Source organism: Paenibacillus sp. Marseille-Q9583, assembly GCF_976954365.1.
Map to the genome: position 1 here is coordinate 57672 of NZ_CDRJTB010000001.1, position 115343 is coordinate 173014.

The window sequence follows — 115343 nt, forward strand, 5'->3', positions numbered from 1 at the left end:
ACAACTCATCATACGTACCATCTACAAACTGTTGTACTGCCGAATTAGCAATAGACTTAATGTCAGCAAATTTCGGCGCATCCGATAGCTCAGTAACTTCCTGTACAATCGGATATTCACGGCGGCGTAAGAAGTCACGGCCTTTACGACCGATAACGAACAAGGCGTACTCATCTTTGGATTTATGTCGTTCCGCGATGAGCATCGTCACCTTACGTAAAATATTAGCGTTGTATCCTCCCGCAAGCCCTCTATCAGAGGTCACGATAAGATAACCAGTTTTTTTCACAGGGCGACTGACCAGCATGGGATGCTGAACGCCTTCTGTACCGGCAGCAATGCTCGATACAACCTCTTTCAGCTTCTCAGCATAAGGACGGGCGGCAATTGCCTTCTCCTGGGCTTTTCTCAGCTTGGAGGCGGCTACCATTTCCATCGCTTTTGTGATCTGTCTTGTGTTTTGAACACTCTTAATTTGACGTTTAATATCACGCATGCTTCTTGCCATGATTTCACCACCTTAAAGCTTTGACGAAGTCAAAGCTAACTTCGTAAGCATCTTCTTAGCTTTGACGAATTCAAAGCCAACTTTATAAGTAATAGCCTGAGCTTCGGCAGAGCCAAAGCTCACTTAGTAAGATTCGTTTAGGTACGATCTATATTAGCTAGTAGCAAAGCCTCTTTTAAATTTATCAATTGCTGCTTTAAGAGCGGCTTCGTTATCTGCTGTCAAATCCTTGGTATCTCTGATGGATTGAGCAACTTCAGCAGCACTGCTGTCCATGTAAGCAAGGAATTCCTTTTCAAAACGTTTTACGTCTTTAACAGGAATATCATCCAAGTATCCTTTTACAGCTGTGTACAAGCTAAGCACTTGATGCTCAACAGACAACGGCTGATTTACACCTTGTTTCAGGACTTCCATCATACGTGCTCCACGATTCAGACGAGCAAGCGTAGATTTATCAAGATCTGAACCAAACTGTGAGAAAGCTTGAAGTTCACGATATTGAGCAAGATCCAAACGGAGCGAGCCAGCTACCTTCTTCATCGCTTTAATCTGAGCGGAGCCCCCTACACGGGAAACGGAGATACCGACGTTGATCGCCGGACGTTGACCAGAGTAGAACAGATCGGATTCAAGGAAGATTTGACCATCTGTAATCGAGATTACGTTCGTAGGAATGTAAGCCGATACGTCAGATGCTTGTGTTTCGATGAACGGAAGCGCGGTTAATGAACCACCACCAAGCTCATCACTAAGCTTAGCCGCACGTTCCAAAAGACGGGAGTGCAAGTAGAACACGTCACCAGGGAACGCTTCACGACCCGGTGGACGACGAAGCAGCAAGGACAATTCGCGATAAGCCGAAGCTTGTTTTGAAAGGTCATCATAAATGATCAGTACGTGTTCGCCCTTGTACATAAAGTACTCGCCCATTGCGCAACCTGCGTATGGAGCAATATACAATAGTGGGGATGGCTCTGAAGCCGAAGCAGTTACAACGATTGTATATTCCAAAGCGCCATGACGGCGGAGAGTTTCTACAACCTGTGCTACTGTTGATTGTTTTTGTCCAATGGCAACATAAATACATTTCATTCCGTTGCCTTTTTGGTTGATAATCGCATCGATTGCGATTGCAGTCTTACCTGTTTGACGGTCACCAATGATAAGTTCGCGTTGTCCACGACCAATTGGTACCATCGCATCAATCGCTTTAAGGCCAGTTTGCATCGGCTCATGAACCGATTTACGGTCGATAACACCAGGAGCGTTATTCTCAACCGGACGGAACTCCGTCGTTTGAATTGGGCCTTTACCGTCAAGCGGCATACCGAGTGCGTTAACAACACGACCCAGAAGAGCCTCTCCAACTGGAACTTGCATGATTTGTCCAGTACGTTTTACTTGATCGCCTTCACGAATTTCCTTGTACTCACCCAGAATAACAACACCGACGTTGCTTTCTTCCAGATTGAGCGCCATGCCCACTACACCGTTGGAGAACTCTAGCAACTCGCCTGCCATTGCGTTTTCCAGACCGTAGACACGAGCGATACCGTCTCCGACTTGAATGACGGTGCCCACTTCGGCAACTTCGATATCGGCTTTATATTGCTCAATTTGACTTTTGATCAAAGTGCTGATCTCTTCAGGTCTGATGCCCAATATCCTCACCCCTATCTTCTATGCTTATCATTAAAGGATTTCTCGAGACGTTCCAATTTACTAGAAAGACTGCCGTCATACAGCGTATCGCCGATATAAACCTTCAGTCCTCCCAGCAGGCTTGGATCGACCACATTCGTAACCCGAATTTTACGGTTTACGAGCTGGCCGAATTCTGCAGCTACAGCCGCTTGTTCTTCTTCACTTAAAGAATAAACGGAGTATACCTTAGCATCACCAATGCCAAGAGCGTCTCCTTCAATCTTGATATACGTATCCAGCAGTTCGGCAAAAATATCGGTTCTGCCTCGCTCTACTAACAGTTCTACAATGTTCATTACAATAGGAGAGAGCTTATCTTGAAGTGCTGTGCGCAGCACTTTCAGCTTGTCGGACTCCGAGATACGTGGTGCAAGAATAAACCGCTGTACCTCTTGGTCTGAATGTAATACTTCGACCACTGCCTTGAGCTGTTCTTCTACTTCAAGGGTAATCCCCTTCTCTACCGCTGCACTGTACAATGCCTTAGCGTAGCGCTTGGCAACTACCGTATCGCGGCTCATGATCGGCCTCCTACCTCATTGAGGTATTGGTTCACAAGCTGCTCCTGCTCACTGCTAGCACTAACTTCTTTTTTAAGAAGTTTAGAAGCAATACGAACAGATGCCGTTCCAATTTCGCTGCGCAACTCTTCCACTGCTTTATTTTTCTCGTTCTCGATATCGCGCACGGCCTCTTCTTTGACGCGTGCAGCTTCAACTTTAGCTTGCGCCAAAGCTTGTTCTACCTGTTGATTGCTAGTGATTTGCGATTGTTGAATAATCTGTTGAGCTTCCTGGCGTGCACTGTTCAGCGCCTGCTTCTGCTCTTCCACATACGCGACCGCTTGCTCTCTAGTCTTCGCAGCTTCATCCATTTGCTGCATTACCAGCTCACGGCGTTTCTCCATAACTGCGAACAGTTTGCTGAACGCATACTTACTGAGCAAGAAATATAGAATCCCAAAGGCTACAATTGAAAATACGATGTTTGTCCAAACAATTTCCACTGAGGTCACTCCCTTCCGTTACCGCGTCATGCGGACGTATACAAAAGTAAGGCGCGGATGGCATCGGCCGTCCCCGCCAAACCGTAAATACGGTTTATTAAGAAAACATGATCAGGAATGCGATAACTGTTGCTGCCAACGGAATAACTTCGACGATACCTACACCGATAAACATTGTTGTTTGAAGCGCGTTACGAGCTTCTGGTTGACGAGCGATGGACTCAACTGTTCTACTAACGATCATACCGTTACCAAGACCTGCGCCAAGTGCACCCAATCCAACCGCTATTGCTGCTGCTAAAAATTCCATTTGTAAATATCCTCCTTTAATTTCGGTTCATAATGTGTTTAATGATATAAGATATCTCCCGCGAAAGAAAATCAGGCAATAACCGTTCCCTTCGCAGCAGTTCATTAATGTGCTTCTTCTTCGTGAATCGTCATCTGTGCGATATAAACCATCGTCAGAATCGTAAAGATAAATGCTTGTAGTGCCCCGACGAAAATACTGAAGCCTTGCCATACAGCCAGGAACGGAATACTGAGAATCCCCAGCTTCAAAATGACTGTAATCAGTACTTCTCCGGCAAAAATGTTAGCAAATAGACGAATAGCCAGCGCTACTGGTTTTGCCAGGTTCTCGATAATGTTCAGTGGCAAAAAGATTGGAAACGGCTCAATATAGTGTTTGAAATAATGCTTGCCGTTGAGCTTAATGCCCAGGAAGTTCATCAGTATAAACACGATAATTGCCAATCCTGCAGTGATATTAATGTCAGCAGTCGGCGACTTGTACCATAAGATCTCAACATGATCACCATGCGCCAAGTTCCTGGTTGCTTCAATCACATGGCCAAACACGGTTACAGGTCCATGTGCTTCAGTTACAACGGAGAAAGGCAATCCAAGAAGGTTGGAAACAAAGATAAACAGAATCAACGTCAGCCCCAAAGATATGTAAGGTTTTCCTTTCTTCAGGTCCATGGCACTGCTTATGACACCCTCTACAAATTCAACAACCCATTCCATAAAATTCTGAAGCTTAGATGGATTCTCAACCGAAAGCTTACGAACCGACAGCATCACCAGCACAAATACTACTGTACAACTGATCAGAAGCATCAATACGGCTGATATATCTATCGGTATTCCCCCGACAAAGATTTTCGGCATCTCATGCATAGTATCATCCCCCTTTCTCTTTAATCTGGTTAAAGTTTGTTCTTCACACTCAGATATATCCCCGCAGGAATGGCGAGAAGCTGAGGAATGAATACGCCTGAAACAGTTGCTACCAGGGAGAAATGCTCAATCTTGACCGCGAACATGGTGACCAAAATTGCGAAGCTAATCCGTGTAACAAAACCGAGGCTGAAGGCATTCCCTTCGTTGCTCGCAATCGACTGCGTTACCCGTCGAACCTTGACGGCCAGATAACGAAAGTTTACCAATCCCGCCACCAGACCCAGAGTCATGCCCAGGGTAAAATCCCTGGTCTCATGATGAAGCGCCCAGCCCATTAAGAGTCCTGCCATAAGGACGAGCGTAACTCTAGTGACGGTATTGATCATGGGAGTCATATTATCCATTCTGCTCCCCCAAAAATTTTTTAATTAACAGGACGACGTTCACAATTCCCAGAATCATTCCGGTTATAGTGCCAATAGCGAGCCAATATTTTGGCCCCTCCATCAAGTCTTTCAGCCACCTTGCCGCAAAAAAACCAATAACAATGTAAGCGGCGAGTATAGTGCCTGCACTTCCAATGATAAGCGCGGTCTGTAACAAGCTGTCCCTGCTATTTTGTTCTTTCATGGCTACAATCCCAACTAATTTTACTGAATTTCTGGAGTCTTTGTCAATTCATTGAACATTGCCCAAAAACCCTTGAAAACATGAAAATAATCACAGCAAAATGTTCCAAAACCATATAAACCGTACAGTTTCACTGTATGTTGATTTTAATCAGTTCAGATATTACTTTAAATGAAATTATTTATTTTTTGTGAACATTCTGTGAAACTCTTCAGGACGCTCCTTATTTACACCAAAATGGTGCAAAATCGCATTGACAATTCGTTGGGAGGCTTTGCCATCTCCGTACGGGTTGGCGGCCCGACTCATCGACTGATAGAGCTCATTATCAGTCAAAAGAGCATGTGTCCGTTCATACACCTTCTCCTCGTCCGTGCCCACAAGTTCTAGCGTTCCAGCGTCTATCCCTTCAGGACGCTCCGTTGTATCACGAAGCACAAGTACGGGTACTCCGTATGAAGGAGCTTCCTCTTGTAAGCCGCCAGAATCGGTTAATATCAAGTGGGTATGCGGATAAAAATTATGCAAATCCACGACATCCAGCGGATCAATCAGCTTAATTCTTGGATGTCCACCCAAAATTTCATGTGCCGGTTCCTTAACTGCAGGACTTGGATGCACAGGATAAACAATGGCTACATCTTCGAATTCATCAGCGATTCTTTTGATAGCCCGGAAGATATTACGATGCGGTTCACCTTGTGATTCTCTACGGTGAGCAGTCATCAAAATAAGTTTTTTTCCTGAAGCAAAATCCAAAACAGGATGCCGGTAATCCGGCTGTACGGTATATTGAAACACATCGGTTACAGTGTTGCCTGTGATATAAATACTTGATTCTTTTTTGTTCTCATGTCTCAGATTACTAGCTGACCAATCCGTTGGAGCGAAATGCAGGTCCGCTAACACACCTGTAAGTTGACGATTCATTTCTTCAGGATAAGGAGACAATTTGTTCCATGTCCGAAGTCCTGCTTCTACGTGCCCAACCTGAATTTGCTGCAGGAAAGAGGCGTAACTTGCAAGGAACGTCGTTAATGTGTCCCCGTGCACCAGAACGAGATCAGGTTTAACCTCTCTCAACACAGGTTCCAAGCCTTCAAGTACACGAATAGTAATCTCATTAAGCGTCTGACGGTCCTTCATCACATCCAGATCGTAATCAGGTGTGATGTTGAACACTTCCAACACTTGATCGAGTAACTCCCTGTGCTGTGCGGTTACACATACGATTGACTCGATATGCTCAGGATGCTTCTTCAGTTCAAGAACTAAAGGAGCCATCTTGATCGCCTCGGGGCGCACTCCGAAAATAGTCATTACTTTAATTTTGGACATAACCCCTACCCTCTCATCAAAAAATAAAAAACCTTCGTATTACCAATTACTATTTACTTAGTTCCGTATAAACGGTCTCCAGCATCACCAAGTCCTGGGACGATATATCCATGTTCATTCAAATGAGAATCAAGCGCAGCTACGTAAATATCTACATCCGGATGAGCCTCTTGAACGGCAGCAACACCTTCTGGAGCTGCAATCAGGTTCATCATTTTAATTTGTGTACAGCCACGCTTCTTCAGCGAGGTAATAGCAGCAATCGCAGATCCCCCCGTAGCTAGCATTGGATCAATTACGATCAGCTCACGTTCCTGTACATCTGTAGGAAGCTTGATGTAATACTCAACCGGTTGAAGCGTGTCCGGATCACGGAATAAGCCAACATGTCCTACTTTAGCAGCAGGAAGAAGCTTCAGAACGCCCTCAAGCATACCCAGACCAGCACGAAGAATAGGGATAAGCCCAAGCATTCTTCCAGAAATCACTTTACTTTCCGTTTCAGTGACCGGTGTTTGTACTGTAATGGTTTCTAGAGGAATATCACGTGTTATCTCATAAGCCATCAGTGTGGCAACTTCGTCAACATGCTCTCTGAAATCCTTCGTGTTTGTTCTTACGTCGCGAATAAATGTTAGTTTGTGTTGAATTAAAGGATGATCGCAAATCACCAATTTTCCCATTTCCTGTCCCTCCGGTAATTGTAAGTCGTGTCTATAACCCTAGAAAGCGCTTTTGCTTCTCTATGGCTAAATCCTGTCTATTATAGCATTCCCATCGCCGCATTTCACCTAGAAAGGCACATGTATCCATATTGAGCCCCTACCCCTGTATTTTTCTTTGCTTATAAAGGTAAGGATTGGTAATTTTATTGCCTTTTCAGGAATAAAACCTAGATTAGGTTGTGCAAATTTGCACTTTTCATACTATTCACATTTTTTTCACTATTGTTTATGAAAGTTCCATGAACTTTCATGATTAATTTCATGATTTTCCATCAATTCACCCAGATAATATTGTGAACAATAAACAACAAAAAACCTCCACCAAACCCTAAAATCAGGACTCGGTAGAGGTAAATTTATTAATGAATACGAGAATAAGAACTAGTACTTCAGTTCTGGATAAAGTGGGTACTGATCCGTCAAATCAGCAACTTGACGAGCTGCCTCAGCTAATTTCACTTCATCCTTCGGATTCTTCAGAACATTAGCTATAATGCGGCCAATAACCACCATAGCTTGCTCATCCATACCACGGGAAGTAACCGCAGGTGTACCAATACGAATACCGCTTGTTACGAAAGGACTTGTAGGATCAAATGGAATTGCGTTTTTATTCACAGTGATTCCGATGGAATCTAGTACTTTTTCCGCATCTTTTCCGGTAATGTTCAGGTTACGTGTATCAAGCAACATCAAGTGGTTATCTGTACCACCGGATACAATGTTAACCCCTTCGCTAATCAGTGTTTCTGCAAGAACATTTGCATTCTTCACTACATTCTCAGCATAGGTCTTAAAGGATGGCAGCAAAGCTTCGCCGAATGCGACTGCTTTTGACGCAATGACATGCATCAGCGGTCCACCTTGGGAACCAGGGAATACGGCTTTATCGATAGCAGCCGCCCATGGCTGTCTGCACATAATCATACCTCCGCGGGGACCGCGTAAAGTCTTATGTGTTGTAGTTGTAACGAAATGAGCATGAGGAACCGGGCTCGGATGAAGACCAGCAGCAACAAGACCTGCGATATGGGCCATATCTACCATAAACAACGCACCGACATCATTGGCGATAGCACCAAGTTTTTCAAAATCAATAATACGCGGATACGCACTTGCACCAGCAACAATCAACTTAGGACGGTGCTTGAAGGCTGCTTTGCGTACTTCGTCATAATCAATTAGGAAAGTATCTTCTTGTACACCATAAGCTACGAAATTATAGAGTAATCCAGAAGCATTTACTGGACTACCATGCGTTAAATGTCCGCCATGCGCCAAGTTCATGCCAAGAACCGTGTCGCCCGGGTTAAGCGCAGCGAGATATACAGCCATATTCGCTTGTGCTCCAGAGTGAGGCTGTACGTTGACATGTTCCGCACCGAACAATTCTTTTGCACGATCACGAGCCAGATTCTCAACGATATCCACATCTTCACAGCCACCATAATACCGTTTGCCTGGATAGCCTTCTGCATATTTGTTCGTAAGCACTGAGCCCATGGCTTCCATTACGGCTTCGCTAACGATATTCTCTGAGGCAATAAGCTCAATGTTGGCACGCTGACGTTTCAGTTCCAGTTCCATTGCTTCCAGTACTGCCGGGTCACTCTTACGTAATTGTTCCATGTTCTTATTTCCTCCCTAGTGTGTGTAGATATGTTGTATTTAAATAGAAACGATTTGCCCGCCACGAAAAAGCTTTAGGTCTACGTTTCTGCAAAAACATAAATCTAAGTTCATCAATCACAAACCTGTGAACCACTCTGTTCAAGAGTGCGGTAAACCGCACGTTCGCCGCCAATAAGCGGAGGTCTGGCCCATGCTGCGTTCACTCTAGCAGCTCCAATGTACCGTAAGGTCGGTCGAAAAGGGACTGCCACGCGGCGCAAATGCATACCTATAAGAGTCTCACCAATGTCTAAGCCAGCATGCGCTTCTATCGTTTCCGCCAGAACAGGATCTTTCATAGAGCGATAGGCGGCCGCAGCCATCGAACCGCCAGCACCAGGTATAGGTACAGCTGAAACTTCATTTAGCCCAAGCGACTCTAGCAAAGAGCGCTCCATTACAAGCGCACGATTCAGATGCTCGCAGCACTGATAAACGAGATGAAATCCTTTTTCCGCTGCGACCAAATGAGCCCCTTCAAGCAGTTGCTGTGCGACTTCAAGCGCACCACCGGTTCCAATACGGACACCCGCGACCTCACTTGTGCTAACTCCTAGGACAACAATTTTACCAGATCCAAGGTTACCAGCTTCCGCCAACTCCCTTAACACAGTGACAGTAGCTTCAGTTAAAGATAACCCCACAACTTTGTCCATCACCCTACCTCCTCTAGCTTCAAACAAGCTTCATTTAAACAAAAAAGAGCAGTCCGCAGGTAGCTGCGGATTTGCTCTTTTGCCCAGGCGACCGGCCGTTTATTCCGATGCTCCATCGTGGTTTGATCCACATTTGTCGCCAGTTACATCGGAACCGATTAGTTGTACTTTCATCTTAAAGCAAAGCCGACTGAAAATCAACTATTTACAAATGGCGTAAGGATTCCAGTTTATCTAATAAACTAAACAACGAAGTGCGAATCTCAGCAGCAGTAAGTTCATAATCTTCACGCGTACCCCCGAATGGATCAGAAATATCAAAGCTTGGGATACGCTGGCGGATTTCAATCATTCGTTGTAGGTCCGTTGCGCTCGGTTCACCACCTAGAGCTATGCTTAACTCAGCATCTGCATAAAGGCTGTCCAATTCTTTAATATCCTCAGTCACAGCTTCTTCGTTATGCACGTATTCCTTCAATGTATATGTTTTTGTTACGGCATCCGGAAAATACTGTAGCAAATGCTGCTTATGTCCACTGGTTAAGGTAAGCACAAGATCGGCCCAAGCGACGGATTGCCCCGTTAATTGCGATGACTCTAAATGATCATAAATGCCTTCTTCTTGCAAAATAGCTGCAGCATGTCTCGATATAGAAGTACCAGAAATGGCAGATACACCTGCAGACCGCACTTCCAGGTCGATTCCACGTTCCTTCGCAAGCTTTCGTAAAAGCCCCTCAGCCATAGGACTACGGCATGTATTACCGGTGCAGACGAATAAAATATGCAGCATGCTTTTGCACCCCCATGAAATTAAAATATTGTAATGCCGTTATTGTATCAAAAGATGAATAGCAAGCCAAACCCCAATAAAATAGCCCCGCCCAGTGCTTCCCCATATTCCCCGAGTCCACGACTGACATGCCTGCCAAGAAGCAGGCCGATAATTGACATCAGACCTCCACAGGCACCAAAGGCTAGTATAGTCAGAAGCACACCATTCACAAACATCCCTAAGGAAACCCCAACGGAAAAAGAATCCACACTTACACTGAGTGATAGAAGCAGCATTCCCCATAATGTTCGGTGATTCATAGCTCGCGTACCTACCACTTCCGGACGAAAGGAGTTATACACCATATGTCCGCCTAACAGCACAAGTAGCCCTCCTGCGGCATAAGTTGTTACTTGACCTAGCAAATGTCCGACATAACTTCCAGTCAATAAACCTAGAAGAGGCATCAGCATATGAAAAAAAGCAATGAGCACACTCATTTGCAGAATATGCAACAGACGAATCCCCTTCATCCCGATCCCTACTCCGAGCGAAAAGGCATCCATCCCTAATGCAATCGCCATTATAGCAATAGTAACTGTCTGCCCCCAACCGGCATATACATCTCCTATGCCCATGCTTAACCCCCCAAGTCCGAAATATCTTGTACAACAACGATATGCGGACAAGGGGGTAATCATGACTTCATAGGAGATTTCAGATTCGAAGAACCTATACTATAGCTGGATAGAAAGGTCGCCGTGACTATCCGGCGTCAATGACGGAACCACCGGCTGCCTTCATAAGCCGGTTCATAATAGCTACGCCGAGGCCCGTATACGGACAAGCCTCGGCCAAGATGTAAGTCGCTCCCGCTTCATCGAAGCGCCGCAGCGCAGCATATAGGGAGCGTGCCCCTTCCTCCGGCGAGGATAACGAGCCGAGGGAAAGAACGCAGGCGGCGGAATCGGCGGGATAGAGGGGCTTATGCTCCTCGAAGAGGAGTAAGCCCGTCACTTCGCCGCTCAGCTGTGCCGCCTGAAGTAGACTCGCGGCTTCATCCGCAACACGTTGCGGAGAAGATCCGCTCACCACGCCGAGCCAGCCGCGCGGCGCGTAGTGCGTGTACTTCATGCCCGGCGCTCGTGGCGCCGAGCTGTCGGAAACAGCTTCTGCACCGTGGCGCTCCTTCGGCGCAGTGGCTACTGGAGCTTCCGTTGCTGCGGAAGTTCCAAATTCTTTAACCACAGCTGGCTCAGCAGCAATGGCTTCTGCTCCCACTACAGCAGCTAACTGCTCCAAAGTAATCCCACCAGGGCGAAGCACGGCAACCTTTCCATCAGGCTGCACCTGCACCACAGTTGACTCCAGTCCAACTCCAGCCGCGCCACCATCAAGTACACCGCCAATGTATCCTGCCAAGTCTTCCATCACATGTGAAGCTAAGGTCGGACTCGGACGACCGGAACGGTTAGCACTAGGTGCCGCAACGGGACAGCCCGCTGCACTGATCAGCGCCAAAGCTACCGGATGATCAGGCATACGAACACCTACCGTGTCCAGTCCTGCCGTTACACAAGGTGACAAAACACCCTCACGAACAGGAAGTACAACTGTCAGCGGTCCTGGCCAATAAGCATGCATCAATACCGCAGCCGTAGGATGCACTTCTGTAACCAGCTCGTCCAGAGCACCTGGATCGGCTATATGCACGATAAGGGGATTATCAGACGGTCGCCCTTTTGCCGCAAAAACAGCCTCAACTGCCGCAGTATTCCGCGCATCCGCACCAAGTCCATAGACCGTTTCGGTTGGAAAAGCGACCGTTCCACCTTCACGAAGCATGGTTGCCGCCTCCACGATGGCTAACTTATTCTCCTCACTTGGCTGAAGTACATCGGAATCCGAAGCTGCATCTTCCAGCAAATCCAGTACCCAATATACAGTCTCATTTCTATTTCCACTCCGCCGCTGAACGGCGAATAAAGGGTCATGTGGTTCATTCATTCTCATCACAGGCTTTCTACAGGATATATATTGAACAATAGCTTTTCTTGCAATCTTAGGATAAATACTCTGGAGGTTCATTAACTCTAATCTTACCAAAAAGCGGCCCCAATGAAGGCGCCGCAGTCGATCTGCTTATGAAATAGTAACATATCTAGATTCAAAACTATAGACCATTTCCACAAAACCAAAGGGCTAACATCAGCATTAGGACCATAATCCGCTAATCCAGTTCCAAAGGTTTTGCAGCAGTTCCCAAACGAAGAACCGTACCTCTGGCTCTGCGGAATCCGCTGCTGCAACATCCTTTGCCGAAGAATCTGCTTGTACAGCTGTCCCTACTGCTGGTTGCGCCTTAACTCCGCTATCTGCCCCGGCAGCCGAGACAGTCTTCGTCCCTTTATTAGCAGCAGGCGCTGCTGCATCTCCGGAGCCTGCATCAATAAAGCACAGCGGCGGAAACAATACACACCACCAGTTCTGACCCTTTCCTTCGCCCAACGTAACCCGCACAGCCTCGTATTCTCCGGCCGGATAGACTGTTCCACCGTATAATTTGGTCGGAAAAGGAACTACACCCAGCTCAACTTTATAAGAATATTGAATGCCGCGTTTCTCTAGCTCCGATCCAACCAGTGCATTAAGCTCTGGTAGATGAGTTCTAATTAAAGCGCGTGCCTGCTCTAAACTCTGTGGGTCCTCAAGTGCAGTTACCCACTGGTTCATTTGCTCTACGATTGTATCGCGGATTTGCCGCTTCACTAGTTGATCTTGTGTTCCGTCCGAATTCGCCAGAATACGCAGCCGGATAGAATCCTGTGGAATCGATACTTCGGCTACTGCTGCATCGGTTTTTTGACCTTCCCAGGCCATGATAACGATCATAAAAAAACAAATTAAAATGGCAGTATACTTAAAAGTTACACGTAAGGAATCTCTTTTATCCATATGATTATCGTTCATTTGTCGCAGCCCCTCTCCTCTTAACTCTCATGCTAGTAGTATGTCCAGAGATGAGAGACTGCAAACCTATGAATCTATTAAATCTATAATTTTACAGCAAGTGCCTTAGGCAACTGCAAATCCTCCTCAACATCCCGACCATAAAGATGCACACTCATTACAATCCCCATACAGGCCATATTAATTAAAAGAGATGTGCCTCCATAACTGATGAACGGAAGTGTAATTCCCGTAAGCGGCATTAGGCCGATAAAAGCTCCAATATTCTCTAAGATTTGATATAGCAGCATTGCCGTAATTCCAATAATCAAAAACGGACCAGTACGCTCCCTACTCTCTAGAGCAATCAGTATCATCCGATGAAGAAGAATAAAAAAGAGCAACAGCAGCAGCGCTGAACCCACAAACCCAAACTCCTCCGCAACCTGTACGAATATGGCATCCGAATAGGTATATGGAACACGATTACTCTGCACAGAGCTTCCTTGCATGTACCCCTCGCCGCTCATCCCTCCGGAGGCAATAGCCACTTTAGCATTTTTCGTGTGATAGCTTGCATCATCTGACGCCAAATCAGGTACGAGCCAAGGATCAAAACGATCCACTAAATGCTTCCTGCCAAGGGTCTCCTCAAAAAAATATACCGCTTCATCATGATAGTGAATATAGCTCAGAATTCCTGCAAGACCCAACCCGCCAACGATTAGTAATCCGATGAGTGCATGTGAAATTTTGATATTCCCGATCCATAGAAGACCGATTAATATTACGATGTAGCTTAGCGCATTCCCCAGATCATTCTGTACAATCACAATAACAAAAGGAAGCAATGTTAGAAGCGCCAGCGGGACGACTCCCTTCCAGAAGGTTAGCGTATCTCCTTGTTTACGGACCAGTATGGACGCGAGTAAAAGAATCAATATCAACTTAAAAAGCTCCGCAGGTTGAAAGCTAAGTCCACCTATCTCTAGCCCTAATTGCGCACCGTTCTTTACCTTACCAAAAAAACTAACCGACACTAGCAGACCAATACCCAAGATGTAAATATAAAGAGCATATTTAACAAATATCCTATAGTCCACGAAGGTAAGCACAAAAAACGCTACAAACCCTACAATGTAGTATTTAAGCATTTGTAGATGGAATCCATCTAGTTTCTGAACTAATCTACCATTAGTCACGCTGTATATCGAAAGAATACTAATAACCATCAGCATAACTAGAACAATAAGAATCACGCTGTCGATCTTCTTGAGCTTTTTAAGCATACGCAAACCCCTTACTCTATTAAGGTTCCAACCACCCTCACCTGAGGAAAGTCTCTCCTTTCTATTGTAGAGCATTCAAAGCCACAATTCCAAATTTATGTAATACACCCGATATCAGAGATTCACATCCCAAAATAAAAAACCGCCAGTTCCCATCCTTAAAAGATGAGTTTCTGACGGTTTTGATTTAGTGATTAAACCTGTTTGGCGGCTGCATAAGGAGTAGGCTTAGGCAAATCTTCCTCTACATCTTGACCATGCAGACGCACACTCATTACCAGCCCAATGCTAGCCATGTTAATAAGCAGGGAGGTACCTCCGAAGCTGATGAATGGCAACGTGATACCTGTCAAAGGCATCAGACCAATAAACGCGCCGATATTCTCAAAAATCTGATACAGCATCATCGCGACAATGCCGACGATCAGAAATGGACCTGCTCGATCTCTGGATTCCAGCGCAATCAGAATCATTCGATGAATCAGGATAAAATATAGTAGCAGCACAAATGCAGAACCTACGAATCCAAATTCCTCGGCAATCTGTACAAAGATTGAGTCCGAATACGTATAAGGCACTCGATCCGTCTGAACAGAACTGCCATTCATGTAGCCCTCACCGCTCATCCCACCTGAGGCAATCGCCAATTTGGCATTTTTAGTATGGTAAAGAGCTTTCGCCGTTGCTTTGTCCGGAACAAGCCACGGATCGAAACGTTCAATCCAGTGCGATCGATTAATATCGGTAAAGAACGCTTTAATCTCGTCGTGATAATGGATATAGCTCATGATCCCGGCAATCGCTGAACTCGCTACAATCACTACCCCAATTAATGCGTGAGTGTACTTAATATTACCGATCCATAACAGACCCGCAAGAATCACAATGTAAGACAAGGCATTCCCAAGGTCATTTTGTGTAAGAACAATAATAAATGGAAATAAGGTCAGTAAGCCCAGCGGCACAACATCCCGCCAAAACAAGAGTTTACTCTTATTCTTTCGAACAAGCATCGCTGCCAGAAAAAGAATCAATATCAGCTTGAACAGCTCGGCAGGCTGAAGGCTCAGTCCTCCAGGGAGGGACAACCAGCCTTGGGCATTATTCTTAGTCTCGCCCAAAAAGCTGACGAGGACCAGGATACCTATCCCAAACAAATAAATATATAGCGCGTATTTCACTAAAATTCTGTAATCTAAAAAGGTCATTCCAATAAAAGCAATAAAGCCAATTGCATAATACATCATCATACGGATATGATGTCCGTCCAGCTTTTCTCTTCCATGTGTCACACTATATATGGCGAAGATGCTGACAGTCATGAGCAATAACAGAACGACTACGATAGCACCATCAATTTTTTTAATCTTCTGAAGCACGTTCTGCCTCCCTACTCTAAATCTGGGCTTACTTTTATGGTCACCAAGAAGTCCGGTTAAATTCTATTGTAAAGGAAGTCGGGTTGAAAATACAATTTTACTCCCCGATCAACAGGAGTCCCCTGCACAGCATGCATTTATTATCGTGCTATACCTAGCACATGACGTGGAATTCCAGCCAGATCATTAATGGTGATGATCTCTTTCCAATGGCCCGCCGCTGCAAGTAGCGCGGCCACTTGCTCGGCTTGTCCGAAGCCGAGTTCAAAGCCGATCAGGCGCGGCGGTGCCGGGAGCAGCGCCAGCTGCTCCATCATGCGGCGGTACGGGTCCAGCCCGTCCGCTCCGCCATCCAGCGCAGTGCGCGGCTCATGGTCGCGCACCTCACGCTGCAGCCCGGCGATATCCTCGCCGGGAATGTACGGCGGGTTGGAGACGAGAATATCCGTCTCCATCCCCGCGAACGGCTCGAGCAGATCGCCGAGCCGAAAGTCCACAGCTGTGCCATTGCGCAGGGCGTTGCGCTCGGCCACACCCAAAGCCGCCGGCGAAATATCGCCGGCGCAGACCCGCCACGCGGGCGCTTCCGCCGCCAGCGTGACGGAAATCGCTCCGCTGCCGGCGCCGATATCGACGGCGGTCAGCGGCCGTACGGCGCGTCCACTTTCCGCGCCGCCCGCACGATCTTGCGCTGCTGCTAACGAAGCAGCGCCTTCTTCCTGCGCCGCTTCACTCGGCGCAACCATGCCGTCCGGCCAAAGCTCCGCGCCGTACCGCAAAATCGCCTCGACGAGCAGCTCCGTCTCCGGCCGTGGAATAAGCACATCAGGCGTCACTTCAAAAGGACGCCCGTAGAACTCTTGCTCGCCGATGATATATTGCACCGGCTCACCCTTACTCCGGCGGGTAACTCCCGCCTCCCACTTTTCCTTGACCGCAGTTGGAAAAGAATCTGCCAGCGCCATATAATACGCTGCCCCGGACAAGCCAAGCACATGCTCCAGCAGTAATTGCGCACTGCGTTGCGGTTCATTACAACCGCTCTGGCTCAAAAAAGAAGAAGCCTCCGCAAAGGCTTCCCGGATGCTTTTCACTTCCGACATGACAAATACGCCATCGTTCAAAGCATTATTATCCATTGTCCATACTATCCATCAAATCAGCTTGTTCAGCAATTGAAAGAGCCGAAATAATTTCAGTGATTTCTCCGTTCATAACCTGCTCCAGACGGTGCAGTGTCAAGCCAATGCGATGATCTGTAACCCGGCTCTGCGGGAAGTTATATGTCCGGATACGCTCACTACGATCACCCGTACCTACTTTGCTCTTCCGTTCACCAGCATACTTTGCTTCTTCTTCCTGCCGCTTCATATCGGAGATACGGGCACGAAGCACTTGAAGCGCCTTTTCCTTATTGGAGTTCTGTGACTTACCGTCCTGACAGGTAGCAACGATGCCCGTAGGTACATGGGTTACACGTACTGCAGACTTGGTCGTATTTACAGACTGTCCGCCTGCACCACTTGAACAGAAGGTATCCACACGAATATCTTTATCATGGATTTCAATCTCAAATGCTTCAGCTTCCGGCATCACCGATACGGTAGAAGTAGAGGTATGAATACGTCCACCGGATTCAGTCGCCGGGATACGTTGTACGCGATGCGCACCACTTTCGTATTTCAGCTTACTGTATGCACCGCGGCCGTTAATAAGGAAGATTACCTCTTTAAATCCACCAAGATCACTCGCGTTGACATCCATTAGCTCCACGCGCCAGCCTTGTGAATCTGCAAACCGGGTGTACATCCGATAAAGGTCGGAAGCAAACAATGCAGCTTCATCTCCACCCGCTGCACCACGAATTTCGACGATGACGTTCTTATCATCATTCGGGTCTTTAGGCAGTAGCAATACACGGATCTGCTCTTCCAGCTCTACCTGACGTTTGGAAAGGTCGTCAATTTCCATCTTGACCATTTCCTTCATCTCATCATCAAGCTTTTCGCCTTGCATCTGCTTAGCAGCTTCAAGCTCTTCCATTACACTCTTATATTCAGTATACGCCTCAAATGCAGGCTGTAGGTCTGATTGTTCTTTGGAATAATCCCTCAGTTTCTTACTGTCGTTTGCAACATCCGGATCACAAAGCAGTTCACTGAGCTTCTCATAGCGGTCCGCCAGGGATTGCAATCGGTCCAACAAGGGAATTCACCTCTCCTAGTTCAATTTCAAATTCGCAAATAAAGACATTAAAACATATGTCATAAAAATAGATATACGACTTTATATTATACCAAAGATATTGTGAAATGGCTACAGTTCTGTACGCGTAAATCCCTTAATAAATGACTTATATTTTAAAAAGGACCATCCCAGCAGTAGATACCCTCTACCGACTGAGATGACCCTCTTATCATTAGTACGCTTCAGTCCTCTTAAACGTTAAAACGGAAATGCATAACGTCGCCGTCCTGCACCAAATATTCTTTTCCTTCTAGACGCAGTTGACCACGTTCTTTCGCACCATTCATAGAGCCTGCTGCCAAAAGATCTGTGTAAGCCACTACCTCAGCACGGATAAATCCACGTTCAAAATCTGTGTGAATTACACCAGCAGCGCCGGGTGCTTTAGTTCCCTTACGAATGGTCCATGCACGAACTTCCTGAACGCCTGCTGTGAAATACGTATACAAGCCTAGAAGCTTGTAAGCCGCTTTGATCAAACGGTTCAAACCAGATTCTTCTAGCCCAAGTTCTTCTAAGAACATCGCTTTATCTTCGCCCTCAAGCTCGGCAATTTCAGCTTCTACTTTAGCACTGATCGGAACAACTTCAGCACCTTCAGTTGCTGCAAATTCACGCACTTGCTGCACATAAGGATTATTCTCAGCACTTGCTACTTCTTCTTCACTTACATTCGCAGCATACAGCACAGGCTTCAATGTTAACAAATGAAGATCACGGATAATAACCTTCTCGTCATCGGACAATTCTATACTACGTGCAGGTTTATCTTCGTAGAGCACTTCTTTGACGCGTTCAAGCAGTTCAACCTCTTGAGCGTATTTCTTGTCGCCGCCTTTGATGTTCTTACGGGAACGCTCAATCCGCTTCTCAATGCTCTCAATGTCAGCAAGAATCAGTTCCAAATTAATGGTCTGAATGTCGCTGATCGGATTTACTTTTCCATCCACGTGGGTAACGTTCTCATCTTCAAAACAACGAACGACATGAACGATAGCGTCTACTTCGCGAATATGAGCTAGGAACTTGTTGCCTAGTCCTTCGCCTTTACTTGCCCCGCGTACAAGACCAGCGATATCAACAAATTCAAAAGCAGTAGGTACAGTCTTGTTAGGTTGTACCAGCTCAGTCAGTTTATCAAGACGCTCGTCCGGAACTTCAACGACACCAACATTAGGATCAATCGTGCAAAAAGGGTAGTTTGCGGATTCTGCTCCCGCTTGCGTTATTGCATTAAACAATGTGGATTTTCCTACGTTAGGAAGACCGACGATTCCCGCTTTCAAAGCCATTTATATGACAACTCCTATTTTCAGCTAAATTGATCATCCGAATAAGTAATACGATCTAAACCATTATATATTAGAACATATTCTCCAGCAACACCGGATGTGTTGCAGATGTGTCTATCCAGCCTTATCCAAAGTGCGTCCAATTCAATGGGATTTAGCAAGTTCCAATACCTTTTGCACCGCCGGCTGATCCAATAGGGGCTTAGAAGTATCTGGATCAACCTCCACATCAGGGACTGTCTTCACTTCCTCGTTGCAGCTTCCATCAGAGTTCAGACCCATCTCAAAGGAAAACCTGAACACATAACCGCTATTAGGCAATGCAACGACAAGCGGATCCATCCCTAGTCCATCTCCACCTGTTCTGCTGCCTACAACCGTTGCAAACCCGGTACCTTTCGCAAATGCTGCAAGACCTTCCGATGCTGAATATACAGAGCTGTCTACTAGTAAATAGATTTTCCCTTTAAAACCAACGGATTTTTGAGGGATTACTACATCTGTATTTTTACTATATGTCTTGAACATCTTTAAGGCTTCAGATGGCAGATTGGGTAGCTGCTCGTCTTTAATGCCGGAAATAGGTTGTTGCCCCGCAGTGATCTGACGTGCCTGCATAAAGGTCTCAGCATAGTTGCCTCTTGTATAAAGTAAGTATGTATTGTATTCGATAGGTTTATTAATCAGTAGAGGAGCAATATAAATTCTCCAATAATTACTGTTTCCTCCCCCATTTCCGCGGATATCTAGAATTAGTGTCTTATAGTCTTTTACTTCTATTAAAAAATCACGAATCTCAGAACTATCCATCTCCATGAGATTGCCGCCAAAGCTTCGCATGCCTAGATACGCAATTTCTTCAGGCTCTATAATGACCTTCTTTACATTTCCGGAAGTCTTTCCTGTCTGACTCCCCGCCTCACCACTATTTAAATCATTATTGCTTTCATTAGTGCTTTGCTGCTGCTCCGCTAAAAGTTTCTGGTTGTAACGAGCCAATACATTTGGCTGTTGAAACACGTTGATCCAAGGCTCATAACCAAAACCTGCCTGAACATAGGTGTTTAGAAACCAGGGGTATTCTTCCTTAGATATAAAATTCGTATGCCCATTATTTAACCTGCTAAGCACGAATCTCATTCGCCTCAAAAACTCATCATCAGTCTTCACGGCTGCAATTTTATTGCGGTACTCCTCTTTGTTCGCAAGCCAATCCTCTCCATTTAGACGCTTATTTACCTCTAGGAAAGGGTAGTTCTCCTCAATAATCTTCCACATATAATCAAAATCCTCTAATCTTTGTTCCACTGTCAATGGAGACAACGCCGCTTCCAGCTGTTCTTCCGCTACCTTTGAAGAGGCTACCGGCGCAACCGGACTTGCCTGAACCTGCCCCGACGCAGATTGCTTTTTCCCTGGCAAATCCCCACGGTTGCAACTAACCAGTAACAGTATTGCAGCTACAAATAAAGCCGCTGGTAATACAAACCTTGGTCTCACCTTAATCCCCCTTCCAATATTCCATATAGCTGAATCCATTTTTAGGAATTTATTTAATAATCATATTTTTCTATTCCTCCTAATTCAAATATATTTATCACAATTATTTACATTAGTTTTCTTAGAACAACACAAAAAAGACCTCTTTCGAGGTCTCCACGGATAGCATTATAGATCTTTAGACATCGTAATGTCGGTTACGGTATATCCCATTTTTTTATACAGCTCAAATGCACGATTGTTCTGACCGAAGACATGTAACCCGATTTTGGTGACGTTCATCTCACGGGCTTCTTCATCAAGTGCGATCATAGCCTGCTTGCCATAACCTTTGCTCTGATACGGTTCAAAAATGTAGAAATCATAAATGAAAGCCTCTCGACCACTGCGGCCTTCACTTACATTAAACCAGATATATCCCACCTGGCTATCACTACTTATCTCTACTATAGAGTATAGATAAGCGCCATCTGTGTTCAATCCTTTGGGCAGTGACTGTGTTATAGCTTCCTCAGACAGCTTCATCGCGATTTCAGGATCCCAAGCGCCGGCTTTAATCTTATCTTCAGCGTAGTCACGAGTAGCTTGACCTAAGAAAAATTGAAAAGCAGACTCATCCATATGAACCAATTTAATCATCATCTTTTTTCACTTCCTCACTTCTATATTTACCATATACTTTTATTTACGTATTAAACGGGAAGTCCCACGTAAAGTTGCTAAATCGGGAGCTCCGATGCCGAACATTGCTATCTTAAGCTCCAGCTCTACCTGAGCCAGTGCAGCATCTAGCGCCTCTTCAGAATCTACTGCCGGTCCTAAAAGATTGCGTCCAAAGCCTGCTAAATCAGCACCGAGGGCCAATGCCTTCGCCGCATCCACACCATGCTTCAAGCCGCCGCTGCCAATCAATGCCCCCTTCGGGGAGACAGCACGTACCTCTGCAATGCAATCTGCGGTTGGAGTACCCCAGTCTGCGAAAGCTTCAGCCGCTGCGCGCCGTATAGGGTCTCTACTCCGAAACTTCTCGACCTGACTCCATGATGTTCCACCTGCACCCGCTACATCAACAAAAGCTACCCCTGCATTATAAAGATGTGCTGCTGTATCACCGTCAATGCCCCAGCCGACTTCTTTTACACCTACAGGAACCTCAAGTGCACGGCATACTTTTGCTATCTGCGATAGTAAGGAAGCAAAGCCAGTATTCCCTTCCGGTTGGAAGACCTCTTGAAGACCATTGAGATGCAGTACAAGAAAATCTGCACCAGCAATATCCACAGCCCGGCGACACTCCTCAATCCCGAAACCATAGGACAGCTGTACGGCGCCAATATTAGCGATAACCGGTATATCAGGTGCTTTGTCCCGTACATAAAAGGTTTCGGTTAGCTCAGAGCGCTCCACCGCCGCTCGCACAGAACCAACCCCCAGCGCCCATCCACGACGCTGCGCTGCCTCTGCTAGTCGTGCATTGATGGCTCCTGTAGCTGCACTGCCGCCTGTCATCGAGCTGATCAGCAGTGGTGTACGCAGCTCACGTTCCAGGAACGTAGTCTGCAATGATATATCATCGAAATTCAGCTCTGGAAGAGCATTATGCCGAAATTGGTAATGTTCAAACCCCGTAGTCACACCAACGCCACCAACTTCTTCATTTAGACAAAGGCGTACATGCTCTATTTTGCGTTCACCTGTCCTTGATGCAGGCAATAAAGAATTCTTGTCCGAAACCTCTACAATTGGTAGGCCATTGCCATGATCCGCGCCAGACTGCCTATTCGCATCATATGGTCCGGCCTCTTCTGGCGTATGATTCATGCTCCGTTCCTCCTATTCCTAAGCTACACTTATTATAACATATCCCTTCAGATGAATTTACAATATGAGGTGAGTGAAATACGAGGGTTGCTTCATTTCTCCCCACTAAGTGTTAATAGGTTGGTAACATGCTGGAGCATATTAACTTATAGAAAGTGCTCTGCAATACTTTCAGGAGGAACTACCGATGACATCAGATCGCGAACAACCCGTTCAGCCACAAACGATTCAAGATCAATCCTATATTCGTACGTCAAAGAAACGTACTTCTTCACGCCGCAGCAAACGAGTGATATGGGTTTTCGTTATTTTAATTCTCTGGTTAATCGGCGTCATGATATACCAGACACATAAACCTCTACCCGCAGGGATTTCCTATGAAAGTCCCATATACAAAGTGAATACCGTATCCTTCTGGCATGACTTAACCTATCCAGACAGTACGGACACAGGTAAGCAGGAGAGTGAAATTCTTCCGAGAATTCTACAGATTATCGAAGAATCTAGAGAATTCTTAGTCATTGACCTCTTCCTATTTAATGACTATACCCATAAGGATCAGTCGTTCCCTCCTGTCAGTCGAATGCTGACAGATAAGTTAATCTCACAAAAGAAAGCCTATCCCGAAATGGAGATTGTCTTCATTACCGATGAGGTCAATACCAATTACAACTCAGCACCCAATCATCTTCTGGAAGAAATGAAAGCTGTAGGGATACGAGTCATTATGACCGATGTTAATGCGCTGCGAGATTCTACCCCTGCTTATTCAGCCGTCTGGCGCACCTTCATTCAATGGTTCGGGCAATCCGGTAAAGGCTTTATCCCTAATCTTATGGCCAGTGGCGGACCGGATATTACCGCTCGATCTTATCTGAAGCTACTTAATGTAAAGGCGAACCATCGTAAAGTAATTGTTAGTGAGAACACCGCATTAATTTCCTCTGGAAATGTTCACGATGCCAGCGCCTACCACTCCAATATTGCTTTGGAGGTGCAGGGTCCAATTATTGCTGATATTCTCCAAACCGAGCAGGCGGCAGTCAATCTTTCAGATGCAGGTCCTTTGCTGCTTCATAAGCCCAGCTTCAATCAAGAGAAGAGCTTACCGTCAACGGAACCTCTGGAGGTTCGCTATTTAACAGAAGGAAAGGTATACAAATATGCGCTGCAAGGCATTAGGTCCGCCCAGAACGGGGATAACGTATGGATGGGGATGTTCTACCTTGCTGATGATGCCATTCTGGATGCGTTGGTAGAGGCTACTTCACGCGGGGCTAAAGTAAACCTAATCCTAGATCCAAATCAGAACGCTTTCGGACGCGATAAAATCGGGATCCCCAACCGCCCAGTTGCCATGGATCTGAACAAACGCACGAACGGCGAAATCTCTATTCGTTGGTACAATACGACCAAAGAGCAATATCATCCAAAGCTGCTCTTTATCGCCAAACAAACCGGCAGCTCCATCGTTCTTGGCGGTTCCACCAATTTCACCACACGCAATCTAGATGACTACAATCTCGAGAATGATCTGTGGATTTCTATGAAGCGAGATCAACCGCTGTTCAAAGACATGGATGCCTACTTTAATCGGCTGTGGAATAACGAGGGCCATGCATTCACTTTACCTTTCGAAGCCTATCAGAGCGATGTGACCTGGTACAAGTACATTCTGTTCCGGTTGCAAACCAACCTGGGCTTTACTACTTTTTAAACAAAAACCACCGTAGAGAAGGCAACACCCTCTACGGTGGTTTAATCTGTAATGAGGTTATAGCAGTGGGGACATTAATCTGGCAGCTGATTCCAGAATACGTACCACCATACGTTTATTCATAAAGGTCTCATGCACAATCTGAGTGGTGGACAATAAATCCCGTTCAAAATCAGCAACGATTCGTGTAACACTCTCTGTCTGAAGCAGCAATGCATTCACCTCAAAGTTAAGATGGAAGCTCCGCATGTCCATGTTTGCCGTACCAATGGTCGCTATTTCACCATCCACGATCAACAGCTTAGAGTGTATAAAGCCCTTCTCGTATTCATAAATCTTCACTCCAGCCTCCAGCAATGCCGGGAAATAGGAGTGCGAAGCCAGAAACGGAATCCATTTATCCGGCTTAGCAGGGAATAACAAGCGAACATCTAGACCAGATATAGCCGCTACACGTATCGCAGTCAGGATATCCTCGTCAGGAATGAAATAAGGGCTGGCAATCCAAACTGATTTCTCAGCTGAGGTGATCATGGAGAAAAATATATTTTTGAGTGCACGGCGTTCATTGTCCGGTCCACTCGCAATAATCTGTACTGCTCCGTCCCCTGTCATAAAGTGTAGCTGTGGTGTGAGATAATCCTGCTCCAGTATTTTTTCACCTGTAGTATGCATCCAATCTTGTAAGAAGATGATTTGCATCGTCCGTACCGCTTCACCTCTAACTAACATATGGGTGTCACGCCAGAATCCATAAGTTTTGCTACGGCTTAGATATTCATCGCCCACATTGAGTCCACCCATGAACCCGACATCACCGTCGATGACGACGATTTTTCGGTGATTCCGGTAATTGACCCGGCTAGAGAAAAAGGAGGTGGAATTACCGTATGAAGCCACCTGTACTCCAGCGTCAACTAACTCCTTCAAAAAGGCTCTGGAGAGTTGAAAGCTACCTACAGCATCATACATAAATCGGACAGACACTCCCGCACGCGCCTTCGCGATCAGAATCTGTTGAATACGCGTTCCAATGTGATCTGCACGGAAGATGTAATATTCCATATGTATATGGTGCTTCGCTTGTCGCAGCTCTAGCAGTAATGTCCCAAACGTCTCTTCACCATTGGTTAGGATGCGCGTCTCTGAAGCAAAGGAAATAGGAGTACGTGCTAGAGTCTTGGATAATAATAATAGTTTTTGACGCGAGGGGTCAAAGACCGACCAATCTTGATGCGTACGCAAAGCATCATTCTCAATCCGCTCATAGGCCATAAGATCTCTTTGTGCTTTTTTATCATATTTACGACGTTTAAATACATTCTGTCCAAATAGAAAATAAAAGACCAAACCGAGCACGGGGATCAACGCAAGCAAAAGAATCCATGACATTGTAGTAGAAGGATTACGGTTCTCCATAAAAATAGCTAAGCTAATTGAAACGACTGTCAGTGTGGAGAAAATACTAATAATCGTTCCAGCAGTACTCCCAAAAATACCAAAACCAAAATAATAAAATGCTATGAAAGCCCCAATAATAATTATAGATTGAAGTCCTCTTCTCATATTGTACCTACCTTCTTATTCATAAAAGCAACACCAAAATGACACATTTATATATTACATGAAGAACCTATATCTTCCTAGACAATTACTGTGTAAAAATCTATTTACAACAAAACTGTAACCCTTCTGTTCTGAAATTTGTAATGACAGGATGGATCGAATATAATTATTTTGACCAATTAGTCAATTATAGAACTGGGTAGTCAGAAAGGAGGTTATCCCCCCAATGAGCGATAAAACTGTGGACAAGCAGGAACAGATTATTAAGATCGCCATGCAGTTATTCGCTGTGAAAGGCTCTTCTTCCACGTCCATGCAAGAGATCGCCGAATTATGCGGAATTTCGAAGGGAAGCTTGTATCTAGTATTCAAATCCAAAGAAGAACTGGAACGCAGTATTTTTCTCTATTGTTACCGAATGATTCGTGATCCCTTATTACGTGAAGAACAAGAAACCCAAAGAACACCGCGTGAGAAGCTTAGGAATCAAATAGAAATTCTACTGAGTCATGTGTACGAATTACGTGAGTTCTTACAGCGTCAGATTCAGGAAGTTGCCGGAAAAGGATTTGATACTGAAGTACCGGAATGGCTGCGTAGAAACAATGCTTCCTTCTTGCGCTGGTTTCAGGTGAAGATGGAGACCCTTTATGGAAAAGACATCGTTCCCTATACCGGAGATTTATGTATTGTAGGTCATGGACTAATCAAGTCATATATTGCGGTTATTTTTCGTCAGGATACCCATTTGTCCCTTGCCGTTATGGCTGATCATCTAATGAATCTGCTAGATATTATTGTAGCTGGACTTCTTACAAGTAAGCAGGCTCCTCTCATCAACTCTACTATTCTTGCAAGCTGGATGGAGGAGAATGAGGAGAGCAAGCGCAAGAATCCACTGCAGATCATTAAGGACATGAAGACTGTGGTCAGTAAATTAGATAGTATAGAACCCGAAGAGTCAGCCGATTTGCTGGAATCGCTAAACATTCTAGAAGGCGAAGTCCTCTTACCACACCCACGCAAAGCAATCATACAGGGGATGTTGTCTAACCTCCAATCCTGCTCAGAGCTCACTACACCATTGGAAGAATTGAGGAAGCTGGTTACCTCTTTTTCAAATCATTCATGCTTATTTCGTTAATTGCTCTATAAAGAGTTTGTGAGAGAGAAGAACATGGATAGCGAGTATTATAAATTTTCAAAATGGCGCCCTATTTCGTAAAGAAAAGGCCCGAGAGGAGCAGAAACAACACTTATGAAAAGCTTAATTAATTTCTCGCTCAGGAACAAATTTGCCATTTGGCTTCTGACGATAATTATTGTATTTGCCGGTTTGTATAGCGGGCTGACAATGAAGCAAGAAACCTTACCTAATATTAGTATACCCTATCTTAGCGTAACAACTATTTATCCGGGGGCTGCACCAGAAGGCGTCGTTAATGATGTCAGTAAACCGTTGGAGCAGAAGCTACGTAATGTGGATGGTGTAAAAACGATCACCTCTACTTCTCTGGAGAATGCCTCCAGTATCCAAATTGAGTTCGATTATGGTACGAATCTGGATAATGCGACAGCAGCAGTTCGCGAGTCGCTAAATGAAGTCTCACTGCCAGACAATGTGCAAAAGCCTTCCATTTCCCGTTTTAGCCTTAGCTCAATGCCTGTCGTCTCCCTTAGTTTATCGAATGGGGATTCAGAAGATCTCGAGGAACTAACCCGTATTGCCGAGAACGATATTCGCCCTGCCCTTGAAGATGTTGAGGGTGTTGCTTCTATTCAAATCTCTGGACAATACGTCAAAGAAGTTTCGCTTAAGTTCAATCAAGAGAAGCTCAAGCAATACGGACTGACCGAAGATACGGTTAAAGGGATCATTCAAGGCTCTTCCCTCCGTGTTCCACTAGGACTGTTCGAGATGGACAAAGCTCAAAAGGCAGTTGTCGTGGATGGCAACATCACCACCGTTGAAGATCTTAAAAATGTGACCATTCCAGTTATGCCAACTGGTGCAGCTGGCGCTGGGGCTCCTGGAGCTGGCGCTGCTGATGCAGGCGCTGCTGGCGGAGCTGCAAATATGGGATTGCCAACCGTGAAGCTGGGAGAGCTTGCTACAATTGAGGTTGTTGGTAATTCTGAATCGATCTCCCGTACGAATGGTAAAGAATCGATCGGTATCCAGATTGTCAAAGCCAACGATGCCAACACTGTAGATGTCGTAAATGGTGTTAAGGACAAAACTGAAGAGTTAAAAGCCCAATATAAAGGCATCGACCTTACAGTTCTGCTTGACCAAGGTAAGCCGATTGAGGACTCCGTAAATACAATGTTGTCCAAAGCTGTATTTGGCGCCCTTTTCGCAGTAATTATCATTTTGGTCTTCCTGCGGAATATTCGTTCGACAATCATTTCTATCATCTCTATTCCTTTATCATTGCTGATCGCAGTGTTATGTCTGCGTCAAATGGACATTACGCTTAATATGATGACCCTTGGTGCGATGACCGTTGCCATTGGACGGGTAGTCGATGACTCGATTGTAGTCATAGAGAACATATACCGGCGACTCTCGTTATCTGGCGAGAAGCTAAAAGGCCGGGAATTAATCAGTGCAGCCACTCGTGAAATGTTCGTACCCATCATGTCCTCTACGATTGTAACCATCGCGGTATTCTTACCGCTTGCTCTAGTAAGCGGTATGGTTGGAGAGCTATTCTTGCCTTTCGCTTTAACTATGGTCTTCGCCCTGCTCGCTTCATTGGTGGTTGCGATTACCCTAGTGCCTGCAATGGCTCACTCCTTGTTCCGCAATGGATTGAAAGGAAAGAAAACGCACAGTGAGAAACCAGACAGATTGTCTGCCGGTTATCAAAAAATTCTGAACTGGTGTCTTTCTCATAAGCTCGTTACGTTCGGAGTTGCGGTTCTCCTCCTTGCGGGCAGCTTGTTCCTGATCAAGCCTATCGGCGTTAGCTTTATGCCTTCCCAAGAAGATAAAACGGTTATGCTAACCTACTCACCGAAGGCTGGACAAAGAACTGAAGAAGTTCAAGAACAAGGCCTGAAAGCTGAGAAATATATTTTAGCGCAACAGCATGTAGATAAAATGCAATATTCCATTGGTGGCGGCGGCCCGATGGGTATGGGTGGATCCAGCAACTCAGGACTCTTTTTCATCGTTTACGATAGTAATACTCCTGATTTCGAAAATGTAAAAGAGAAGTTGATCGAAGGCTTAACCGCAGAAGTCCCAGATGGTGTGTGGGGCGATATGTCCGCGATGATGAGCGGAGGTATGGGTGGAAGCACGTTAACCGTGAATGTATTCGGAGACGAACTAGATCAAATTAAGCCGGTAGCGGATGAGATCGCCAAGATCGTACAGGCTGACACCACTAATTTCAAAGATGGAGAAACAAGTCTCAAAGAAGCTTACGATCAATATACGATTGTAGCCGATCAAGAAAAGCTTAGCTCCCTTGGACTTACAGCGGGACAAATTGCGATGAAGCTCGCTCCTGCAGGCACACGTCCAGTACTCACAGAAGTGGAAATGGATGGAAAGAACTACAAAGTCTATATCGAAACAGATAAAGAAACGTATAAGAGTATTAAAGAAATGGAAGAAGCTACATTGACTTCACCACTAGGCATTTCTGTGCCAATCGGGCAAGTCGCTAAAATTGAAAACGGCTCTTCCCCTGACTCGATTACTCGGATGGACGGTAAGATGAAGGTGGATGTCACTGCCGAGATTATTTCAAGTGACGTCAATAGTGCTTCAAACCTCGTGAAGGAAAAAATAGATGCTATGGAATTACCTGATGGCGTGACGGTTAGCTTCGGTGGTGTAACCGAGCAGATCAATGACACATTTGGTCAATTAGGTATTGCTATGGCGGCTGCTATTGCCATCGTATACTTCGTGCTTGTTGTTACGTTTGGCGGTGGATTAGCTCCATTTGCTATCCTGTTCTCACTTCCTTTCACCATTATCGGGGTACTCGTAGCCCTTCTGATCGCTGGGGAAACCTTAAACGTCTCCTCCCTCATGGGTGCGCTGATGTTGATTGGTATCGTAGTCACGAATGCCATTGTCCTCATCGACCGCGTTATTCATAAGGAAAAAGAAGGAATGACCACACGTCAAGCCTTGCTTGAAGCAGGTGGCACACGTTTACGTCCAATCCTGATGACTGCACTTGCAACGATTGGTGCATTGCTGCCACTGGTTACCGGACTTGAAAACAGTGCAGGGATCATCTCCAAAGGGCTAGGCGTTACCGTTATCGGCGGCTTGATCAGCTCCACGCTGCTGACACTTGTAGTAGTGCCAGTAGTGTATGAATTCCTGATGAAATTCCGCAGTAAAAAGGTAATTGACTAGAACACTTGATGCGAATCAAGTACACCTGCTAAATGAAGAAGCTGTCTCCAAAGTAGTGAATACTACTTATGGAGCAGCTTCTTTTTTACTTATACCTCCATTTAAATCACTATTTACACTTCCATAGCAAGAAAAACCCGACCTAATTTATAGGCCGGGCTCTGTATTATAGTGTTGTTATACCATAGCTGTTGCACTGCTCTCCAGCGAAGCTCTCCAAGAACGCAGCATCTGCAGATCAAGGGGTAGAAATTCAGCCAGCATATGGGAAAGTCCCAAATACAACGTACTATTCGTTGCTCCATTTAACTTTTCACAGAACTGTGGAGTCCATTGCAGTAAATGATCTTCCAAAAAGGCTACCTGAATATCAAGTAGATCCATAGCACTTCTAATTGAGAAGCTATTGTACAACATCCGCTCATGCATTACTGCCATAAATTCCAGCTCAATAGCAATATGATCATCAGCTTCACCATTACATTTGTTAAATACAATTCCTGCGGAAGTATACACATCAGCAAGCACGTTGCAGAAATCTTCAGAACGACCCAGAATTGCAGCTTCACGTAATTTAAAAGAGCTCACTGTCTGTTCGTGCATAAGCCGTTTATACTCTTGGGTCTCTTTCTCACATATATGGGGTAGCTTATTCGGTTCCTGACTCAGATAGCGCTTCAGTTCCCGTCCGCCTTCCGTCATCTCTGCAGCAACACTCATCTTGCGATTACGGCTCCACTGAGCCACAAGTGAGAGTGATGGTTTTCTACCCAAAAAATCCACTAAAAGCTGATATATTAATCCCCGACTTTCCAACCAATGGCTAAATGCCTCCGGCACGGCGAGCGATGGAACAGTTTGCATAGTCATTTTGCAAATCCTCCTCATTGGGTTTCCCGGTCACACACCGATGATCGACGTGCAATTTCCGGTATCCTTTCTGTTTTCGCAAAAGTGAACGTAAAAGTAATCCGCACCTAGATTATATCGGATATTAAAAACGCTTTCCGTGAGCATTCTATGACTAATTACTTCATTTGTCGTACTTTTGTCACATTTTCGTAAGTCTATTTCGGCTTTGTCATTCTATTTAGTTTGTCCATTATTATGCAATTAAATCAGAACCCTCCTTATTCAAATAGGGGGAGTTTAACCCGTTCAATAGTTTGCTCATTGACGTACCCGCGAACGATCTTTAAAATTCTAAACAAGTATAAACACCTTCGCCTCCTCTTAAGGCGGTAAGCATTCAAAACACCAACAAATGAAGGGAGCAACGCTATGGAGCCGCTGACGGACCCTTTTGGACGTTTACATGACTACATCCGCATTTCGGTTACCGACCGCTGCAACCTGCGTTGCATTTATTGTATGCCAGCGGAAGGGATGGAATTCCAGCCGCAGGACGAGATTCTGAGCTATGAGGAAATCACCGCCATTGTGGAATCGCTAGCCCCCCTTGGACTACGCAAAGTACGCCTAACAGGTGGAGAACCTCTTGTACGCAAAGACCTGGAGAAGCTAGTAACTATGATATCCGCCATTCCGGGGATCGACGATATTTCACTGACTACAAACGGATTAATGCTTCCAGCTAAAGCAGCGCTGCTAAAAGATGCCGGGCTGTCACGAGTGAATATCAGTCTGGACTCTTTACGGCAAGATCGCTTCTCTATGATTACACGCGGTGGTGAGGTCTCCAAGGTACTAAAGGGGATCGAGGCAGCACAAGCTGCCGGGCTGGAGCCGATCAAGCTTAACGTTGTATTGATGAAAGGGATTAATGATGACGAGATCAAAGACTTCATCTCCCTTACGTTGAACAGTCCACTAAATGTACGTTTTATTGAATATATGCCCATAGGAAGTGCTACTGATTCTTGGCGCCAATCCTATCTGCCGCTGGAAACTGTAATAGAAGCTTGCACTGCAGCTGGTTGGGAAACCGAGGAAGCTGAGATGCCATCTGGTAATGGCCCTTCCCAGAATCGGCGGGTTATTGGAGCGCAAGGAACGTTCGGATTAATCCATCCCGTAAGCGATCACTTTTGCGATAACTGCAATCGTCTAAGACTAACAGCAGATGGCCATATCAAAGCTTGTCTGTATTGGGAAGATGAGTACAATGTCCGTCCCCTAATAAGCGATCCCGCAGCAGTGCAGGCCTTATTCCGCAAAGCTCTGGGTAACAAGCCACATAACCACGAAATGGCATTAGCCTTGGAGAAAAAAGCACAAAGCCACACGCCGACGGCTCGGCGTATGTCTCAAATTGGAGGCTAGTCCGTCTCATTAAAAACGCCGCTTTCCCCAAGCCATCTGGGAAAAGCGGCGTTTCATTTAGAGATTAAAGGATAGCCTTCGCCATCCACTATTATAGATATAGAGCTTCGAGCAGCTTGTAAAGCGTCGTTGCTGCCTCCGCTCTGGTAGCATTGTTCTCAGGTCTGAATGTGTTATCCTCGAATCCACCCAAAATACCCGCTTCAACTCCCGCTTTTACAGATGCCTGCGCCCATTGTGGAATGGAGGAAAGATCCGTGAAGTCCCCCTCTTTATCCGTTTGCTTATGGGTATTAGCCTTCAAAGCATTCGCGAGCATAACTGACATTTCGGCACGGGTAATCTTTTCTGAAGGCTCGAAGAACATTTTGCCGTTTACATCATATCCACGAAGGATTCCGGCATTTACCGCCGCTGCTACGTCATCTGCAGCCCAAGCTGGAATCGCACTTTGATCCGCGAATTTCACTGTGTTACCTGTTGATTGCAAACCAAGCGCTCGTACAATCATAGAAGCGAACTGTGTCCAAGTGACATCCTCATTCGGACGGAAGGTATGATCCTCATACCCTTTCATAACACCCATTCCGATTAGACGGTCTGTAAATGTAGAAGACCAATGATTATTCAAATCAGTAATCGATGGAGCCTGATAATTAAACACAGCATATTTGGCAAGCTGATTTAAGCTTGCAGTTATAGTCCCAACCGTTTGACTCTGACCACCAACATAAATCCACTTTTTAAGCTGTTCGTTGTAATAGTAGATAGCTGCTTTATGCCCCGATGTAATCTTGGTCGCATTGTAATTGAGGGAAAGTTCCACAGGCTTATTGAGCATGCCTGCCTTGTCACTCGTAAGCTCTACTGCTGTACTCACAGCCTGAAGAGCGCCCATTGCTGGCGTCTCATCAGCAGCAATAACCGAAAAGGCAATTTCGCCGTTACCAGACAACGCTCCAGCCGGAATCGTAAAGCTGCCCACGTCTTTAAGTGTGCCCGTTCCTCCCTGCTGTGCTTTTACCTCCAATTCCACACGCGGAGTTGTAGAAGGCTGCTCTGTAGGAGATGGCGTCGCGGTAGGAGCTGGAGTTGCAACTGGTCCGTTGCCTCCTCCGTCATTATCCCCCCCTCCATTGCTAGTGCCACCAGTTACAACTACTGTGCGTACAACCTCAGTAGCCGCATTGCCAGCCAAATCTGTCGCATTGTACTTCAGTGTATAGGTTCCTGGAGTCTGAACATCCACTGTTCCTGTCACCAAGATAGAGCCTGCAATCCCAACCTTGTCAGTAACGTCTGCGCCCGGGTCCTTGAAGTCATCTCCTTGGGTCAGACTAAGACGGCTATCCCCCTTCAGGGTAATCACAGGTGCTGTACGATCGATATTCACAGCAAGCAGCAATGCTGTCATGTTTTCTAAAGAATCCGTTGCCTTGAATTGCAGTTGATGTTGGCCTTCTTCCGAAATCTCAACCACTTTCCCATTTTCATAGGGCAGGAAATTTCCGTTTACATCAGTCGCTAAATGAATGGATACATCCGCACCAGGAATATATACGCTAGCATACACGCTTACCGAAACACTCTGATTCGTCCAGTCACCACTTAAATAAGCTTGTCCGTTCTCAGTCTTTAATGTGCTATGAAGCGCCAATGGGGTGATACTATCATCTCCGCTTAGCGTTACTTCAAAAGCCTTCGTCTCCGTAGCCAATCCCCGCTGGATTGTAGCTGTTAAGGTCAGCTTCGTATCCTTCTTAGGTTGGAAGATGATTTTACCTTCGTTCGTCATTAAAACCGGATTGGAGCTTTTCCACACAATACTTGTCCCGTGTTTGCCTTCGGTAGGCAACGTTAGATCAGAAGTTACTGCACCTGTATCTCCTAGATCTAATGCAGTCATAGTATCGTTAACTGCCTGCTGATCGCTGTACGACTCCACATCCACAAAAATCGGATTGGAATAGAACCACATATCACTATAATTACGGGCGTTGATTTCTTTGAAACGAGTCAGGTTATCGACGGTATTATTTTTTGGATCAATCTGCGGTTCACCGTTAACCGTTTCTCCCGCAACATCAGTTCCAAGGTTAGTCCCTCTTAACCGGAAATAACGATCCTTGTCCGCTGCCTCTACCTTATACTGAATAATATTGTAGCCTTCGGAATCTGTAGTCCAATCCTCGCTTGTGAAGCGTTTCAACACTTTTGTTGTATCGTTAGTCGCTTTGGTGTAATCAGGTGTACCTGGATCAACCTTGCCATGGACTTCACCGGAGATCAAATCTACATGGTCTACCTTAACGGCGTCGCCATTATTATTTTGCTGTGGACTTTTGAAACGGATCGTAAGCTCTAGGTCGTCGCCTTGTTTTACGTCCAGTTCGCCACCCATTTCTTCCTCTTGTCCATCTCCAGACACGTTAAACTCTAATGCGTTGATGAGATCCCCAAAAACAGAGAAGGATTTCCCTGACCGCATGCCATCTACGACAGCGTTAATATCGGAGCCATCCACCCAGGTATAGTTCTTGGAATATTCACCAGGCCAGTAACCGCTGGAAAATTGATCATTTTTTGTTTTGAAATGAAAATCAGAGTTAGCAAAATTCCAAAATCTGCGGCCCTCACCCAGCAGTGCGTCCCACATTCCTCCAAGCTGTGCAACCTTAACGTCTGTACCTCCGTAAGTCTCAGGCGTCTCTCCCCGATCACTCGCCATCTGATTGCCCAGCATACCTTCAAAGCCGAAGACAAGATTCGGATCGATATTGTTAAAGTCACGGATATCCTCTATTTTAAGCTCTGAGCTTGTACCATTTTTTCTGGAGGGGTGATTGATCAGGACATAGCTATCTGGATAATGACTACTTAGCCATTTCATAGCTGTGCGAGTATCTTCTTTTGTAGAAAAAGATCTCTTATCTGCTACACTCCACTTAGCCACATCTGCAGGATCGAACATACTTACATCCCGATTAGTAAATAAATATTCAAATTGATTAATGGCCTTCAAAGCTTCTGCAGACCCTGGATGATCTGTAACAATCCCAACCGCAGCATGATCATATTGGGGCATATCCCACTCAAAGCCAGAAAAAATGATTTTACCAGCGTATTTGCCTTCTGCCTGTAACTTCTTAATTTTCTCATTCTGATAATCTATAATGCCTTGAGACATCGGAATGGAGCCGCCGGGGAGATTCACCCCTTCGTCATCCCGGTCAGATACCCGAAGGTGGTCAGCCAGTGCCATCCAGTCAAAACCATTTTGTTCAAATGCAGCATCGAGGACACTCTTCAGTGACTCCTGAGCATCATTCGATTCAAAAGTATGTGCGTGATATTCACCTGTCATCCACTTGCCTGAATGTTCAGAAGCTGTCGTCGTGAACTCAGACGTTGTTTGAGCAGAAGCACTGTATGCTGCCTGCGTTAGGTTGGGGCTCAACAATAATACGGCAAGCGAACTAGTTAAAAATACGCGAACTTTTCTCTTTTTCAAAATGAATAATCCTCCGATGACTTTTTAATTTTCTATTATTCTATATTTAGAATAGTAGAAGATTGTAAAGACATGCCGGATTTTGTTGCATGTTTATGTAAATATTCATATTTACATAAACACTGCCGATTTATTTCTTTTGCATTGGCAAGCTCACTACAAAAGCCGTTCCTTCACCCGGTCGGCTGGCCACGGTTACTTTACCTTTATGCAGCTCAACGATCTTCTTAACCAGTGATAGGCCCAGTCCACTACCACCTCCGCTCGCTGTTCTAGCTTTGTCTGCCTTGTAGAAGCGATCATAGATGCGAGGCAAGTCTTCTTCAGAGATACCAATCCCACTATCTTGAATTTCCACCTCTACCCGCTCATCTACCGTTCGAAGTTTGATATGAATGCATCCATTCTGGGGAGTGAATTTAATGCTGTTATGAAGAAGATTGGTCCAGACCTGGGTCATTAAATCTTTTACCGCAGTTACATTCACTTCTTCCAGTTCGGCCTCCACCTCTATACTTTTCTCCAGCCACTGTGGCTCAGAAGCCAGAATAGTATCACGAAGCTGCTTATCCAGACGGTAAACCTGACTTTCAAACGGGAAATTGCCCGATTCAAGCGCGGACAGCTTCAATAAATTATCACTGAGCCCAGATACACGGGTACTCTCAGCCACAATAATATTAAGATAATGCCTTCTACTCTCCACACTTACAGTCTCATCCTGAAGTGCAAGAGCAAACCCCCGAATCGAGGTTAACGGAGACTGGATTTCATGCGATACATTGGAGATAAAATCCTGACGCATAGTCTCCATCTGGCTCAGTTCGCTGGCCATTACGTTGATACTCTCTACAATTTCACCGAATTCCCTGTAGTCCGTTTTATTATCCAGCACCACATCGAAATCACCCTTAGCAATACGCCCTAAACCTTCGATGATCGAGTTATAGAAAACACGTTCCCAGCCCCGAAAAAACTTTGAGGTTAATAATGCCATCAGGAACAAGATCACAATACCGACCACCACACTGATTAATTGAACAACATACTCCGAGGATGGACGCCCAACCCTGCTATATATCCAGTTCATCAGGAAATAAGCTGCACTCCAGCTAATCCCTACGCCACCGAAATACACAAGAGTCATCCCAATCCGCTTAAGAATCTCCTTAAACTGATTCATGCTCAGCCTCCAGCCGATACCCTAGTCCGCGGATCGTACGAATAACAAAACCATAGTTAACCTGATTGAACCGTTCACGCAAACGGTTGATATGCACATCGAGCGTCCGCTCATTCCCTTCAAAATCATAACCCCAAATTTCTTCGATCAGCCTGTCTCTTGTCAATGTTTGCCCTGGATAGCTGCCCAGCTTAAACAACAACTCAAATTCCTTAAGTGGCAAGGTGATTTCCCCATACTCTGAGGAGACCTCGTAGGTTTTGCGGTTCATACGCAATCGGCCTACAGTCACACTTTGCGCGGCCGAAATCTGATATCGTTTAAGCAGCGCCTTTACTCTCGCAATAAGTACAACCGGCTCAAATGGCTTGACCAGATAATCATCACTACCCAGCTCAAAGCCTTTTACAATTTGTGAGGTTTCCCCTTTGGCTGTCAGCATTAAAATCGGGAAATCATAGTTGTGGCGCATCCGCCGGCATAGCTCCCAGCCGTCCATGTTGGGCATCATTACATCAATAATAGCTAAATCTATGTTATTACCTTCCAGAATCTGAAGAGCCTCCAGTCCATCGGATGCTCCATAGATCTCATCCATTCCTTCAGCTCTCAGAAATACTTCTACCAATTCGCGGATGTGCGGATCGTCGTCCACTACTAGTATTTTTGTCATGCAGCACTGGAGCCTCCTCTTTAATGTCCTGAACCTCGGGGTTATTCATCTGTAGCTGCTGGGTGGCAAATTCACGATACAGCTCATGGTTTTCCAGTAGTTCCTCATGATTTCCCATTCCGGTAATTTGACCTTTTTCCATAAAAATAATCTGCTCTGCATTTACAACAGTAGCCAAACGGTGCGCAATTACAATCGTAGTCCGACCCTTCATCAGATTGGACAGAGCCTTCTGCACCACGGCTTCTGATTGGCTATCCAGACTGGATGTGGCTTCATCAAGCATAAGAATCTTCGGGTTCCGCAGCAGTGCTCTAGCAATAGCAATCCGTTGCCGCTGTCCACCAGACAGCTTCACGCCTCTTTCGCCGACATCCGTATTATATCCTTCAGGAAGTGCATCAATAAAGCCATCTGCATAAGCCATTGCTGCTGCTGCATGCATCTCCTCCCTGCTAACGTCACGATCCAATCCATAGGTTAAATTCTCAGCAATCGTACCTGAAAGCAGTGGACTTTCCTGCGAGACATACCCTATAAGCTTCCGCCACGAACGCAATGAGAATGTAGACACTGGCTTGTCACCCAGCTTAATCAGACCTGACTGAGGCTCGTAAAAACGTTCTAGCAACGAGAACAACGTGGTCTTACCGCCCCCGCTCGGTCCGACAATAGCCGTCACCTGACCAGGAAGCATCTGAAAGCTTACATCATTCAATACCTTCTCACCATTTTTATATCCAAAGCTTAATCCCTCTACTGAGATCGGACCTTCTGCGCCATTTGCCTCTTCCTGTCCCTCATATACTTCCTCTTCTGCTGCCAAGGTCTCAATAATACGCTCTGAGGCACCTTTAGCTTTCTGAATCTGTGTGAAGAACGTAGTCAGTTGAGTAAGTGGCATAATAATCTGAATAAGATAAAGAATAAAGGCGACCAGTTCTCCAGCCGTCAAGACACCGGAAGATACCTGCATCCCACCATAACCGATAATGACCACAAGCAGCATCATAAAAACAAAGGAGACGAGTGGACTGATCATCGCGCTAATCTTGCCTTCACGAATACCAAAGGAAAGCAGGTTCATAATTCCAGTCTTGCCTGCCTCGTACTCTTTTTTCTCTGCGCCTGAGGATTTGACCAGACGGATCTCAGATAAAACACCACTAAGTGTAGCAGTAAAAGAGGCGGTCTCATCTTGCATTCCCTTGGAAATTTTGTACATCTGCCGCCCTAGTGGTACTAGTATCAGCGCAGAAAGTGGAAGAACAGTGAATAGAACAAGTGTCATTTTCCAATTTAAAAACAGCAGAACTGAGATCGAACCTACAATGGAGATCACACCGGTAAATAAGCTGGCTAGATGTTCAGAAATCAGCGTCTTAATGATCCCTGTATCATTCGTCATACGGCTGACACTTTCTCCCGTTCGGTTGTCATTATAATAAGCCACAGGCAGAACTAGAAATTTACGCCACAGTCGGTCCCGCAGACCTGCAACCATCTTCTGACCTGCATAATTGAGCAGATAGATAGAGATCCCTCCCGCAATGGTCTGCGCAATGAACGCAGCTGCTATGCCCGCAATCTGCAGCTTGCTCACGGAGGCCAGAGAGAAGCCATCCACCAAGTTCTTAGTGAACATCGGGATGACCAGACTGACCAATGTCGATATCATGCTTAACGCAATGGCTATAGCCAATAAGCCGTATGAAGGCTTGGTTTCTCTTAGTAGCGTTATGAACGGCTTTAGCGCCATCTTTCGCTTGGATTCGGATTTCTTCATGACAATGACTCCCCTTTTCTTAATAGCTCTACGAGAAAAGCATAGTCATATTTTTCTCGCCTTACACCCATCGTATCTGCAGAATGTAAACTGAAGTTAAACGCGCCGATCAGACAATACTGCCTTGTCATTTCCCATCCTGCGGGAATAGTCGCAGGCCAAAATAACGCCTGATACACTTAGCGTTTGTACCTTCTACGCACGCGTTCACGCATTTTTTGTCGCTTATCGTCTCAAACATAAATAAAACCCAAAATAATGTAAAAAAGTAAAAAAGGGTGTTTGTATCCCTTTTCAACACGTGTTACAGTGATAGAAGGGCCTACTATTGGCCACTCTACTCCAGGCAAGATATTTAGTGAGAAAGGAGTGAACCATTTGCGAAAAGGCGTTATTCCATCTTCTATCACGTCTTTAAAATGGTTCAATTTTTTTGTATATGGAACCATGGTCCTCTTCACCAGCTTCTTTCAACTATACCTGCTGGATGTAGGGATGAACAAATTAGAGATTGGTGTCTTATTCTCTATGGGAGCGCTAGTATCCATATTTGCAAATCCATTTTGGGCGTTCTTAACAGACCGTTCTCAGAATATACGGCGTATCGTTTTGCTAATGTTATTCGGAACGCTAGTGTTCTCACAGTTTATGTTTCGAGCAAATACATATGAAACGATCTACAACGCCATTATTTTGTTCTATTTCTTCCAAGGACCACTATTTGCTCAAAGCAACACGATGATTCTCAGCTATATTGACGGAACTAATCAGCGCTTCCGTTCTTTCCGGCTTTGGGGTTCAATAGGGTGGGCAGTGATTGCGATTGTCGCCGGCTTTATCCTGGATTGGGCTGATGTATCCATCTTGACCTATCTGCTTACAGCGTTACTAGGTGCATCAATCCTATCCGTTCTTGTATTGCCCAAAATTAACTATACCATTATGAGAGCTCCGATGCCGTATAAGGGTTTAAGTAAGCTGATTTTCAATCCTTTTTTCTTGTGCTTTTTATTGTTTGGTATTCTGGTATCCATTCCAAACACTATGAACACTACATTTATTTCCTTGTATATTACGGATCTGGGCGGCTCTAAAAAAATGATTGGTCTTGCCGTATTCCTCTCCTCCATTTTGGAGGTAGGCGTATTCGTTCTCTGTGACCGGTTCCTGAAACGTAAAATTTCTGTTCTGCTCGGCTGGCTTGCATTGGTCAGTGGTTTGTTCGTTCTGCGTTGGTGGTTTATGGCTGATGCGACTACTGCCCTTCAAGTGGTGTTCATTCAAATTTTACACTGCATAACGTTCGGCGGCTTTTTCTATGTAGGTACCCAATTGACGATGCTCCTGATTCCACGGCCATATCGCTCTTCCGGACAAGCGCTCTACACCCTAAGCTGGAGTGGGATATCCGGTTTCATTGGAGGTATTCTCGGAGGTTGGATGTATCAGTATCTGGGTGCACAAAGCATGTATCAGACGGGTGTATTCTTGACGCTTATTGGAACGCTTGGCTTTGGTTTCATGTGGCTCTTTGTTAACCGTGGAGGGTATCGCCCCCCTTCAGAGGAAGATGAAGAGATCTTCGACATCGAAGCATTATAATCAAGTATAAACGCCTTCGGTGTCCTTATAAGGACGGTAAGCGTTTAAGCGAGAAATATAAGACATGAAGTATAAGTGCAAAACTTATACTTTCTTATATTTTCAACAAAAGCAGGCTCAAACGTACCTATTCGGGACGTTTGAGCCTGCTTTTTGTTGTTACTTTGATTAATTTATCTGTTTAGCCTTGTTTAGGAGGCTGAAATGAACTCTTCAGTGAAACGATAAGATTGAATACGAGATGTCCAGGCGCCGAATATTTGCTATCCACATTAAAATAGCCATGACGGAAGAACTGGAATTTATCCTGAGCCACACTATCCTTAAGCGCAGGTTCAACAAACCCTTGCAGGATTTCTATGGACTTAGGATTAAGCTGATCTAAGAAGCTAGGCTCCGATTTCTCTACCGAGGAATCCAAACCTTCAACCTCCACAGCCTCATCCGCTTCTTCAGCAGAAATCAGAGGCTCGTATAGACGAAATTCCGCAGGAACCGCTTGGCTAGCTTCAACCCAGTGCAACGTACCTTTTACCTTGCGGCCTGTAAATCCACTTCCGCTTTTCGTTTCTGGATCATACGTACAATGCAGCTCCACTACCTCGCCATTCTCATCCTTAATAACCTCATTACATTTGATGAAATAAGCATGCTTCAGACGTACTTCATTACCAGGGAACAACCGGAAATATTTGTTCGGCGGATTCTCCATAAAGTCATCACGCTCAACATAAATTTCACGCGAGAACGGAATTTGACGTACGCCCATTTCCTCATTCTCTGTATTATTCTCCGCTTCAAGCCATTCTGTTTGACCTTCTGGATAATTGGTGATAACAACCTTAAGCGGTCGTAACACAGCCATAGTACGCGGAACAGTTAGCTTAAGATCCTCACGGATAAAGTGCTCCAGCATTTGCAGGTCCACCAGACCCTGACTCTTAGAGATACCCGCTTCATATACGAATTTACGAATCGCTTCCGGCGTATATCCTCTACGGCGTAGACCAGAAATCGTAGGCATCCGTGGATCATCCCAACCATCCACATGTCCTTCGTCTACAAGCAGCTTCAACTTACGCTTACTAGTCATTGTTTGAGCCAGATTCAGACGACCAAATTCATATTGATGAGGGACTGCTGGCATCTCACATTCAGCAACAACCCAATCGTAGAATGGACGTTGATCTTCGAATTCGAGCGAGCAAAGGGAGTGAGTAACCCCCTCAATAGCATCTTCTAACGGATGAGCGAAGGTATACATTGGATAGATACACCATTTATCGCCTGTGTTATGGTGATGTGCATGTGTAATCCGATAAATTACAGGATCACGCAGGTTAATGTTCGGTGATGCCATGTCGATCTTGGCGCGAAGAACCTTCTCACCGTCCTTGAATTCACCTGCACGCATACGCCGGAACAGATCCAAATTCTCTTCGATACTACGATCGCGATGCGGACTGTTCTTGCCTGGTTCCGTCAGCGTTCCACGCAATTGACGAATTTCATCCGCACTGAGGTCATCGACATAGGCTTTGCCCTTTGTAATTAATAATTCGGCACGTTTGTACATTTCCTCAAAATAATCAGATGCAAAACGCAGCTCTTCCCATTCATAACCGAGCCACTTTACATCTTCCTGAATGGAGTTCACATACTCCATATCCTCTTTGGCCGGGTTCGTGTCGTCAAATCTTAGATTAGTCTTGCCACCAAACTCGTCCGCCAGTGTAAAGTTAATCCAGATCGCCTTGGCATGTCCGATATGTAAATAACCGTTCGGCTCCGGTGGAAAGCGTGTGACAACTTCCTTTACTTTACCTGTACGGAGGTCTTCGGTAATAACATTTTTAATAAAATTGGAGGGGGTAGTACGGTTCTCCACAGCTATCAACCTTTCATTCTGTAGTGTTACACTACTTCTTGTATAAACATGTTTCCTACTAATATACCCGTTAACTCTAGATTGTTCAATAAAAGGGGACACAAGGTCAGGATCATTTTTTAGCATCTTTAGACCTTTTGACTTCTCTGCGGGCGATAGAGTAGCATGATAATCATAAGAAATAATCCATAATCATACATAAGGCCTTGTGCCGAAAAGGAGGCAACCGCTTGTTTAATTATGTCATCGATGAAGAGCTGATGTTAAAGCCGCTCCTGCCTGAGCATGCTAGGCACATATTCGCGTTAGTGGAGCGCTCGCGGGAACGGCTTAGGCAATGGCTTCCTTGGGTGGATGCCGTTACGGAACAGGATCACAGCCTTAATTTCATCAAAAACGCTACAAAACAAGGCACCGAAAATGGCGGCTTCACCGCCGGACTTTGGGTTCGCGGCGAGCTGGCTGGCATCATTGGGTATCATCAAATTGACTGGCATAACCGCTCCGTAGGGATTGGTTATTGGCTAGGTGAAGGTTATGAAGGCAAAGGTTATATGACCAGCGCCTGTCGGGTCCTAGTGGACTATGCACTATTGGAAATGGAGCTGCAACGTGTAGAAATTCGCTGCGCTACCGGAAATGTTTCCAGCCGGGCGATCCCGGAACGGCTTGGTTTTGTTCTTGAGGGTGTGATTAGACAGGCAGAGAAACTGCCTGATGGTTACGTCAACCATGCCGTTTACGGTTTATTGCGTAGTGAATGGCAGCTGCTCGGCTAAGTTAGGCTACACAAGCAACACATATAAGCTCATAAATAGAAATAAACCTGGAAGGCATACGCCTCCAGGCTTATTTTGGTTTGTAGATAGTGTCTAACTCTCCGGCAGACCCAGCTGTTTTCGAAACTTGTTCCGAACTACGGCGGAGAGAGTTTCTAGCTCCGCTAGAACTGCCAGTGCAGCTTCCTCTTGCAGCCCTACTTGCATTAAATGTAGTACATGCGCCACGGACGCACTGCCAGCTCCACTTTCTTTTTTGACAATCGCATCTCCGGTTGAGATCTTTCCTTCACGAAGCACACGCAAGTAAAATCCGCTATATCTAGTGTCCAGCACTTGAGCCGGGAGATCTGCCGGGCCATGCTTTTGTGAGATTTTGAAGCAAGGATAACGTGGCTGGCTGACCTGCAGCACAGTAGTACCTATTTCGTACACATCGCCAATGCACACGTCTGTCTCCAATAAGCCGGCAGTTGTTATATTTTCTCCGAAGGCAGAGTATTCCAGTTTCTTCCCAAGCTGCTGCTCCCAGTAGGGATAATGCTCGATGGGGTAGGCACAAACTGCCTTATCAGGGCCCCCGTGATGTTTCAGATCCGCCTGACCATCTCCGATAAAACCATTGGTATTTAGCTGAACTGATCCTTCTACAGGCATTTTATAAATTCCAGTCTCCAAAGGTTTCCCCCGATAATCCACTGTTACCGGCCGCCCCACATTAAGCGAGATGATCTCCATATCCTTCTCCTCCTGTCAGCATGCAGCACATAAATATTTCATCCACATATCGACCGCCAAGATAAAACTCCTCCCGCAGACGTCCCTCTTCCACAAACCCGCATTTACGATAAAAAGAAAGCGCTGATTCATTACAGGATAATACGCGTAGACGCAGCTTACGTATGGCGTTATCCGCGGCATGTTCCTTAATAGCCTCTATGAGCTGCCGGCCAATACCTAAACGTTGATAATCCGGATGAACAGCAATATTGACCTCGCACACATGCCTGTTACTCTCCATTCGACTAGGGCAGCCAAACCCAACATATCCGCATAGCTTGTCATCCTTTAGCGCTACTAGCTGCGAACCCGGGGGAGCATTCAGTAGATAATCCTCTTGGGAACGCCACAGTAATGGCCCCGGGCTAGTGTTCTCCGTCCAGATCATATGATCCAGATGAATCAGTTCACGCACGTCTTTAATCTCTGAGAACCTTATTATAAACCTATCCCTGTTGCTAAGTTTCATAAAGATGAACACCCCTTGCCTTGCACCTCTATAGAATTCACAGTAGATCATTTGAATCCACTATGCTCAACTCTCAACTACCCTATTGACCGCTCCAATGAATTTCCTCGGCGGTTGATATACGCATGAACGATAAAGAATCCTACGGACAGCAATGCCATCGCACATGCCAACCATGCGGTAGGCGCTAAGCCTCCACTATCGTATAACCTACCCATTAAGTAGGGTCCAATCACCCTGCCGACTGCCCCCATGCCTCCACTTAGCCCTAAATAAAAAGGAGCACTGCGACCTGCATGATCCGAAATAAAGGAAGGCATGGCCGGAGATATCAGCATTTCCCCAAGCGTAGCGAGTACCATCCCAAGCACTAGACCTGAATAAGTCGGCATCCATAAAAGAACAGCATACCCACCCAAATAAAATAGAGCACTTACTGTCATTTGCGCCGTTGAGGTAGATGCGAACCAGCGTTTAATTACTGTTACGAGTGGCTGAGCTGCAAAAATGAGAATTCCGTTAAGTGTCCAGAGAAAACCATAAGTCTTCTTAGGCCAGCCCTCAGAAATAATGAACGGAGATACCCCTGTATTCCAGATAGAGTTCCCTAATAGTAGGAACATCGAGGCAATACCCATATAAAGATAAATTCGTATATGCCCCATTAGCTTCCAGGTAGATTGTTTGTCAGGACCAACCTTCTGGTGTTCTGCGACCTCCTGTGAAGAATCTCCTCCGACTTTCTTAAGATATACAAAAAAGAATACCGCAAATACCGCAGAAGTTACGCCGTTCATCACAAAGCTGAGCATATAAGAAATATCGGCCAAAAAACCACTTAACGCCGTACCCAGTGCTACACCAATATTATTAGCGACATAAATAACATTAAACAGCTCTCCGCGCTGCTTCGTAAAACGAAAGCCGATAAATGCCTGAATCGCAGGTAAGGACAGTGAATTAAAGAGCCCTACCAGTCCCATCGCGACCATAAATAACGTCCAGTTGTTACTTGCTGCCGGCAAAGTGAACAGAGCAAGTGCATTCATGCCCAGCGCTCCAACAATCAGCCGGTTAACGCCTACCTTATGATAGAGTGAGCCCCCGAGTAGTTGACCCACAATTCCTCCAACTGATTGAATAAGAATCACTAATCCGGCATCCGACATGCTGCGTCCAAGCTCATCAAAAACATACATTGTAACCAATGGCCACATCAGTGCACTACCCGTTGCATTAATAAGACTAGCAATTAAAAATATCTTAACTTCTTTAGGATAATTCTGTAAAAACTTCATAAGTAGTGTACATCCCCTGTAATATATGTGTCATTATTCCATCCAGTATTATCCCAAAACAGGGTTCAGGGCAAGCAGACGCATTGACGTGCTATCGTGATAAAGTATTAGTATACTTCACCTCTTATTTAGGGCTAACTTCTACCGTAGCTGAGAAAAAAGTGGCACCTTTCACGTCCGAGTCCTCCCTATTTCTACTATCTATTTATATTTTATAGTTGCCGCTGTCTTCCGTAAAGTAGACTAAACAATAATGAAGTGTTTCGTTATTACAAAGTCGGGGTAATAGAGCCTAGAAACACTCCCCCTTTTAAAATTCGCCGTGCATCCGATTTCGTTCCCCCGAACTCGGATACATCACGGCGGATTTTATTTGTCTATACAGCAAAAAGCACCCCTCGACTATTCTAAGGAGTGTTCTATAAGATAGGTTTAGGCGTGTTTCTTTATACCGCTGCCGGACATGCTGTCCACGGACTGAATAGATGCAGGCTCTTTACGCAGGTAAGCCATCCAATAAGCTGCCGCAACAAAGATTGCACCACCCGTCAAGTTGCCTAGCCATACCGGAACAAAATTGTTGAAGTACTCTCCCCATGAAAAATAACCTTCAAAAATAGCTGCGGGAATTAAGAACATGTTGGCTACAACGTGCTGGAAGCCGATAGCTACAAAAGCCATCGTCGGGAACCAGATGCCGAGGATTTTGCCACTGAAGTTATCTGCTCCATAGGAGAGCCATACCGCCAAAGCTACGAGCCAGTTACAACCTATACCGGAAACAAATGCCGGAAAGAAGTCTGCTTCAAGCTTATGTCCTGCCATCTCCACTAATTTTTCCAAATACACACCGTCAGAGGTTAAACCAACCACGTGACCGAAAAAGTAAGCTACAAACAAAGCTCCCGCCAGATTGCTTAGGGTAATCAATACGAGATTCTTAACCACTTCCCAGAAGGATATCTTCTTCGCCATAAAAGCAAGTGGCACAGCCATCATATTGCCTGTCAGTAGTTCTCCCCCTGCAAGCAGCACTAGAATCAACCCAACAGGGAAGACAGCTGCTCCAATAAAGTTAGCGATGGATCCCCATTCATGTGGTGCCCCAGCAATAACGCGAATATCCAGTAAAAATCCGAGCGCGATAAACGCTCCTCCCAGAAAGCCCAGAATTAGTACGGTGCTTAAAGGATTATGCGCCTTTTTTATGCCGTTCTCGACCGTGACTGCGGCAATCTGCTGCGGTTTATTATAAGCCATGATTCCTATCCCCTTCATCTATTTACTTAAAATTTGTTCCTTTACGACCATTGTAGCGTGTCATAAAACACATTAACGTGATAATTATCACTTAATGAAAAACTAAGTGAAACTTTTCACTGACATGTCAAATTTAACGAAGCGCATCCATAATTACAATTGTAAGAACAGGCCCCATATTATTTTAACGGTAAATAGTACCAGCTTCAATCACAAAAAACCGGAGCCATGTTTGGCTCCGGTTTACCCACTTTATTGTTCATATGCAATTAAGTTATACGGTTACTGCCTCTTTGCTTGGTACTGATGCCGGTAGCGATTCGAGGCCTACTGTATTCAGGAAGTTCCAAGGCTTGTTGTAATGAGGTTGAAAGAAGAAATCGATAAAGGCAAGCTGATCGATTGTCATTTTATTTTGAATACATACAGATACTGTGTTGATCGATTGCGTCAAATCCGTTTTGGACAAGATTTGCGCTCCGAGAATGCGGCGTGTGGCGCGATCAAATACCACTTTTAATTGCACCTGCTCGAAGGTTGGCATAAATTCTGGACGGTAGTTGTCAATAATCATGGTAGTTTCTACATCCATTCCTTCAGCCTTAGCCCCTTCTTCAGTAAGACCGGTAGCAGCGATATTATCTTCATAAATCTTAATGCCCGAAGTCCCTTGAGTACCCATATAAGGAATCGTCTCTTTCACTAAGTTACGTGCGACCAAAGTGCCCATCCGTACGGCATTGGTTGCCAGTGGAATATAAGCGTGCTTACCTGTAGGGTTGTAATGAATCGCGCAGCTGTCACCAGCGGCATACACATCTGGGCAACTGGTCTGCATATAATCATTGACCAGAATTGCGCCATTTGGCAGCATATCCACTTGACCTTTTAACAGCTCAGTATTCGGACGGAAGCCGATGCAGAGAATTACAAGATCCGCCTCATGCTCCCCTTCGCTTGTGATAACCTTGGTAACTTTACCACCTTCACCAGCAAAAGAACTTACCTTCTCATTCAGCGCTAATTTAATACCATGATCCTTAAAGGTTTGTTCGATCGGTGCAGTAAACTCTGGGTCCAAATATTTATTCAAAATACGATCTTCGCCATCAATCAGCGTAACTTGCTTTCCGTTCATTTGAAAGGCTTCCACCAACTCAACGCCGATATATCCAGCGCCTACGACTGTGATTTTATTCGCTTGTTTAGCTTTTTCTATAATGGTATTGGAATGATCATAGTTCTTGCAAAGCAAGACGCCTTCCAGCTCAATCCCTTCGAGCTTCGGCACAATCGGCCATGATCCCGTAGTCATAATCAGCTTATCGTAGGTATCGTCAAACTCCTGTCCGGTTGCCAAATTGCGAACACGCAATGTTTTGGACTTCGTATCCACAACGGTCACTTCATGACGCATGTTGGTCTTTACACCAAGCTCAGTAAGCTTCTCTGGGGAAGAATAGAACAGCCCGTGTGGGTCCTTGACCACTCCACCTACGTATAAAGCAATTCCACAAGATAAGAAAGAAATATTATCATTACGCTCATAAACCGTAATCTCGGCTTCCGGGTGAAGCTTAGCAGTATTTACAATTGCGGCAGTTCCGGCATGGGTACATCCAATGACAGCTACTTTCATTATTTTCTTCCTCCTTCAAATGGACAACCTGGTTATATATTCGAATTGCTTGACTGACCAAATTAGATATCTGATCACCGATGAGTTAATTGTGATTTATTTCACTTTATAAACTGATTATATTGTGATATTAATCACATTACAAGTCTTTTCGCCTATATTCTCAGATTGTTCACAATTTTAAGCATTTTCCGTCACTGCTGCCGATTGCGACCTCGTTAGCTTTGCCATGGGCGTAGGACATTATGTTCTGCCCCCTCAGGATATACTTTCTTATAACGCGCAAAAAAGACTTCCCCCTAAACCAACAGGGAAAAGCCTGATCATAAACTGAATTTACACCAAACCGTGAATCACGCCATCCTCATCCATCCATAGTGCCTCAGCAGCTGGCTTAGCCGGCAGACCTGGCATCGTAACGATATTGCCCGTAATCACTACAGCAAACCCTGCACCGAGCGAAAGGGTAATATCACGGATACCTACCGTGAAACCTTCTGGAGCGCCAAGCAATCTAGGCTGATCTGAGAAGGAATAAGGGGTCTTTGCCATACATACTTGAAGATCATTTAACCCAAGACGCTCAATCACCGCTAGGCTGCGTTTGGCCGCAGGGGAAAAGTTAACCTCCGCACCACGGTAAATTTCGCGAACAATCTTGGTGATTTTGGAAGAGATGTCGAGTTCATTCTCATACAAAGGAGCAAAACGTTCAGTGTCGCTATGGTCCAGAAGTTTCTTTAGTTCCGAAGCCAACTCTTGTCCACCCGCACTACCTTCTGCCCATACCTTAGATATTGCCGCAGGAACGTTCAATCGGCGACAAGCCTCCACAACGTCATTAATCTCTTCTGGGCTATCGCCTTCAAAATGATTAATGGCAACAAGAACAGGTACCCCAAATTTGCCGAGATTCTCTACATGACGCTCCAAATTAGACAATCCAGAGCGCAGCGCCGTCCGGTTCTCCGTTTGGAGCTCATTCTTAGGTACACCACCGTTATATTTCAAGGATTTCACCGTCACGACAAGCACTGCAGCTGAGGGGGTTAGACCTGCTTGCCGGCATTTGATATCCATGAATTTCTCTGCACCAAGATCCGCTCCGAAGCCTGCTTCCGTAACCACAACATCTCCCAGCTTGAGCGCATAACGAGTACCGATAACACTACTGCAGCCATGGGCGATATTTGCAAATGGACCCCCGTGAACAATAACAGGAGTGCCCTCCAGAGTCTGCACCAGATTAGGCTTAACTGCTTCCTTCAGCAGCGCTGTCATCGCTTCAACTGCTCCTATTTGCTCGGCCGTTATAGGCTGTCCCTCTTGGTCATACCCAATCAAAATACGGTTCAGACGCTTTTTGAGATCACTCAGATTATCGCATAGGCATAATACAGCCATAATCTCAGAAGCTGTTGTAATCTGAAATCCACTTTCCCGCACGGCTCCATTTCCATCTCCGAGCCCTGTCACAATATTCCGCAGACTGCGATCATTCATATCCATCACGCGTTTCCAAACGATACGCTGCGGATCAAGACCCAGTTCATTACCTTGGAAGATATGATTGTCAATCATCGCAGACAATAAATTATGTGCAGAAGTCACCGCATGAATATCACCCGTAAAGTGCAAATTAATCTCATCTGCCGGAATGATCTGTGACTTGCCGCCGCCCGTGGCACCGCCTTTCATGCCTAAGCATGGTCCGAGGGACGGTTCGCGCAAGGCAGCCACGGTTTTTACTCCTGCTGCGTTCAATGCCTGTGCCAGCCCAATGGTTGTTAAGGTCTTCCCTTCGCCAGCAGGGGTTGGATTCACCGCAGTGACCAATACCAGCTTGCCATCTGGTTTGTTCTTCATGTCTTCCCATAAGGACGGTGAAAGTTTACTTTTATATTTCCCGTATAGTTCCAGATGCTCTTCGCCAATTCCCGCTTGTGCTGCTACCTCTGTAATTAACTTCATGCTTGTATTGAACCCTCCTGCCGTTATTATCCTGCTGTATTCCACGCTTTATGCATATTTTGCATGGGCATTACATTCTCTTCAAAGAATACATGGTCTCTGTAAAGCGTCAAGTATAATTTATCACAACAAAATTTAAGGCGCCTATTCTATATTCCTATGTAAAAAAAGAAAATCCCGTCGAGGCTCGGCCAAAGACCGAGGTCGAAAGGATACTTGTAAAATAACAATTCATCAGTCCCTAAATGATCTACAGTAAGGACTCAATCTGTTCTGACATCGTTTCTGGCGATTCCTTTGGCTCCACACGAGCTACTACATTACCGCCACGATCAATAAGAAACTTCGTGAAATTCCAGCTGATATCACTGCTGTCGCCAGTACCCGGCTGCTGCTTTTTTAAATAATTGAAAAGAGGGCTGGCATCCGGTCCATTCACATCCACTTTGGCAAACACAGGAAATGTAACGCCATAATTAATCTGACAGAATTCTTCTGCCTCTTCACTTGTACCCGGCTCCTGACCCGCAAATTGGTTGCAGGGGAATCCTAATACTACAAGTCCCTGATCCCTATACTGCTCGTATAGCTTCTGGAGATCCCCATACTGCGGTGTAAGTCCGCATTTACTAGCCGTGTTGGCAATCAGCACTACCTTACCTTCATACTCTGTAAATGATACTTCTTTTCCCGAAGGCGTAACGCCGGAAAAATTGTAGATCGACATCCTAATTCCCCTTCCTTCCATGTACTTAGACTACACTACGTATCTTACCCGAATTGTAACAGATTGCAACTTATCGACACTTTCTGTAAACACTAAGAACAAGCAAAAACGCCTTCGTCGTCCCTAAAGGACTGTAAGCGTTTATGTGAGAAATATGAGGATACAGTATAGTGTGAAACTTATAATTTCTTATAGAAAAAGCAGCCCTATGTATTTCTTAGGACTGCCTATCCCTTTGTTATTTGGATACTGGTACGACATCATAATATTCTTCCAGCGTAATCCCTTTATCCGCAATATAAGTAGCTATATCCTTGCCCACATAACGGATATGCCAAGGCTCATACTTATATCCTGTAATGTCCTGCTTTCCTTCTGGAAAGCGGATGATATAACCATATTCCGTTGCATGCTGCGCTAGCCACTCCGCTTCCTTCGTTCCACCAAAACAGCTCTCCGCAGCACATTTCCCGTCACTTCCTGAGACATCGATAGCAAGCCCTGTCTGATGCTCGCTATAGCCAGGCACAGCACTGTAAGTACGAGCCAGTTCTTCTCCGTCTTTCTCAACATAACGATTGAACAGCCTTGTTTGGGTTTCCTTAGAACGGTAGGCCGAAACGCCAGCCAAGTAAATTCCGTCTTCCTCTGCGCCTGCGAACAGTTTCTCTAATGCTTCGGCAGCTTCCTTACGCATCATACGCTTCTCGATTTTCTCTTTAAATGTAAAACGCACTTCCGGGTAGACTAGATCCGTTGGCTTATAGTTCTCCGGCAGTCCATACTCCTTATTCACCATCACAGCTATGCTGTCAGGCTCTTTAAAAGAATCATCAGTGCTGTTTCCCTTGCCGTTACTATCCGGTTCGGACGGATCAGAGGGATCCGTTGTATTAGATGGGTTAGCTACCACTGGGTCTGTTATGCCCTCCTCGGTGCTATTTCCATCTTCACCAGGCTCAGCTTGAAGATCATCCTGTACATTTATATTGGAACCGCTACTATCTGAAGCAGAAGGAGAAGGCGCCGTATACTTCCCAATCCCCCACCCAACAGCAATAACGACAATTAACAAAATTATTATTTTTAATTTTTTAGACATCTGCAAGTTCTTCCTCCTCGAAGTCGAAACACTCTATTTATCTATTAGACAAGCTTTCCTTCAAAAATGTTACACTAAGATCCTTTTTTAGACAAATATCGCTCGGATAATTGTGCCTACAAAATAAAGTTACCATAGGTAGTTAGCTTGTCCGCTAACTTCCCTATGGTAACAAGTTTTAGTTATGAAATTCCACTCACATTATCTGGATGTGCCTCTGCCGCCGCTTTTAAAGCCGCCGGAGCTACCACGTCCACCCCGTGAGGAACCCGTATTTCCGCTGTTGCGGCCGCCTTTACCAGCGCCACCCTTGGCACCGCTATAGCCGCCTTTGCTACCTTTACCACCTTTGCCGCCTTTTGACGGGCCCGTACCGTAGCCGCTGCCTAAGCCGCCTCGTGGTGTGCCGCCAACGTAAGCGCCGCCGTCTGCACCTCTGGCTACGTTCTCGCTGTAGCCAGTGCTTGGGCCGCCCTTCCGGTTCGCACCGCGCGAACCGGCGCTGCTAGGCGCTGCTGCGTTGCCGCTAGCAGGTGCATCGCCTCTGGAGGCGAAGGCGCCATAGCCGCCGCCTACTCGTACTACGCCGGCAGCCTTGCCGCCGCCCTTAGGTGCGCCAGCGTCAAAGCCGTTGCCTCCGCGCTTGCCAGCCGCCGCATCGGAACGGCCGCCGCGGCGACCTTCTGCAGGCGCACCCCAGCCGCCTGCTTCCTTACCGCGGCCGCGGCCACCTTGCCGCGCTCCGCCTTCACCGCGCGGAGCACCGCCGCGGCCAGAGCCGCCGGTCTTTGGTCCGCGGCCCGTACGCGCTGCCTCAGCGCCGCCGCTTTGACGACCGCCGTGGCGTCCGCCGCCTTGTACTGCAACGAATTCGCCAACGCCGAATTCATCCTTGTCGTAACGACGGCGATCCAGGCGCTGCGAAATGCCGTGCTCGATCAAGTCTAGTCCATCTTGCTCACGTGGAGAAGTGAACGTAATTGCAAGCCCTTTGCCTCCGGCACGGCCTGTCCGGCCGATCCGGTGAATATAGCTATCCACATCAAGTGGCATATCGTAGTTAAAGATATGAGTGATACCTTCGACATCCAACCCTCGAGCCGCTACATCTGTGGCTACAAGAAGCTGCAGCTTCGCATCACGGAATCTCTTCATTACACCTTCACGTTTACCTTGAGACAAATCACCGTGCAGCTCATCACAATCATAACCTGCTGCTTGGAGTGCTTCGTTCAGCTTGGACACCCGACGTTTGGTCCGGCAGAAAATAATAGCCAAGTAAGGACGATCCCGCTCAATCAATGTTTTGAGTGCCTCTTCTTTATTACGATCCGAGACTTCCACGACTTGCTGTTTGATATTATCCAGCGGAATAGGAGAACCACTCTTAATAATGATATCCAGAGGCTCTTTCATGTAATTAGCTGCGAGACGTTTAATCGGATCTGGCATCGTCGCAGAGAACAACATCGTTTGACGGCGATAAGGAACAGCCGTAATAATGGTCTCTACATCCTCCAAGAATCCCATATGCAGCATTTGATCTGCTTCGTCCAGAACGAGCATCTTAACGCCGCTAAGATCGAGCGTCTCCCGGCGCATATGATCTAGCATTCTACCCGGTGTACCGATAATAAGATGTCTGCCGCCTTCGAGCTTACGCAGCTGCTTCTCAACATCCTGACCACCATAAACGGCTAGGATTTTAATATCCGTATGACGTGCCAGCTTACGTGCCTCTTCTGTAATCTGCAAAGCGAGCTCACGTGTTGGGGCCATAATTAGCGCCTGCGGATATGCTCGCTCCGTGTGGATCTTGTCCATAATTGGCAGCAAGAAAGCTAATGTCTTCCCTGTACCTGTCTTCGCTCTTGCAATTACATCCAGACCCTGCACCAATGGCGGTATTGCTTCCTGTTGCACTGGTGTAGGCTTAACGATGCCTTGACCTTGAAGCAATGTACACAGTAATTCTGAAACACCTAATTCTTTAAATCCCGGCAAATTCTCCACCTCACTATTTTCTCAGTTAAATTTGATTACATCTCTTACTTAACTTCCGTCTTCCAAAGCCCTATTCAGGCAGCCCCTACCCGACTGTCCTTTTGGGGGCGTATGCTTCCGATTCAGCTATATTCAAACAAAAGCGGAAGAACCCCGTCACCGGCATTCTTCCGTCCCATGTATCCCTTGACCCGTTAAAAGAGTGCGGTCAAAGTTCGGTTTCTGGGCAGCAGCGATCCACCGGACGTTTAGACGGCACTCCATTTGCGTTCCATTCCACTTTATACAATAGAAGTAAAGTTAAGCTTAGAAAGTTATCTTTTATATTGTACTTGATAGAACGGCATTTGTGTGAAACTGCAGAATAATAATTATTCTATCCTGTAGTTGTAGGTTAGAACCTTCCCGATTTAAAAATCGCAAAGATCAACCATAAGAACATCAGAAGCGCTACTACGCCACCAATCTCCACTGTAGGGAAATTCCATAACACTGAAGGCTGACCGCGCATCGCAGTGCCAATAATGAGTCCAACCATGATGAGGCTGAACGCAAGCATTACAATACTAAATGCTAAGCGGTTCCCAACCCGGTCCAGCTTTCGCTCCAGATGCTCGAGTTCAGGTGCCACAATCTCTACCTTTAGCTTTCCCTTAGTAATTAGCGCGGATAACTGCTTAGCCTGCCCAGGAAGCTCCAGAAGACTCTCCGTTAAATCGGCTACGCCTCCAAGGAGCTTGCGCTGCAATCGGGGACCACTAAATCGCTGCTTCACAAGTTCCCGGCCAAAAGGCTCTGCCATTTCTAAAATGCTAATCGTTGGATCCAAGTTGCTAATGACACCCTCAAGCGTCAGCATCGTCTTGCCGAGCATCGTTAGATCCGGGGGAAGGACTAATCGATGCTTGCGAGCAATGCCAAACAGATCATTTAGCGCTTTGCCTATGCTCATCTTACTAAACGGTACATCATAATACTCATCGCGAAGTCGATCCATATCATTATGCAACGCCGCTCGATCAGCATCCTCGGGGATGACTCCCAGACGCAAGATTGCCCGGACCATAGCATCCGTATTCTTGCGCATCAGTGCGATGACAAGCGCAGACAGCTGCTCTTTCATCTCTTCGTTCAGCCGCCCCATCATGCCAAAATCAATCAAAGCCAGCTTCCCATCAGCCATTCGTATAACATTCCCTGGATGCGGATCCGCATGAAAAAAGCCATGAATAAAGATTTGCCTTAGCATCATTTCCACGAGCTGCTGAGCGATAACCTTAAGCTTAACTCCGTTACTTAATAACTCATCGCGACGACTCAGCGTAATCCCTACCACATATTCCATCGTCAGCACCCGCGCTGAAGTATAGTCCCAATAGATATCCGGAATGTATACTCCGTCATAATCCATCTGTTGAGCAATTTTCTCTGCATTGCGTCCTTCTTGGCCGTAATCCAGCTCGCCAAGCAGAGATTTCGAGAATTCCTCTACCATACGGGACAACTGATATTGCCTCGCCCAGCCTAACCGCTTCTCAGCAAGGGCGCTTAGATCTTTGAGAATTTCCAAATCTCTACTCATCGTTCGCAGTATGCCAGGGCGCTGAACTTTAACAGCCACGACCTGCCCACTGTGAAGAACAGCTCTATGCACTTGACCGATCGACGCAGCTGCAAGAGGAGTATCCTCAAAGGAATTAAAGATTTCATCCATCCGTTGATCGAGTTCATGCTCCACAATCGTGCGCACGCGCTCCACAGGGAACGGGGGCACATTATCCTGTAGTTTTACCAATTCTTGAATAATAGAATCAGGCAGCAGATCCGAACGGGTACTGGCGAGTTGTCCAAGCTTAATAAAGGTTGGACCCAAATCCTCCAATACGAGCCGAATCCGCTCCCCGAGCGTAAGACTTGTATGAGCTTCTTGCGTTACAAGACGGCGTGGAAGGGATAATAAATGATAGAGCCCCAGCTCCTCCACCATATAGCCAAAACCATGGTGCATAAGCGCCATGGCAATGGACCGGTATCGTCCGGCATGTCTGATACGTACTGCCATTTAGTCCGTACGCGTTTCCGCCGATGTTCCTTCTAGATGGGAAATGCCCTCCAGCTCGGCCAATCGACGCTCCAACACAGCAATTCGGCCTTCCAGCTCGTCAATATCACTTTGTACAGGAACCTTCATTTCCTTCAACACGCGTTGTACTTGTTCTTGTACAACAGACTTGAGCATACCTCGCTCTTCCTCACCGCGTTCAATCAGACGGTCCACAAGGGCCTTAGACTCGGAAGGAGCAAGCTCCCCACGCTTCACTAGTTCCTCAACAACCTTTTCTACTTTTTCCTTACTAACAATGGTGAGGCCCACTCCTAAAGAGATCGCTTTTTTAAACAAATCACTCATAGTACTTCCTCCCAAAGATTCCGTTTCGTTACAAACGGAGTTGATGATTAAAGTATACCTCACTGTGTGCGTATTTCAAAAAAACGCAATATCCCTTAGTTACTTACCGGAATACGTGCAGCCCAAGTAGCTGCCTGCAAGATCAGTTTACGTAGTGCTGGATGGCGGAAGGATGGCTCATGATGCCCAGGCATAAGGAACACTACTCGTCCTAAACCATAGCTGTGGCACCATGCAGCTGGAAGCCATTGCCCCTCCGATTCATACTGAAGAAGAATAGTCCGATCTGTGAACGGATCAAATTCGAAATGATAAGGCTCTTCATCCAGCTGGAAGTCTTCAACGCCCTCAGTAATGTCATGCTCTAGCACCTTAAAATTCATTGGCTCGTAAGCGGTGTGACCCTTAAAGCGTCCACCGATCAGCTGAGCTAGTTCGTTACGCTTCGTCAATGAAGCACCTGTATGAAGAACAATCAGTCCTCCACCACCGCTCACATAGCTGAGCAGGCCAGCGGTTTGCTGAGGAGATACAGTTTCATTCCATAATTCGTTGTAGGCAATGCATAAGTCATAACTTCCTAAATGCTCAATGCGCATCATTTTTTTATTTTCTGAACACTGAACGGTTAATAAATCATTTAAGATCTCGCTAATTTGTTGGTCCACTCCTTGAAGTGGATGGAAACGGGGATGGGTATAATCACCAAGTAACAGACATTTTCTTTTGTCCATGGGGATCCTCCTCCTTATTCATTGTTATTATTCATCACATGTTGCCTATATTCTAAGGAAAACTGCTGCGAATGTCCATGCAGATGGCAGGTTTACTACTCTTAAGGCATCCTCTTCCGGGTAAAAAAGCATCCCCACCCATTGAATCCGGCGGGAATGCTTCTGTGTGGTAACGTAAATCTTGTAAAGCTGCCGCACACTGTGGTCTAGCGATTCGCCGCCACATATTTGCCCAACTCTACAATCATGCTTCCCATCCGTTCATGCTCAGGCATGATGATACGTTGTAGGCCCTCTTCTTTTAGAGCCTCAGAGGTAATACGCCCTACAGAAACAGCAAGCACTTTATCCTCGAAAGACCTCAGCATCTCCTCCAGCTTGCCCTGTTCCCGAGCAAATTGAGAGAGGAAACGAAATTGTGGCGCACTTGTAAAAGCCACGGCATCAATCTTAACTTCTATGATTTCTGTAAGCAATCTTTCAAGCTCACCCGGTTCTGGTAAAGTATGACGATATGGCAGCACTTGGCGGGTATTCGCTCCAGCCTCCTGCAGCCATGCGAGCATACGAGGAGCTGGATCGCCGTGCAGCTGCAGTACGACCTCCTTGCCCTTCAAATCCAGAGATTGAAGCCCACGAATCAATCCGATCGTACTTCCGTCGTCGTCACGAACCTCCGGCGCAAGTCCTCTTTTTTTCAAAGCATTCACTGTCTTATAACCCCGTGCAGCAATAATAGAACCAGAAAGGACCTCTAAGAAACGCTCAACGATATTCAGGCGTTCAGCCGTTTGGAAGAGAGCATCCAGTCCCATGCCTGTGGTAAGGATCACCAAATAAGGCGGATGGCTGATCCATGAATTCAATCCTTCCTCCAATGCCTCATCATCAAGAAAGACAGTACCTTGAGCAGGTCGACATAACGCCGTCCCCCCCATATTTTGCACCAACTTGGCCATTTCTTCCGATTTGCGCGGACCCGCCAAGGCGACCGTGAACCCCTTCAGTTGTTCTGCCATGTACTATTATCTCTCCTCTCTCCGTTGCCTAACCCAACATTATTGTTTATCAGTATACTTGCAAAGGGCTGCAAAAGGGAAGATGAAAGCAACGTTTTCCTATATGAAATATATATTATTACTAGGAGGAGTGTATTTTAAAGCTACTCACAAGCTTTTGCAGTTCCTCCGCAAGACGGCTAAGGTCGGTAGACGAAGACGCCATTTCTTCAACAGAAGCGAGCTGCTCTTGCGCTGCCGTTGCGATGGTCTCTGTACTTACAGCCGCTTCTTCGGTGATTCCGCGAATCTCTCCAATAGCCTTCTCCATATGATCTGATTCCACCATTAAAGTCTGTACAGCCCCGCCCATTGCCTCAATCTTCTCTGCGGCACTCTTGACCGCTCTACGGATACGGGAGAAGGAACGTCCGGAAGTATCCACGGCCTCTATCCCTTCGTTTACGCGCTGCTTTGTGTCCTCCATCGTATGAGTCACCAGCGTCATCTCACTATTAATAGCGGTAATCTGCTCCGCAATCAAATGCGCTGATCTCTCTGATTCCTCTGCCAGCTTACGTACTTCAGCAGCAACAACGGCAAATCCACGGCCATGCTCTCCAGCTCTGGCCGCCTCAATAGAAGCATTGAGAGCTAACAGATTGGTCTGACGGGCAATCCCTGTGATGACGCCGACAATACCCTCAATTTGACCCGTTCTTTCGTTCAGCTTGTTGATTACACTGCCAAGCTCTCCCACCGTTCTATCGATCCCATTGATCTTATCCACCACGCTGATGACGGAATCATTTCCTTCTGAAGCAGAGAGTGAGGTTTTGTCCATCATTGAGGATACTTGCTCCATATATGTGGAAATCTGCTCGACCTCGCTAGCTGTAGCGGCAGTGCTCTCCATTCCTTTTCGTACACTACCCACCTGGCGCTCCGTGCCTGCTGCTACATCCTGAATCGCTATGGTCACCTGCTCAATCGTTTGGGCAGTCTGATCCGCACTAGCCGTCAGTTCTTCCGCTGAGGAGGATACATTACTTGTCATCTCCTGCACACCAATGATCATCTCGCGCAAGCTGATCACCATTAATTGAAAATTCTCAGCAAGCATGCCGATTTCGTCCTTGCGGAAAGTTCCCATATCTTCGGAAAGATCGCCTTTCGCTATCACTGCCGTTGCTCTCCTTAGACGAAGAAGCGGCTTCAAAATAGATTGTATATTAAAATAGATCACGATCAGTGCAAACAGAACGGAAACTACGATAACCAGAAGTGCCGTATTGCGGATTCCGCTCGTTGCCGAAGTCACTTCATCTATGCTAATCGTACCTCCGATTCTCCACCCTGTAAGCTCATTCACCATAAACGTCATCTTTTTGTGCGTATCCTTGTACAAATAATCAAAAGAACCTTGTTTTTCCTCGAACATTTTTTTCACAAAATCAGCGGATGATTCCTGTCCAATAACCTCTGTTGGATGAACAAGATATTTCTTGCTGTTATCCAGGATAATAATATATCCTTCCTTGCCCACCTTGGTCGCGGTCAATTCTCCTAATGCGGATAGATTGAGATTCAGGGTTATCACCCCGTTACCGCTCTTCAGGACCGTTGATATCGCGATCGCCGTTTCCTGATTCACAGTTTGAAAGGCCGGAGAAATCACAACACCTTTCCCGTGCTTCAGAGAATTAATATAGGCACTTTCCTTTCTAGGATCGTAGCCTTCAGGCAGTTTGGCTTCCGAAGCATGAATCGACTGCCCTCTGCTTGTACTAACATAAATATCTAGCACATCAGGATGTAGCACAGCATATTCCTTCAGTCTGTCCTTCATAGAAGCTACCGTCCCCCCAGTTGCCTCACTGTTGGCCCTCTCAGCAGTGAACTCAGCGGCAAAATAAGAAACAGTATCTATTTTCGATTGAATATTCGAGTTGATGATTGCATTTACTGCCTCAACACTTTCTGTAGCATTGTTCACCAGTTGATCTTCCACTTCATGGCTAGCAGATTGATAGGTTCGCCAACCGATAATGATACTGGGCAACAGTAGAACTAATAGGTATGTAAGAATTAATTTGGTTCGGATACTCATACCCGTTTTTTTGTTCATAGATGTCATCACTCTCTCTCTTCGAGTCTTAAAGAAGGACTTATTTACCAGACTTACTATATAATTATATATCCACCTTTGGAACCGATTTTCCTCCTATTTTTCTTAATTTTTCTCATCATTCTAAAGAATTGTCATATAAACGCAACAAAAAGACCGCCTCAAAGAGAGCGATCTACTCAAATAAGCCTATTTCTTATCATTACCGTAGCAAAAGGCTCCGGTTCTTTCATCCTAGTTCACGTTCTTGTTCTTACAGTTCGGGCAGACGCCTCCGAATACCACATGGGCATGACCAATCGTATAACCAGTATCCTTGGCCACTGTGTTCATCCATTCTCTTGGAACTTGGTTCATTACCTCATCAACCGCACCGCAGACCTCGCAAATGATATGCTGGTGATCATCCATACGGGCATCATATCTGCTGGCAGCCTCACCGAGCTTGAGCTCACGAATCATTTGTTTATCAGAAAGATAACGAAGAGAGTTATATACAGTACCGTATGCTAAGCTATGACCTTGCTCTACTAAACGGTTCATCACTTCCGCAGCAGTAGGATGGTCATGTGAATTAAGGACGATATCGTAAACGGCTTGACGTTGGGATGTCAAATTCAGACTTTTCATTGCTATCATCCTCTAACTTATTTTTAGATCAAGTATAAATCGTGAATGTAAGAACGTCAATCCCACTTTTATCCACGCATTACTTTCTCGTTTACTTAATCAATCCAGAGTATTTAATATTCACGTCGGCTTTGACCTGAAAATCGAGCCCAGCATAGAGCCTCTTCCACACTTCCATTTCTGTGTCATTATTAAAATGTCTTGCTCCATAATGCAGACCCCATCCAAAAGGATCCAGACCGCTAGCTTGAATTTTTGTCAACAGCGCTAGGATATCCTCTTCCAGCTCTTTTCCTCCAGCAACTGCAACATTCTCCAGCATACTATGAGTTACCAAATCCGGACTGCTACTCTCTTCGAGAATACCTTTTATCTTAATATGATAACGAATAGTAGCTTTCCCGTGCTCAGGTGTCAGGATTTTGTAATCTGATGAGGATTTCTCCGTGTAGTACTGATACATAATTCCCTCGAAGTGAGCGGGTAAGTTGGTTCGCAGGTTCGAGCGTGACAGCAGATTATATAGCCGGGTTTCGTTTGGCGTTAGAACCATTTTAATTTTTTCATCATTCAGTAGAGCAATTTTATTAATTAAGAACTCCTTATCTCCTTTAGTCTCGATAATCGGCAAGACCGGGTCAATCCCCTCTTCAAAAACATTTCTCATCAGCTGATAGGAATACACACTAGAAATAAATGGAGACTCGGTGCCTTGTCCACTCATAGCCAGAATAAGAGAATTCGATGGAATCCGCTCCGATACCGGTCTCACCTGCAGCACTTGAAGTGCCTCCGGACGCCCTATTGCAAAATTGAGAATAAGCTGGATATCTCTACGTCGAACGGCCCAATCCATAACATGTAGAATATCTTTACGGGCAACCCCTTCCCCCAGAATAATGGATTTACAATGGGAGTAATCAAGCTCCTTTTCCACTCTGGATTTCATTCTACGAAGCGCTTCAGAAATGCTCGGGGACTCCTCAGTCAAGATCTGCATCTTCTCATCAATCTTGGTAACATCCCCCTGAGGAATGGCGAGCTTTAAGCTAATTTTAAAACTCCCTTCATCTGTTCCTTGGTCAACGCCAATCGCCAGCACGAAAATCCGCAAATCAATCTCCTTAAAGTCGCAGCCAGAAAGAAGGAGAAGTAAGGTAAGCGCAATTCCAGCTAATACTCTTCTCACAGATTCCTCCTCCTAACTTTGCGATAACAATAAAACAGTACAGCGATGATGAACATCTCACCAAACCAGCGAATTTGCAGAAACCAGGCACCATACATGTTAAGTTCATATTGATCTAGCCCCATTAAGGATAGAACCATCCCGCTGAACAAGCATAGTATACACCACTCTTTCCATTGCACTGCTTTTGGGGATTTTTTTTTTACAGATGAAATGGCACCTTTAAAAAGCTCCATGCCTCCATGCCAATGAACGATTACACTCACCAGAGATAAACTCAAATAGGCAAAATAAAAAATAAACAACATCCGTTCAATAATAAAGTATTCCATTCGAATACTGTCGGCCGTCGAGAACCATGTATACACATGTCTATCAATAGCAACGGTACCGAAATAACCGATGGGAACTAAGAAAGTCAAGAGCAATACGAGCAGCCCCTCTACCCCTAAAATCCAGACATGCTTCAGCTTAAGCCCATGAAATACCCGATTAAATATGGCCAGGTTTATGTAACCACTAAACGAAAAGGTAGCCGCCGAAAGACTCATTAGGTCCGGCTTATGCCAGAAGTATGTAGTAATCTGTAGAACAGAATCCCAATTGAAATCCGGATTGAGCAACGCTTTTACGAGGCCATAAATAATTAACGGTAAGGTTACGCAGAGAATGATTTCAAGCCCATACAAGATTGATAGAGAATCAAAGCGACAGCAGATGCAGACCAAGACTAAAAAACCGATCACAACAGTATAGGGATTCGAATCTGGACTGATAAACCGCAGGGTGATATCTACAAAAGAAAGCAATGTAACTGCCCCAGCCACACACCATAAGCCAGCAAAAAGGATTAGTAAGGTTTGGGCTAACCTCTTGGGAAGCAAAGAATAAAATATTTCCGGAAATCCCTTCCCGGGAAATTTAGCAATCAATGTAGTAAATACGTAGACAAACAAAGTGCCAAAGATCGTTCCAATTAGTATGGATATCAAAGCACCACCAAAACGTCTGTCTATTAGTTCCCTAGGAACAAAATTAATGATGTTGATCAAGCTGTTCATCAGAAAAAGACAGTAGAAATAACGGCTTTTGGCCATCAATGTTCCCCGCCCTTCTTCTTACCAAGATTATCAAGGAAAAACAGTCTGAAATAAGGTTGTCCAAAGCTACGCTGATTGCATAAATACATCGCGAACCCCACTACACAGACCACTACACCAACCATCCCTAATACAGCGGCAGCGATAAGAAAAATGTACTTCAACACACGAATCGACAAGCTCATCATATTTAGCGGGATCAGGAAGTTAGATATGGCAACAGCAGAGACCAATATAATCATAATATTACCAATCAGTCCTGCCGCCGTAGCTGCCTGGCCCAAAATAAGGCCTCCGACAGTCGTGGCCGTAGGACCAATCGCCTTGGGAAGCCGTAAGCTCGCCTCGGTCAGAAATTCCATCATCATAAGCATTAAGAGCACTTCCACAAAAGATGGATAAGGCACGGTGGCGCGGCTACCAGAAATAAGCAGTGCAACCTGTACACGAACAATCTCGGGGTTATACGAGGTCAGAGTTACATAGACCGCAGGCAGCCACAACGTCATGCACACACCGATAATTCGGAGTAGTTTTAAGAAACGGCCCACGATAGGAAATTGGATTTTATCATCCATGGATGTAAAGAAATCATTAAATATGGAAGGTAACACTATCGCATATCCCGTTGTATCCAGAAGTATCGCTATTTTTCCTTCAGACAAATTAAATACGACTCTATCTGGTCTTTCAGTAATAATAGACTTAGGGAGTATTCTCAATTTATCACTGCTTATAAACTTCTCAAGTTCTCCCGTAGCCTGTAAAATATCAACCTTTAGGGTATTCATCTTCTCCCTTAATTCCGCTAATACATTATGATCAACACGACTGATGTCGTATAGGATGGCCACCTTTGTTTTGGAGACTTCGCCGATGACCATGGTTTCCATTTTGAGATGAGTGGATTGATAGCGCCGGCGGATCATGTTCAGATTCACCGCAATATCCTCCGTCAGTGCATCTGAAGGACCCTGTGAAATACTTTCTGCTGAAGTTTCACTAACACCACTAATCTCCGCACTTAAAGCATCGAAGAAACAGATCACATTATTTATGCTTAGGAGAACATATCCACCAAGCAAAAGCTCGATTGCCTTTTCCCTCGTAGTTCCCTCCTCACTGCCCGGATATGTCGTAATGTAATCAAGGTAAGCGTTAATACTCCCCATCTCATAGAACGGCGAAATCACGTGGCGACTGAGCGTCTGCGCATCTATGACGCTTTTAATATATATCAGGTTGATTTGTCCAAAAGGTGCAACGAGCGTTCTATCCATTAAATCGGCAAATCCGTCCAACTCACCCTTGATCCATTCCAGAGAAACATTAAGCTTATCCTGTTGAACTGACATGGATCATCCCTCCTATTTATCCTGCGCTTCCCGGATGCCACCTTATTTTGGCACTTTTTCTCTGAATTCATGCACTGCACATATGAATAGGGAGTTTCTTTTAACGGGACTGTGGTAATAAATGAGATGAGGATTGTACAGATGGAGGGATAATAAGATGGATCCACACCGTAAAATAACGCAGAGTCTCCCACAATTTCCAGAATCAATATGGCGTGACACTACAGATTTACCGACCTTTCCAAAGCTAACCGAAGACATTTCTACAGATGTCGCTGTTGTGGGCGGCGGTATTACAGGAATTACAACAGCCTATCTCTTAAGCAAAGCCGGATACAAAGTCGCACTCTTAGAGGCAGGCGAAATTCTCAGTGGCACTACGGGTTTTACAAGTGCAAAAATTTCCGCTCAGCACGGATTAATCTATCATCATTTGCTGAAACATTTCGGGGCGGAGAATGCCCGGCTCTATTATCAATCGAACAATGAGGCTATGACTTGGATCTTAAAAACGGCTGAAGAACTGGAAGTGTCTTGTGGCATGAAACGTGAAGCGGCCTATTTGTACGCAGATGCTGAAGATCATAAAACGCTTAAACAGTTGGAAGAAGAGTATCAAGCCTATGAACAATTGGGCCTGGCCGGTGAATGGCTGGATAACGTCTCTATCCCTCTGATGGCGAGCGGTGCGATTAAATTACCAGGACAAGCTCGCTTTCACCCCCTGCAATATCTGAAGGCCTTATTGAAGGTTATCGTGGAAAAAGGTGGCGTGATCTATGAGCACACGATGATGGCGGACAAGGTGGAGAAGAACGATAAGCTTACGCTTTTCACGGAAAAGAATGACATCCGCGTCACCTGCCGTTACGCAGTGTCTGCTTCTCATTTCCCCTTCTACGACGGAGGTGCGTTATATTTCTCGCGACTGCATGCTGAACGTTCCTACTGTCTGGCGATCCAGCCCGAAACGGATTTTGAGGGTGGAATGTATTTAAGTGCCAGCGAACCCACCCGTTCTCTGCGTGCAGTGGAGTGGGAAGGCCAGAATCTGGTTATCGTCGGCGGTGAGAATCATAAGACGGGCCAAGGCATTTGCACAATAGGTCATTATGAGAATCTGGAACTGTTCGCAGGCCGCTTGCTGGGCATCAAATCGATCCCTTACCGCTGGTCAGCACAGGATTTAATTACACTGGACAAGGTCCCTTACATCGGTAAGATTTCGGAGAACGAAGAGATTTATATCGCTACCGGATTCGGAAAATGGGGCATGACAAGCGGTACCTTATCCGCTCAAATTATCTCCGATCAGATTCAGCGTAAGGATAATCCATACACAGAGCTATACGATCCATCCCGCTTCAAAGCTGGCGCCAGCCTAAAAAGCTTCTTCGTTCAAAATGCCAATGTGGCAAAAGAGCTTGTAGCGGGCAAAGTAGAAATCGTCCATAAAAAGACAAGTGATTTGAAGACAGACGAAGGGGCTGTTGTCTTCCATGACGGCAAACGAGTCGGCGCCTATAAAGATCCGGAAGGGAAGCTTCACCTGGTAGACAGAACCTGTACACATATGGGCTGTGAATGCGAATGGAACGACGGCGACCGTTCTTGGGATTGCCCTTGCCACGGCTCCCGTTTCTCCTATGATGGAGAAGTCTTAGAGGGACCCGCATCCGTGCCGCTGACGAAGCTTTACGAATAAATCATTTCATTCGTGGAAACAAATGATGGATTCATGGAAAATAACATCGCTATATATGGAAGGTTGCAAATCGTTTTCCTTCGGCGATTGTGAATGCCCTATAGCATTCAGGTATAATAGGACATGAACGAAGCATTAGCTTCAAAAATGTTTAAAGGAGCGTGACGTTAGAGATGGATTTGAGAGGAAAGAGTGTTGTGATTACTGGTGCAGGCAAAGGGATCGGCAAAGCCCTAGCCATGGCACTAGCTAAGGAAGGTGCTAATTTGGGCCTGATCTCCAGAACTTCAGGCGATCTCGAAGCGTTAAAATCAGCCTTAACGGAAGTATACGACGTGAAAGTCAGCGTCGCCGTAGCAGATATTGCTGTACGCGAAGAAGCTGAACGTGCGGTTGCTTACCTGCAAAACGAGCTTGGAACATTTGACGCATTAATCAACAATGCCGGAATTGCAAAATTCGGCACTTTAGTAGAAATGGACCCTGCCGATTGGGAAAGTCATATCCAAGTCAATCTTTACGGTACCTATTATGTAACTCGCGCCGCACTGCCAGCTATGATTGAGAAAAATGGTGGAAATATCATTAATATCTCTTCTACCGCTGGAGAACGCGGTTTCGCGACAGGCTCGGCTTACTGCGCATCCAAGTTCGCACTGATGGGCATGACCGAAGCTCTCGCACAAGAGGTGCGTAAGCACAACATCCGCGTCGTAGCCTTGACTCCAAGCACTGTTAACACTGGATTAGCTTCCAACGCTGGACTTAAGATCGGTGACGAAGACCGCATGATGCAGCCTGAGGATGTAGCTGAATTGGCTTTAACAGCCTTGAAGCTGCCGGATCGTGTCTTCCTAAAAACAGCTGGACTCTGGACCACTAATCCGCAATAAAAGCGAGCTAGCTGGTTCTAATTCAAGCTCTGATTGCGCTCTGTGCAATAGAATGTCTCTGGTCGTGAGAGAAACTTGGTTCGATTCGTTGGTCTTTGTGCAACCGAATATCTCTGGGGGCGGCAAAAGCATGGTTTGAATGCACTTTATGCAATCAAACTGGAGGAAAACCCTACTCTGGGCGATTTAGCCTCAATTCAATTGTACAAAGTGCAACAGACACCTTATGTAGACTATTTTCGGGCTATTCTGTTGCACGTTCTGCAATCAAACTCCACTTTAGGGCTAGAGTAGGTAACTTTAACGCCAGAGTAGGTAACTAGAGATTAAGTATTTATTTAATCGTAGGTATTTATAGTTATGTTGTGTTGTGTTGGGTGTTTTAGTTGAGTGTAGTAGTTACGCTGGGCGCCTCGGCTCTGAATACTACTTGGCGTTCGAATAGACGATAGTTGCACTTTGTACATCTATTCAGCGTAATTAGAGGATCCGCACACTTTAATTGCACTCTGTGCAACTAAAAGCAGGCAATTCTCGACCATTCGCCAGATTTATTTCATTTAGTTGCAGAGAATACACTTATCCTCTTCGTTTCTAACGAACCAAAACTTTTAAGTGTATAAAGTGCAATTATATATTCAGCCTAATGTTTATGTATGGATATCACACTACTGAACGGAGGTTTACCTAATATGCTAGTAGTAACAAATACCATTAAAGTTAAAGAAGGTCATGGCGAAGCCATTGCTCAACGTTTCGGAGGAAATAATGGCGTACAGGATATGCCAGGATTCATCCGCATGGAGGTTTGGCAAGGAAGTGCCAAAGAAGGTGTTGAGGAATTAAAAATCTGTACCATGTGGGAGAATGAGGAGGCATTTAAAGGCTGGACCTCTAGTGACTCCTTCCGTCAATCACACCGCGGTGCTGGTGGAAATGAAGCCATTCTTGGTGCTTCGATCGACAAATATAAGCTGATGATCAGCAGAACACCCGGCACCAGCAATTAAGTGTAGAGATTGGACAACTAGTCCCGCAAGCTATTCGCATAACTTGCGTCTATGTGATATAGACCGATCGTACAATTAACAGAAGTACGACTGCCACGACAATAACAACAGGGATGCCCTAAGCCAATATGGCTTTGAGACATCCCTGTTTGTTTTTACAGTGTGTCGCTTATTGCTCACTACTACGAGGCAGAGCTTGCTCCACCTCTTGATGTTTCCCCGGCCAGAATGCCCACCGACCAAAAAGCGCCGTAATAGCGGGCACAAGGAACGGACGAACTACAAAGGTATCAAGTAGAATACCTAGAGCGGTGATGATACCAAATTGCACAAGCACCTGAATCGGTAAGCTAGCTAATACAGCAAAAGTACCTGCCAGAATGAGGCCCGCAGAGGTAATTACCGAGCTGGTCTCATTTACGCCTTCCGCGATCGCCTGCTTAAGCGGCATGGTGTTACGCTTTTTCCAAATATTAGAGATCATGAAGATGTTGTAATCCTCTCCAAGTGCCACCAGGAATACAAAGGAATAGAGCGGAATCGCTCCCTGAATGGCATCTGCCCCCATTACATAGTGAATGATAATCCAGCCTAAGCCAAGTGCAGAGAAGAAGGAGAGAATGACCGTTCCGACCAGATAAATAGTCGCCACTATCGAACGCAGATATATCAACAACAGCAAAGTGATCAACCCGATAACAACAGGGATAATCAGATCGGTGTCGCGGTCTCCGATTTTTTTGGTATCATACTGAGTCGCTGTCTGACCGCTTACCCACACATGATCTGTAGGATTCCCAACCCCTACATCAATCAGCGCTTGCTCTGCCGTTGATAGAAGGGCTGGAATATGCCCCATCGCTTCAAGTGAATAAGGATTATTCTTAAATTCGATATCATAACCCAGAATATCCTTGTTCACAGCGCCCTGCTGCGGATCGGAAACCGTGTCCACATACGTGAGTGCTCCGAGAATGACCTTAAGATCCTCTCCACTCGCTTGCCCCTTAGTATCAATAATCAGCTTAGCGGGAGCTAGTTCTCCCGGAGAAAACTGTGTACCGATGAGGTCGAACCCTTCGCGGGACTCCATATTTTTAGGGAAGGAGGATAGGATATCATACGTAAACTTGATTCCACTGGAGAATGAAGCCAGAATCCCCAGTCCGATGACGGTCACTCCTACGATAGCCCAAGGCCGGGAAACTACAAAACCGCCAATCCCTTTTTTATGGGAGACTTTTGGCTCTGGAGCTGGTTTTCCTTTAGCCTTAGCCCGTTCAACCTCCATTTGCGGCGTGCGCGGAATGAATGGGTAGAACGAGGTCCGTCCGAAGATCGCCAACAGTGCAGGTACCAGGGTCAGACTGGCGATCCCCATAATGAAGATAGAGACACTAAATGGAACGGCAAAACGATGATATGCTCCATACTTAGCCAGCAATAGCGCGAACAGCGCAAGTACAACGGTGAACCCACTCATAGCAATTGCGCCTGAAGATTCGGTAATGGAGCGAAGAAGTGCACGACTCTTGCTCTCCTCTACCTTCAACAACTGCCGGAATCGTGAGATCAGGAACAGACAATAGTCCGTACCCGCTCCGAATAATAAAACAGTCATAATTGAGATCGCCTGTGAATCCACTGTGATCCAGCCTTCTTGCGCCATTTTCCCAAGAATCGGGCTCGTTACACCATAAGCGAACCCAACAGCAATAAGTGGAATAAACGCCAATATAGGCGAACGATAGATCACCAATAAGAACACCAGCACAAGCATAACCGTAGCAATTAACAAGGAAACGTCTGCGTTCTTGAACAGCCCTGTAGCATCTATGGAGATGCCCACTGGACCTGTAACACGTAAACTCAGGTCTTTTCCATCTACCTTAGCAGCAGAGGGGTCTGCACCCGTCTCCGTGTTTATGATCTTCTTCATTTCTGTCACAGCTTCGCCAAGCTGATCACTATCTGCTGTTTTATCAAAAAGTACCGGGGTTACCAGCGTACTAAGATCCTCAGATAACGAAGCTTGTAGTGCCTGTGGCGGCAGTTGTCCCAATGGAGGAACAAAATTCTGATGGGGCAATGGTTGCTGCTCCAACTTCTTGTACACAGCAGTGATATGTACTAAATCATCCTGTGAAAGCCCACCTTCTCTATGCCATACGAGCAGCGCAGGTACTCCACTTCCACTAGGGAATTCCTGCTCTGCAATAGCTGCTGCCTGTACCGACTGTGCATCATCTGGGAGGTTAGGCGCATTATTAGCAACCTGAGAATTCACCGCAGGCCATAACAGGGTAAGCGCACCTACTAGCACTATCCATACGAGAAGAGTAATCCACTTCGTCTTTTTTCCTGCCACCCATTTTCCGTAGCCTGACATTCCCTTCATCCTCTCCTTTACCTTGCAGCCTTAAAAATGAGCCGCGGGTCATTTTTAATTCTATCATATTACATGCTTTAATTTTTAATCAAACTTTTTTTATTTTTTTCCGAAAATCAAAACACCTCACCACATATAAAATCCCCCTCTCTTCACATAAAAAACCAGCAACATGTGAAAAGAGGGGGGTTATGGTTTGCTATACTTTTTCTTTACTTCAATTTAGATTTAGCCTACGTCCAAATCTCCTTCAGAAAACTGACTATTGTAAAGATCAGCGTAGAATCCGCCTTGTGAAAGCAGTTCCTCGTGGTTGCCCTTCTCAATTACACTTCCTTGATTCATAACAAGGATAAGATCGGCATCTCGAATCGTCGAAAGACGGTGAGCAATTACGAAGCTGGTTCTGTTTTGCATCAATGCTTTCATTGCTTTTTGAATCAACAATTCTGTCCGTGTATCAACACTGCTCGTGGCTTCATCAAGAATGAGGATCGATGGATCAGCCAGAATTGCACGAGCAATCGTAATCAGTTGCTTCTGTCCTTGTGAAATATTAGAAGCTTCTTCATTTAACACCGTATCATAACCAAGCGGAAGTGTTCGGATAAAGTGATCGGCATGGGCAGCCTTGGCGGCACGCACCACATCAGCTTCTGAAGCACCTTCACGTCCGTATGCAATGTTATCACGGATCGTACCATTGAACAGCCAGGTATCCTGAAGCACCATACCAAATTTGCTGCGCAGGTCACTCCGTTTCATGTTGGTAATATTGACGCCATCAATGATAATTTCCCCATCGTTCAGCTCGTAGAAGCGCATTAACAGGTTAATCAGAGTGGTTTTACCAGCACCGGTAGGACCGACAATCGCTATAGTCTGACCTGGACTAACCTCAATGTTCATATCCTCAATCAGAATTGCATCTTCTTTATATCCGAATTTCACATGACGGAACTCAACGGAACCTTCTGGAGTACCTTCATCAAGCTTGGCAAGCGTAGTATTAACTTCCTTAACTTCCTCTTCTTCATCCAGAAGTTCAAATACACGTTCTGCGGAAGCAATAGTGGATTGAATAATATTCGCAATATTAGCCGTTTGTGCAATCGGCTGGGTGAACTGACGGGAATACTGAATAAAGGCTTGAATATCTCCGACATCGATCATTTTTTTAGTAACAAAGATCCCGCCGACTACACAAATCATTACATAACCCAAGTTACCGATAAACATCATGAGCGGCATAATCATACCGGACATGAATTGGGCACGCCAGCCAGAGTCGTAAAGCTTATCGTTAATTTCATCGAAATCCTTAAGGGACTGCGGTTCACGACCAAATGCTTTAATAATCCGGTGACCGGTATACATTTCTTCTACATGACCATTCAACTGACCGAGTGACTTCTGCTGTCCGACAAAATAAGTCTGCGAGCGCTTGGAGATAGCCATAATCACAACGAAGCTGAGTGGCAATGTAACAATTGTAATCAACGTCAGCCATGGGCTGATGGTAAGCATCATTATGATGACACCGATAATGGTGACTATAGAAGTAATCAATTGAGTTAAGCTCTGCTGCAGTGTAGTACTGATGTTATCCACATCATTCGTAGCACGGCTTAGAATCTCCCCATGGGTACGGGAATCAAAATATTTCAAAGGCAAACGTTCCAGCTTGCTGTTGATCTGCTCACGCATGTCGTAGACGACCTTTTGAGCTACACCAGCCATTACATACTGCTGAATATAGCTAAATAGAGCACTAAGCAAATACAGACCCGCAAGGATGATCAGGATATCATTAATGTATCCAAAATCAATGGAAGCTCCCTCAACACCCATTAATTTACCGTAAGCACCTTCGAATAGTTTAGTTGTTGCTTTACCCATAACCTTAGGACTGAAGATACTGAATACAGTACTGGCAATTGCCATTACAAGAACGATAATCAATTGAACCATACGAGGTCTTAAATACTTAATCAGACGGCGAAGTGTACCCTTGAAGTCTTTAGCCTTTTCTGCAGGCATCCGCATGCCAGGGCCGCCACCAGGTCCAGGACCTTTATGGGCACGCGGAGCAGCAGTTTTGTTGTTATGTTCGCTCATGCTATTTCCTCCTCTGACAACTGCGAGGATACAATCTCGCGGTACACATCACTACTCGCGAGCAGTTCACGGTGAGTGCCCATTCCGGCGATTTCACCCTCGTCAATAACAATAATCCGGTCGGCATCCATAACGGTACTAACCCGTTGAGCTACGATTAGAACAGTGGATTCCGTGGTTTCATCTTTGAGTGCCGCACGAAGCTTAGCATCTGTTTTGAAATCAAGTGCAGAGAAGCTGTCGTCGAACAGATAAACTTGAGGTTTTCTCACAAGCGCACGTGCAATGGACAACCGCTGTTTCTGACCACCGGAGACATTGCTACCGCCTTGAGCAATTTCCGAATCAAACCCCTCTTTCATTGCTGACACGAAATCGTAGGCCTGAGCTACCTTGGCTGCATGAATAATTTCTTCATCGGTAGCATCCTCTTTACCATAGCGAATGTTTTCGTTAATCGTACCTGAGAACAATACTGCTTTTTGTGGGATATAACCAATCTTGCTCCGTAGCTCTTCTTGGGTCATCTCACGTACATCTACTCCGTTCACACGTACAGCACCTTCGTTAACATCATAGAATCTTGGAATCAAGCTAAGAAGCGTAGATTTACCTGAACCTGTACCGCCGATAATGGCAGTAACTTCACCTGGACGAGCACTAAAGCTAATGTTCGAAAGTGCAGGTTGTTCCGCGCCAGGATAAGAAAAGGAAACATTATCAAATTCAACAAAACCTCGCATATGATCCCGGCCATCTTTTTTAGTAGCTTGAGCCGTTGTTTGCAATTCACTCTCTGAAGGATCTGTGAACTCCGGCCGCATATCGAGCACTTCATTGATACGCAAGGCAGAAGCTGACGCACGAGGAATCAGCACGAACATCATCGATACCATAATCAGGGAGAACATGATTTGCATCGCATATTGAATAAATGCCATCAGTGAGCCAACTTGTAGGTCACCATCGCCAATCCGTATTCCACCAAAGTAAAGAATTGCGATCATGGAAAAGTTCATAACAATCATCATAAGCGGCATCAAACCGGCCATGATTTTATTTACTTTGATCGCTGTGTCTGTCAGATCACGGTTAGCCTCGGAGAAGCGTTTATTCTCATGATCAATCCGGTTAAATGAACGGATAACACGGATACCCGTCAAATGTTCACGTAGCACCAGATTTAATTTATCGAGCTTGATCTGTATAGCTTTAAAAAGTGGCAGACCCTTCATTCCAATTAAGAAGATAGCTCCTACCAGTACAGGAATAACGACTACAAAAATCAATGATAATTTAGCATCTTCAGATACTGCCATGATGATACCACCAATCATCATCATCGGTGCACCGATCATCATTCGCAGCATCATAGTAAGTACAGTCTGTACCTGCGTAATATCATTCGTTGTACGCGTAATTAAGGAAGCAGTACCGAGCTTATCGAACTCATGCAGCGTAAAATTCTCTACATGGTTAAACACACGAGCACGGGTAAGCTTACCGAACCCCGCTGCCACTTTTGCCGATAAATAACTCGCAATGACTGAACATAAAGCCCCGCCCCCTGCGACTAAGAGCATGAAGCTACCTATTTTCCAAATATAAGTACGGTCTCCCTGAACAATTCCTTTGTCGACGATGTCAGACATCAGCGTAGGGAGGTATAAGTCGCCCATGGACTGTAAGAACACAAGAATTAATACAGCACCAATAGCTACTCGAAATGGCTTCAGTTGTTTAAATAATTTAATCACGCTTCTCATCTCCGTTCATTTGTAGCCTATCCCAATTAGGTGGCGGATTATCCTCAACGAATGCATGTACTTTCAGCAATAGTTTCGTGAGCTGCTTAGTCTCTTTTTCACCTAAGTACTGTACGAGCTCATCAAGCATTGCATCTCTATATTGTTCTGCTTTTCGTGTGAGTTTTTTCCCACTCTCCGTTAATTTCACGCGCACGACTCTCCGATCTGAAGGATCTGCGTGTCTTTCCACCATCTGTTTCGCTTCAAGACTATTAATCAATTGCGTAATAGTTGGAGGTGTGAATCCAAGAAGTCGGCTGATTTCAGATATCTTTAGACCCTCTTCATCGGAATGATTCCATTTTTCAATGCATATCATTAAAGTCATCTCACTCGGCTTATGGCCCTCAACACCCTTTTGCCATTGGCCTTTATGCAGCCGTTTCATCGCCGCAAAAAGCTCGTGTGCGACTGAATTTTCAGTATTTTCTGTATTTCCTCCGTTTATCCCAATTTCTTTCACCTCTAATTTAGTTAGGTCGGCTAATTATTAAACACTGTATTATTTAGGCTACCTAATTATATTTTCGGCGCAACGCTTTGTCAAATTTTGAATACGGTATCAATTATTACGAAATAAAAAACTCCCACCACGAAGGTAAGGAGTTAAAAAAATCGGATATGTAACTATATATTAAAATGTCCAACATACCTTTAATATTAGAATCCCGCTCCGTGTTCATAGGTCGTCATTCCTCCATTGCCGCCTCCCAATGTCGGTTGACCAATAATGATGAAGCTAAACAATACTAAAATGCCTGCCATCATCAATAGTGATTTTTTCATCTTTTCTCACCTCCCTTATTAAATTCCTGTATTTGTCCTGCTGAATCTGAGTTGCATAGTCCCTGTTGGTCTCAAATAAAGTTACACATTTTATGAAGTCTATTCCATTATTCGTCTTAATAGATAACTCTAAAGACTGAATAATATATTCCACACCTATAATATATTGTTTGTTTCTTATTTGATATATAGCTACTTGATAGTACAACCGGTATAATCGATCGATATTAATGGGATCTTCAAACTGCTCAAATCGCAGCATTTCCCGTGAGAAGCGTGTAAGCACATTGTCTACAGAAAATCCGAAACGATTAGCTGATTCCATAATAATAATGAGTCCTGGTAGTATCTCTCCGGGATGATCAGCTAAAAAGGCTACATAAGCTGGTATAACTTCAACATTGCCTTCCAGCATCTCCAGTGTAAAGCTATTTCCGGTTGCAAATAATCGGAACTGTTCTACGGCTTGGTGACCTACTTCATCCAACATTTCGAACCAGCTGAGGTCTGCGTAACCAGCAGTATATTTCTTAGCCTCTTCATATCGACCTTGCTTTGACAACGAAATCGCTTTGAGTAAATAACCATGTCCATAATAGACAACCAGCGGACGCTCTGTACAAAGCGCTTCTCTTCGTCTGTCTTCACTACGACGTAGCTCTTGGCGGTAAACAGCATTGGCTAAAGCTCTCAACTCATCAGCATACACTTCCATTTCTTCCCATCTTCGAAGAGCGAAACATAACTGCGTCAGCATTAATAAACCATCCAATTGCAAATTCTCTGGAAGACGGCCCCTGAATGGACTAAAACTAATCACTGCACGTAGTTTCTCTTCCATATCAAATGTTTGCAAAAATTTAAAAATACGATAATGACTGATCGCAAGACGTTCACAGTAACTATCAGACTCATTCTCTATTACAATTTTATAAAAAAACAAAGACTCCTGAATTTTCCCTTTATTGAATAACTTATCAGCAACTGAATAAATGATATCCAGCGGCTTTGTACACTCCAATATCCTACCTATAGTTTCATCAACGCAATTTTGTTTGCCCAATTCAGCGCAACGTATTAAAAAAGGCTCTACCCTGCGGCGTGAGACCTTCTCCTCATTAAAGCATTCATCAATATATAAAGGATACAACCAACCGTCAGGAAATCCAAAGGCTTTAATGATTGCATCTATTTGTCCCAGGGACATAGGCTTCGGCGGATTCCCGTGCAAAATTGCACTGAGACTTCCACGATTCAGGCCACATATTTTTGAAAATGAGGCGAGATTATGGCCGGAGCGGGACAGATTTTTCTCAATTTCTGAGCGTATAGTTGTTAACTTTCCCTCCACTCGGCACCCCCAAAGTTTGACTTGAAAAGATTCTATTAATTGACATTATAGGTGAAAGTTATGGATTGTACAACCAATAGATTGTACGACAAAAAGAGGAGCGTATTTCTCTCCTCTTTATCGGTTGGATCTTCGTAATAGTGTAATTCTATGGATGTTTCGAAGTTTAATTTATTGTAATAGCGGCTTTTGAGCTTCAGCAGTAAGCTGTTGCACTCGCCTTGCGACTGCGCAAGTTCTCCATCATCTTATGTTGTGCCAGCAAAATATAACCGTCCAATCGCTCGCTTAGCTCTAGGACAGCATGGTCACTAAGACTCCGTTTCTCCGCAACTTCCAGCAATTCGCATCTAAGGCTCTCTATAGTCACAAACAGCTCATCTTCTCTGTAGTCTCTTCTATAAGCTTTCTCGGAAGAACCTTGATATAGTGTCACAACTCTCTCCTTCTCTCTATCAACATCTCCTCCTATCATAATCCATGATACCAAAAAACATATTTTCAAAAAAAAAGAAAAATTTGCAGAACATCCACAAAAAATAAAATAGTTATTATTTGGGATGCTCTATAGGCCGTGGGGAAGCTCATTTGGGTACTGTTCTCTCAATAGACCCTTTGCAAAAGAAATCCATTCCCGTGCTGCAAATGATAAATAACGGTCTCTACGCCACGCCATAGCGAGCTGCCAAGGGATTACCGGATCTGTCAAAGGAATAACTACCAATCGTGAGCGGTCCATGTCGCGGCAAATGGTTTCCGGCAATAATGCGATTCCCATTCCCGCGGCGACCATTTTGCTGATTAAGTCCCATTGTGAACTCTCATATATAACCTTTGGCTGAAATCCAGCTTTTACACATTCCGTAATGATCCGATCATGCAGCGTGAAATCCTCTCGAAATAGCACGAACTCCTCTTCTGCCAGCTCACTTAGCGGAACAAGCTCTGCCTCGGCCAGCCGATGTCCCATAGGCAAAATAAGATTCAGCTTCTCTTCAACAAAGGTAAAACAATGAAGTTTGGCTGTATCTACAGGCAATACGACCATTCCAATGTCCAGCAGTCCCGTTTCTACATCTTCCTCCACTTTTTTGGCCCCATCCTCATGAAGACGAATCGTAACCTGCGGATAACGTTTATGAAATTGACCAATCACCGATGGAAAAAAGCTCGCTCCTACCATTGGAGGCAAGCCGATGCGGATGTGGCCCTGCTCCAGATTCCGTAAGTTATCCAGTTCGGAAGACAAGCTAGCGAAAGACTCCACGATATTTTGCGCTTTGGTGAACAAAATTTCCCCTGCGTCTGTAAGCCTTACACTCTTCCCTTCACGGTAGAACAAGTCTGCCTCCAGTTCGACCTCCATATTCCGAATCATTTTGCTGATCGTGGGCTGTGTTATATATAATGATTCAGCAGCTCTGGTAAAGCTTTTCATTCGTGCCGCTTGAACGAAATATTCTAATTGTCGGATATCCATTTATGTGCCCCCCGATACATAGATAAAAGGAATGTCATTTATTCGATCTATTCATTTTACCTATGAAAACAATTGATGTAAACTTTCATTATCATGAAAGGAGCGAAGCCTTATGAAAAAGATTGTTATAGGCTTGCTGCAGGTAGCGGGACTTATGTTATTCTCTTTACTTATCAATGCTGTGACCCCATTATTGCATATTCCTATTCCCGGAAGCATACTCGGAATGATTATATTGTTTCTCCTGCTTGAGTTCGGTGTCATTCGTCTGAATTGGGTAGAGGTTGGTGCTTCTTGGCTACTCGCCGAGCTCCTACTGTTCTTCATTCCATCTGCTATAGGTGTAATGAAATACGCTAATATTCTGGAAACGGATGGATTACGCATTCTTGCCGTTGTCGTCTTAGGCACATTTGTTGTAATGGCTAGTTCCGGATTACTTACCAGTAGAATTTATAAAGCGAAGGAGCGGAAAGAATCATGTTAAACGCTCTGCTATTCTTTGGCCTCACGGTCGCGGTGTATTTACTCGCGAAACGTATCTATGCTTCTACTGGTAAAGTCTACACCTCTCCATTAATCATCACACCAGTGATTATGATCATCTTTCTGCTTATAACAGGCATTACTTATGACTCATACAATGCGGGAGGAAAATGGCTGACGGATTTGCTGCAACCAGCAACCATGGCCTTTGCCATCCCTTTGCATAAGAACTTCAAGGTACTCAAAAAGCACGCCGCCGAAATTGCGGCAGGCGTGCTATCAGGGACGATAGTTGCGGTGATCTCTTCCATTCTGCTCGCCAAATGGCTGCATGTTAGCGGCGATCTGGCAGCTAGTCTGGTCCCGCGTTCGGTAACTACACCGATCGCTATGAGCATCTCGCAAAGTATCGGCGGTGTACCGAGTATTACGGCAGTCTTTGTCATTATTACCGGGATACTTGGTACAATGATGGGCCCTACTGTACTTCGCATCTTCCGCATTGAGAATGAAATTGCGCGCGGTGTATCGCTGGGAACCGCTGCACATGGTACAGGAACATCCAAAGCCTTCGAGCTTAGTTCACTGACCGGAACCATCTCCAGTATTGCGATGATTCTGTCCGCGCTGTTATCTATAGGTGTGGCGCCAGCTTTGCTCGCAATATTCCTCCACTAGGCTAACCAGCTTGGGCCAAGGGCATGTCTCTTTAGTACATCTAAAGTAGCATGTCCTTTTTTTATGAATTGAACCTTAGAACTTAACAGGCAATCCGCTTTGCGCTGAATCATAGGCCGCACAGGTGACTTTGAGGGTATTGTATCCATCCTCATAATCGCATAAAATGCGCGAGCGATCCCCCGTCCGTACAGCATGTATGAAGGCTTCACTTTCTACTAAATATGGGTTCCCTGTATTCGCAAATTCGGTGCTATTGCCGCTTCGCACTTCCAAGAGACGATCCGGGTTCCAGTCCAAAAGTCCCCGATCATTATAGAAGCTAAGACCTACACTATCCACCTCATCAGGTAAAACGCATGTATTTGAAATATTAGCAATAATTCCATTTTCAAGCTTCAGGGATACGGTACCTACATCTGCCACGCTCACACCTTCATGCTGCTCATGCATAATCCGGTTTCCGAACATGCCGTAAACTTCCTTTACTTCTCCGGCTAGATAGCGCACCAAATCAACGATATGTGTAGTCTGCTCTGTGAATTGTCCTCCGGATTGCTTCTGATCACGCCACCAAGCTACGCCTGGCATGCCGCCCATCCATTGCCCCATAACCATACCGACCTTGTCACCACGCAAAGTTTCTTTCAGACGTTTAATGTTCTCCTGATAGCGGAAATGATATCCTACCGAGGTTAACAAATTATGTTCTTTGATATACTGAAGTAGGCTTGCGGGAATTTCAGTAGTCATACTAAGCGGTTTTTCTATAAAAAAGGGAATATCCCTCTTGATTAATGATCGTTCGATCGCACCATGAGATTGTGGAGGCACACAAATATAAACAGCATCGAGCTTCTCCGCATCCAGCATCTCCGTAATATCACCATATCCAGCAGCATCGTATGGACGTGCCATATCTTCGCCTTTAGCCTTACTGCTTCCGCAGACCGCCTGCAAACGGACATTATCCATCCCTGCTAGTAAATCAGCATGTACCTTAGAGAACCAGCCAGTACCCACAATACCCACTTTTAATGTCATTGTTTTTCCTCCTGCCGATTGATTATGAATACCTTTTCATAGATTATACCCTCTTATGAGCGGATAAGATAATCTCTCCATTCTTCGGGAAGCAAATGCTTATAAGGACTCTGCAAAAAGCGATCATCCGCAAGCACTATAATGCCTGTATCTGTCTCACTTCGAATCAGCCTGCCTCCAGCTTGCAATACCTTGCACATTCCCGGGTAGACATAAGCATAATCAAAGCCGTTTTTACCTCTGGCATTAAAATACTGACGCAGCAGATTACGCTCAAGGCCGAGCTGTGGTAGGCCAACTCCAACAACCATTACCCCGTTGAGACGGTCTCCTGGCAGATCTACACCCTCCGAAAAGATCCCTCCGAGTACAGCAAATCCTAACAGCGTCTCGTCATTCTCTGGACTAAATGAAGCTAAAAAACTTTCTCTAGCCTGCTCACTCATGCCTGTATCCTGCATCAAAGTCCGTACTTCGGGGTAATTCTCCGTAAAGGCCTGATATACGTTTTGTAAATAGAGATATGAAGGGAAAAACACCAGATAATTGCCCTTCTTTGAAACCATTTGATTCAATGCCTGAGTTAACGGGAATAGGGAAGCTTCCCGGTCATGATAACGTGTGGAGACAGGCAGCACAGTCACTTCCCATTGCTCCTTCTGAAAAGGGGATGAGACCGTTAAACCGTAATCTTCCTCCACCGCACCAATCATATCCCGATAGTACGATAATGGAGAAAGCGTAGCAGAGAACAGAATCTGGCTTCGAAAGCTCTTAGACATTTGCCCCAGCAAATGCGATGGATCCAAATTAAATAACTTCAAGTAAACATCACCGCGCCGAACCTCAGCATAGGTTATGTAGCGTTCATCATAGGTCTTAATGGTGCGAAGCATCCCTTGAACTGCAAAATAGGTATCCAGAAGAACATTCTCTCCTTCTCCATTCTGAGGAACAATGCTGGCGCTCGGGTGAATAAGTTCCTGTTCCGCCTCTAAAGAAAATATCTCAAGCAAGGCTGGCAGCTCCTCAGGGAACGAAGCCCACTGCCCTTGCCCCTCTTCATTACAAATTTTGCGAAGGGAGATGAAAAAAGCATTCACCGATTTAGCTGCAGCACTCAAATTACGGTTTACTTCCTTATACTGACGTTGGATTTCTAGAAAGGGGGCCTTCAGCAAAGAGGCAGAGAACATCTCTCGCCCCCGGTCTACCAGATTATGTGCTTCATCTACCAGAAGCACCGTTTCTCTCTTTCTCTCCTCTGTTAGCCGTTTCAGGCTGATCCGAGGATCATATATATAATTGTAATCGCAGATCACCGCATCACAGGCATAGGCTGCATCCAGCGAGAACTCAAACGGGCACACTTTATGTTTGTGAGCATACAGTGCTAGGGTGTCTCTGCTCATCAGTGTCTCATGCTCTAACAGATCCATTACCGCATCATTAATCCGATCATAATAGCCTTCCGCATAGGGACAGGAATCCTTACCGCAAATCCCTTCATCATGAAAACAGGTCTTCTCTTTAGCAGTAAGTGTGATGACGTGCAGTTGAAGTCCCTGCGTCAGCAGTAGCGAGATTGCTTCCTGCGCGGCAAAACGGGTAACCGTCTTAGCCGTTAAATAGAACAATCCTTTAGCTTGTCCTTCGCCCATTGCTTTAAGGACCGGGAACAGCGTCGACATTGTTTTCCCGATGCCTGTGGGCGCCTGAGCGAACAGACTGACCTTTTCTAAGATGGATTTGTACACCGCTCCGGCAAAATGCCGTTGTCCCTTTCGATAAGAAGGAAACGGGAATTGTAACTCTCGAAGGCTCAGCTCTTTCTTAGCATCATGACGAACCATCATCTCAGCGTACGGAGCATATCTGGCTACGGTATCATTAACAAATGAGATCAGTTCATCTAAAGACAACGTTCGGTACAAGCTTTTTTGCTCATCAGTAGCCCGGTGGACATAGGTAAGCTTTACTTGAATAGAAGAAAGCTCCTGCTCCAGCGATACCATATATGCGTACATCAGCGCCTGAGCCCAATGAACCTCATGTCCCTCTTCCAGCATATCCAGCAGTCCGGAGGTTGATTTGATTTCTTCGACCGTTAGGCTCCCATCCTCCGAAACAAGCAGTCCATCACAGCGCCCATCTACAATATAAAGTAAGCTACCATAAGGGATCTCTGTTTTCAGATAGACCTCCTTGCGGTCACCTTCCTTATATTGCTTTTGGATTTTCTGATGAATCCGTGTTCCTTCAACCATAGAGGAAGTACCATGAAATCCAGGCTCAATGCTACCGCTGCGAAAAACATACTCGACGAGAGTTCTAACGGATAGGGTTACAGTATGATCCAACTATTCTCACCTCCCTTAATTAGCCATATATCCTTTTTGTTCCCAATGTCTATTTCGGTTCTTTAATCGCTGTATAACCCCATGGGATAGCATAAACATCATCTTTCACCTATGCGTCTTTAACTTTACGCACTCCACAAAGCTTATACTTACGCTTTCGGTTTTTGACTTTCTTCTGCTAGCCCTGCATAATAAATTTTATTACTATGGAGTCATTTTGTCTTGGTGCTGTTTCGTCCTGTTTGAGAAATGGCGTTTTATCATGTAGAAAGAGGGGGAAGCTGTGTCATCCTTTAATATTAAACGTTGGATCATTAAACCTTTTGTGTTTTTCACAATACTTTTTATCCTAAAAGCATTTCTGGCTTGGGGCGTCATTTTTGATGATGTGCTGCCTTGGAAATCATTACTGACAGAAATCCCTTTTGCCTGGGCGCTCTTCTGTATTATTGAGCGGTTCGCCTCCAAACGAAAGCTTGGATATTACATGACAGTCAATTTATTAGTAACAGCCATCTTTTTCGCAGCCATTATGTATTTTAAATATTATGGTGTCATTGTAACTTACCATGCCGCGGAACAGGTGAATCAAGTCACAGCTGTCAGCAACAGCGTATTCTCACTGATGGATCCTTACTACCTATTAATCTTTACAGATATAATTGTCCTAGGAGGCTATTTCTTCTTTAATAAGAAAGGCCGTGTCTATAAAAAAGAGAATATCAACCGTCGTAACGGAAAAATAAAATATAGTGTTCTATTCGCAGTCTCACTTGGTTTATGCTTGTTCAACATTTTACCTAATAAGGCTAGTATGAACGAAATTAAGAAAGCTCAGGAGATGGGTATTCTTAACTATGAAGCCTATACGATCTTTGCAAAAGAAGAACCAGAGCTAGTGCAATCAAGTGACATTACACAAGATGCCATCAACAAAGTGAAGGGGATTAACACTGCGGTTAGTTCTCCACTTCATGGCACAGCCAAAGGCAAAAATCTTATTATCATTCAATTGGAATCCTTCCAGAACTTTTTGATGGGTCTCGAGCTAGACGGGCAAGAGATTACACCGAACCTGAATAAGGTAATGAAGGATAGTCTTTACTTCCCTAATTTCTATCAAATGGTAGGTCAAGGGAATACGTCGGATGCAGAATTCGTAGTGAACACATCCGCCTACATCCCTCCACGTGGTGCGGCAACGATGTCCTATGTGGATAAGGTGCTCCCAAGTCTGCCACGCTTGCTTAAAGACAATGGGTATCAGACCGCAACCTTCCACACCAATGTCGTAGAGTTCTGGAACCGTGGTGAGCTGTATGACTCACTGGGCTTCGATCATTATTATGATCGCTCATTCTTTGGTGAAGATGATGTTTTCTTCTTTGGCGCCTCTGATGATACGCTCTATAGTAAAACTGCCGACAAACTGAAAGAAATGAGCAACGAGGGTCAGCCCTTCTACGCTCAGATCATTTCGATGTCAGCGCATCATCCATTCACAATCCCTGAGGAAAAATACCGCATGAAGCTACCAGAGCGTTACGAAGGTACTTTTGTGGGTGACTATATCCGTTCCCAGAACTATGCGGATGATGCCTTCGGACATTTCGTAGAAGAGCTTAAAGCGAATGGTGTATGGGATAACAGCGTGATCATGATTTATGGAGACCATATGGGACTGCCTATTTATTCTCTCGATCATGATGATAAGCAATTAATGACTGAAATTTATGGTCATGAATATTCCTATGCGGATATGTTAAACATTCCTCTGCTCATTCATGTAGGAGACAGCACAGCACCACAGACCTTAGAGCAAGTCGGCGGCGAAGTGGATATTATGCCAACTGCTGCTGGTCTTCTAGGAATTTCATTAGAGAATAACCTGGTTTTCGGTCAAGATCTACTCAGTCAGACTTATAATTTGCTGCCAGAAAGATATTATTTACCTTCCGGATCTTTCATTTCCAGCTCAGGACTGCTTATTCCTGGTAATAGCTTTGAAGATAATACCCAATATCCTATTTATAATGGAAAAGCACCGGCTGCTACAGAGGATGAATACAACCGAGCATTGAGACTTCTACAGCTTTCCCATAGCTATATTGCGCAGCTGCCAGACAAAACAATTGAACCTTAGAACTTATCATTACTATATTTCAAAGAAGGCCACCTTCTCTCCGGAGAAGGTGGCCTTCTTTCTGTATCTATAAGCTAAAGCTAGAGATTTACCGTTCCTGATCCTCGATCATACGGTAGTACTCCGCAAACTTTTGCAGCTCATCCGGCTTCAGTATAGATAAATGCTCAGCAAGCAGCTGTTTTGAACGGAAATGTCCTTCTTCAAGTATTTGCTGACCTTGCTCGGTGATGGTCACCACAACCGCTCTCCGGTCCGACCCATCCGTCTCACGCTTAATAAAACCCAGCGCTTCCAGGCGATCGAGCATCACGGTAATGGCACTGGATTTGACCTCCATAGACTCCGCCAGTTGTACCACCCGCGACTTTTTCTCTTTCGCTACTATATTTAACAGACCCATCTGAGGTACGGTAAGTCCGAGTTCTTTATGCAAAGTCCTTTGAGACATGATCTTACGCTGTACTCTCCACATGGATAATCCAAGACGCTCTATTAACGGATCTAATTGATGCGGCATCCTTGTTTCAACTCCCAATCCGTTTTTAATAACTCAAGCGTACCACTAGAACTGGTTAGGATTCAATGTTTTTGTCTACTAAACATTTCATAATCACGTTTATTTCCATATTTCTTCCACCATTTTACAATATCCGACACAAAAATACTATATTCTATGTAAGGTTCTAAGCTTAACGATACGCTATAATCGTAGCAGTGAGAGCGATTGTCACCGAAAACATAATTTGTCAAGGTTGGTGCAAAAAATGAAATTGGCAACTAAATTAACTTGGATGATGTTCATCGTGTTACTTCTTGTTGGATCATCCATCGGGTTCTTCGGATATCGTACTGCTTACAAGCAAGTAGACGAAGCAGCAGGTATCGAATTGGTAGGATGCGCCAATATTACAACCGGGCTGATTGACCCATCAGACATTACTGCATTAATTGCAGGAGATCAAAGCAAACTGGAGGCTGTCGAGGACCGGATCGGTTGGATTGTGGCACATAAGGCTATTTTTAAAGAGGCATTCATTTTATCGCTAGACGGAAAGATCCTCGCCGCAGATTCAAGCTTCAAAGCAAGAGGTTATAAAGCAGGCGACACTTTTTATTTCTCAGATGAAGAGAAGCAATTGATCACTACATCTAAGCATTCCGCCTACTCCAAGGTTTATACATACGAAGGTACCTCACTTAAGACGGGTTACGGCCCCATCTATCAGGATCATGATCCGTCCAAGCCTATAGTCGCTCTAATGGCTATTAACTTCGATGGCCCATTAATACAAGAACGGACCCGAGACATCATTGTTCAGCCTTTTATTATCGGGACTTCCATTCTAGTCATTGCTATTGTGGCAGCATATCTCTTAATCCGCCGAATGGTAAGTCCACTAACGAAGCTATCCAGAGGCGTAAATCTTGTTGCACAGGGTGATCTTACTCATGATCCTATTTCATTCAACAGCAAGGATGAGATTGGTACACTAGCTCGAAATTTCAACGGCATGACGCAGAGCTTGCGCATGCTCATTACCGAAGTTAATGAAACCTCCATGCAGGTGGCGTCTTCATCCGAAGAGCTCTCTGCCAGTGCACAGGAAACTAACCGTGCTGGTGAGTACAGTGTCAACGTTTCGATTGAACTTGCCGATGGAGCTAATACACAATTGCAAAATTTGGAGGGTGGATATAAGTCTATACAAGACTTGTCACACTTCATTACAGAGATTGCAGGAAATGCTGATAACGCAATGAATAATGCTACCAGTAACGCTGAAAAGGCTCGCACAGGTCGAGAAGCAATGGATTCTACTACACAGCAGATGAGCATCGTCAGTGACAGCATCACTGATTTAGCTGTCATTATTGAAACCTTGGGCGGCTACTCCAAGGAAATCGAGAATATTGTGGGTACGATTGCGAGCATCGCAGAAGAAACCAATCTGCTGTCGCTGAATGCAGCCATTGAAGCTGCAAGAGCCGGAGAAGAGGGAAGAGGCTTTGCGGTAGTTGCTCAATCCGTACGCAAGCTTGCCGAGCGATCCGCCCAATCTGCTGCTCAAATCGGACAACTCGTAAGCATCATCGTAAATCAGATGGACCAAGCAGGAGAAACCATGAAGCGCTCTACAGAAGAGATGGATCAAGGCCGGGAATTAATCGTAACGGCAGGTCAATCCTTCTCCGAGATTGAGATGTCTGTCTCTGGGATGGCTTCACAAAGTCAGCAGATTTCCGGAACAGTCCGCGAGCTAGCCTCCATCTCCGATGGTCTCGTTACTTCTCTACAGAATATTGTAGACGTCGCTAATCAGACAGCAAGCGGTGCGGAAACATTATCCGCCTCCTCACAAGAGCAGCTTGCAGCCATGGAAGAAGTGGAGTCAGCTGCAGGTTTCCTGTCCTCGCTAGCTGAGAAGCTACAGATTCTAATTGAACGTTTCAAAGTATAATTCTTCTTATTCTCCATGTAAGTTCTTAAACTTAAAGGGGCTAGCGACCAAGCAGAGAAATTCTGCTTGGTCGCTAGCCCCTCTTCTATGTATTGAGATTACGACGCTGCCGTATTCGCTATAAACCACTCACCCAGCTCATGTACAGGCATCGGCCGACCGTAATAATAACCCTGCATGACTCTACAACCCAGTGATTTGAGCAATTCAATCTGCTCTGGTGTCTCCACACCTTCCGCTACGACTTCCATATTAAGATGAGTCGCAATCGCAATAATATTGCTGATAATAGCTTTCTTGGAGTGCATCTTGCTGTTACGAATAAATACTTGGTCAATCTTGAGTGTGTTCACTGGGATTTCATCCAAATTACCAAGGGAGGAGAAGCCTGTCCCAAAGTCATCCAGCGATACTCTTACCCCAAGCATTCGAAGTCTAGACAGCTGTGCAACCGTCTCTTTCATGTTATGCATCGCAATGGACTCTGTAATCTCCAGTTCGAGAAAGTGTGGCTCTAATTCTGCACATGTGAGTGCTTCCGCTACAACATCGTATAGACTCCCATCCTCAAACATCCGTGCGGACATATTAATAGAGACCGGTACGTTAGCTATCTCTTCCTTATGCCAGAACCTGTTCTGGCTACACACATCATGCAGCATCCAATAGGTAATCGGAACGATCAGTCCAGTCTCCTCTGCAATAGGAATGAATTCCGCTGGCGAAATGATCCCATGCTCTGGGTGTCTCCAGCGCAGCAGCGCTTCAAGACCCACCGTAACATTCATATAAGAATCCCATTTCGGCTGATACACAACCATAAACTCAGAACGAGCCAAAGCTTTTCGAAGATCCTTCTCTAGCGACATCCGCCGTAACTGATGGCGATTTACTTCCTGGTCGAACACACTGCATTTATTCTTACCTGAATCCTTAGAGGTATAAAGAGCCGTATCCGCAGCCTTCATTAGTGCTGAACGATCAGTCCCATGCATAGGAGTCATACTGATTCCAACACTTGCAGTAACATATAGCTCATTGCCCTGAATACGATAGAATTCCTTAAGTTCATGCATAATATGCCCTGCTTCTTCCTGTGCACCCTCCAGCGTGCAATCTGGAAGAGCAATCAGGAATTCGTCACCGCCTAAACGGAAGATCTTTCCTTTATCCCCTACAGAACGAATTAATCTAACAGCGACCTCCTGTAGTAACATATCACCTATATCATGTCCCAGCGTATCATTAATCGACTTAAAGCGATCTAGATCTACAATAAAAACAGCACCAGATCTACTTTCAAAAAATTCATCTTTAAAATAGCGTTCTAGTCCATGTCGATTCGGCAGCTCTGTTAGTGGATCTTGATAAGCCATTCGTTCAAGCACATGGCGATCCAGAAATACGGCGCCAGCAGAAACTGCGAGCATAAATAGCGCTGCCAGCGAAAATGCCATTAACAGTATAACATCAGTCTCTACAAAAAAAGGTTTGCTTCCAGGTAAGTTGTTATATTCAAAATGACAAGCCTTTACACTTGTGTAATGCAATCCGGTAACTGAAAATCCGATAAACAACGCCGAGTATAGCTTCCATCGCTGAAACCCTGCGCATTCTTTAAACTTTTGAAACATCAATAATCCGATATAAGACGAAACCAAAACCAGAATTACAACAACGGCTTGAATCCATATATCATAATGAATCCTCGTCGCAATCTTCATAGAAGACATTCCGATATAATGCATAGCCGAAAAGCCGCTTCCCAAGAGAATACCACCTACTACTAAATTCCACATCTTTAACTGAGGAGCAGATGTGATCCGGAATGCCAAATAGCAGAATAACACACCAACTAATAGTGATATTATAGACCTGCCTGGATAATAATTGACCTCCGCCGGAAAGCGATTCGCCATTATCCCAACATAATGTATTGCCCAAATACCGCAGCCTAACACACAAGCTCCCGAGATCAACCACAGACGTCGGATTTTGCCAGTAGAACGCGAAACTTGCGAAATCAGATTTAGTGCAGAATAAGTAACTGTCGCCGCTAGTACAAATGATAGTAAAACAATCCAAACATTAAAGTGGATTCCCATTTTATCCATTAGTTAACCTCTTCACCGGTTTTGAATCCCGTAATCGCTCAGCGTATTTCTCAAGTAAAAAATCAGTACACGAATATCAGATATGGAAGAGTGCGTAAAGATTATAGGTTATCCATAAAAAGAAACTTTAGATGTATTCTACTCTGTATTCAGAAGATTGTCTAAGTAAATACTGGAATTTATACCCTTTTTATTACGCGAAAAATGTCCATATTTGAACAATCACTCACCCCGGAAAACTTGAACTATGACCTGTTGATGATACATTTTTGGGAAAGGTAATTCGCCATATCCATAGATTCAAAACTACCAGAACCAACAGGTAGATATAAACTCCACCCATAAACAAAGTGAAGACATAATGAATACCTGCCATCCCCATCAGCAAAAATAACAACCCAAAGGAGTTTGCGGTGTAATCCTTCTGTTTAGCTGCCTCATATCGTTCTGAGAAAGGTAGTACCGGAGGATAAGAACGGAAACAAATGACCGCATAGATCAGCATTGCAAACAGCACGACTACCAAGTCTGGCACAATCTGCAGCCCAAACAACCAAAGATACACTATCGCTTCTATAGCGAATAAAGGTAATAGCAGGCGAACTATAGCTGCCTTAAGCATTCCACGATAGATGGGTGCGTTGTTTGGCAAAGGAATCAGCTTATAAATCCAAGAGCCTTTATAACCGGCAGAGTACCTTAGCATTAGAACAACCGTCTGAAGTAACGTCGCACCGAAATAAATCATCAGGTATGTGTTCGAATCCTTGATAGACGATGCATTTCCATCCCAAAAGATCCCAAATATAAAAATGAACGGGAAGACAATGGAATAACCGATTGCCGGATATACCTTTAACTTGAAGTCACGCTCATTCTTCATCATTGACCAGCTAAAACGAAAGAACATGCCCTCTACCGGGTTCTTACAAGTTACTTTCGACAACCAGTCCACCATTCGGGCGTTACTTTTGCCAGCGTTCCCTTGCTCTGAAAGCTTCTGTAAGCTCTTTTCGAATAAAGGCATCAGCTTAATATAAGCCACAATCAGCAGAACCGGAATTACTAAAGCTAGCACTGAAAGCACCACGAAGTGTGTATCTCTCGCCCCGCCAATGAACATCTCAAATGGAGCCGCAAACCATATCGGAGAAATCAAATACTGCCACCATGCCGGCTTAAAAGAGAGGCTCAATTCAGCAATATCGAACAGTCTAACAACGAGCTGATACCCTACTGTAATCCCTATAGTCAAAATGATCTGTACATAATTAATAATATCTTTGAGCTTCTCCCCGTCGAAAAACTTCATGATCAGTAAATAAAGCAGCGCCGTAATGACGAGGATAAAGCAGTCCATCAGAATGATCTCAACAGCATATATTAGAAAAAATAGTACTCCCTGTTTGAACAGGCACAAAATCAGCGAAGGTCCGGTCAATGTCAGCGTCACTGAAAATAAATAAATGAGAATGTGGATGCTCTTCGCCATGTTCAAGGTACGGCGGTTCACTGGCTTTGAAGCCAGTATGTTTTTGTCCCGAAGATCAAGCATCACGGAAGAGAAATCAGAGATCAGTGTGGTCGTAATCATAAACATCACTACACCAAACACTAGACTCATCTGCAGCATATAGTTCCCCGTTAACATCATAAGAGGAATTAACATGACGCCAAAAAGTAAATAAATCCATTGCACCCGCAGCGGCGAGCCCTCTTTCTTCTCCTCCTTCTTCTGCATTCCAGCGAGTACTGTTGGTGTTCTTCTTCCGTCCATCGTCAGTTTGACCTGCAGAATACTCCGCATCACATCATAATCAACTCCGATTCGGTTAAACCCACCTCGCAGCTTATCCAGAAGCTTCAGCACATAGAAATCAGTCATGAGAATATCCCTCTTGCATGACCGCAACAAATTCCCCAGCAATATCACGGTATTTATCAAATCCAGTTAGTTGATTAAAAATATCCTCAAGCGACCCTTCGCGGCCCTTCTCTCTTAGCTCAGCAAAGCTCCCATCCGCCACGATATCTCCACCATCGATCAAAACGATCCGGCTACTGATCTTCTCAACTACATCCATGATGTGTGAAGAATAGAAAATGGTCTTGCCCCTTGCCGCCAAAGATGCAAAAATCTCCTTTACCACCATTACGCTATTGGCATCCAGGCCGCTCAACGGTTCATCTAGGAACAGAATATCGGGATCATGAAGCATGCTGGAGATCAGCAGTACCTTTTGTTTCATCCCTTTGGAGAAGGTTGCGATTCGCGAATCATAAGCTTTCTCAAGACCTAGCAAGGCCATTAATTTTCCAGCTTTGTAATCCACATCACTACGCTTCATGCCATACAACTCACCTACAAAAGTTAGATACTCCCTAGCGGTGAGGCTATCATATAATTCGGCTACCTCCGGCACATAACCTATTCTTTTTTTGTAAGAAACATCTCCATCAGCAATATCCCTACCGAAAATCTCTACTTTGCCGTTGTAGCCTTCTACCAGACCGAGCATAATCTTAACAGTTGTACTCTTTCCTGCTCCGTTAGGGCCGATATAGCCAATAATTTGTCCTCTGTATACCTTAAGGTCAATACCCTTTAGCACCATTCGGTCCGTGTAGTTCATCCATAAACCAGAAATCGCAATGACTGGATCATCAGCAAGGCCCATATCCTAATCCCCTCTCTAGCGACTAATTGACGATGTTAAAAATTACTATTTCATAAAATTACAATAATTGTATCATTCAACTGAATCCCACTCCATAATTTAACTCACTAATCTTATATCTATGAATGCTAATGCCCTTTTCAGCACAAAAGGGAGAACCATTGGTTCCCCCTTAGAGTGTAGAGATCTATCCCACACAAATTATTCTGTTTGATCCACTTGATCATATGAAGCTCTGGCCTTTTCAACCCATACATAATTTTGACTCGTCCACCGATTTAACGCTCTCATAGGCTCAAGTAAAGATACCCCTAGGGGTGTTAGAGAATACTCTACGATGGGCGGAACGGAAGGTGTAATCTCACGCTCTACCAACCCATCTCGTTCCAGTTGCCGCAAAGTTTGAGTTAGCATTTTTTTAGAGATGCCTTCGATTCGTCTTCTGATATCACTGTAACGAATGATTCCATCTTCCATGGCATAGATGACCAAAGCTGTCCATTTATTAGAGATAATGTCAAGGACCTTACTGTACCCACAAATCGATAGCAAGATATCAGGCTCTACGGTATTCGTCGAAAATGGATTGTTCATATAAAGTCCTCCCGTGCACTTTTTGGTTCCCTGGACACTATAAAGTGCCTCCTTACTTAAGTGTAATTTATGGATTATTGTATGTCTATGCACTTCAAGAAGGAGAGATTGCACATGAAAGTATACGAAATTCAAAGTGAATTTGGGCTCGATCAACTGAAGGTAGCCGAACGTCCAATTCCTAATCCTGGTTCTGGTGAAGTTCGTATAAAAATGCGGGCAGTTTCCCTTAACGCTAGAGATTTAGGTGTCATTGATGGTTTTTATAACCCGATTTTGAACGCTCCTTTAATTCCGGTATCGGACGGTGTTGGTGAAGTTGTCGCCTTAGGTGAGCATACGTCCAGATTCAAGATTGGTGACCGGGTAAGCGGTATTTTTACTCAAAGCTGGATTTCGGGAGAACCTACACAAGAAAATTGGGTGAGCTCACTTGGAAGTCCGCTTGATGGGTTGCTTGCAGAATATGTTGTGCTTCCCGAGGAGGGATTAGTTCGTGTGCCAGATCTATTAACTGATGAAGAAGCGGCAACACTTCCTTGTGCTGGTGTTACAGCCTGGCATGCTATTGTTGAAGAAGGAAAGGTGAAGGCTGGAGAGACTGTAGTGATACAAGGAACGGGTGGAGTTTCACTATTCGCGCTTCAATTTGCCAAGCTTCACGGTGCACAGGTGATCATCACATCAAGCAGCGATGAGAAGCTTAAGCGTGCCAAGGGATTGGGAGCTGATTTCGGTATCAATTATTTAAAGACCCCTGAATGGGATAAGGCTGTTCTTGAGCTGACAGGGGGACACGGGGCAGACCATATTGTTGATCTCGGTGGATCATCCACATTAAATAAGTCAATCGGGGCGCTACGGGTGGGTGGAAGGATCAGCCTGGTAGGCGGTCTGTCGGGCTTCCAAGTCGAGGGCTTTGAAATCATCCCTGCAATTCTGAGAAAAGCACGCCTTCAAGCCATCAATGTCGGAAGCCGTGACATGTTTGAGACGATGAACCGTGCGGTTGAACAAAATGGACTTCGCCCTATCATTGACGCTGTATTTCCATTTGAACAATCTGTTGAAGCATTGCAATACTTGGCTAAGGGTACACACTTCGGAAAAATCTGCATTAAGTTTTAACAGTAGAACCCCCCTGCTTTTTTACAGGGGGGTTCTACTGTTATATTCAGCTACCGAATCATTTCGATAATAGATTATAAATGACCTGTGCCGCTTGCGCTCTTGTAGTAACTTCTTTAGGACTCAGCTTGCTATTCGCTCCGGTCACTATACCTCTTTCCACCAGCGCCTGAAGGGCTTCCTGTGCATAGCCAGCAATCTCCCCTGCATCACCAAAATCAGAAAGAGCTACAGCCTTCTTCTCGGATGGCAGTTCACCTAGCGCTACAAGTGAGCGATACAAGAGTGTGAATAGCTCCTGTCTAGTGATCTGAACCTCTGGCTGGAATTGATTATCTCCAGAACCTGTGGCTACCCCAAGGCGCTTAGCAGTCGCGAGATAGTTCGTGTAATACGTATTGCCCGCATCCGCAAAATTATCAGTTGCGGTAGCGTCGGGTGTGATGCCATAAGCATTCAAGAGCAAGACTATGAATTGCCCTCTAGTTATTGCAGCATTCGGACTGTAATGCTCTGCATCCGTACCGGATGTGATACTTCGTGCCGCAAGATAACCTACTGCACTGCTATACCACGAAGTCTCTGAAATATCCGCAAAGCTTACCTTGTTATATCCAATAATATATTGGGAGAAATGTGTGGTAACAAAATCTACGGTTCCCTTGGCAGCTTTATAATTCCCGCGTACATTCTCCAAGCTTCCGTTGGTATTGATATGGTATACGATGACCGCATCTTTCTGTTCTCCTGCTTGCAGTATATACGGCACACTGATATGGATAATGCCCCCACCAAAGGTGGAAAGAGTACTCTGACCCGCTTTTACCGACAAATCATAAACGGGTCTGTCCCCGAGAACGGCCTTACCTTCTGCGGTTAACGAAACCTTAGCAATGGTTATGATAATATCCCCTGCATCCGAGGCTGCGCTGATACTTTCCAAAGATTTGGCATCAAGCGTAATCGTACCTACATTCTCATAATGAATGGTAATCTCGGCCTTTGTACCAGAGACCAACTCGTTAATTATGCTTCTCGGTAGCGTAAGCTCGGCTGTTTGGGTTTCAGAAGTAGCTGCTACTTTAATTTCAAGTACGGCTTTCTTCCCATCCGCTTCTGCCTTTTTAGCAAGATTCACAAGCTCGGTAGCCGCTTCCTTCGTGATTGTTGCTGTGGTTACTCCTGTGGTTTTATCCGTTTTGGTTGCTGCTGTTGATGATAAATTCACAGTGTGACCGGTTGTTGTTGTAGCAACCAGTTGAGGGCTTGCTGTTGGTGTTGGTGTGGTCGTGCTCGGTGCAGGATTGCTGCCGCCAGGCCCGCTTGTTCCTGGGTCTGAAATAGATACATAAGCAGGGACAATAATATTAGTTACTGGACTCGCCTTATAACCTTCTTTCGCTGCATATCGAACTTGATACGTACCTGGTATTAGACCTGTAATCTCTTTATCTGGTGCATACACATAATTAGTCACACTGGACAGCTTATATTCTAAGGCTGTTGTGGTTCCTGTAATTTTCCCATCATTGTTCGCTGTAGAGGTAGGTGCTACCCCCAGTAAACCAGATGGCGCTGCTTGCTCTGCAGTGAATACTGGGACAATCACTTCTGCTGCTCTGCCTGCATTAAATCCTTCTTTGGCTGCGTATCTTACCTGATACGTTCCCGGTACCAGTCCAACGATCTCTACATCTGTTGCATAGACATAATCGGTAACTGTTGATAGCTTATACTCCAACGCTTTCGTAGTCCCTGTGATTTTGCCATCATTATTGGCTGCAGTAGTCGGTGCCACCCCCACTAGCCCTACAGGAGCCGCTTGCTCGCCATAGGCTGGAACTTCAACAGTAGCATCTTTACCTACGCTGTATCCTTCTTTTGCCGCAAATCTTACCTTATAAAAGCCCGGAGTAAGACCTGTGATGGCTACGCCTGTTACGGGCTTATAATCAGCTTCTCCAACACCCTTATACTCCTGCCCTTCGACTGAGCCCGTAATTTGCCCATCATCGTTAGCTTCAGAAGTAGGAGCTACCCCTAATAGACCTGTTGGGGCTGCTTGTTGATGGATATAAGCAGGCACCTCCACGCTTACGTCTTCTCCAGCATTATAAGGAATGATCGTTGGTCCCGCTGCGTTCGTTGGACCTTGATATCCTGATGTAGCCGCATATCTTACTTTATAAACACCAGGCGCAAGCCCTGTAATCGCTGGACCTGATACTTGCGTATATGCCGTATCTCCAGCCAGTTTATATTCCAAGGCCGAACTTGTGCCCAAGATTTGTCCATCCTTACTGTCTGCTGCGGTTGGTGCTACACCTGTAAGTCCAGCAGGCACAGCTTCAAGTTTTGAGAATAGCTTATCCAGCGCTGTAGTAGTGTTAGTGTATCTGGCTCCGATTGGGTAATTAGCCTGCACGTAATCCGGTTGGATGTTCGTCCAGCTGTACATAAGCTCAATATGCCCTAAAATAGGTGCATTAGTACCACTTGCATCTTTGTTGTCCTTGTTATACGTGAACAGATATGGAACCTGAAGTCTATCTCCAATCACGGTGTCTCCAAGCTCATTCACATAACTAATCACAGATGGTTTGGCTGCTGTATTGTTCTCGGTCTTGATATTAGTCAGATAAGTACGGACCAGATCAACATACAACTTCGCATATGGGTGATTGGTTGTTCTAATCTGAAGCTCATTATTATTGTGCGGATTGGCATTGCCCTTGGTGCCGCTGTTGTTGCTTGGTTCAGCAACCGTCACCCCAGAGTCGAGCTTCGTATCGAAGAAGTAGACCTTATCGATATTATGCTTCTTGGCATACTCGTTAATATATTTGATAACTGCTTGTGTGTTGGGGCACCATGAGCCGCCTAACAAAATCGCATAGTTGCCATCACTCGCCAAAATTTGCTTCAGCTGATGGTAGGTCACATGTTCATACACGAGCGTACCGTCCGATTCGTTGAAGATCGTAGGTTTGCCCTCATTTTCGCCCTCGTAGTTCTTGTTAAATGCCGCCTTGATATAAGCAGATTCATCGATCGTGTTATACCCAGAAGCGGCACTAAGTACCTCTCTTACTGATGCTTTATAAGCATTAACTTTCGTAGCATCAAGCGTTCCGTTCGTTAGGAACTCATTCCACGAGTAGCTCTTATCCAGATAGGATACAACAGGAGCGATATTTCCTTGTGCATCCTTGTGATCCTTGTTATATACCAAGAGAAATGGAGATTCGATCTTATTAGCGGTTACGACATCCCCGTTTTTATTGGTATAACTAACATTGCGTTCTGGAACGTCCTTCGAGGACAGATTCAAATTCTTTAAATATTTGTTTACCAGGTCAACGTATTTGTAAGCAAATTTATTATTGCTGGCTGCAATCTGGAGCGTGTCACCGTCCAGCTTAGTATCAAAGTTATAAATTGTAGAGATGCCATATTCTTTAGCTACTTCATTGATAAAGCCGATATCGGCCTGTGTATTCTCGCTCCAAGCGCCGCCAACCAGAACAGCGTAAGTGCCTTCACTCTCAAAAAGATGAACGATATCCTCATAGGTTGCCGTTTTAAATACATGGCTAGCATCATTCAAACGGTCATAGACATGACTGAAATAATCAAAGTGGCTTACACCACTGCTTGAGCCAAAAGAAGTTAGCGCCTCTGCGTTATACGGATTAGCATAAGCTCTTCCTGCCTGAGTAGGCAGAATTAGCAGGGAGGCTGCCAGCAGCAGCGTTAGAATTTTTTTAAAGGTTAATGGTCGTATCATTATGTGCACCTCGCCTTAAATAGGTTTATGTGATGGATGGGCTGAAAGGAATCCTGAATGAGCCTGCCGCTCATCAAGGACAAACCTCTTCCTCAGCGGCTGGTGCCGGTGCGGGTGCCTGAACCGTTTCCGCTGGAGCAGCTGCTGGTGCGCTGACCGTGGATGATGCAGGTGCAGAAGACGATGTCTTCGGTTGGGCAGACTCAACGACCGGAGCGGCTGTCGCTTTAACCACCTCAGTTGTGGAGAAAGTAATGGATTTCGATTTCGAAGGTGCTTCCGTTGCCGTTACTACAGGTGCCGCAGTGGCCTTAGGCTGAGCGGATACGACAGGAGAAGATGTCGGTTGAGCTGCTTTGGCAGTTACGATTGCTTTGGGAGCTGCCGTAGGCGCAGCCGTTGGAACCGGTGTAGCTGTTTGAGTTTGCGTTTTGACAGTCGCAGCTACCGTGGTTGTAGTTGTAGCTACCTTAGCGGTCTCCGCGGCTGGAGCTGCGGTCGCCTTAGGCTGAGTTTCACCCACCGCTGGAGCTGCCGAAGCAACAGTCTTCTCCGCAGAATCAACGGTTGCGTCTGGGGCAGCAGTCGCTTTTGCAGAGACAGTCTCCACTGCTGGAGTTGAGGATTCCGGTTGAACCGTTTCTGTAACAGGAGCCGAAGTGGCTTCTGCCTGAACAACGACTACCGCTGCAGAAGTAGCTACAGGTGCCGCTGCTGCAGAAACGGATACTGCTGTATTACTGCTTGCTTCAATGGATGCTGCCTCTGCTGTCTTTTTATTAGCGGATACTGCGGCATACGTCAATGCGGAAAAGACAACAGTTGCAGCAACCAAAGATATCGTAAGCTTTTTCATAATGTGTACCATCCTTTTCAAATAAAATAAGACCCAACATGGCACGTTATTACGCACCTGTTGAATCTCTGGCTGTCCAGTAGATCCATGCTTCTTAACTTCATCGTTGTACCTTTAACTCCTAAATTCTCCCTTCTCTAAAATAAAAAAAGAGACTCAACGAGACGCAAAATACGCGTCTTTCGTTGAATCTCCGGCTGTCCAGTCGATTCCAATTGGCTTGTGATTAAGTTCCATATTATTCATGATGATGTGCCTTGTCAATCAATTTTTATTTTTCACATGGTTTTTATCGGAATTAATTATTTTTAACATATTATTACATTGACTTTACTATAAATTGTATATAGATTGATCTCATTAGGATTAATCACATTAAAAAACTAGGTTTAAGGGGGTATCGGTAATGAACATAGATAACAACTTGTTATCCGCCATCGAAACGAACTGGTATGGATTTGTGGCTTCCATATTTGTTTTTGCAATTTTGTTTCTACTGGCACGTAAACGCATTGGATTTGGTACTCGGGTACTCATCGGACTTGGCATCGGACTTATTGCCGGAATATTCTTTCAATACTTCAATTTAGAGACCAAAGCCATTAGCACGTTCGGCAGCATTTATGTCAGCTTGATTCGCATGCTCGTCATTCCTTTAGTATTCGTACTCGTATTGAACAGTATCTCTTCCTTAACGAATCTGGAGTATCTGCGCAAAATAGGGATCAAAACCTTCGCCTGGTTCCTCGGAACGACGGGTATCGCTTCTATTATCGGCCTATCGGTTGCGCTGCTGTTTAATCCTGGTCAAGGGATACAACAGGATGTGCCTGCAGATTTCGCCGCCCGGGAAATTCCGACCTTCTCACAGGTTATTCTGGATCTTGTGCCATCTAACCCTGTGAATGAAGCAGCTACGGGTAAGGTTGTGCCTCTGCTCATTTTCGCTATCTTCCTAGCAGTAGCAATAATCAAAATCGGCTCCAAGAAACCGGAAGCCGTGAAACCTGTACGTGATCTTATTGAGTCCCTGACACTGATACTGCATCAGGTCGTGAAATTCATTATTCGCTTGACGCCTTACGGTGTCTTCGCACTGATTGCAGGAATTACCGCACGTTATGGCTGGGAAACGTTGCAGGAGCTGGGCAGCGTAATCATTACCTCATATGTCGCAATGATTATACATTTTGTTCTTATCTTTGGCGGATTGGTTCTATTAGTAGCGAAGGTGAATCCAATCCGTTTCTTCCGCAAAATCTATCCAACCATTACCGTTGCCTTCACGACTAGAAGCAGCTACGCAACACTTCCTGTCAATCTTGAAGTGATTACGAAGCGCCTTCATGTCTCCCCGCGGATCGCGAGCTTTATTGCGCCGTTAGGAGCATCGGTCAACTTTAATGCGTGCGGTGGCATTTGGCCGGCGATTGTGGCGGTGTTTACCGCCCAAGTATTCGGTATTGATCTGAACTGGACTGACTACATTACGCTGGTCTTAGTAAGTATTATCTCTTCTATTGGTGTAGCTGGCGTACCTGGACCAGCCGTAATCTCCACTACGGTAGTCTTAACCGCTCTTGGGTTGCCGCTTGAAGGAATCGCTATCGTTGCAGGTGTAGAAGCGCTCATCGATATGGGTCGTACCGCTGTAAATGCAACAGGGACAGCTGTAACTGCGTTGTTGGTCGCCAATTCAGAAGGTGAATTTGACCGCGAAGCCTTTAATAGCAATGATGACGAAGATGATATTCTCTTGAGCACAGTTTAAAATCCGAACATACAAGCAAAAAAACCTCCGGCAGCTGCTTATAGCAGAAAGCCGGAGGTTTTTTTGTGAATTCATATTAGATTCGCTGTTACACCATGCTAATTCTTTGCCGTTGTTTAGCTGAAGCAAGGCAGGTTTCAACCAGCCTCATACTTAGCACCGGATCCTCCGGTGCAATGAGTCTCTTACCTGTGAACACAGCGGCTGCAAAATCATCCACCTGCCGTATGTATGGATTAGCCCCTGTGGCATCGACCCGTCTCACCTCATCACCAGTGTACACAAAGAATTCCGCATCCTCGTCTCTAGCGTTGAAAGGCATAGGCACCTCAATTCGTCCCTCGGTCCCAAGAATCTCTAAGAGCTGGCGGTTATATGCCCACATTCCGCAATCAAAGATCAAGCTTAAACCATTTGGAAACTCTACCAGCCCTGAAGCCATCATATCTACATTATCATGCTCAGGGGAGAACTTCGCATGCACGGTCACAGCTTCCGGCTCCGTCCCAAACAACAGTCGTGCCGCACTTAACGGATAACAGCCAACATCATAAAGCGAGCCGCCACCCCAAGCCGATTTAAAACGAATATTTGAAGTGTCTGTAGCATCATTGTAAGTAAATGTACCTCGAATCGAGCGTAATTCTCCGATTTCACCGCTAGTGATAATGTCCTGGAGTTCAGCAATCCGTGGATGATGCCGATACATGTATGCTTCTGCTAAGTGGACGCCTGCATCGTTGCATGCTTTCACCATCTCTGCAGCCTCTGTACTGTTCAGTGCGATCGGTTTCTCACATAACACATGTTTACCTGCTTCTGCCGCACGGATCACCCATTCTCGATGAAGATGATTTGGGAGCGGAACATACACCGCATCGATTTCTATATCCGCAAGTAACTCTTCATAACTGCCATATGCTTTCTCTATTCCGAACTCTGCGGCTACAGCGCTGCTTTTTTCCAAGCCACGACTCGCTACCGCTGTAATCACTCCCGAATCTGAATTCATGATAGCTGGCATCACTGAACCTGTCGCAATCTGCGCACAGCCTATGATTCCCCACCGAAGTTTTTGTACCATAATGGCTACACCTCTTCCCTTGGATTAGTTACTATACTTTAAGACACCTTATCATAGAATGAAACTCATCACTAATAGAAAAGTACAGTCAGAGCGCAAAAAAGCAGCACCCATAGGAGATTCGACTCCGATAGATACTGCTTTTTAAAATCACATTATCATATTTAACAGCACAGCCGCACCAAGCACAGCAATACGGGCCGCATTCATCAACACGAAATTTTTGACGGCAAGAATAAAGGTACTCGCCTTCTCCTGCTTCTGTTTGAACAAATCGATATTTCGGCGCAATGGGATCAGTGTAAGTAGAATCGCCAAGACAAGAATAGGGTTAATCCCCAAGATCAGCAGCACTACAAGATCCAGATAAGAGACATAGTATAGATATTTAAACAGCACAAGCGCATTACGTCGGCCAATGTACACCGGAAGCGTGTACCTGCGGTTCTCCACATCTTCATCAATATCACAAATATTATTAGCGAGCATAATCCCTGCAATCCCCAAAATGGCAGGAACAGAGAACCAGAACAGGTACAGCACTTCCATAATATTGATATTCAAGCTGACCCAACCGTTCTGAAGCAACAGCGATACCACATGCTCGTCCGTATGAATATAGGCAGAAATAAAAATAATGACAAAGCCCATAAACAAACCCGAGAACAACTCCCCTAATGGCATGCGCGAAATCGGAATCGGCCCGAACGAATAAAGGATGCCTATCAAGAACGACAGTCCACCCAGTAAAAAGACCAGTAAACCCGTCTGCGTAACAAGCGCAATCCCGCCCCCTGCAGCCAGAGCCAGCAAAATAACAATCGTCGCCACGACGGTGCTCTCTTTTAGCTTAAAATGTACAATCGCATTATGCGTCTCATAGCCATAGCCGTGGGTTTTAGAAGCTTTTTTAAAATCGTAATAGTTGTTAATCGCCGTCGTTGCCATATCAAAGCTAAGCAGGGAAACGAACATCAGACCAAAACGCAACATATAAAAATCCTCAAACCGATACAGGGCATACAGCGTCCCCATCAGAAAGGGGATCATACTGGCTACTTTTGTCGGCAGCTCCACAAATCTTAGAAAGCTTTTAATATTCACACCATACACCCTTATTTATCAAATGAGCCTGCAAGGTATTACTGTTCAGTCGTTGTAATCTTCACTGGGGACCATTCAGCAATAACTGTTTGACCGTGCACAGACACGCTGCCTTCAGGACTCAGATCCTTCTCTGTCATAATTCCAAGCGCGACTGTAAAGTTGTTGAATTTGATCGGAATATTTTTCTCACGACGCACTTCTTTGCCATTCAGATAGAATACAGCCTCATCGTTGCCACGGTGGTACGTTATGCGGTAGGTATTAAACTCACGTGGTTTGAAATCCGTATCTTCTTTAAAGATGCAGAAATATTTCGTTCCTTTGCTCTCTGGTACTTGTACCCCCGGGAACGGCAAAATACCATATACACTAGCATATTTATCATTTCCCGCAAAAAAGTCTAGCGCCGCACCTGTCGTAAAATCAAGCAAGTTCAGCGATACATAACCATCATACAAATCTCCAGGTGCTGTTCCTTGTGTACGGCTACGAATTTGCAGCTCAAAGCTAATCTCTCCGGCCTCAGGAATTACTACTGGCTCCGCGGAGTAATACATATGCTTAGCATTGTCTAGAATTTGTACTTGATGGTTCTCACGAGACAATTTCGCACGCACATACAGCGTATCATTACGAACGATAACTACTGCTTCCGGTTCACGATAAGCCCAAAAGGACCCATCAGGCAGTGTAAATCCACCTGTCTTCCACACCTTTCCTTCTTCTAAAATGGAGTGGAAATCTCCAAGCACCATTTGATTGCCTTTAACATTTTGTTCTTCCTTCAACAGTTCCTTGTCCTTCTTTTCCATGAAAGCTCACTCCTTCTGTATGGTAATGATTAGTACAAGCAAAAACGCCTTCAGCGTCCCTAATAGACGGTAAGCGTTTATGCGAGAAATATAAGGATAATGTATAGCGTGAAACTTATATATTATCCTTATATTTTCAGAATAATCCTTGAATTAGTAAGGTTGCTGCCATCACTACTCCGCAACGAACGGAGGCTTTTTGTGAAGCACCCATGAGCGGGATATAGGCTGGTGAAGCATTATGTGGCTTCAGTCCACGATAAATACGAATTGGCCAGAAGGCCGTAACCAAGGCCAATAGTGCATAAACTGGAAGTACGCCCATCAGCACACAGATCACCACAGAAGCATAACCGGTGAAGAGAAGCACACGCGAGAAGACAAGTGCCTTCTGTTCACCCCACACTACAACGAGCGTAAGTTTTCCAGCCTGCTCGTCGGCTTTCCAATGTAAGAAATGATGATTAAACAATAGCAATGTAGTCAAGAATCCAACCGGCAATGAAAGGATGACAGGCTTCATGCTAAAATGACCGGTTTGTACGAAAAAGGAACCTAACACCGGCATGATCCCAAAAGCTATAAAGATAGCCACCTCACTGTATCCCTTACCTCGATAGCCATACCGCAGGGGTGGGGCTACATAGAAATAAGCGATTAAAGCACCTACAAGTACAAACCAGAGGATTTTCCAACCGCTATATATACTTAGGATTCCACCACAGATGAGGGCGATCGCCAACATACTCCAGGTCATCTTTGCATAAAAAGACTCCGAGAGGATTCCACCTGTCAGTAGCCCGGAGTTTGTGCTGATTTCACCAGCGGAATTCTTCGCCTCTGTATCTGTTCCGTTGCGATAATCCCACAGATCATTCACCATATTGGAAAACAGATGCGCCGAAATCGCTCCTATTAAGGTTAGAATAAATAAGACCGGATGGAATGACCTTTCCCATACATATGCCCCAACTGTACCTAAAACAATCGGGATAAGCATAACTGAAAAACTCCAAAACCGGGTCGCCTTCGTAAATAATGTCCATTTGCTCACTTCAAGCTTACCGCCTTTTCATTATGACTTGATAATAATTATCACTGACTATTATACATCAATTTTCAACAGATTGTGAAGATTATCACTGCATATAATGTCTAATCTTGACATAATACCTCGGTTTGTTTGGCTAAAAGGTTTCTTCATTGAAGCTAAAAACGTAAATAACCTCTTATTGGACATAAGGCCACCCTTTTACAACAAAAAATGAGCGCTGTTTTATAGGCAAGCACATACCGATATGATATGATAGGCAAGCCTATGAACAGCGCTCGTTGAGTGCTGTTTTTAAGAGCGTAAAACTATATATAATAATGGAGGCTTTTACTGTCATGTCAGCGCAATCCCCTAACACCCAATCTGTCAAAATCGTCACCGCAGACCCTAGCGCCATCGGGCTATTCGGACTGGCTATTGTCACATTGGTTGCTTCTTCACAGAAGCTTGAGTTTACAACAGGACTTAGCTACGTCATTCCTTGGGCTATCTTCCTGGGAGCATTTGCTCAACTATTCGCCGCAATTCAAGATGCTAAGCACAACAACACCTTTGGTATGACTGCCTTTGGCGCCTACGCTTTCTTTTGGTTCGGCATGGCTAGCAGCTGGCTGATCAAGCTCGGCGTATTCGGCCCAACACTTGCAGAGGCTGTAGATCCTAAGCAGCTCGGATTTGTATTTCTGGGTTACTTGATCTTTACAATCTTTATGACCATTGGCGCGGTTGAGGCTAATAGAGTTTTGCTTATCATTTTTGTGTTGATAGATTTCCTTTTTATTGGACTAACCTTCGATTCCTTTGGTATCGCTCCAGAATTCTTCCATAAGCTTGCTGCTTGTGCCGAACTTGGAATTGGTATCGTATCCTTATACGGATGTGGCGCTTCTGTGCTAAATGCTCATTTCGGACGCACTTTCTTACCGATCGGAGCTCCGCTAGGTATTTTCAAGAAATAGTAATTCACCTTTTTTGAATCCTAACTTTTGCAAGCCGAAAGGATGCCTGAGACCATGCATGTCCTATCCTCTTCTGAATTAGCCGTAACCGCTATATTTGCGCTTATTCTCGCAGTTATTGCCTATTTGATCATTCGGAATATCCCAAAGATGTCTGGAGATATTGCGGCTTTTCGCAAAAGAACACTGGTCTGGACCCAGGTTTCGCTTGTACTAACGGTACTTCAGCTGAACTTCAAAGCAGGCGACTGGCGATTTTCTATCGTTCTTGGACTCATCGTATTATTTACCGGAAGCATTTGGCTTTCCGCCCGTTACCATGACATCCGCAGCACCTTAGATCCAGAATCCAAAGATTCTGAAGTACATTAGTAGAAGCTAGGTAACAAAATAAAGGTGATGAAGCTCCCGTAAGGGGGCTTTTTTTGTGAATTCGGAAGGTCCCTTCGCATACTTCTCCCCTCCATAACCATACTAATGACATTCCAAGCTAAAATGCCTACGGCGTCCTATTAAGGAGGCTAAACGTTTATGCGAGAATTATAAGGATAACGTATATCGTGAAACTTATACTTTCTTATAATTCAATATAAGTAACGGGAGGACTATCCAGGTGAGTAAAAAAATAAATCTTCTGATGTTCAGCGGAGAATACGACAAAGCCATGGCGGGATTGATCTTAGCGAATGCCGCGAGAGATATTGATGTAGAGGTTACGATGTTTTTCTCTTTCTGGGGTTTGTTTCTGGTGCGTGATCCGGAGAAGATGACGCTAGAGGATAAAAGTATTTATGAGAAGCTGATGGATGTCATTACGCCAAAGGGTCCTGGGCAGCTGCCACTCTCCCACTTGAATTTCAGCGGGCTGGGCCGGATGATGCTAGAGGAGATGATGGAGGAGCAAGGCGCGCCGAAGCTGATTCATTTTCTAAAAGGAGCTCGCAAAAAAAACATCAAGTTCTATGCCTGTAAGCTCTCCGTCGAAATCATGGGCTTTAAAACAGAAGAACTGCTGCCAGAGGTCGAGATTATCGATGCTGCGGCGTATTTAAAAGATGCTTTGGAGAGTGATGTTCAGCTGTTCATTTAGCGGTTGAAATTATTATCGTGATCAAGAGGTCCCTCAGATATTTATAAGGAAAAAATTCTGAACAATTATTAAAAATAACAGTGAAAAAGTCACGATTAATCTAACATAAAGCGACATGGGGAATTTCTCATGCCGCTTCGGATTTCAATTAAAAGGATATAAATTATACCGTGATGATTGTCTTGCCCATTGGAATCTTGAAGCTCTTCTCCATTACTTTGATATGAATCAGCTCTTGTGCATCCACGATTAATTGCGTCTTCAAATGATTCACTTCCACGGTAATCGTCGCTTGACGGTAACGCATCGTGAAGGTGTATCCCTTCCATTGCTTCGGCAATGTCGGGTTCAATGCCAAATGATCATCCTTGATCCTTACACCCGAGAAGCCATAGACGATCGACATCCATGTACCACCCATGTTCGCCATATGCAATCCGTCTTTCGTGTTGCCATGAGTGTTATCCAAATCCATTCGTGCCGTTTCAATGAAATAATCGTACGCCTTGTCCGAGTAACCTAACTTCGAAGCCATGATGCTATAGATCGCGCAGGATAAGGACGAATCATGAGTTGTCAGCTTCTCGTAATAATCGTAGGAGTTCCGCAAGACATCGGTTGAAATGCCATCCTCGAGCAAGAAATGCGCCAGTACCGTATCGGCCTGCTTCAACACCTGATGACGATAGATGTGTAGCGGGTGATAGTGAAGCAACAGCGGGTGTTTTTCTTCCGGTGTGTTCTCGAAATCCCACACCTTCTTCGCTAAGAAAGAATCATCTTGTGCATGAATGTTCAACTTCTCATCGAAAGGCAGATACATCTTCGCAGCCGCTTCTTCAAATGCTGTAATCTCATCTGTTGTTAAGCCAATGCGACTACACAAAGCCTCCCATGCTGCAGGATGAGTTTCTGCCAGCTGCTTATACCACGATGCAGCCCACTCTAGATTATATTTTGCAAGTACATTCGTGTAATAGTTATTGTTTACGATGGCCGTATACTCATCCGGACCTGTTACATCATCAATCTTGAATAGACCTTCATGATAATGACCTAGCTCCATCCAAGTTCTTGCAGTTTCAAATACGACTTCCGCACCGAATTCCGCAATGAAATCTTTATCGCCTGTCGCGAGATAATATTGAATATACGTATAAGCAATATCACCATTAATATGATACTGTGCCGTACCAGCTGGGAAGTACCCCGAGCACTCTTCCCCTGTAATGGTACGCCATGCGTAAGCGGCCCCCTTCTTGTGGCCTAGCTCTAGCGCACGCTTCTTCGCTTCGCCTAGAATCGTATAACGGTAACGAAGCAACTGCTTCGCCAGCTCTGGCTGACAGAGGATGAAGAACGGCAGGATATAGATTTCGGTATCCCAGAAATAATGTCCCTCGTAGCCCTCACCGCTTAAGCCTTTGGCTGCGATGTTACTGTATTTATCTTTGCCCACAGATTGCAGCAACTGATATACGTTATATCGAAGACCTTGCTCAAGTACCTCATCACCTTGGATCTCGATATTTGCAATTTCCCAAAAATGTTGTAAATATACTTCTTGTGCCATGTAAGCCGCTTGAATCCCTTGCGTTAATACCAAAGCCATCAACTCACGTCCGTGAGCAGCTGGATCTTCGTGTCGACGTGTATCTGTAAATACGTTGAATTTTGTGAATTGAACAATATCCTTACCGGCTGGGAACGCATACCGCACCATTACACTTTTCTCACCCTTGATCAGTTCACCGTTCACCGCAGGCGTTGTCTGATGAACTGTTGTTGCCGCCACTTGTAGCTTCGATGTATTTGTCTCAAGCACGATTTGTAAGGAGGTCTCGTCGAACACCTCGATATTCTTCATATCCAATAGCTTGGCATGACCCGATGCAACACGAGGGTCCTTCGCATTCGTATAGTTACTCACATCGCCATTCACGCCAGAGGTAATCGTCACTTCATCCTGACAATTGATACGAGTTACCTCAATATCTATTGTGAACAATTCGAGTGTTGTCAATGACGCCATGCGTTTGAATGAAATTTCGGCCTCTTTACCTTGTGGTGAAATCCAGTGCACGTGCCGTACGTACTTACCTTCGCGCATATCGAGATAACGACGCTGGGAAACGACCGTTCCTGTGAAAAGATTGAACTTCTCCTCCCCAATATGAATAGTCACATCCTGTACATCCATCACATTCACAAGCTTCTGTTGTGTATCGGGAAAGCCATACGCGCTCTCCCCATATAGCATCGGTGTAATATCATAAAATGCATTTATATATGTTCCACGAACCGTTGGCTCGTCACCTTCATAACCTTCTTCAAAATTACCTCGAACACCTACATAACCATTAGCCACATTAAAAATACTCTCACTAACGCCGAGGTCTTGCATATCCCTATGATTCTCAATAATCCAGCCCGACTTCATATGAAGGCCCCCTCATCCAATTTTATTTCACTGCACCTGCCATAACGCCTTTAATAATGTATTTCTGTGCGAACAGATAAAAGATAATAACCGGAATAATCGATACGACAAGTCCTGCCATTGCAAGGTTCCACTGAATTGTAAATTCTCCAAAGAAGAAGAATGTTGATAATGGAATGGTACGAAGCGCCGGGCTTGTTAAGGTCAACGATGGAAGCAAATAGTCATTCCAAATCCACAACAGATTCAAGATTCCTACAGTCATCGTAATTGGCGTAAGCATTGGGAATACAACCTTCCAGAATGTCTGCCACGTATTACAGCCTTCGATCATTGCCGCTTCTTCAAGAGCAATCGGTACCCCTTTAATAAAACCGTGATAGAGGAAGACCGACATACTTAGCCCAAATCCGATGTACATGAAAATCAGGCCATAATGTGTATTAATCATAGAGAAATTAAGTGATGGGATATCCCATTTGTTTAAATATTGCATTAACGGAATCATCACCGATTGAAACGGGATGAGCATCGTACCTACGAATAAGAGGAGAATGCCATTGGACAATTTATTCTTCAGGCGAACAAGCATCCAAGATGTCATCGCTGAGAAGATAATAATAAGCCCAATACTAATGACACTCACTAAGAGCGAGTTTTTAAATGCTGACAAAAAGTTCATTTTGTCCATTGCCGCAGCATAGTACTCGAAGGAAAAGGATTTCGGCAGGCCGAACGTATCGGTGAATATCTCGGCACGTCCTTTGAACGAATTCACAAACATAATATACATAGGCAACAGCATAAGAAGTCCACTAACCCAAGCTATAACTTCAAGCAATATTGAAGTTGATTTATTGCGACGTTTCATTATTGTTCAACCTCCCTTTTCTTCGAGATAACGACCTGCGTAACCGTCACAACTAAGATGACGAGGAAGAAAATAATCGCCTTGGATTGCGCGAGCGCATATTGATTCATACTAAACGCGGTTTTAAAGATATTCATTGCAACAAGCTCGGTTGTACCGTAAGGACCACCGTTCGTTAGTGAGATATTGGTATCATATTGTTTGAATGCGTTCGACAGCGTCAAGAACAAGCTGATCGTGAAGGCTGGCATAATGAGTGGGAACATAATTTTGCGGAATCGCATCCATCCGCCTGCGCCATCCATATCAGCTGCCTCCAGCACCTCATCCGAAACACCTTGAATAGCTGCGATGTAGATGATCATGACGTAGCCGGCCATTTGCCATGTTCCTACGAAGACCAGCGCCCAGAAGGAAGCCGTCGGATCATCCAACCAATTGAAGAAGATCGAGCTATTCCCCATTACTTCTCCAACCTGTACGAAGAATTTCGTGAATACGAACTTCCAGATGAAACCTAGGATCAGACCACCGATCAAGTTCGGCAGGAAGTATATTGAGCGTAAAAGATTACGCGACTTAATTTTGGAAGTCACCAGCATCGCGAGTGAAAGTCCGATAACGTTAACGAGAATAATCATGCATACGGCATATTTAAATGTCAGGCCGAAGGATGTAAGAAAATCTGAATCTTGAAACACCCGTACATAATTATCGAAGCCTACAAAGTTAGAACCTGCAAATTTAAACCCATCCCAATCTGTAAAAGAGTACACAATCCCCATAACGAATGGAATGATGACTACATTTATAAAGATGAATAATGATGGAACAATAAAAGCTGCGGCTATTAAATTTCTCTTTACACTTTTCTTCAATGGTTTCACCTCTTATCCATTTCTACAAAACAGGAAGAGGCCGCTTAACGAATATTCGAGAAGCAGCCTCCATAGCCATACGATTATTTTTTAACCGCAGTCATCCAAGCATTCTGAAGTGCTTCTAACAAGCCCTCGCCCGTTAATTTTCCTGCATAGTATTTTTCCATTTGGTTCGCAAACTCTTGATCTGCTCCCGCTGGGAATTGATCGAATACCCATTTCACTGTCTTGCCTTCACTTGCATAACGGTTCACTTCTTGGGATAACGGATCCATTTTGCTAGTATCAAAACCGGAGTACACAGGGATAAAGTTAAACTCATCCGTTATATAGTGCTGACCCGTTGGATCTGTTAGCAACCAATCCAAGAACGCCTTTGCACCTGCTTGTTGATCTTCCGATGCATGCTTGTTCACGCGGAAGAAGTTACTGTTACCTACCGCAATACCTTGATTACCTTCGAACGGTACTGGCAAGAAACCGTATTCAAATTTCACATCATAATCGTTCAAGAGACCTTGTGCCCAGTTTCCTTGGTGAATCATCGCATATTGTCCTGCCGCGAAGCCTGCAACTTGTTCATCATACGTATCTTTACTCAAGTTCGTATGGTCTTTGACCTTGTCCAGATCAGCAACGTACTCTTTCAATTCAGGAATATCTTGAAGCTTCAATTCGCCAGCATTAATCTTAGCAATCGTACCCGATGTATCTTTCATTAATGCAAATGGCCAGTTAAATGGATGCATGAAACGGAAGTAAGACTCTTGTGCATACGCTATGGCCTTCTTCACGCCTTTCACTTGCTCCAACTTGGTACTTGCTGCAACAAGATCATCCCATGTCTTAATATCGTCCGCCTTCACGCCTGCTTCCTTGAACATATCCTTATTGTAGATAAGTCCGAAGCCTTCAAGCGCAACTGGCAAGCCATATAATTTACCATCATTACGCGCTGCTGTATCTTGTCCTTCAACAATTTTGCTAGCCGCTTTCATATCATCCAAGGGTGCCATATATGGAAGATATTTTTGAAACTCTGAGCCAGATGCTGTTGTGAAAATGGTTGGTGCTTTTTCTGGTGCGGAGCTGAATTGTGTCTGGAGCACCGTCATCAGGTTGTCACCTGCTGCTCCTAATGCTTGTACTTCATATTTATCTTGAGTTTTATTGAATTCTTTCACTGCATCCTCTAGTGCACTTTGGATTTCTACTTTATTCTGAATGATTGTAATAACCGCTTTTTTACCAGTTCCTTTAGACGTTGTGTCTGCGCTATTTGCCTTGTTTGCTCCATCATCACTTTTTGCTCCACAAGCGACTAACGTGGATAACATAGCTACAGATAATACTGCTGCCCCTACTTTTTTCTTCATCTGCAATACCCCTCTTCTGAAGATTTCATAATTTTTATTTGTATTTCTAAAATTGAAAGCCTTTACAAAACTGATATTACACGATAATATAATACTTAATTACAAATTCTTAACATTAGTTTCGATTTATAAATACGGATTATATTGTAAAATCCTCCCTTAAACAGGTAGCCTAAAGGAGATTATCCATGCTAGACATTACTGCCGTCCTCGAACGCAATATGGCGAAGAATCGCTATCAGAACTATATGCACCCTTCCTATGAGCACGAAAAGAAGCTCGTCTATGCAATCCAACGCACTGATCGTGAAGGTGCCGTTAAAATATTGAATGAAATCAACCTGCTGGAACGAGCCAACCTGTCACCAAAGCCTTTGCAGTCGTTGAAATATTCTCTAGTCGCTAGCTGCACCATTTTTACGCGTGCGATCATTGAGGCGGGAGTCGATTCCGAGTCCGCGTTCATTCTCAGTGACCATTACATCAACTTAATTGATGAGAGCGACTCGATCGTGAAGACCGTTGAGATTGAATACCTCATGCTAAATAGCTTTATTAGTGTCATCTCAACCCATCGTTCGTATTCGTATGGACCTATCATTAATAAGACGATCGCCTATATTAAAAAGCACATTGAAGAGAAGCCTACGCTAGAGCGAGTTGCGGAAATCGTGCAGTTGCATCCGAATTACCTCGCAACGCTATTCAAACAAGAAACAGGAAGCACTGTCCTCAACTTCATCCATAAAGAAAGAATTGATGCGATCAAGAACTTCCTGATCCATACAAATATGGCGCTTCAGGATATTAGTGATATCTTCGGCTTCGCTTCCTCTGCCTACTTCTCTACCTACTGCAAGACGCATCTAGGCATGACCGCAAGGGAGTATCGAAAAGATCACATGAAATGACAAGCAAAAACGCCTTCGGCGTCCTTAAAGGACGGAAAGCGTTTTTGCGAGAAATATAAGGATAAAGTATAACGTGAAACTTATAGTTCCGTATATTTTCTAAAAAAGGCGAATTCTCATTCATAGCTGAATGGAATCTCGCCTTTGGTCCCCCTAATGATTACTTTGCATAACTATCTCTTCGGTGGTTGCGGTGTAATCAGGAAGTTAACCGGCAAATTACTACCAGACGCTGCAGTGAACAATATCTCAACAGAGCCCCCTTCATCACCTGTACGATAAACCACACTATTCAAGTTTGCATTTGTAATACTGCCGGTACTTGGCATTTGAACAATTTGACCATTCACCATAACAGGTCCCATATAATTACCACCACGCGGGTTAAAGGTAATTAATGAATTTGGAGCAACATGTTCAAATTTGATTTTGTATAGTACTCCGAAGTTGCCTGCATTGGATGCACCAGTTCCTGACATAGGGTCGGTGCCCATTAAATTCAAATCACTTGAATTATCACCGATGAGAAGTCTCGCAGGTGTTCTCCCTACTTCATCCGTAACAGTCATGATACGTGTAGAATCAGCATAAGTCCCTCGGTTATGCACGCCATCACGATCCAGTATTGGAAGCATAGGAAGTGTGGTTAACGGATCTTTATTCGCATCAATCATCATAACATTGTATTCAATAGGATAATCACTATATAAGTCCGCTTGGAGTGAAACGATTTCGCCCGGTTTTATTGCAATATTATTCAGATCAGACAGGATAGAGACGCTTTCACCAGGTTGCAGGACCGTTGTCTTGTAATCTTTTTTCGTTTGCATGGATTCCCAGTAACGTTGCACTGAGAGTTTACCCGTAGCTTCCGGAAAGGGGTGTGGGCCTCCAACGCCTAAATATTCTGTTGTGATCGTCGTAGGGGATAGATTGTTGTTCTTAGCTATCACATATACCTTCATTTTAGTATTCATATTATTCTTGTGGTGAATCAAAAAGCGGGTTCCACCGAACGATGTTTCACGATAAGTAATCCCTTCCATATTTACGGTTTCTGGACTGTTAGCGCGAATAAGATTATAAGGCTCAGAAGTGAGCGTATAAGCTACCTTCTGCCAGTTTGGAACATTGGATCCGTCAATATCAAATACACTACCCGGAGAAGCGAACAATCTATAGAAATCTTCCTTACTGTACAAGACTTCACCCGTAATATTAATGACTTTTTCAAAAGTGCTGATTGCGCCATGTGAATCTTCTACTTGAA

General features: G+C 44.9%; 94 protein-coding genes and 1 riboswitch (2 of these 95 cut by a window edge). Of the genes, 19 read left to right on the top strand and 75 right to left on the bottom strand.

Annotation, left to right across the window (positions count from 1 at the left end; all coding sequences use genetic code 11):
• The 24 genes from atpG to fni form a co-directional block, all read right to left on the bottom strand.
• Window positions 1–508, bottom strand: partial view of an ATP synthase F1 subunit gamma gene (gene atpG / locus ACWNM1_RS00240; protein ID WP_042131368.1) — the 5' portion only. The gene continues 362 nt to the left of window position 1, outside the view; the window shows 508 of its 870 coding nt (coding positions 1–508); the start codon lies at window positions 506–508; the stop codon falls past the left edge of the window.
• 153 nt (window positions 509–661) lie between these two features.
• Window positions 662–2173 carry a F0F1 ATP synthase subunit alpha gene (atpA, locus tag ACWNM1_RS00245; RefSeq protein ID WP_042131369.1) on the bottom strand — a complete coding sequence of 504 codons (1512 nt, stop codon included), beginning with the start codon at window positions 2171–2173 and terminating at the stop codon, window positions 662–664.
• Window positions 2174–2184: 11 nt separating this feature from the next.
• The gene (locus ACWNM1_RS00250; protein WP_060625972.1) at window positions 2185–2736 is read right to left on the bottom strand and encodes a F0F1 ATP synthase subunit delta; all 552 of its coding nucleotides are present in this window, start codon (window positions 2734–2736) and stop codon (window positions 2185–2187) included.
• Window positions 2733–3221: a F0F1 ATP synthase subunit B gene (gene atpF, locus ACWNM1_RS00255; protein ID WP_042131371.1), complete on the bottom strand. Its 489-nt coding sequence runs from the start codon at window positions 3219–3221 to the stop codon at window positions 2733–2735. Before atpF ends, ACWNM1_RS00250 begins: the two co-directional genes overlap by 4 nt.
• 97 nt (window positions 3222–3318) lie before the next feature.
• Window positions 3319–3531, bottom strand: a complete 213-nt coding sequence (atpE, locus tag ACWNM1_RS00260) for a F0F1 ATP synthase subunit C (RefSeq protein ID WP_039877624.1) — start codon at window positions 3529–3531, stop codon at window positions 3319–3321.
• Window positions 3532–3635: 104 nt separating this feature from the next.
• On the bottom strand, window positions 3636–4403 hold the full coding sequence (gene atpB, locus ACWNM1_RS00265) for a F0F1 ATP synthase subunit A (protein WP_042192471.1): 768 nt from the start codon (window positions 4401–4403) through the stop codon (window positions 3636–3638).
• 29 nt (window positions 4404–4432) lie between these two features.
• Window positions 4433–4810 carry an ATP synthase subunit I gene (locus ACWNM1_RS00270; RefSeq protein ID WP_042192473.1) on the bottom strand — a complete coding sequence of 126 codons (378 nt, stop codon included), beginning with the start codon at window positions 4808–4810 and terminating at the stop codon, window positions 4433–4435.
• Complete coding sequence (locus tag ACWNM1_RS00275) at window positions 4803–5036, bottom strand: AtpZ/AtpI family protein (protein ID WP_042192476.1); 234 nt, start codon at window positions 5034–5036, stop codon at window positions 4803–4805. Before ACWNM1_RS00275 ends, ACWNM1_RS00270 begins: the two co-directional genes overlap by 8 nt.
• 177 nt (window positions 5037–5213) lie before the next feature.
• A complete protein-coding gene (wecB, locus tag ACWNM1_RS00280) occupies window positions 5214–6374 on the bottom strand; it encodes a non-hydrolyzing UDP-N-acetylglucosamine 2-epimerase (RefSeq protein ID WP_449599085.1) in 1161 nt (386 codons plus the stop codon).
• A gap of 53 nt (window positions 6375–6427) precedes the next feature.
• Window positions 6428–7057, bottom strand: coding sequence for a uracil phosphoribosyltransferase (gene upp, locus ACWNM1_RS00285; protein WP_060625979.1), 630 nt, complete (start codon window positions 7055–7057; stop codon window positions 6428–6430).
• Between the two features lie 423 nt (window positions 7058–7480).
• Entirely contained in the window at window positions 7481–8728 is a 1248-nt protein-coding gene (locus ACWNM1_RS00290) for a serine hydroxymethyltransferase (RefSeq protein WP_042192482.1), read from the bottom strand.
• A 113-nt stretch (window positions 8729–8841) separates the two neighbouring features.
• Window positions 8842–9426: a TIGR01440 family protein gene (locus ACWNM1_RS00295; protein WP_449599086.1), complete on the bottom strand. Its 585-nt coding sequence runs from the start codon at window positions 9424–9426 to the stop codon at window positions 8842–8844.
• A 74-nt stretch (window positions 9427–9500) separates the two neighbouring features.
• Window positions 9501–9583: riboswitch (ZMP/ZTP riboswitch) on the bottom strand.
• Window positions 9584–9631: 48 nt separating this feature from the next.
• Window positions 9632–10219: a low molecular weight protein arginine phosphatase gene (locus ACWNM1_RS00300; RefSeq protein WP_449599088.1), complete on the bottom strand. Its 588-nt coding sequence runs from the start codon at window positions 10217–10219 to the stop codon at window positions 9632–9634.
• Between the two features lie 47 nt (window positions 10220–10266).
• On the bottom strand, window positions 10267–10839 hold the full coding sequence (locus tag ACWNM1_RS00305) for a manganese efflux pump MntP (protein WP_042192488.1): 573 nt from the start codon (window positions 10837–10839) through the stop codon (window positions 10267–10269).
• A 127-nt stretch (window positions 10840–10966) separates the two neighbouring features.
• Window positions 10967–12208 carry an L-threonylcarbamoyladenylate synthase gene (locus ACWNM1_RS00310; protein ID WP_449599391.1) on the bottom strand — a complete coding sequence of 414 codons (1242 nt, stop codon included), beginning with the start codon at window positions 12206–12208 and terminating at the stop codon, window positions 10967–10969.
• Window positions 12209–12415: 207 nt separating this feature from the next.
• Window positions 12416–13171: a stage II sporulation protein R gene (gene spoIIR, locus ACWNM1_RS00315; protein WP_449599089.1), complete on the bottom strand. Its 756-nt coding sequence runs from the start codon at window positions 13169–13171 to the stop codon at window positions 12416–12418.
• Window positions 13172–13254: 83 nt separating this feature from the next.
• Complete coding sequence (locus ACWNM1_RS00320; protein WP_449599090.1) at window positions 13255–14439, bottom strand: FtsW/RodA/SpoVE family cell cycle protein; 1185 nt, start codon at window positions 14437–14439, stop codon at window positions 13255–13257.
• Between the two features lie 194 nt (window positions 14440–14633).
• A complete protein-coding gene (locus ACWNM1_RS00325; protein ID WP_449599091.1) occupies window positions 14634–15818 on the bottom strand; it encodes an FtsW/RodA/SpoVE family cell cycle protein in 1185 nt (394 codons plus the stop codon).
• 140 nt (window positions 15819–15958) lie between these two features.
• A complete protein-coding gene (gene prmC, locus ACWNM1_RS00330) occupies window positions 15959–16957 on the bottom strand; it encodes a peptide chain release factor N(5)-glutamine methyltransferase (RefSeq protein WP_449599092.1) in 999 nt (332 codons plus the stop codon).
• Window positions 16950–18023: a peptide chain release factor 1 gene (prfA, locus tag ACWNM1_RS00335; protein WP_042192496.1), complete on the bottom strand. Its 1074-nt coding sequence runs from the start codon at window positions 18021–18023 to the stop codon at window positions 16950–16952. Before prfA ends, prmC begins: the two co-directional genes overlap by 8 nt.
• Window positions 18024–18256: 233 nt before the next feature.
• A complete protein-coding gene (gene ychF / locus ACWNM1_RS00340) occupies window positions 18257–19357 on the bottom strand; it encodes a redox-regulated ATPase YchF (RefSeq protein WP_449599093.1) in 1101 nt (366 codons plus the stop codon).
• A 144-nt stretch (window positions 19358–19501) separates the two neighbouring features.
• Complete coding sequence (locus tag ACWNM1_RS00345) at window positions 19502–20857, bottom strand: S41 family peptidase (RefSeq protein ID WP_449599094.1); 1356 nt, start codon at window positions 20855–20857, stop codon at window positions 19502–19504.
• Between the two features lie 168 nt (window positions 20858–21025).
• Window positions 21026–21499: a GNAT family N-acetyltransferase gene (locus ACWNM1_RS00350; RefSeq protein ID WP_234530757.1), complete on the bottom strand. Its 474-nt coding sequence runs from the start codon at window positions 21497–21499 to the stop codon at window positions 21026–21028.
• A 39-nt stretch (window positions 21500–21538) separates the two neighbouring features.
• Window positions 21539–22678 carry a type 2 isopentenyl-diphosphate Delta-isomerase gene (fni, locus tag ACWNM1_RS00355; RefSeq protein ID WP_449599096.1) on the bottom strand — a complete coding sequence of 380 codons (1140 nt, stop codon included), beginning with the start codon at window positions 22676–22678 and terminating at the stop codon, window positions 21539–21541.
• Between the two features lie 187 nt (window positions 22679–22865).
• Here fni and ACWNM1_RS00360 point away from each other — a divergent pair, with 187 nt between their 5' ends.
• On the top strand, window positions 22866–24395 hold the full coding sequence (locus tag ACWNM1_RS00360; RefSeq protein ID WP_449599097.1) for a phospholipase D family protein: 1530 nt from the start codon (window positions 22866–22868) through the stop codon (window positions 24393–24395).
• Between the two features lie 57 nt (window positions 24396–24452).
• On the opposite strand, the gene cls is transcribed toward ACWNM1_RS00360, so the two are convergent.
• Window positions 24453–25961, bottom strand: coding sequence for a cardiolipin synthase (gene cls, locus ACWNM1_RS00365; RefSeq protein ID WP_076285643.1), 1509 nt, complete (start codon window positions 25959–25961; stop codon window positions 24453–24455).
• A gap of 226 nt (window positions 25962–26187) precedes the next feature.
• On the opposite strand from cls, the gene ACWNM1_RS00370 reads away from it, so the two are divergent.
• Window positions 26188–27105: a TetR/AcrR family transcriptional regulator gene (locus ACWNM1_RS00370; RefSeq protein ID WP_149645355.1), complete on the top strand. Its 918-nt coding sequence runs from the start codon at window positions 26188–26190 to the stop codon at window positions 27103–27105.
• 114 nt (window positions 27106–27219) lie between these two features.
• Window positions 27220–30348 (top strand): efflux RND transporter permease subunit, encoded by a 3129-nt coding sequence (locus ACWNM1_RS00375; protein ID WP_449599098.1) that lies wholly within the window; start codon window positions 27220–27222, stop codon window positions 30346–30348.
• Between the two features lie 177 nt (window positions 30349–30525).
• Here the strand turns inward: ACWNM1_RS00375 and ACWNM1_RS00380 are convergent, their stop codons facing one another.
• Window positions 30526–31218, bottom strand: a complete 693-nt coding sequence (locus ACWNM1_RS00380; RefSeq protein ID WP_449599099.1) for a TorD/DmsD family molecular chaperone — start codon at window positions 31216–31218, stop codon at window positions 30526–30528.
• A 411-nt stretch (window positions 31219–31629) separates the two neighbouring features.
• Between ACWNM1_RS00380 and moaA the strand changes: the two genes are divergently transcribed.
• On the top strand, window positions 31630–32631 hold the full coding sequence (gene moaA, locus ACWNM1_RS00385) for a GTP 3',8-cyclase MoaA (RefSeq protein WP_449599100.1): 1002 nt from the start codon (window positions 31630–31632) through the stop codon (window positions 32629–32631).
• Between the two features lie 91 nt (window positions 32632–32722).
• Here the strand turns inward: moaA and ACWNM1_RS00390 are convergent, their stop codons facing one another.
• From ACWNM1_RS00390 to ACWNM1_RS00405, 4 genes are all read right to left on the bottom strand, one after another.
• On the bottom strand, window positions 32723–36142 hold the full coding sequence (locus tag ACWNM1_RS00390) for an S-layer homology domain-containing protein (protein ID WP_449599101.1): 3420 nt from the start codon (window positions 36140–36142) through the stop codon (window positions 32723–32725).
• A 130-nt stretch (window positions 36143–36272) separates the two neighbouring features.
• Window positions 36273–37325, bottom strand: a complete 1053-nt coding sequence (locus ACWNM1_RS00395) for a HAMP domain-containing sensor histidine kinase (RefSeq protein WP_449599103.1) — start codon at window positions 37323–37325, stop codon at window positions 36273–36275.
• On the bottom strand, window positions 37312–37998 hold the full coding sequence (locus ACWNM1_RS00400; RefSeq protein ID WP_449599104.1) for a response regulator transcription factor: 687 nt from the start codon (window positions 37996–37998) through the stop codon (window positions 37312–37314). Before ACWNM1_RS00400 ends, ACWNM1_RS00395 begins: the two co-directional genes overlap by 14 nt.
• Window positions 37928–39784: an ABC transporter ATP-binding protein gene (locus ACWNM1_RS00405; RefSeq protein WP_449599105.1), complete on the bottom strand. Its 1857-nt coding sequence runs from the start codon at window positions 39782–39784 to the stop codon at window positions 37928–37930. Before ACWNM1_RS00405 ends, ACWNM1_RS00400 begins: the two co-directional genes overlap by 71 nt.
• Before the next feature lie 369 nt (window positions 39785–40153).
• Between ACWNM1_RS00405 and ACWNM1_RS00410 the strand changes: the two genes are divergently transcribed.
• Window positions 40154–41386, top strand: coding sequence for an MFS transporter (locus tag ACWNM1_RS00410; protein ID WP_449599106.1), 1233 nt, complete (start codon window positions 40154–40156; stop codon window positions 41384–41386).
• A 181-nt stretch (window positions 41387–41567) separates the two neighbouring features.
• On the opposite strand, the gene ACWNM1_RS00415 is transcribed toward ACWNM1_RS00410, so the two are convergent.
• Window positions 41568–43274 carry a glutamine--tRNA ligase/YqeY domain fusion protein gene (locus ACWNM1_RS00415; protein ID WP_449599108.1) on the bottom strand — a complete coding sequence of 569 codons (1707 nt, stop codon included), beginning with the start codon at window positions 43272–43274 and terminating at the stop codon, window positions 41568–41570.
• Window positions 43275–43504: 230 nt separating this feature from the next.
• On the opposite strand from ACWNM1_RS00415, the gene ACWNM1_RS00420 reads away from it, so the two are divergent.
• A complete protein-coding gene (locus tag ACWNM1_RS00420) occupies window positions 43505–44053 on the top strand; it encodes a GNAT family N-acetyltransferase (protein WP_449599393.1) in 549 nt (182 codons plus the stop codon).
• A gap of 93 nt (window positions 44054–44146) precedes the next feature.
• On the opposite strand, the gene ACWNM1_RS00425 is transcribed toward ACWNM1_RS00420, so the two are convergent.
• The 18 genes from ACWNM1_RS00425 to ACWNM1_RS00510 form a co-directional block, all read right to left on the bottom strand.
• The gene (locus tag ACWNM1_RS00425) at window positions 44147–44791 is read right to left on the bottom strand and encodes an MOSC domain-containing protein (protein WP_449599109.1); all 645 of its coding nucleotides are present in this window, start codon (window positions 44789–44791) and stop codon (window positions 44147–44149) included.
• Entirely contained in the window at window positions 44772–45302 is a 531-nt protein-coding gene (locus ACWNM1_RS00430) for a GNAT family N-acetyltransferase (protein ID WP_340973263.1), read from the bottom strand. Before ACWNM1_RS00430 ends, ACWNM1_RS00425 begins: the two co-directional genes overlap by 20 nt.
• Window positions 45303–45379: 77 nt before the next feature.
• Entirely contained in the window at window positions 45380–46600 is a 1221-nt protein-coding gene (locus ACWNM1_RS00435; protein WP_449599110.1) for an MFS transporter, read from the bottom strand.
• 432 nt (window positions 46601–47032) lie between these two features.
• A complete protein-coding gene (locus ACWNM1_RS00440) occupies window positions 47033–47860 on the bottom strand; it encodes a formate/nitrite transporter family protein (protein WP_449599112.1) in 828 nt (275 codons plus the stop codon).
• A gap of 274 nt (window positions 47861–48134) precedes the next feature.
• The gene (locus ACWNM1_RS00445) at window positions 48135–49499 is read right to left on the bottom strand and encodes an FAD-dependent oxidoreductase (protein ID WP_449599113.1); all 1365 of its coding nucleotides are present in this window, start codon (window positions 49497–49499) and stop codon (window positions 48135–48137) included.
• Between the two features lie 336 nt (window positions 49500–49835).
• The gene (locus ACWNM1_RS00450; protein WP_449599114.1) at window positions 49836–51470 is read right to left on the bottom strand and encodes a formate--tetrahydrofolate ligase; all 1635 of its coding nucleotides are present in this window, start codon (window positions 51468–51470) and stop codon (window positions 49836–49838) included.
• A gap of 250 nt (window positions 51471–51720) precedes the next feature.
• Window positions 51721–52197: a glutathione peroxidase gene (locus tag ACWNM1_RS00455; RefSeq protein ID WP_449599115.1), complete on the bottom strand. Its 477-nt coding sequence runs from the start codon at window positions 52195–52197 to the stop codon at window positions 51721–51723.
• 238 nt (window positions 52198–52435) lie between these two features.
• Window positions 52436–53299 carry a M15 family metallopeptidase gene (locus tag ACWNM1_RS00460; RefSeq protein WP_449599117.1) on the bottom strand — a complete coding sequence of 288 codons (864 nt, stop codon included), beginning with the start codon at window positions 53297–53299 and terminating at the stop codon, window positions 52436–52438.
• A gap of 201 nt (window positions 53300–53500) precedes the next feature.
• Window positions 53501–55303, bottom strand: a complete 1803-nt coding sequence (locus ACWNM1_RS00465; protein WP_449599119.1) for a DEAD/DEAH box helicase — start codon at window positions 55301–55303, stop codon at window positions 53501–53503.
• Window positions 55304–55697: 394 nt separating this feature from the next.
• On the bottom strand, window positions 55698–57365 hold the full coding sequence (locus ACWNM1_RS00470) for an ABC1 kinase family protein (protein ID WP_449599120.1): 1668 nt from the start codon (window positions 57363–57365) through the stop codon (window positions 55698–55700).
• The gene (locus ACWNM1_RS00475; RefSeq protein ID WP_042131416.1) at window positions 57366–57713 is read right to left on the bottom strand and encodes a phasin family protein; all 348 of its coding nucleotides are present in this window, start codon (window positions 57711–57713) and stop codon (window positions 57366–57368) included. It abuts the gene before it with no gap.
• A gap of 95 nt (window positions 57714–57808) precedes the next feature.
• Window positions 57809–58447, bottom strand: a complete 639-nt coding sequence (locus ACWNM1_RS00480; protein WP_449599121.1) for a ThuA domain-containing protein — start codon at window positions 58445–58447, stop codon at window positions 57809–57811.
• Between the two features lie 206 nt (window positions 58448–58653).
• Complete coding sequence (locus ACWNM1_RS00485) at window positions 58654–59466, bottom strand: uroporphyrinogen-III synthase (RefSeq protein ID WP_449599122.1); 813 nt, start codon at window positions 59464–59466, stop codon at window positions 58654–58656.
• A 121-nt stretch (window positions 59467–59587) separates the two neighbouring features.
• Window positions 59588–61573, bottom strand: coding sequence for a methyl-accepting chemotaxis protein (locus tag ACWNM1_RS00490; RefSeq protein WP_449599123.1), 1986 nt, complete (start codon window positions 61571–61573; stop codon window positions 59588–59590).
• A 234-nt stretch (window positions 61574–61807) separates the two neighbouring features.
• A complete protein-coding gene (locus tag ACWNM1_RS00495; RefSeq protein WP_449599124.1) occupies window positions 61808–62203 on the bottom strand; it encodes a Fur family transcriptional regulator in 396 nt (131 codons plus the stop codon).
• Window positions 62204–62294: 91 nt separating this feature from the next.
• Window positions 62295–63392 carry a Ger(x)C family spore germination protein gene (locus ACWNM1_RS00500; RefSeq protein ID WP_449599125.1) on the bottom strand — a complete coding sequence of 366 codons (1098 nt, stop codon included), beginning with the start codon at window positions 63390–63392 and terminating at the stop codon, window positions 62295–62297.
• Window positions 63389–64489, bottom strand: a complete 1101-nt coding sequence (locus ACWNM1_RS00505; protein ID WP_449599126.1) for a GerAB/ArcD/ProY family transporter — start codon at window positions 64487–64489, stop codon at window positions 63389–63391. The genes ACWNM1_RS00500 and ACWNM1_RS00505 overlap by 4 nt, the downstream gene beginning before the upstream one ends.
• On the bottom strand, window positions 64489–65847 hold the full coding sequence (locus ACWNM1_RS00510; RefSeq protein ID WP_449599127.1) for a spore germination protein: 1359 nt from the start codon (window positions 65845–65847) through the stop codon (window positions 64489–64491). The genes ACWNM1_RS00505 and ACWNM1_RS00510 overlap by 1 nt, the downstream gene beginning before the upstream one ends.
• A 157-nt stretch (window positions 65848–66004) precedes the next feature.
• Between ACWNM1_RS00510 and ACWNM1_RS00515 the strand changes: the two genes are divergently transcribed.
• The 3 genes from ACWNM1_RS00515 to ACWNM1_RS00525 all read left to right on the top strand — a co-directional run bounded on the left by ACWNM1_RS00515 (window position 66005) and on the right by ACWNM1_RS00525 (window position 69455).
• Window positions 66005–67552: an FAD-dependent oxidoreductase gene (locus ACWNM1_RS00515; RefSeq protein ID WP_449599128.1), complete on the top strand. Its 1548-nt coding sequence runs from the start codon at window positions 66005–66007 to the stop codon at window positions 67550–67552.
• 173 nt (window positions 67553–67725) lie between these two features.
• Window positions 67726–68445 carry a 3-ketoacyl-ACP reductase gene (locus ACWNM1_RS00520; RefSeq protein WP_449599129.1) on the top strand — a complete coding sequence of 240 codons (720 nt, stop codon included), beginning with the start codon at window positions 67726–67728 and terminating at the stop codon, window positions 68443–68445.
• Between the two features lie 692 nt (window positions 68446–69137).
• Window positions 69138–69455 (top strand): antibiotic biosynthesis monooxygenase, encoded by a 318-nt coding sequence (locus ACWNM1_RS00525; protein WP_449599131.1) that lies wholly within the window; start codon window positions 69138–69140, stop codon window positions 69453–69455.
• A 169-nt stretch (window positions 69456–69624) separates the two neighbouring features.
• Here the strand turns inward: ACWNM1_RS00525 and ACWNM1_RS00530 are convergent, their stop codons facing one another.
• The 8 genes from ACWNM1_RS00530 to cidR form a co-directional block, all read right to left on the bottom strand.
• Entirely contained in the window at window positions 69625–71853 is a 2229-nt protein-coding gene (locus tag ACWNM1_RS00530) for an MMPL family transporter (RefSeq protein ID WP_449599132.1), read from the bottom strand.
• Window positions 71854–72072: 219 nt separating this feature from the next.
• Window positions 72073–73962 (bottom strand): ABC transporter ATP-binding protein, encoded by a 1890-nt coding sequence (locus ACWNM1_RS00535; RefSeq protein ID WP_449599134.1) that lies wholly within the window; start codon window positions 73960–73962, stop codon window positions 72073–72075.
• Window positions 73959–75719 (bottom strand): ABC transporter ATP-binding protein, encoded by a 1761-nt coding sequence (locus ACWNM1_RS00540; protein ID WP_449599135.1) that lies wholly within the window; start codon window positions 75717–75719, stop codon window positions 73959–73961. Before ACWNM1_RS00540 ends, ACWNM1_RS00535 begins: the two co-directional genes overlap by 4 nt.
• Window positions 75712–76158, bottom strand: coding sequence for a MarR family winged helix-turn-helix transcriptional regulator (locus tag ACWNM1_RS00545; protein ID WP_449599137.1), 447 nt, complete (start codon window positions 76156–76158; stop codon window positions 75712–75714). The genes ACWNM1_RS00540 and ACWNM1_RS00545 overlap by 8 nt, the downstream gene beginning before the upstream one ends.
• A 272-nt stretch (window positions 76159–76430) precedes the next feature.
• Entirely contained in the window at window positions 76431–76556 is a 126-nt protein-coding gene (locus ACWNM1_RS00550; RefSeq protein WP_256716182.1) for a hypothetical protein, read from the bottom strand.
• Window positions 76510–77907, bottom strand: coding sequence for a DNA-binding protein (locus tag ACWNM1_RS00555; RefSeq protein WP_449599138.1), 1398 nt, complete (start codon window positions 77905–77907; stop codon window positions 76510–76512). Before ACWNM1_RS00555 ends, ACWNM1_RS00550 begins: the two co-directional genes overlap by 47 nt.
• Window positions 77908–78103: 196 nt before the next feature.
• Window positions 78104–78343: an aspartyl-phosphate phosphatase Spo0E family protein gene (locus ACWNM1_RS00560; protein WP_256989909.1), complete on the bottom strand. Its 240-nt coding sequence runs from the start codon at window positions 78341–78343 to the stop codon at window positions 78104–78106.
• 129 nt (window positions 78344–78472) lie between these two features.
• Entirely contained in the window at window positions 78473–79387 is a 915-nt protein-coding gene (gene cidR / locus ACWNM1_RS00565; protein ID WP_449599140.1) for a cidABC operon transcriptional activator CidR, read from the bottom strand.
• Window positions 79388–79499: 112 nt separating this feature from the next.
• On the opposite strand from cidR, the gene ACWNM1_RS00570 reads away from it, so the two are divergent.
• Window positions 79500–79874: a CidA/LrgA family protein gene (locus ACWNM1_RS00570; RefSeq protein WP_042192585.1), complete on the top strand. Its 375-nt coding sequence runs from the start codon at window positions 79500–79502 to the stop codon at window positions 79872–79874.
• On the top strand, window positions 79868–80551 hold the full coding sequence (locus ACWNM1_RS00575; RefSeq protein ID WP_042192587.1) for a CidB/LrgB family autolysis modulator: 684 nt from the start codon (window positions 79868–79870) through the stop codon (window positions 80549–80551). The genes ACWNM1_RS00570 and ACWNM1_RS00575 overlap by 7 nt, the downstream gene beginning before the upstream one ends.
• A gap of 75 nt (window positions 80552–80626) precedes the next feature.
• Here the strand turns inward: ACWNM1_RS00575 and ACWNM1_RS00580 are convergent, their stop codons facing one another.
• The gene (locus tag ACWNM1_RS00580; protein WP_449599142.1) at window positions 80627–81595 is read right to left on the bottom strand and encodes a Gfo/Idh/MocA family protein; all 969 of its coding nucleotides are present in this window, start codon (window positions 81593–81595) and stop codon (window positions 80627–80629) included.
• A gap of 53 nt (window positions 81596–81648) precedes the next feature.
• Window positions 81649–83955 carry a helicase C-terminal domain-containing protein gene (locus ACWNM1_RS00585; protein ID WP_449599144.1) on the bottom strand — a complete coding sequence of 769 codons (2307 nt, stop codon included), beginning with the start codon at window positions 83953–83955 and terminating at the stop codon, window positions 81649–81651.
• A gap of 283 nt (window positions 83956–84238) precedes the next feature.
• Here ACWNM1_RS00585 and ACWNM1_RS00590 point away from each other — a divergent pair, with 283 nt between their 5' ends.
• Window positions 84239–86098, top strand: coding sequence for an LTA synthase family protein (locus tag ACWNM1_RS00590; protein WP_449599145.1), 1860 nt, complete (start codon window positions 84239–84241; stop codon window positions 86096–86098).
• 88 nt (window positions 86099–86186) lie between these two features.
• Here ACWNM1_RS00590 and ACWNM1_RS00595 read toward each other — a convergent pair whose 3' ends face one another.
• On the bottom strand, window positions 86187–86618 hold the full coding sequence (locus ACWNM1_RS00595; protein ID WP_339267683.1) for a MarR family winged helix-turn-helix transcriptional regulator: 432 nt from the start codon (window positions 86616–86618) through the stop codon (window positions 86187–86189).
• A gap of 247 nt (window positions 86619–86865) precedes the next feature.
• Here ACWNM1_RS00595 and ACWNM1_RS00600 point away from each other — a divergent pair, with 247 nt between their 5' ends.
• On the top strand, window positions 86866–88560 hold the full coding sequence (locus tag ACWNM1_RS00600) for a methyl-accepting chemotaxis protein (RefSeq protein WP_449599147.1): 1695 nt from the start codon (window positions 86866–86868) through the stop codon (window positions 88558–88560).
• A 98-nt stretch (window positions 88561–88658) separates the two neighbouring features.
• On the opposite strand, the gene ACWNM1_RS00605 is transcribed toward ACWNM1_RS00600, so the two are convergent.
• From ACWNM1_RS00605 to ACWNM1_RS00620, 4 genes are all read right to left on the bottom strand, one after another.
• Window positions 88659–90674 (bottom strand): bifunctional diguanylate cyclase/phosphodiesterase, encoded by a 2016-nt coding sequence (locus tag ACWNM1_RS00605; protein WP_449599148.1) that lies wholly within the window; start codon window positions 90672–90674, stop codon window positions 88659–88661.
• Between the two features lie 226 nt (window positions 90675–90900).
• The gene (locus ACWNM1_RS00610) at window positions 90901–92559 is read right to left on the bottom strand and encodes a hypothetical protein (protein WP_449599150.1); all 1659 of its coding nucleotides are present in this window, start codon (window positions 92557–92559) and stop codon (window positions 90901–90903) included.
• Complete coding sequence (locus ACWNM1_RS00615; RefSeq protein ID WP_042192604.1) at window positions 92552–93352, bottom strand: ABC transporter ATP-binding protein; 801 nt, start codon at window positions 93350–93352, stop codon at window positions 92552–92554. The genes ACWNM1_RS00610 and ACWNM1_RS00615 overlap by 8 nt, the downstream gene beginning before the upstream one ends.
• Before the next feature lie 201 nt (window positions 93353–93553).
• Window positions 93554–93946 (bottom strand): winged helix-turn-helix transcriptional regulator, encoded by a 393-nt coding sequence (locus ACWNM1_RS00620; RefSeq protein ID WP_449599152.1) that lies wholly within the window; start codon window positions 93944–93946, stop codon window positions 93554–93556.
• Window positions 93947–94060: 114 nt separating this feature from the next.
• On the opposite strand from ACWNM1_RS00620, the gene ACWNM1_RS00625 reads away from it, so the two are divergent.
• Window positions 94061–95074, top strand: a complete 1014-nt coding sequence (locus ACWNM1_RS00625; protein WP_449599154.1) for a zinc-dependent alcohol dehydrogenase family protein — start codon at window positions 94061–94063, stop codon at window positions 95072–95074.
• A 58-nt stretch (window positions 95075–95132) separates the two neighbouring features.
• Here ACWNM1_RS00625 and ACWNM1_RS00630 read toward each other — a convergent pair whose 3' ends face one another.
• Together ACWNM1_RS00630 and ACWNM1_RS00635 are read right to left on the bottom strand one after the other, a co-directional pair.
• Window positions 95133–98861 carry an S-layer homology domain-containing protein gene (locus tag ACWNM1_RS00630; protein WP_449599155.1) on the bottom strand — a complete coding sequence of 1243 codons (3729 nt, stop codon included), beginning with the start codon at window positions 98859–98861 and terminating at the stop codon, window positions 95133–95135.
• A gap of 73 nt (window positions 98862–98934) precedes the next feature.
• A complete protein-coding gene (locus ACWNM1_RS00635) occupies window positions 98935–99717 on the bottom strand; it encodes a hypothetical protein (RefSeq protein ID WP_449599156.1) in 783 nt (260 codons plus the stop codon).
• A 406-nt stretch (window positions 99718–100123) separates the two neighbouring features.
• On the opposite strand from ACWNM1_RS00635, the gene ACWNM1_RS00640 reads away from it, so the two are divergent.
• Entirely contained in the window at window positions 100124–101488 is a 1365-nt protein-coding gene (locus ACWNM1_RS00640) for a dicarboxylate/amino acid:cation symporter (RefSeq protein WP_449599157.1), read from the top strand.
• Between the two features lie 88 nt (window positions 101489–101576).
• On the opposite strand, the gene ACWNM1_RS00645 is transcribed toward ACWNM1_RS00640, so the two are convergent.
• The 4 genes from ACWNM1_RS00645 to ACWNM1_RS00660 form a co-directional block, all read right to left on the bottom strand.
• Window positions 101577–102572, bottom strand: coding sequence for a Gfo/Idh/MocA family protein (locus tag ACWNM1_RS00645; RefSeq protein WP_449599159.1), 996 nt, complete (start codon window positions 102570–102572; stop codon window positions 101577–101579).
• A gap of 150 nt (window positions 102573–102722) precedes the next feature.
• A complete protein-coding gene (menA, locus tag ACWNM1_RS00650) occupies window positions 102723–103676 on the bottom strand; it encodes a 1,4-dihydroxy-2-naphthoate polyprenyltransferase (RefSeq protein WP_449599160.1) in 954 nt (317 codons plus the stop codon).
• A 38-nt stretch (window positions 103677–103714) separates the two neighbouring features.
• On the bottom strand, window positions 103715–104491 hold the full coding sequence (locus tag ACWNM1_RS00655; RefSeq protein ID WP_339267698.1) for a DUF6081 family protein: 777 nt from the start codon (window positions 104489–104491) through the stop codon (window positions 103715–103717).
• A 136-nt stretch (window positions 104492–104627) separates the two neighbouring features.
• Window positions 104628–105545 carry a UbiA family prenyltransferase gene (locus ACWNM1_RS00660; protein WP_449599161.1) on the bottom strand — a complete coding sequence of 306 codons (918 nt, stop codon included), beginning with the start codon at window positions 105543–105545 and terminating at the stop codon, window positions 104628–104630.
• 335 nt (window positions 105546–105880) lie between these two features.
• On the opposite strand from ACWNM1_RS00660, the gene ACWNM1_RS00665 reads away from it, so the two are divergent.
• The 3 genes from ACWNM1_RS00665 to ACWNM1_RS00675 all read left to right on the top strand — a co-directional run bounded on the left by ACWNM1_RS00665 (window position 105881) and on the right by ACWNM1_RS00675 (window position 107594).
• Entirely contained in the window at window positions 105881–106504 is a 624-nt protein-coding gene (locus ACWNM1_RS00665) for an acetate uptake transporter (protein WP_042192624.1), read from the top strand.
• A 54-nt stretch (window positions 106505–106558) separates the two neighbouring features.
• Window positions 106559–106876, top strand: a complete 318-nt coding sequence (locus tag ACWNM1_RS00670; RefSeq protein WP_076297950.1) for a hypothetical protein — start codon at window positions 106559–106561, stop codon at window positions 106874–106876.
• A 241-nt stretch (window positions 106877–107117) separates the two neighbouring features.
• Window positions 107118–107594 (top strand): DsrE/DsrF/DrsH-like family protein, encoded by a 477-nt coding sequence (locus ACWNM1_RS00675; RefSeq protein WP_042131456.1) that lies wholly within the window; start codon window positions 107118–107120, stop codon window positions 107592–107594.
• A gap of 163 nt (window positions 107595–107757) precedes the next feature.
• Here ACWNM1_RS00675 and ACWNM1_RS00680 read toward each other — a convergent pair whose 3' ends face one another.
• From ACWNM1_RS00680 to ACWNM1_RS00695, 4 genes are all read right to left on the bottom strand, one after another.
• Window positions 107758–110034 (bottom strand): glycoside hydrolase family 65 protein, encoded by a 2277-nt coding sequence (locus tag ACWNM1_RS00680; protein ID WP_449599163.1) that lies wholly within the window; start codon window positions 110032–110034, stop codon window positions 107758–107760.
• Window positions 110035–110056: 22 nt separating this feature from the next.
• Window positions 110057–110905 (bottom strand): carbohydrate ABC transporter permease, encoded by an 849-nt coding sequence (locus ACWNM1_RS00685; protein WP_449599165.1) that lies wholly within the window; start codon window positions 110903–110905, stop codon window positions 110057–110059.
• The gene (locus ACWNM1_RS00690; protein WP_231573358.1) at window positions 110905–111783 is read right to left on the bottom strand and encodes a carbohydrate ABC transporter permease; all 879 of its coding nucleotides are present in this window, start codon (window positions 111781–111783) and stop codon (window positions 110905–110907) included. Before ACWNM1_RS00690 ends, ACWNM1_RS00685 begins: the two co-directional genes overlap by 1 nt.
• 83 nt (window positions 111784–111866) lie before the next feature.
• Complete coding sequence (locus tag ACWNM1_RS00695; RefSeq protein WP_449599167.1) at window positions 111867–113162, bottom strand: ABC transporter substrate-binding protein; 1296 nt, start codon at window positions 113160–113162, stop codon at window positions 111867–111869.
• A gap of 188 nt (window positions 113163–113350) precedes the next feature.
• Here ACWNM1_RS00695 and ACWNM1_RS00700 point away from each other — a divergent pair, with 188 nt between their 5' ends.
• Window positions 113351–114073: a helix-turn-helix transcriptional regulator gene (locus ACWNM1_RS00700; RefSeq protein ID WP_234530912.1), complete on the top strand. Its 723-nt coding sequence runs from the start codon at window positions 113351–113353 to the stop codon at window positions 114071–114073.
• A 173-nt stretch (window positions 114074–114246) separates the two neighbouring features.
• On the opposite strand, the gene ACWNM1_RS00705 is transcribed toward ACWNM1_RS00700, so the two are convergent.
• Window positions 114247–115343 carry the end of a stalk domain-containing protein gene (locus ACWNM1_RS00705; RefSeq protein WP_449599169.1) on the bottom strand. It continues 1153 nt past the right edge of the window, so 1097 of the gene's 2250 nt are visible here — the last part of the coding sequence; its start codon lies off the right edge, out of view; it ends in the stop codon at window positions 114247–114249.

What these genes read in the sequence shown, in the direction of transcription:
- ACWNM1_RS00250 (WP_060625972.1), bottom strand. Translation starts at nt 2,736, where the DNA reads ATGAGCCGCGATACGGTAGTTGCCAAGCGCTACGCTAAGGCATTGTAC.
- atpE (WP_039877624.1), bottom strand. Translation starts at nt 3,531, where the DNA reads ATGGAATTTTTAGCAGCAGCAATAGCGGTTGGATTGGGTGCACTTGGC.
- atpB (WP_042192471.1), bottom strand. Translation starts at nt 4,403, where the DNA reads ATGCATGAGATGCCGAAAATCTTTGTCGGGGGAATACCGATAGATATA.
- ACWNM1_RS00270 (WP_042192473.1), bottom strand. Translation starts at nt 4,810, where the DNA reads ATGGATAATATGACTCCCATGATCAATACCGTCACTAGAGTTACGCTC.
- ACWNM1_RS00275 (WP_042192476.1), bottom strand. Translation starts at nt 5,036, where the DNA reads ATGAAAGAACAAAATAGCAGGGACAGCTTGTTACAGACCGCGCTTATC.
- wecB (WP_449599085.1), bottom strand. Translation starts at nt 6,374, where the DNA reads ATGTCCAAAATTAAAGTAATGACTATTTTCGGAGTGCGCCCCGAGGCG.
- upp (WP_060625979.1), bottom strand. Translation starts at nt 7,057, where the DNA reads ATGGGAAAATTGGTGATTTGCGATCATCCTTTAATTCAACACAAACTA.
- ACWNM1_RS00290 (WP_042192482.1), bottom strand. Translation starts at nt 8,728, where the DNA reads ATGGAACAATTACGTAAGAGTGACCCGGCAGTACTGGAAGCAATGGAA.
- ACWNM1_RS00295 (WP_449599086.1), bottom strand. Translation starts at nt 9,426, where the DNA reads ATGGACAAAGTTGTGGGGTTATCTTTAACTGAAGCTACTGTCACTGTG.
- ACWNM1_RS00300 (WP_449599088.1), bottom strand. Translation starts at nt 10,219, where the DNA reads ATGCTGCATATTTTATTCGTCTGCACCGGTAATACATGCCGTAGTCCT.
- ACWNM1_RS00305 (WP_042192488.1), bottom strand. Translation starts at nt 10,839, where the DNA reads ATGGGCATAGGAGATGTATATGCCGGTTGGGGGCAGACAGTTACTATT.
- ACWNM1_RS00310 (WP_449599391.1), bottom strand. Translation starts at nt 12,208, where the DNA reads ATGAATGAACCACATGACCCTTTATTCGCCGTTCAGCGGCGGAGTGGA.
- spoIIR (WP_449599089.1), bottom strand. Translation starts at nt 13,171, where the DNA reads ATGAACGATAATCATATGGATAAAAGAGATTCCTTACGTGTAACTTTT.
- ACWNM1_RS00320 (WP_449599090.1), bottom strand. Translation starts at nt 14,439, where the DNA reads ATGCTTAAAAAGCTCAAGAAGATCGACAGCGTGATTCTTATTGTTCTA.
- prmC (WP_449599092.1), bottom strand. Translation starts at nt 16,957, where the DNA reads ATGGATAATAATGCTTTGAACGATGGCGTATTTGTCATGTCGGAAGTG.
- ychF (WP_449599093.1), bottom strand. Translation starts at nt 19,357, where the DNA reads ATGGCTTTGAAAGCGGGAATCGTCGGTCTTCCTAACGTAGGAAAATCC.
- ACWNM1_RS00350 (WP_234530757.1), bottom strand. Translation starts at nt 21,499, where the DNA reads ATGATGATTAAATTGGTTCATATGGATGAGTCTGCTTTTCAATTTTTC.
- fni (WP_449599096.1), bottom strand. Translation starts at nt 22,678, where the DNA reads ATGAATCATACGCCAGAAGAGGCCGGACCATATGATGCGAATAGGCAG.
- ACWNM1_RS00360 (WP_449599097.1), top strand. Translation starts at nt 22,866, where the DNA reads ATGACATCAGATCGCGAACAACCCGTTCAGCCACAAACGATTCAAGAT.
- cls (WP_076285643.1), bottom strand. Translation starts at nt 25,961, where the DNA reads ATGAGAAGAGGACTTCAATCTATAATTATTATTGGGGCTTTCATAGCA.
- ACWNM1_RS00370 (WP_149645355.1), top strand. Translation starts at nt 26,188, where the DNA reads ATGAGCGATAAAACTGTGGACAAGCAGGAACAGATTATTAAGATCGCC.
- ACWNM1_RS00375 (WP_449599098.1), top strand. Translation starts at nt 27,220, where the DNA reads ATGAAAAGCTTAATTAATTTCTCGCTCAGGAACAAATTTGCCATTTGG.
- ACWNM1_RS00380 (WP_449599099.1), bottom strand. Translation starts at nt 31,218, where the DNA reads ATGACTATGCAAACTGTTCCATCGCTCGCCGTGCCGGAGGCATTTAGC.
- moaA (WP_449599100.1), top strand. Translation starts at nt 31,630, where the DNA reads ATGGAGCCGCTGACGGACCCTTTTGGACGTTTACATGACTACATCCGC.
- ACWNM1_RS00395 (WP_449599103.1), bottom strand. Translation starts at nt 37,325, where the DNA reads ATGAATCAGTTTAAGGAGATTCTTAAGCGGATTGGGATGACTCTTGTG.
- ACWNM1_RS00400 (WP_449599104.1), bottom strand. Translation starts at nt 37,998, where the DNA reads ATGACAAAAATACTAGTAGTGGACGACGATCCGCACATCCGCGAATTG.
- ACWNM1_RS00405 (WP_449599105.1), bottom strand. Translation starts at nt 39,784, where the DNA reads ATGAAGAAATCCGAATCCAAGCGAAAGATGGCGCTAAAGCCGTTCATA.
- ACWNM1_RS00425 (WP_449599109.1), bottom strand. Translation starts at nt 44,791, where the DNA reads ATGGAGATCATCTCGCTTAATGTGGGGCGGCCGGTAACAGTGGATTAT.
- ACWNM1_RS00430 (WP_340973263.1), bottom strand. Translation starts at nt 45,302, where the DNA reads ATGAAACTTAGCAACAGGGATAGGTTTATAATAAGGTTCTCAGAGATT.
- ACWNM1_RS00435 (WP_449599110.1), bottom strand. Translation starts at nt 46,600, where the DNA reads ATGAAGTTTTTACAGAATTATCCTAAAGAAGTTAAGATATTTTTAATT.
- ACWNM1_RS00440 (WP_449599112.1), bottom strand. Translation starts at nt 47,860, where the DNA reads ATGGCTTATAATAAACCGCAGCAGATTGCCGCAGTCACGGTCGAGAAC.
- ACWNM1_RS00445 (WP_449599113.1), bottom strand. Translation starts at nt 49,499, where the DNA reads ATGAAAGTAGCTGTCATTGGATGTACCCATGCCGGAACTGCCGCAATT.
- ACWNM1_RS00450 (WP_449599114.1), bottom strand. Translation starts at nt 51,470, where the DNA reads ATGAAGTTAATTACAGAGGTAGCAGCACAAGCGGGAATTGGCGAAGAG.
- ACWNM1_RS00455 (WP_449599115.1), bottom strand. Translation starts at nt 52,197, where the DNA reads ATGTCGATCTACAATTTTTCCGGCGTTACGCCTTCGGGAAAAGAAGTA.
- ACWNM1_RS00460 (WP_449599117.1), bottom strand. Translation starts at nt 53,299, where the DNA reads ATGTCTAAAAAATTAAAAATAATAATTTTGTTAATTGTCGTTATTGCT.
- ACWNM1_RS00470 (WP_449599120.1), bottom strand. Translation starts at nt 57,365, where the DNA reads ATGGCAGTACGTATCAGACATGCCGGACGATACCGGTCCATTGCCATG.
- ACWNM1_RS00475 (WP_042131416.1), bottom strand. Translation starts at nt 57,713, where the DNA reads ATGAGTGATTTGTTTAAAAAAGCGATCTCTTTAGGAGTGGGCCTCACC.
- ACWNM1_RS00480 (WP_449599121.1), bottom strand. Translation starts at nt 58,447, where the DNA reads ATGGACAAAAGAAAATGTCTGTTACTTGGTGATTATACCCATCCCCGT.
- ACWNM1_RS00485 (WP_449599122.1), bottom strand. Translation starts at nt 59,466, where the DNA reads ATGGCAGAACAACTGAAGGGGTTCACGGTCGCCTTGGCGGGTCCGCGC.
- ACWNM1_RS00490 (WP_449599123.1), bottom strand. Translation starts at nt 61,573, where the DNA reads ATGAACAAAAAAACGGGTATGAGTATCCGAACCAAATTAATTCTTACA.
- ACWNM1_RS00495 (WP_449599124.1), bottom strand. Translation starts at nt 62,203, where the DNA reads ATGAAAAGTCTGAATTTGACATCCCAACGTCAAGCCGTTTACGATATC.
- ACWNM1_RS00505 (WP_449599126.1), bottom strand. Translation starts at nt 64,489, where the DNA reads ATGGCCAAAAGCCGTTATTTCTACTGTCTTTTTCTGATGAACAGCTTG.
- ACWNM1_RS00510 (WP_449599127.1), bottom strand. Translation starts at nt 65,847, where the DNA reads ATGTCAGTTCAACAGGATAAGCTTAATGTTTCTCTGGAATGGATCAAG.
- ACWNM1_RS00515 (WP_449599128.1), top strand. Translation starts at nt 66,005, where the DNA reads ATGGATCCACACCGTAAAATAACGCAGAGTCTCCCACAATTTCCAGAA.
- ACWNM1_RS00520 (WP_449599129.1), top strand. Translation starts at nt 67,726, where the DNA reads ATGGATTTGAGAGGAAAGAGTGTTGTGATTACTGGTGCAGGCAAAGGG.
- ACWNM1_RS00525 (WP_449599131.1), top strand. Translation starts at nt 69,138, where the DNA reads ATGCTAGTAGTAACAAATACCATTAAAGTTAAAGAAGGTCATGGCGAA.
- ACWNM1_RS00530 (WP_449599132.1), bottom strand. Translation starts at nt 71,853, where the DNA reads ATGAAGGGAATGTCAGGCTACGGAAAATGGGTGGCAGGAAAAAAGACG.
- ACWNM1_RS00535 (WP_449599134.1), bottom strand. Translation starts at nt 73,962, where the DNA reads ATGAGCGAACATAACAACAAAACTGCTGCTCCGCGTGCCCATAAAGGT.
- ACWNM1_RS00545 (WP_449599137.1), bottom strand. Translation starts at nt 76,158, where the DNA reads ATGAAACGGCTGCATAAAGGCCAATGGCAAAAGGGTGTTGAGGGCCAT.
- ACWNM1_RS00550 (WP_256716182.1), bottom strand. Translation starts at nt 76,556, where the DNA reads ATGAAAAAATCACTATTGATGATGGCAGGCATTTTAGTATTGTTTAGC.
- cidR (WP_449599140.1), bottom strand. Translation starts at nt 79,387, where the DNA reads ATGGATATCCGACAATTAGAATATTTCGTTCAAGCGGCACGAATGAAA.
- ACWNM1_RS00570 (WP_042192585.1), top strand. Translation starts at nt 79,500, where the DNA reads ATGAAAAAGATTGTTATAGGCTTGCTGCAGGTAGCGGGACTTATGTTA.
- ACWNM1_RS00575 (WP_042192587.1), top strand. Translation starts at nt 79,868, where the DNA reads ATGTTAAACGCTCTGCTATTCTTTGGCCTCACGGTCGCGGTGTATTTA.
- ACWNM1_RS00580 (WP_449599142.1), bottom strand. Translation starts at nt 81,595, where the DNA reads ATGACATTAAAAGTGGGTATTGTGGGTACTGGCTGGTTCTCTAAGGTA.
- ACWNM1_RS00595 (WP_339267683.1), bottom strand. Translation starts at nt 86,618, where the DNA reads ATGCCGCATCAATTAGATCCGTTAATAGAGCGTCTTGGATTATCCATG.
- ACWNM1_RS00600 (WP_449599147.1), top strand. Translation starts at nt 86,866, where the DNA reads ATGAAATTGGCAACTAAATTAACTTGGATGATGTTCATCGTGTTACTT.
- ACWNM1_RS00605 (WP_449599148.1), bottom strand. Translation starts at nt 90,674, where the DNA reads ATGGATAAAATGGGAATCCACTTTAATGTTTGGATTGTTTTACTATCA.
- ACWNM1_RS00610 (WP_449599150.1), bottom strand. Translation starts at nt 92,559, where the DNA reads ATGACTGATTTCTATGTGCTGAAGCTTCTGGATAAGCTGCGAGGTGGG.
- ACWNM1_RS00615 (WP_042192604.1), bottom strand. Translation starts at nt 93,352, where the DNA reads ATGGGCCTTGCTGATGATCCAGTCATTGCGATTTCTGGTTTATGGATG.
- ACWNM1_RS00620 (WP_449599152.1), bottom strand. Translation starts at nt 93,946, where the DNA reads ATGAACAATCCATTTTCGACGAATACCGTAGAGCCTGATATCTTGCTA.
- ACWNM1_RS00625 (WP_449599154.1), top strand. Translation starts at nt 94,061, where the DNA reads ATGAAAGTATACGAAATTCAAAGTGAATTTGGGCTCGATCAACTGAAG.
- ACWNM1_RS00630 (WP_449599155.1), bottom strand. Translation starts at nt 98,861, where the DNA reads ATGATACGACCATTAACCTTTAAAAAAATTCTAACGCTGCTGCTGGCA.
- ACWNM1_RS00635 (WP_449599156.1), bottom strand. Translation starts at nt 99,717, where the DNA reads ATGAAAAAGCTTACGATATCTTTGGTTGCTGCAACTGTTGTCTTTTCC.
- ACWNM1_RS00640 (WP_449599157.1), top strand. Translation starts at nt 100,124, where the DNA reads ATGAACATAGATAACAACTTGTTATCCGCCATCGAAACGAACTGGTAT.
- ACWNM1_RS00645 (WP_449599159.1), bottom strand. Translation starts at nt 102,572, where the DNA reads ATGGTACAAAAACTTCGGTGGGGAATCATAGGCTGTGCGCAGATTGCG.
- ACWNM1_RS00655 (WP_339267698.1), bottom strand. Translation starts at nt 104,491, where the DNA reads ATGGAAAAGAAGGACAAGGAACTGTTGAAGGAAGAACAAAATGTTAAA.
- ACWNM1_RS00665 (WP_042192624.1), top strand. Translation starts at nt 105,881, where the DNA reads ATGTCAGCGCAATCCCCTAACACCCAATCTGTCAAAATCGTCACCGCA.
- ACWNM1_RS00670 (WP_076297950.1), top strand. Translation starts at nt 106,559, where the DNA reads ATGCATGTCCTATCCTCTTCTGAATTAGCCGTAACCGCTATATTTGCG.
- ACWNM1_RS00680 (WP_449599163.1), bottom strand. Translation starts at nt 110,034, where the DNA reads ATGAAGTCGGGCTGGATTATTGAGAATCATAGGGATATGCAAGACCTC.
- ACWNM1_RS00685 (WP_449599165.1), bottom strand. Translation starts at nt 110,905, where the DNA reads ATGAAACGTCGCAATAAATCAACTTCAATATTGCTTGAAGTTATAGCT.
- ACWNM1_RS00695 (WP_449599167.1), bottom strand. Translation starts at nt 113,162, where the DNA reads ATGAAGAAAAAAGTAGGGGCAGCAGTATTATCTGTAGCTATGTTATCC.
- ACWNM1_RS00700 (WP_234530912.1), top strand. Translation starts at nt 113,351, where the DNA reads ATGCTAGACATTACTGCCGTCCTCGAACGCAATATGGCGAAGAATCGC.